Genomic DNA, 115,343 nt, shown 5'->3' with positions numbered 1-115,343 from the left:
GGATGCGGAATTCTCCCGTCACGGACAACTGCGGTCCTTCTCCGTACGACCCGGTCACGGTCGCCGAGACGACCTCCACCTTGCCGTTGATGCGACGGTCTTCGATTACGGCGGGCAATTGGGGATGAAACCATTCGGGTGGAATGCGTTTCAGTAAGTCGCTCAACTGCACCGGCGGCGCCGAAAAGGTAAGCGAGAAGGTCGGCTGCGTCGTCAATAGACCCGACAGGCTCGCGCGACCCTTCGCGGCCAGCGGATCCAGATTGGCCGTCAGATCCGACATGACGACATCGTAGCCCGCCACACCGGGAATGAGGCGCATGCTGCTCCGCACGGTGACGGCACCCTGCACGTTGGGCGGGACCGGGCGCGGCCCGAAAAAATCCGCCAGTCCGCGCAGGCTCAGCCCCACCGCCTCCACCGTACCCTCGAATTGAAACAGAAGCGGAGGCCTCGTCGTTTCGCTCATCTCGATCGACTGTTGATCGGCCCTCCGGACGGCGCCCGCCATCGACAAGGATGACCGTTCCCGATCGCGGATGTGGTCGGCCGAGATGTGCACATCGGCCTGGTTGCGCTCCAGATGAATGACCAGCGCGGCCTCGACGGACTCCAACTTCACCGTGCGGACGCCATCGGGCCTGGCCTCGTCGATCACGATGACCGTGCCGTCGATCACCGTGGCCTCCTTTATGCGGAACATGCGGGTCATCAGCTCGAGCGCTTCGTCGTCGCTCGTCGGAATGGGATTGGCGCGATCGAGCACGTTCCAGTGGCCGGCGGCGTTCCGCCGGAGCGTCAGGGTGGGCTCTTCGATCGTCAGCCGTTTTCCCACGATCTGCTTGCGAAGCAGCGGCACGAGCCGCAGCACGAGATCGAGTTTCTTGGCGGACAGAAAGACCTGATCGGAATTGCGTTCGTGAATGACAACCTGCGAGAGCTCCAGCCGGATTCTCGGAAAGACGGTGAACTTGATGCGGTGCACGTCGATCTTCCGTCCGAGGTTTTGCTCGAGCTGCCGCAGGAAGAAATCCTTGAGGTAATCGGCGCCGGTGAGCTGGGGAGACAGAAGCAGAAAGGTGATGCCGCCCACGACGACCAGAGCAATGACGGCGACCACCACGCGTGTGCGGGACACTCAATTTCTCCAGAAATCCGGCAGGGGTTCGTCGGCTGGATTCGTCTCCGCCCGCGTCGCGGCAGGCTGCGCACGACCCATGCGACGTTGGAATCATCTTACCGGAGGCCGGATAAGAAATCTACCAAGTCCGCGTCGGAATTGAGAATTTTCGTCGTCGTTCCGAGAATTTCGCTGGTGCCGTCATCGGTCGACCGGTATAATCCGATGCCCGCCCGTCCCGGCGGACGGACCGCTCACGTGAACGGATACTCCCCCACATCGACGCCGATCCGCTGGCTTATTCTGGGATTGCTGTTTCTCACCAGCGTGGTGACGTACATCGATCGCGTGAACATCTCCGTCACGGCCCGCCACATGATGCCCGCGTTCGGGCTGACCGATCAGGAGATGGGCTGGGTCTTTTCCGCCTTCGTAGCCGGCTATGCACTCTTTCAGCTTCCGGGCGGATGGCTCGCGGACCGGTGGGGCGCAAGAGTCGTCCTGACCGGCGCCCTTCTGTGGTGGTCGGTCTGCTCGGCCTTCACCGCGGTGGCGGCGACCTCGGCCTTGGCCGAGGTCACCGGGATCCTCGGCGCGCTCATCGCCGTGCGGTTCATGCTGGGCGTCGGCGAGGCCGTGGCCCTGCCCTGCTTTAACCGCGCCGTCGCCAACTGGATGCCGGCCGACGCGCGAGGCGTCGGGATCGGCATCGCCATCGGTGGGATCGGGCTGGGTTCCGCCGTCACCCCGCCCATCGCCGCCTGGGTAATGGTGAATTGGGGCTGGCAGATCGTCTTCTACCTCTCTGCCGCAGTCGGCCTGGCCATGGCCTTGCTTTGGTGGACGCTGGCTCGCAACCGGCCGGAGGAGCATCCTTGGGTTGCGAACGGCGTGCCGAACGGGGCGACGAGACCGACGTCGCCGCGTTCGAAGCCGGAGTCCTGCGATCCAGTGCCCTGGCGTCGGTTGGCCCACACGCCCACGGTCTGGTGGCTGGTGCTCAGCTACACGTGCCTTGGCTATGTCGCCTATCTATATCTGTCCTGGTTCTACCTGTACCTGGTGAACGTGCGGGGATTCGACGTGTTGCGCGGCGGTCTCTACGGCGCTGCGCCGTTTGTCGCCATGCTGGTCGGCTGTCCGGTGGGCGGCTGGATCACCGACCGGCTGGCCTCGCGTTACGGCGTCACAGCCGGACGGGCGATTGCGGGAATCAGCGGCATGACGGCGGCCGGATGCGCAATCATCGCCGGAGGTTTCGCCGGCTCCCCGTTGCTCGCGATCGCCTGTCTGTCCGCCGGAGCCGGCTGCCTCTATTTCAGCGTCGGGGCCTACTGGGCTTCCACGACCGACCTGTCCAAGACCCACGCCGGCGCGCTGTCCGGCCTCATGAACACCGGCGCGAACGTCGGCGGCGCGATCTCGCCGGTCCTCACACCCTGGATCGCCAGCTATTGGGGCTGGCCCCTGTCGCTCGCCGCCGCCGGCGTCGTCGCCTTCACCGGCGCGGCTCTGTGGCTCCGGATCAAACCGGGAGAAGGGCTGCGGGAGAACAGTGCTGAGTCCTGAGTGCTGAGCGGCGATTGCAGAGGTGTGAAAGATGCTCCCTACCCAGTACTGAGCACTCAGCACCCAGGACTCAACACTGCCCCGAGGTCTTGCCTCGCAGAGGACCGGCTTGTTACATTCGGAGCATGGCGATGGAGTTCAAGAAGATCGATCCGCGGGCCACGATCACGACCAAGTTCGGCGAGATCAAGATCCGCTTCTATCCCGACGCCGCGCCGCGGCACGTCGAAAACTTTATGAACCTGGCCAAGATGGGGTTTTACGACGGAACCACGTTTCACCGGATCGTCCCCGGCTTCGTCTTGCAAGGAGGCGATCCGCTGAGCAAGACGGGAGACCGGCGCAGCCACGGCTCCGGCGGACCGGGCTTCTGGCTGAATCCCGAGCTGAGCGACCGGCCGCACAAGCGGGGCGCGATCTCCATGGCCAAGACGCCGCGCGACGGCAGCAGCACTCGGGATTTCAACGACAACGGATCGCAGTTTTTCATTTGCTTGGCCGACAACAGCGGGCTCGACCGCCGCTACAGTATTTTTGGGGAAGTGTTTCGAGGATTGGACGTGGTCGACAGGATCGTCGCGCTGCCGCGCGACGAATTCGACAACCCGCTCGAGTCGGTCACGATGACCGTGACGGTAAAAGACTAGCGCCCGCCGACTCCCGCCGTTCCGCTGCCTCGCCGCTCCAGACATTTCTCCTGCCCGACACGGCCGCGTAGCCCGCCGGAACCAGGAACAGCGTCACGATCGTGGAGACGACGAGCCCGCCGATCAGGACCACCCCGATTTGCCGCCGACTGACCGCTCCGGCACCCGACGCCAAGGCCAACGGGAGCGCGCCCAGGATTGTGGCGCTGGTCGTCATGAGAATGGGCCGGAGCCGTAGCGTGGCCGCCTCGATTACGGCGTCCACGCGGTCCATCCCCCGCTCGCGCAGCTGGTTGGCGAACTCGACGATCAGGATGGCGTTCTTGCTCACCAGGCCGATCAGGATCACCAGCCCGATCTGGCTGAAGATGCTGAGCGTGCCCTTGGTCAGGACCAGCGCGATCAGGCCGCCGGTCACGGCCGGGGGCACGGCCAACAAAATCGTCAGCGGGTCGCGAAAGCTTTCGAACTGGGCGGACAGCACCAGGTAGATGACTGCTAGGGCGAGACCGAAGGTAAAATAGAGATTGCGATTGCTCTCCGCATATTCCTTGGCTTCCCCGGCGTAGGTGCCCCGCATCCCCGAGTTCAACATGGTCTTCGCTTCGCGCTCGACATAGGCCACCGCGTCTCCCATGGTAAAGCCGTCCGTCAGTCCGGCGCTGAGAATTACGGCGCGCATGCGGTCGACGTGATTGAGGGATTCCGGCGCCGCTTCTTCCCTGACGCTGGCCACGTTGCTCAGCTGGACGAGTTCTTGTCCCCTGCCCCGCACGTACAGCTCGGTAATGTCCGACGGCTTCTCCCGATGCCGGTCGTCCACCTTCACGATCACGTTGTACTGGCGGCCGTTGCGCGAGAATGTATTCACGGCCCGCCCGCTGAGCAGGGTTTCCAGCGTGCGGCCGATCAACGCCACGGATACGCCGAGATCCGCCGCTTTGGCACGGTGGGCCTCGACGGCCAAGTGAGGTTTGTCCAGCACCAGATCGATCTCAGGCGCCACGAACCCCGGGTGCTCCGACAGCTTCGCCAGGAACTTCTCGGCGGTCTGTTCCAACTCCTGATAGTCCACGCCCCCGATGACGAACTGGAAGGAGCCCTTCTCCGACCCTTCGCTGATCGCCGGAGGATTCATCAGGAACGCCTTCACGCCGGCCAACTGCGGCATCTGCGCGTTCAACTCGGCCACGATATCCTGCTGCGAGCGCGATCGGTCGCTCCAGTCCTTCAGGGTCACCCACGTACCCGCGCGGTTGACGATGGTGGGACGGTCGCCGCGCGCGACGACGGTGTAGATCGAATCCACCTCGGGGATCTGCTTGATGAGCTTGTCCAGCTCCTGCGCGTAGGTATCCGTGTAGCGGATGGTCGCGCCTTGGGGGGCCGTGAGATGTCCCGCAAACCAGCCCACATCCTCCATGGGCGCAAGTTCGGAGGGCAGACGCAAGAGAATCAGCAGGCTGCCGAGGCTCGCGGCCAAGCCGATCACCAGAATCGCGATGTGCATCCGCATGGCGCGCACGAGCCCCTGCCGATACTGTCCCATGACCCGCCCCCACACCCGCTCGCTGAGCGCCTGATGAGACGGTCCGTCGGTCGCCCGCACCAGCCGGCCGCTCATCATGGGCGTCAAGGTGAGCGCGACGAACCCAGACAGCAGAACGGCCGACGCCACCGCGATGGCCAACTCGGCGAACAGCCGGCCCACAACCCCGGTCAGAAACACAATGGGGATGAACACCGTCACCAGCGAGATCGTGGTCGCGATCACGGCGAATGAAATTTCCTTGGTGCCCTCGACGGCCGCCTGAATCGCCGGCATCCCCTCGGCCATGCGCCGATGAATGTTCTCGAGCACGATGATCGCGTCGTCCACCACGAGGCCGACCGCCAGGACCAGCGCCAGCAGGGTCAGCACGTTCAGCGAACAGCCGGTGAGGGCCATCACCGTAAACGTGCCGATGATGGAAGCCGGAATGGCCACGGCCGGCACCAGCGTGGCTCGCGCGTTGCCCAGGAAGCCGAAGATCACCAGCGTCACCAGCAGCAGCGAAACTCCCAAGGCCAGATACACCTCGTGAAGCGACCGCTCGATGGGCACCGTGCTGTCCCACGCCACCGTCAACGCGATGCCTTCGGGCAGCGTGGCCGTGATCTCCGGCAGGCGCTCTTTCACCGCGCGCGCGACCGTGAGCGCGTTGGCCTTCGACTGCTTCATCACGGCCACCCCTACGCAGGGCACGCCGTTGATCCGGCTCAGTTTGCGCGTGTCTTCGGCCGCCAGTTCCACACGGCCGACGTCGCGGACCCGGACCGGATAGTCGTCCCGGTAGGCCACGATCAAATCGCCGAACTGGCTCTCCGTCTGCAGCGAGCCCTTCAGCGAGACGCCGAACTCCACCCGGTCGCTTTCGATCCGGCCGGACGGAATCGAGGCGTTCTGCGCCCGCAGCGCCTCTTCCACGTCCTGCACCGTCAGCCGCCGCGCCGCGAGCATGCCGGGATCGAGCCAAATGCGCATGGCATAGCGCCGCTCCCCGTCCAACACCACGTTCGAGACACCGGGGATGATCACCAACCTGGGGTTCACGAAGCGGTCCACGATGTCTGAAATCTCCAGCTCGGAGTGCCGGTCGCTTGCAGCCGCCAGCCAGACCACCTCGGTGCTGTCGGAGGCCGCCTTGCTCACCAGCGGCTCCTGAATCCCCAGCGGCAGCAGCGAGCGAACCGAACTGATGCGATCGCGCACGTCGTTGGTGGCCGAGTCCAGATTGCGGTTCAGTTCGAACTCCAGCGTGACCGTCGAGACTTCTTCCCGGCTGTTGGAGGTGATGGCGCGCAGGCCCTGGATTCCGCTCAGCACGTCTTCGAGCGGGGTCGTCACATCCGTCTCGATGACCGAGGCCCCCGCGCCCGGATATACGGTCCGGACGGAGACGACCGGCGGCTTGATGTCCGGATATTCGCGGACGTCGAGGACGAAGTAGCTCAAGAGGCCGAACAGAACCAGCAACAGGGTCATGACGACGGCGAAAACGGGCCGATGGATGGACAGGGTTGAGAGCCGCATGGAGGTTTGAACGACGGCGGGACCGTCTGGAACGTTACAACCTTCGCCGTATCCGGATGGTCATTTGGTCACGACGGCCATGCCGTCATGAAGTTTGTGGGTGCCGGTGCGCACGACCTGATCGCCGGCCGACAAGCCTTCCTTGACCTGCACCAAGCCCCGTTCATGAGCGCCGATCACCAGTTCGACCAGGCGGGCGGAGCCGTCTTGCACGCGGTACGTCATCGATCGATCGCGCTGGATGAAGACGGCTTCTTCCGGAATGAGCACCGCGCGGAGATCTTGACCGAGCCTCACACTGACCGTGGCGAACAATCCGGGACGCAGGCGGCCGTCCTGATTCGGCACGACGGCTCGCACTGCGATCGTCCGATTCACCGAATCGACGCGCGGGTCGATGGCCGTGACCGTGCCCTGGAAGGTCATGCCGGGAAACGCATCGGTGGCCACGCCGACGGCCTGGTTGATGGACAGCCGGCTGAGCCACACTTCCGGCACCTTGAAGTCCACGTGCAGCGTCTGCAGGTCTTCGAGATTGACGAGGTCCTGCCCCGGTTGCACATAGTCTCCGACCGAGACGCGGCGCAGTCCCATCGTGCCGGCAAACGGCGCTTTGATCAGGCTCTTCTTCAAACGGGTGCCGAACAACACGCTGTTGGCGGTCGCGGCTTGCAGAGCCAGCCTCGCTTCATCCACCTGCTGCGCCGGCACGATTGTGGTCTGCTGCGCCGACAGCCGCTTGAGCCGCTCGTACGTCAGTTGCGCCAGCCGCTCCTGGGCCACGGCCTGGTTGGCCTCCGCCTGCAGCTCTTCCTGGTCCAATTGCACGAGCGGCGCCAGGCGGTCGACCAGCTGTCCGTCCGAAAAATGAATCCGGCGGACAATGCCGGAAATTTCCGGCCGGATCATGATCGAGGCGATGGCCTGCAGGGTCCCGACCGCCTGAATCGATTCGTTGACGACTCCGACCGACGCCTGAACCGTCTCGACAAGCATCGACCGGCTGGACGTTTCCCGCGCGACGGCCGATTCTTCGGTGGAGCGCTCCCACACCCGCACGACCAACACGACGGCGAGTGCGGCGACCAGGAGGAGAACCGATAATCCCTTCACATTCATCCCTGCCGATCAGCTCCTGTCAGTTACGGACCCGCAACACGATTCATGGCGCATTGTGCGCGCTTTCTTTCGTCAACCGTAACGAATGATCGGGCCGATCCGCCACTTGGTTGCGTCACGGCGGCCGGTTTCGATCTCATGGCTGAATTCTCGCTGCCCCGGCCGGAATCTCGCTGATGCACTGGTGAACCTGAATGCTCTGGACCGCGTCCATGTGCTCGCCCACGATCGTCCCGGTTTCCCCCGAGCCCTTCGTACATCCTCTCCCATCGATGGGCGTTCCTCCTTGTCTGCTCAGCGTGGCGCCGGTTCACAAGGCGTGAATCGGTGCCCGTGGCTGGGCCAACTCCACGGCATGCAGTACCCGGAAAGTTTCCCGATACAACGTATTGGCGACCTTCAGGACGGCGACCGACGTGTCGGACTCCTCGCGGGACAGGAGCCAGGATCCGATCACACGCGCACGGCGATCTCACTCGCCGGACGTCAGCCCATACGCGTGAGTCTCCCGGTCCGGCATGAACGTATCCGCCGCTCGATCGGAGCAGGCGTCGGCTCTCCGGCGGGCAAAATCGACCAGGGTCTAGACGAGCCGAGACCTCGATGTATTCGTTGGGTAGCGGCTTGTTGTACGCGGCTGCCGTCCTGACTCTAATCCTGGTCTTCAAACCGCACATCGAGCGGCTGACACGTTCCACCATCGCTACCATCCTTCCCATTGACGGAACAGAAACCTGTTCCCTCACACGCGAGGCACTTTTCCCTGCGACCGGATGCAGGAAAGTGATGGCAGGAATTGTGCGGAGACCAATTCACAGCCCCTGATAGATTGGCGGGCATGGCCAGTACGGCTGTTCGAGCGTATTCTCTGCAAGGGTTTCTCCAAATGGATCCACACAGAGGGCGAACAATCTGGGCCGAAAGATAGTGCCGAAGCGTAGACACATTAGAGTCATACCGCCGCGAGAGGCCGTCTTGACCACCTTGGCTGAACGACATCTGGAAGCGTTGCAGAGTTTGAAAATCAGGAGATCGAACGATTACGGCAGGAGATTGCAGCAACGAACGGCTTCAGCCTGTCGGCTGAAAAACCGGAGTTGTACGCAAGTTGTGCTCTCTGCCGGCCCTCAGACAACTGAACCAGTCGTCCGACACGTCGCAGCCATACCGGTCGAATCTTTTCCTCCCGCCATCGACAACCCATGGTATCGCGCGCACTTTCAAGCTGCGAGAAGCTGCATATCGAGTGGCTCCCAGGGGTCGCGAAGAGGCCTGGGGTCTACGCGTGGATCAGTTGAACTCCAGCTTGATCGACCCCAGCACGGTGAGCGGAGCCCCGGTATAGATGATCTCCCGGAAGTTCTGAGCCCCTACGAAATACCGTTGGTCCAGGAGGTTCGTGAAGTTGATCGCCGCCAGCAAATTGGTCCTCGTGAATACTTCGGGCTTGCGATAGTAGAGAGCCCCATCCATGCGCACGAAGCCAGGCAACTGGAACTGTTGCTGACAGTCTGCTGGGTTCTGACATTGGAGAAGCCCATTTCGTTGACCTTGTGCATACATGCCAATGCCTGCTCCAAATCCTTTAATCAACCCCTCTTGGAAGAAATAGGTGGTCCATAGGCTGCCCTGACTCAGCGGGACGTTCGGCAGTCGGCTGCCAGTTTGAAAAAAATTGTCCTGAGTGACTCGTGCGTCGATATAGGCGTAGTTTGCAATGATGTCCCAGCCGGGCATGATTCGACCGGCGATATCGAACTCGACGCCCTTGCTCCGTTGCTCCCCTGTGGCGATCGAAAATCCGGAGCTGGGCCCCTGACTGACGTCCGGCGTGAGCACATTGGTTTTCGTAATATCGAACACGGCGACTGTTGACCGTAATCTCCCCTCGAACGCTTGGAACTTGACGCCTGCTTCGTATTGTGTTCCTCGCTCCGGTTTGAACAACTGTCCGTCGACGCCTCGCGCGATGGAGGATTGGGGGAGAAATGAGCGAGTGTAATCGGCAAACAGCGCGATGGCTTTGGTGGGCTGGTACGTCAAGCCGATCGACGGACTAAACGCGTTGTCGGACTGCGTGTCCGACCCTCCGTCCGGGCTGAACACGCTTGGCCGATTGATTTGCTTCTGTTCAAAAATATCGAATCGACCGCCCGCATGGAGGTGTAGGTTGTCGAGCAGGTCGATTTGATCACCGGCGTAGATACCCATGATGTTGTTCGTCGTCGAGGTATCGGACTGCAGGTCCAACGGATTCGACACGAAGGAGTAGACCGGATCATAGATGTTGATGGTGTTCAACGGTGCGGCACCGGCAGTATCGGAATACTGCTGCTGGCTGGCGTTTTCCCTTCCCAACTCCACGCCCATCATGAGCTTGTGCTTCACTGGTCCGGTCATAACGTTCCCGTGCAACTCGTTCTGCCAATAGTAGCTCTGAACAAGTGTGGGTATCTGAAACTGAGCCAGCTGTAAGATTCCACTCGCATCGTCCATAAACCATGACTCGAGGCTGTTGTATTTCTCAGACGACACAGCGGCACGAAATGCGCTCCGAACCTTCCACTGGTCGCTGAGTTGATGGAACATGATAATCGTTGCTTTTCCCTGGTTGATGTACCCTTGTTTGGTGGGGTCGCCGAGGAACCGGCTAATGGGAATGTTGGCCGGCCCGTCGCCTACCGCCACGAGCCCACGATCGATCGGTGACTTGTCGTACAGATATTCGCCTTCGAATCGAAACGTGGTCCGCGAGCCAAATTCCCACCCGAACGTCGGCGTAAGAAAAAGCCGCTCGGTCTTGACGCCTTGACGATAGCTCTCGGCATTTTCATAGACACCGTTGAACCGGTAGGTCAACGTCTTGTTCTCGTTAATTGGACCACCGATATCGATGTTCGGGCGGTACAAATTGTAGCTGCCGATGATCATTTCCCCGGAGTAATAGTTGTGACGGAGGGGATTTTTCGTGGTCTGGTTGATGATGCCGCCTGGGTCAGCCCGGCCGAACAAATAGGAGGGAGGTCCCTTGACGACCTCGATGCTTTCGATGTTGGCCACATCTCGGGCTGCACGCGCTGCAAACGTGCTGTCTTCCCTGAACCCGTTCTTGAACACGTTGGTGTCGCTTTGGAATCCACGTATCATGAAATCACCAGCTCGACCGCCCTGCGTGCTGGGCATCGAGGTTCCGCTGACATTGCGAAGCGCATCGTTCATGCGAATCAATTTCTGATCGTCCAGGACCTGTCTCGTAACCGTCTCCACAGAACGAGGAAGATCTTGAACGGGGACGGGAAGACGGGTCGCCGTCGTCACCTCATCGGTCGTATAGGAATCGCTCCGTTCCTTCGCCTCCTTGACAATCACCTCCGGCACCTTGACCGGCTTGGACTCCGCCAAATCGAAGGCTTCCGGTTGAGGCTCAGGCTGTACGGGCTGATCCTGACCTTCCAGCGGTACGGCCTCCGGAGAGGCCTGAACCAGAGTGATGGTCGCGGCATTCGTATACTGATAGGTCACTCCCGTGCCGACGAGAAGTGTTCGTAACGCCGCGTCCGGCGTATACGTCCCGCTCACGCCCGCGGTGGTCGCCTCCGCCGCCAACTGTGACGGGTAGCTCACTTGGACCCCGGATGTCTCAGCAAACGAGTTCAATGCTGAGCTTAGTGGTTGTGGAGGTATGTTGAACGACATGGGGACCGCCTGCGCAGAGCCGGATGAGACCGCCTGCGCAAATTGCGGCCACGTTCCCAAGGCCAGGATCAAAATCAGGCAGGAGCGAGCAACCCGCGGATGCCGACACCCTTTCCGCGCGACGTTGCCAGCTGGATTCGTCATATTTCCTCTCCGCAGAAGATAAGTCCGTATCTAGTGAAAAATGCAGCACACTAACCGACCGCCCCCATATGACGGAATACGAAAGGGGTCCCTCACGTCGCCTGCAATTTTTTGTGGTGGGAAGGCCTAGAAAAGAGCGACGACTCGACTCCCGAGATGAGCCATGTGTATCGGAAGGGTCTGGGCCAGGGTAGCGAGAATCTCGTCAGGATCAGTAAGGGTATAGCTTCCGCTTACCCTCATATCTCCAAGAGTTGGACCCCAGATCACGATCACCCCACGGTGGTATCGACGGATCTCATCGATGACCTCTGCGAGCCGGACATTCTCAAACATAAGACGCCCGCGCAGCCAGGCGGTCGCGGCCTGCACATCGACCTGGCGGATGGGTCCCATCACGTGACTGTCGACAGCGGTCTGTTGACCGGCCGTCAATTGAATAGGTTCCCATCCACCCTCGGTCGAAGCCAACTCGACGATCCCCTCTACGACGGTGACGCGAATTTCATCCGACTGCCGACGCACGAGAAACTTGGTACTTACAGCTCGGGAGACGATCTGCTGTCCTTCGACCAAAAACGGCCGGTCCTGATCCGGTTCGACCTGAAAAAAGGCTTCTCCATCGAGTAACCGAACTTTGCGGGCCATCCCGTCGAAGTTGACGGCAATGGCACTCTTGGTATTCAGGGTAGCCGTGGAGCGATCAGGGAGTTCGATCTGAAGCTGTTCGCCTGTGGCAGTCCGGTGGTCAGCCTTCAGCCGGACGACAATATCCAACTGATACGCCACAACGATCGCTACTGCGCAGGCGGTGGCGAGCGCACCCCAATGCCAAATCCGTCTCGTTCGTGCGGAGGTCCGACGCTGTGTCAAGGGCAAGAGCGCTTCCACAGCGGCCGCTGATGCTGCAGCGGCTTTCAGCGACGGATCATCCCAAAGCCGGCAGACTTCATCAAAGGCAAGCGCATGAGCGGGATTTTGCCGACGCCAGGACTCGAATGCCCGGCGATCCTCTTCTGGAAGGGTGTCAGACCGCAGCCGAACAAACCAAGCTATAGCTTGTTCTTCGAGAGTTCTGCCGATGCCGGACGAAGAGTCTATGTCGGAATCGGAGTCCGATGGTGTCATGCCTGCAGCGCGCCACGTTCAGACCCTGCCGGAGCCTGAGGAACCGCCCGAGTATATCGTCAGACGAATACCTGTGCCAGCCCCTCATGTCAGTCTGCATCGTTTTCTCGCAGGAATGTCCGGCAATGCAGGAGAGCCCGCATGATGAGCTTTTCTACTGCGCTCTCCGACACACCAAGATAGGACGCGATGTCTCGATACGGGCGATCGTGGACTCGGTGGAGAAGAAAAGCCTCGCGAGAGCGGTGCGGAAGCGAGTCGATCGCCCGGGAAAACACGCGAAGCCGTTGTTTGTCATACATGGCTCGCTCCGCCGAAGGCGCGCTGGACGGGACATCCGCCGCGTGATCCAATGTTTCACCGCTCTGCCGCTCCGACTTCCCCTTGCGAAGATAATCGATAGCAAGATTCGTAGCGGTTCGGAACAGCAATGCTCGTGGATAGGTGACAGATGTCGTCTGCCCTAGATTGACCAGGCGCAGATAGGTCTCCTGCGCTAAATCAGCGGCGGTTTGCTCACATCGCACCATTCGGCACAGGCGCCTAGTCAGCTCGAATCGGTGTTGGTAGAACAAACGCTCAATCTCGTCGCAGGTCAGATTTATCATCTCAGCCTCAGGTTGCAGCATAAAAAACCCACGCGCATCTCTTGATGCCGTGGGCTCTGTCCCGGAAGACGTTGGCCTCGAAAAGCGGCTAGCTATGATATTGAGAAACACTATCAGAATTTATTATAGCAAGGCACCGTGGGGCTGTCTAGCCCCACCCGCAAGATGGAAACCAGCGCCCAGCGACCAAGGGGACTTTGATACCGTGGGGGTGATAGCGCGCGGGTTGGAGATCAACTCGCTTTGCCGGCCAAAGCCATCAGAAGGACAAAGCCGCCTAGGATCGTCGCCGCTCGGGGCCGGAACGGCCATAGGAAAATCAGCGCCAGTCCTGTCACACCGATCATCCCTACCCATTCTATCGGACCAAAGGACCAGCCGTTTGAACCGACTGCGGAGAAGAATGAAGCGGCCACCGCCAACCAGCCGGCGGTTCTGAAAGCCCACCGAGAGACGTCCGTAGGCATATGGGAGAAAAGTTGTCGATAGTGCTTGGGCGTCGCCAAGCACAGTGCCAGCAAGCCGTTGTAGCACAGTGCGATTTCCACCGCCCTCATTCCTAACCTGCTTCAACGATCGGGGCTGATGTCGCGTGCGACTCGGGCACGGCAGGACGCCCGACACGCCATGCAATCCAGTACAAGAGCCCCCCGACTCCAAGACAGGTCAAATCGATGCCTGCCAATCGCCAATTGCCGACCGGGAGCGAGACCAACAGATGATCGCCAGTCGTCCCCACATTCAACAGCGGCAGGAGCGCAAACAGGGTGGCGGCCGCGCCTACTTGTTCCTTCCATGCCCATAGGCAACCTTTTCTGAGGAATCCGTGCGCGACGCATAAAGCCCATAGGAAAAAGAACGTGTTCATTTCCCACATCGCTCGTTCCGGTACGTTAAGAGGCCATAACCGATTAGCCCAAAAGAACGCGGCGATCGCGACCGGCAATCCTGCGACCACGGCAACATTCAGCGACTCGACAATTTGGTATCCGACAGCATCCCAGGCATGACGGTCCTTCCGTTTGATGACCCATAGGAGCAGCCCCGACGCAATCATGATGCTCCCGGTCAGCCCCATGAAAAAATATAGCCACCGAATCATGGCGTGATCAAACCATAGATAATGAAGTCCCAAGAGCACCGAATAGGTCACGAAGGCGGAGCCCTTCCCCTTCCACACGTTGAGCACTTTTCCGGTGGCTCCGTCGAACGTCACGCGATCGGAGATCAAGTCCACACGATCGTCTGCGCGGCGTACGACCTCCACCTGGGCATGCAGATCTCCTGGATGCCTCACGTGGATCTCCTCGGTGACGCCTCCGCCCCAGTAGGTCTTCGCTTGCTGTTCGAGCGCGGCAAGTGAGATCAACGGAGCCGGAATACCCGCGCGCTGGGGGTGGACACGCTGCTCTACCTCCTGCAGCATCTTGTCGAAGTCACCGCCGTAGAACAGGTCCACTCCTGCCGGCATATAGATCATCCAGAAGATGACGAGTCCCGTGAATGTGATCACAAAGTGGAACGGCAATATCAGGACGCCTGTGGCATTGTGAGCATCAAGCCATGATCGGTGAAAGGATGCCTCGGGTCGGAACGTGAAGAAGTCCTTAAAGATCCGATGATGAATCACAATGCCGGTAACGAGGACCGCCAGCATCACCATCGCGGCACCGCCGACAATCCAAGTCCCGAGTTGGTCCAAATGCAGCTGATAGTGGAACCGATAGAAAAATTCACCCCCTTGCGTCTCACGGACCGTCACGATCTGCCCGGTCGCCGGATCGAGCTTCCGTTGCTCTTGCTCCTCTCCCGGATTCTGCCAGGAGATCGTCAATTCCGGCGTCCTGGCATGGGGAAGTTCGATCCACCATTCATCCGCTCGCGGCGCGAGTCGGGCAAGTTGATCCGTAGCGGCCTGGAGATTGATAGGCGAGGTTCTGATCCCATGTAATTCCGGCTTCATCCAATAGGTGATTTCCTTGTCGAAGACGGTCAGTGTGCCGGTCAAAAAGATGGCGAACAGGATCCACCCGAACAGGAGCCCACCCCACGTATGCAGCCAATCCATCGATTGTTTAAAACTCTCTTTCATGACTGTAGCCGGGCGAATCTATCCGGGCACCAGTGCGGATTACCACTCACGATCCATACGAGCGGTAGAGGGCGCAAACCCCTGCCTACCCACAACCCACATCCAAACCTGTCGCTGTCTGGCTCTCAATTTGCGGCATCAATCTTGGACACTCGAAGCAGCATTGTCCTGAATGAAGGCAGCGATAACGGTGATGGCGTAGCAGGCGACGGAGCCCGTAACCACACATGAGCCTACGGCTGACCAAGATACCTTGTCCTGCCTATTTCCGCTGCGGCCGTTCTCTTGCCGGTTTGGACGGAGCACCCACCCAAAGCGTCAGCTTTGGACTATTTGAAGGCGGTGTACGATACCACTATCATTAGTGTTAGCTAACTAGGCCATATACCTCAAATGTGGATCACACCGAGTGTATGACGACTGGGCAGCCAATCCCCAATCCGCCATGTCTGGCGCCTTGCACAATATGCATGATATGCGTACACGATTTGCGGAATCGAGAGTCAGGTGAGTTAGCTCTTGATCCGCAGCTGACTCACCCATGCGCCAAGGGCGGCTATTCGAGTATATGCAGAATCGTGCTCTTGTTCCTTAAGCTCGATCGGACGCAGCGGATTCGCAGAAGACTCCGCTTTCGCAAGAGCGCCAGCCCCGCACGTGAGGAGTGGAGAGTGCGGCAAGGCTCCGGCTACTCATGAGCGCGCCGCCTCATCCTGCCGAACATGACAGAGCGGTCCGCGCAGTCCGCTTTCTCTCTTGTGTCGCGAATAGGAACATATTGGGCCACGAAATGGATGTCACATTTTTCTAGGGACGACTCATGAAAACTACCGTTCTAATGCCGCCGACAATAGCGTCCAGATGGATAGTGCCACGATGGCACCCACTAGAATTCCGAGCGCCACCGCGAGACTGATGAGCACTGGAAATGTGTCATTCCGAATGATGGAGTCAGCCTTCATCCTTTACTCCTTCATTCAGAGAGTCGAAGCCGTGCCGGCCGAAACGATCGCACTTTTTGACCGTCGACCTTCATCAACGATCAGCGCACTTTGTGTGATTGCGTAGCGGCAGATCGCGCAGGCCCAAAAGGCCCCCGTCTGGAAGAGACAATTCCGTTGACACCGAGGACAATGGCGAATTTTCATCGTTTGACTCCTCATCAGTGACACATGTGGACGCTTGATGAGCCTGCATGCGCAGACACGGAATCTAAAGAGGATTGTTTAAGCATTGAGGCCAGACGCCCGATGGAATCAGCAAATACTTGGAATTCTTCCCTCTCAAAATGCAGCGTGATCGACCCGTAAGTTACATGAAGTCTTCCGCAACCACATACCGCGAGTTTCAATTGCCCGTGGCCCTGCATGATTTCCCTCCTTGATTCATACCTCGATTCATACCTCGTGGTGTGACACCCGATATGATGCCAGCCTCTGACGCCAACCGCCTACTGTCTGCCGAAGCGGCGCTAAACAGGGAGAACCTCTCTGCGAAAGTCGGTAGACCCCTCCCAGGCTTCTGTAGGCTCGCTGAAGGAGAATCGATTGAGCACAACGAGATTGCGGATGGCCTGCAGTTCGCTAGATGAAAAATCATGGCGCCAACGTAATCGTACTATCCCTGCTTCATCCAAAAGCAGGGTTCGGCACTGAGAGCCAGATGAACCGGAGGCGAGGCCGAACATCCGATGCAGACGCCGACAAGGGTCGGCGAGCACCGTCGCACAGCGCCTCCTCTCTCGGTCTTGCCAGAGTTGGTGGTGAAGAGAGGCGTCCGACCCGACAATCAAGAGCTCAGCATCAACTTCCCGAAATCGCTCGGTTTGATCGTCCAGCGTTTCCGCCGCCGCGATGATGCCCTGGTCCGGCAAGCAGCACATCACAATCACGCGTCCACGAAATTGTTTTCCCGACAGATACCTCACCTCGCCTCCTACCAGGGCCGGCACGCGAAAATCCAACATGCTTGCTTCATTGAGCCTCATTGATATTCTCCTTTACTCAAGCCGTTCACTTGTACGCACCTCTCCCAATCGCACGCCTCTCGACTGCTGGCGACCAATGAAGATCACGCCGATTCCACCCGCAGTTCACACATCTCCATTCGGTCATTCGGTAGAAATCCAACACTACTTCGAGCACCAAGAGCCCGCCGCACTTTACACAGCTCGATTTCATCCTTTTCCTTCGGTTCATGACTAAACCGATTGCAATGGTGCAGGAGGATTAGCTCATCGTTCCGTCTAACGGGTGATGCTCTGCAGCTACCTGAGTGCCGCCGAGTTGGTGGTCGGCAGCGGAGCAGCCGCGGCATTCTCGACCTCCTCTTTTAGCCACCGGCTAAAAACCGGGTGGGCTAGCCGCTATTCCTTGAGCACGTCGACCAGACCGGCCGGCACCTTCCTGCAAGGACCGGAACCAGACAGACGAGTCGGGATGCTCAACACACGAGCATCTAGGATCGCCTCCCGCTGTGTTGCAGCGGTCATCCTGAGCAGCCTTCCTGCACTCGCTTCGAAAAACAAGCGCTGCTTGCACCCTTTGGTGCTTCCAGTTGACAGGTCATGAAAGTCTGTATTTGCAAAGGCTCACGTCATTGTTGGTATTGATATGTATTCTCAATATCATTTAACACATGCCCTTGTCAACCCTATTTTCTTCAGTGACTAACCTGATCTTAAGTGCGAATTCCGCCGACCAGCGTGAGAACCATCGCGGTGATGTACATGAGGCTGATGCCCAGAAAAACGCCTGAGGCAACCTGTAGTCGGCGCGTGACCGTATAAGAGATGGCGGTCAGCGAGAGAATGACATAGAAAAGCGAACCAGCGGCCATCGCATAGAATGAAATTGTGAAGTACGACGAGAGCCCCTGCCCGCTTAAGAGCGCTCCCAAGCACGTTGGAGCCCCAGCCAGGAGCCCGAGCACGAATATATCTTTCCCGGTCATCGGTGCTTTGCCCGCGGCACCCACAATTCCGAACCCCTCTGTCCCGTTATGGAGTGCAAACCCTGCCACGAGCAGCGCGCTCAGCACCCATTCACCATTCGCGTAGCTCGCCCCGATCGCCAATCCCTCTCCAAGATTGTGGAAGCCCATGCCCAGCGCAATCATGTAAGGAAGGGAGAGCATGCGATTCCCGGTTTTTCCCCCGAATATTTGGCTGGACTCTAACGAGACCAAGCCGACCAGACTGACTCCGAGGCTCCCCAGAAAAACCATCCATGAGACTGCATCACGGGCGCCTGTCAGTTCAATCGCTTCGTGCATGAGGTCGAAAAAAAGATAGGCCAACACGCCGGTAGCCACCCCGATGAGCAACCCTTCCCACGACCGAGGCAGCACTCGCCCCAAAAACAACGCCACGAAAATTCCTAGATAGACCGGGATGACACCGGCGATTGCACCGAGCCCTATGAGATCCATTCTCATGCTCCTTGATTAGAGACCGAGTCGTCGATATTCCGACCGTGATGCGAATAGAATCATGCAGGCACCAGAACCGCGGCTAGTCCTCACGCGCTACGAGGCGACGGCATACGGTCACAGCCATTATACCGAGAACCGACCCATTCCACCGGCCGGATTACACACCAGCATGCCTTCACCGGAGCGGCGACCATCAGACAGGGCGAACCACTTCCCGTGATGGCATTCCGGCTCGATGTTGTGACCTGGCGCACAAGCAGGCCCTTTTTGCTCGATCGCACTCGACGGCGTCGGAAGAGCGGTTGCTACGAATATCGTGCACGGATGCTCCTTCCCTGCCCTGCGCGGTGACCAAGCAGGGGATCGATCAGCCGACTGCACAACCCATCTTTCATGAAGCCGTAGTTTCGTGCATGTGTAGGCGGCAAGTCACTTCAGCGGACGACGGCTGGGAACAGCGGGAACACAATGACTCCGCAGCCGAATGCGGGAGACAGGAGACCGACCCAGGCACGCCGTGGCGTTGAAGCCGCAAACGCCCAGACAATAGCGCCGGTGTAGAGCACGAAGGAAAACATCGCCGCTGTCAGCACAGCCTCAGTTTTAGAGAGGGGCAGGAGGAGAGTCAAGCACGCCGTGAAGGTATAGGTCAGGGTGTATCCGCCGAAGGCCGCCGCAGCGATACGGGATACGACATTTTTCCAAGGAATCTGCTTCGTTCTGGTGGGGTTTCCCATCGTCAATCACTGCCTGCCAGCCTCGATCGTGGCAATTCCGGCAGCGGACTCCCCTCGTGAGGTTTCGCATCGTCGGGATTGGGATGCCGCGGCCCAGAATCCTCGACATAGGAATGCCCTTTGGATTGCATGCATCCGCTCAGATTGATGCCGATGCCGGGCATGGTGCCCTGGTGGTGTTCTTGCCCAGCCAGCGCTTCCGGCTTACAGATCTCCCAATCCCGTCTTCTGCTCCCCGGACGTAGAGCGTTGACTGAGGACTGAGTCATGGGTGGGACGGAGTCCAACGTTACTTGAACGTCAGCTTCCTGATCTCCGCCGCAGGAAGCTCGACCTCACCGAAATCGGATTGACCTCTGAAACTTCCGGCCATAGCCAGAATGAATTCGCCGATCTTTCCGTCCGCCAATGTGATAGTCACGTGGGGAGGCGTACTATTCCCCGAAGGTTTAAGATCGATGTGCTTGATGTTGTCAAACTTGATCTTGACGGTTGCGGTGCCACGTTTGACCGGCACTTCTCGCATTTCGTGCGGTACGAACGCAGTTTCGCTGATCTTTTCCTCATAATAGAAAATGACGTTCTTGACATCGGTTTCCACACCCTTGGCATCGGTCGCGACGGCGTAGAACACTTTGTCGCTCTTGATCTGCGCAATGGCGGATCCGTCGACCGGGAGCCCGCTCAGTACCCCTGATAGCACTGCAACAGTGCAGACAATCTTCGTGCGGCTCATGAGTCTTCTCCTTTGCAATTCTCTATATGGTGCAACCCCGATCACTGCCGTTCGCAGGAACGACCCAGGCAGCCACCGCTATCCATCCAATCGATAACTGATGGGAATAAGAATCGTGACCTGCGGCTTCCCTAAGGGATGCTTGAGTGTCAGCGGTGATGCCTGTCTCATAACCGAAAGCGCTTCCTGGTCGAGAATGGGCCGGCCTGAACTTTCGGCGATACGCAGTCCGACGACAGTTCCATCCTCACGGATGACCGCCGCAACGACAACCTTCCCTTCCCAGTGATTGCTCCTTGCCAGCGCCGGATAGCGCTTTAATTCCTGAATCCGATTCCAGAGAGTGTCTCGAAGCCACCCGTAATCCGCCTGGACTTTCCGATATTGCACAACACGGTGCTGCACAGTCTTTTCTTCTACCACTGGGGAATCCGATTGTGTAGCAGACTCGCGCGGCATCACGGCAGGCTGATGCGCGACGGCCACTTGTTCCGTCGCTGGTGCGGTCTCCTCCATTAACGCGTTTTCGGTCACCGGCGCAGTTTCCGTCACGACTTCAGACCCCCTCTGACTGGTCTCAACAACCGTCGTGGTCCTTGCCGCCTGCACCACAGCCATCGGACTTTCGACGCTCTGTACCTGGGGGCGGTGGATCGCAGTCTCAACCGGCGTGGCCGTTACCTGTTCAACGGGCATGGCAATATCTTGGACAGTCTGCTGAACTGTCTCCACCGTCTGTGTCTGGGCCGATGGACGCTGGTCACTGGTTCGTTGTACCTGAGGCGTGATACGAGGACGGGCTGGCGGCGTGAGAGGCGGAGGCGTTGGCGATTTAGGAGCCGGCTCTACTTTCGGTGGAGCCGCTACCATGACAACGTCCCACGCAAATGGAATGGGGCGATTAGGCTTTTCGAATTCCGCGACCAGTACAAGCGTGCACCAGACGCCCAGTACATGAAAAATTAGGGATGCCGACCAGCTATGAGCGTGATGCGTTTCGCCGCTACGTGTCAGCCTGGCAAATTCGATGGTCGTCATCATTCACAGTTCCGAGGATCCAGGGGTGGCAATCTTCTATGATCCTCACCGACAACCAGCCCTCATGATGAAATGCTCTTGCAACAGGAATCATCACCAAGGCGGAGCGTCCTACCGGAGGAAGCTTGGGTCAGGCTTGCGGTAACCAATCGCGGTATCACCGTATTCAGACCACCCTCAGAATTTCCGCTGCTCACTGCAGGCGCCGCGAAAGGGCCAAGCGAGCCAGGCAGTGAAGCGAGCCAGCGACCTCACAGAATCTCTCAATAGTCAGGCAAGCGCTCTGTCTGCAAACTCCAGAGGCCAGGACACACAACCACCCTCCTGCGCGACTACTCTAAGTAAAGACGAATCAGCGCGCCGATACCTCACCATTGGTCGAAGCATTGTTTTAGAAACGCCCAAATCCCCGTTTAACCGCTCACATACGATAGTGAATCTCCCATAGGCTGCCTCCTCTCTGGAGGAAGCCTCCGAGAGGGAAGCTCGTGGGATTCCACGACCGACCGATCTCCAGATACCGGCAATCGGACCAGAACCTCTTGCGATGGGGCTCTAGTGGAAGCTCATGCTGGCGTAGGTGACTGTGGAGTTGTATTGATCGGTAATGCCGCGGTCGTAGCGGAGCACCTGCCCCTTGTCGGCTTGGATGAGCCGAAGCAGGCAATAGATGGGCGAGAACCCGGAAATGCGGCGCTGGTCGTTTTCCTTCACGATGTAGGCGGCGAACTCTTCCGGCTTGAGTTCTTCCACCGGCTTCAGCATTTCGAGATCGTGCTGCATCGACCGGTGAAACGAAAAGTCGGTGGGCGGCGCGCTGTCGCCGTAGCGCATGCCGAGATGGGCTAACTCTCCCGCCGCAATCACGCAAGCGGTTTTCCCCGACGACACGATCGCGTCTCGCAACGCCGCCAGAAAACGATCGACTGTTCCTCGCACAGATGGGTTGCCGAGGCTCATCGCGGAAAATGAGGAGAGAATCGGCACGATGGTCACCGGCCTCGTGGTGCCGGTATTGGTTTGAAGAAACGGCAATTGGAACTCGATGGCATGTTCCGAGTCATGCGCGATGTCTTCGGCAAAAAACTCCGGCACGATCGCTTGAAGCCGACCCAATATGGCTTTGTCCGCCCGCACGACGCCGAGCGGCGTTTCAAAGTCTTTGTCCGTGACGGCAAAGATATTCTCAAGTCCCGCGTTGGCGGTGCCGACGATCACGCAAACGTCCGGTTGTTGCGCTTCCTGTAGTTCTTTATAGGCCCAGGCATAGACCGGACCCGCTTGTTTCAAGTCGTAGGTCGGCACAACCAGTCCTCGGATCGGCTTTCCTGAGTTTGGAGAAGGTTTGAAGTCCGGCCCTTCTTTCGAAGTAAAGAATCCATCGATTTGTTTTCGCAGCTTGGCGCCATCGGCCTCATAACTTCTTCCGGCGAACTGCGCATGGCGCAAGGGCCCTTGTCGATATGCCTGAAGCGCCTCCGCTCTGGCTTGATCAGTGCGCGGACCCTCGAGAAACAGTTTTGACTCCAAGTCTGCAACCAGCTGCTCGACTTTATTCGGCAGAAGGAACTCACCGAACCGCTTCAAGTACAAGCCGCCGATTTCCTGGAGGGAATGTTCACCGTCAAAATGCTGGATAATAAAGAAATAACTCAACGGCAGCACCAACTTGTCTTTGCTCAACCCGCTTGGGTCCCACAGTACCACAAACTGATCGTCCCCCTCCTTGATCGGAGAGAACTGGAGGTTTCGGAGCACAGGATACTGTGCGGGATCTTTGGGAGTGCCTGCCGTCATGACGACCTCAATTGTAATGGAGAGGCGGAAGAAGCTGCAACCGCGAAGGTCACCGGTCCGAGGTGGAGGGTTCATTCTCCCGCCGACGCGTCAGCAGGGCCAGAGCAGCAATGGTGAGAACCGTCAACCAGAGGGTCGGACGGCCGTAGGACGCATCCGAAAATTCGATCATGTCCGTCAGGCGACCGATCAGCAACGACATTCGGGCCATGACAGTGTAGCCGAATGCGGCGCCGAAGGCGGTCATCAGAAAGAACACACCGGTCCGGGCCACGACCTTCCCGGGCCCCTGGTGCTCAATGGAGAAGAAAAAATAAAACAACACGGAGCTCACGCCGATCAAAATGATGATGGTATTCAGATTACTCGCCGGATTGAGGAGATTCACCGAAAAAGCGACGCCGTCTTGACCGGCCAACGAGAGCAGCGGGCGCACGGTGTCTTCGATCTGCTTGAGAATGAACGAGGAAATCGTCCGAGGAATCGCAAGCCCCGACCCCACTCCGACAATGAAGGCAAACGCGTAACGGGACATCCAGGCGGCGTTCGGGACGTACCGGGTCAGCATCAGCAACCCGATCGCCACCGGAATCAACAATGAGAACTCACCTTGTTCGAATATGGGCTTTACAATGAGATGCAGGATCACCGAGTCAAAAGTCTTCACGATCGCATAGCCGACGGATACTCCGACGTACAGGTGCTCGGCAAGCTTGAAGAGGGGATTATCTTTGTAGAGAAACGAGAAAATGAACAGGGTTAAGCCTGTCGCCATCCACGCCCCTAGAACTCCGGCATCCATGGTAATCCCGACTCCTTACGATGATCTCTGGCTTTGAAGTTTGGCCTGCCTTCTGAGCGAAAAGTAGAACAGATTGCAGATCACCACCAGCACAATGATCGCGAGATGGGTTGCGGACTGGGCGTCCATCCCGGCGACCGCTCGTCCCTTCTGGCCGATCAGGCTTTCGTATTCTGCCGCGCCTCGCAGTCCTCCGATCAATCCATTGATTTGGCCGCTCCTGAGCAACGGATACAATCCCGGTGCCATGACACCTGTGCAGCCCCCGGCCAGTTCAAACTTGTACTTGTCCTTCCCGAAGACATACCAGGCTTCCACACCCGGCACGCCCGCCCCGAGACTGACGGCATAAGTCACATCCTTTAGACTGTACACGCCATCCAACACCGGCAGCCCCTTCGTGGCACGACCTCCATAGTCGCTGGGAAACGCCGTGTACAGATCTTGTCCCATATTGATGATGACTGCGGATCCGCCGGGACTCCATCCGAGAAACACATAGTCCTTCCCGTTCTCCTTCCCAGCCTCTTGCGCCATCTGGGTGACGAGCTGCTCGGCCATGCCGGTGCCGCTCACCCACAAGGTCATGGCGACCACCCGCAGATCCTTTCGAAATGCATGGCGGAGGAGGGCGACCGCCTGCGGATGCAACTCTGGCTTCGATGCCGGATCAAAATCAATTGAGAGCAGGAACACCGAATGGGGAGGCAGCGACTCCATGTAGTCGTACACGCTCCGCACTTCAGGTGAGATCTTGATGGGCAGACCGACGGGATAGAGCAACGGCAACAGCGTGCAGAGGCCGATCACCACAAAAATGATCCGCCGGTCGATTTTCAGCATGCGTTCAGAGAAGCTCATAAACCGTTCCACGTGAGGCGTGAAGCGTATTTCGTGAAGTACATGAATTTCAGGTTGCGGGTTTTGAGTCTCTGATACGGACGAACCCGAAACCTGAAACTCGAAACACGAGACGGTCGTTCACGTTATTCTTTCCCCCCTCCTAAATACGATCGTTCGACTCCGAATATGATCTTGAAGGACAAGGCGACGGCTCCGAGACTGACTCCTATCAAGATGGCCCGTCGAACGGAGGCATTCAACACGTTCAGAATCCATTGCGACACATCTCCGCTGATTGGAAGCATGTACTCACCCAATGGAACTCGACCCATCATCACGATCACGGCGGCGATCAGCAGCACCGCCGCCTCACGACTGCGCGCCCTGAACGACCTGTATGCGGCGGACGCAATGAAAAAAGCCAAAATGGCAAACATCGTGCCTTGTAAGGGCACCATCATGAAGGAGTACACCCATCCGAATGCGGTCATCGAGCCGTCGACGCTTTCTTTTCCATTGGCGAGCAACCCGGCGACAATCGTACCGACAATGCCTGCGTACAAGACGAGACTGTAGCCCCACCCTGATTCCTTCCGGCGAATCTTGACGGCATGCTGCTGAAACAGACTGGAGACACCCAGTATGAGTGCAAATCCTCCGATGATCTGCAGCCACTTTGTCACGGACGTCAGCATCTGCTCGGATTGCGGATGCGGGATGTAGTACTGCGCCGCAAACGTCAATCCTGCGATCATAGTGATCAGCAACGGCAGCTGTCGTCGCATGAAAATCATTTGAGATCCCTGAGGACGTCGATGATCAGATGGGGCCATTGAGCGCCCGTCACGACCCCGATTGTCGCCACCACGGTTCCGATGGCGATGGCGGACAGAATCACCGCCTTTCCGATATCCTGCCCTCGCAACGTGCCGATCTGGATCGGCTCTTTCGAGAGGTAGGCGCTGGCGGCATAGAGTTCCTCGCCGATCAGCGTGTAGTCGCAGGTGGTGACAAAGAAGGGCAACTGATGATCGGAATCAGTGCCGGCAATCTGGATCGCCCCCGTGCTCGCGCCGGTCTCAGTCAGCAGGAGGGATTCGGCGAAAAAGGATCCCATGAAGAAATTCGCGGCCGGCTTCTTACGCAGCATGATCCCATCGACCGCTGCCGTATAGCTGAATTGGTCGGATGTGATGAAGAAGTTGGAGTCATCCTTGAACAAGTCCGGCTTTCCCGCCTCCAAATACGCCTGCTTGGTAATTTCTTGACAGACCGCCATCGTAATGGGGTCTCGGTGCGGCACCATCAATTCCGTTTCATAGGCAGCGGTCTTCTTGGCGACGCGACCGAGAATGACCGCCGCGGCGATCGTCGAAGGATCGCTCATGTCATGGGCACCGGTCAGATAGAGAATGGGCTTCCCCAACTCCGTCGACCGTCCGATCGCTTCGTCCACGGCATCGAGACCGGCAATACGGCGGAGAAAAATGTCTTTTCGTTTTGCGTGACTGATCGTGTAAAAGACAAGACCCCCGAACCCCAGCGCGACCAGTAGATTGTTCGCCTGATTCCAGTTAAACCAATCAGGAGTCGAACTCGCCTGCAGGATCGACCCTGCCGCTCGCTGATCACCGCGGACCGCGACCACTGTGACGGCATAGACATGCCCGTCCTTGATCTCGAGATTCTTGCCGCTCTTGATCACGAATTGATGCCACGAAGCCTCTGCGCGTCTGGTCCACCAAGGAGCTTTCGTCTCTCGTACAAAATGGCTGTCGGCCGGGAATTCAGCAATGACCTTGAGCATCGAAGCGTCGGACAACCCTCCCTCACCCGCGAGCACCTGATAGCGGGTCTGGGGATCATCCGCCAGCCCGGGAGCCCACAGAACGGTCAGACTCTTCCCGGCATCGTTGGGGGTATCGAACACTTGAAGACCTTGCGGCGGAGGAAGCGGCTCCTGCGCCACCGCGAACACAGGCCACAAGCTCAGCAACCACGCGACTGCGAAGGTTTTCAGAATCAGCGACCAAGCGCATTCAGTCTTCACGCTTGTCTCCCCTACTCCTTGTCTTCACCCCGCTACCCCTTACCCCTCTAACCCTACTCGCCTTAGCCTCCTTCGATCACTTCAATGTTCGAGCGAGGAACCACCGCTCGCGTGCCGTCGGAAAACCTCACTTCGAGTACCCGAACCTCGCTCTCCGTGGGAATCTTCTTCAAATCATGCGGCAACGCCGACACCTCGCTGATCCGGCCGAAGAACGGGTCCCGGATGATACGGACCGAGTCTCCGAGCCTAACGCCCTCCTGCTGTCGGTCCCGACCGGCACCTGTTGACGCCGGTTCCCTGTAGGGCACCACGATTTCCGGTCTAATCACACCGGCCCGAATCTGCGTCGCCCCTGAAATCGACGCTCTCTGTCCCGCATGAGCGGACAACAGGCCGAAGGTCTTGGCGGCCATGGGAATCGCGCCGAATCCCTCCGTGAGAATCAACGTAAATCCGACTTGCTCCGTACCGGTGATGGCAACGCCCAGATCATAACCAAGCAGTTCGCGTAGGTCCTTATCATGAATACCGCCGACAACCAAGCCGGCCACTCCCGTCGCTTTCGCCTTCGCCATTGTGTCCGTGGAGAGAAACGACCCGCCGACGACGACCTTTCCCTTCATGGCAGGACTCACATGTGCCGGGAGTAACGGCTCGTCGCGAGATCCGACCGCCACGACAATGTCGCCCCAGGTCTCGCCCCCGATACCGAAGATGCCTTGCACCAGCGCACAATCGGCCTCGACTACGACGCCCTGATGGAGGATGATCTCCGCGACGATCCCGTCCACATAGGCGAGTAGATCCAGGACACGCGGAGGCTCGCGCAGCAGGACTTGCCCCGTCACGCTCGACACCGATTCGATCGTTCCCCCCACGGGCGACCGGATCTCCGTCTTAAACCATTTGATGATCGGCTTGTTCTCGGCCAGGATCTCGTCCTTTTGAATGGCATCCCCTTCGCGTTTGACGAGATACTCTTTAATCTCGCCTGGAGCCACACTGAGTTGATTTGCGAGATTGACCGGATACACTTTCCCGGGCAGCCGCACGCGGGCCACGGGTTGGTCGGATCGGACCTTATCGCCGATGTTGACCAACACCTCGCCGGCCAAGGGCAACAGTCGACGGCGATGAACCATCGTGCGGTCGGTAACGGTCAGTCCGGGCGTATAGCTGTGCGCCATACTACAAATAGTCCTGCGTGCTGAGTGCTACGCGCTGCGTGCCAAGCCGTGTCCGAATGCCCGTCTCGGCACTCATCCCTCAGCATCCAGCACTGGGTAAAGATTGACCGCGTTGAACCATTTCGTCAACGCCGCCGCGCGCGCAGTCCGCTCGCCCGGAAGCATCACAGGCCGACCTCGCCCATCCAGCATGAGACCGACGACACCGCCCCGCACCTCACGAGTGATCGTGACTCCCGGACCGGCACCGAGATCGGCCTGCTTGGCCGGACGCGCGGTGATTTTCGCCGTGGCGCCGGATTCCAACGGAAACACCTGAAGATCTCCGAATTTCAGATGAGATTCGATGATGCTGCCGTCGGAGAACGCGATGTCACAGTCCATCCAAGACTCCCCGTCCTTTCCTTGGCCGATGGGAGCGATGCACGTGCCGAGGTAGACCATACAATCCCGGACAAAGACGTCCACGGCCGCTTTCTCGTCGATGGTCGACAGCACTCCCAAATGAGGCATCATGAAAATACTGTCCACCGACAGTGCGGTGAAGCCGAGAGGTTCGTAAGCATCCACCATCATCAGCATCGATTGCACGCGACGGGGAGCGTGGGACAGGATGCCGCCACTGCCGACAATCAGATCCAATTGCAACATGTCGATGAGCGTCTTCCCAGATGCTTGTTGCTCGAACATGTCGGAAATCGTCCGTTCCTGCTGCACTCCTTTCAGCCCGCTTGCTAGAGACTTGTGATGGATCAATGCCAGCCTGAGCGCCTCCCGCGCGATCGCCTGTTCGATCTGCAACTCGTCGAGCGTCTGCGGGATGGTCGTCGGCCTAATCATCTTGTTCTTGATGCGATTGCGGATGGTCTGCTCGTCGATCGTGAAGGGCACCCACCGCATAATATTGGACAAGCCCGCTTCGGCCAGCACATTCGAAATACTGTAGGACATCCCAAGATTGGCGCTGACCGTGCGGTTAAATATTCCGCGGAACACCGAGAACACGTCCGTCGTAGCGCCTCCGATGTCGACACCGATCAGATTGAGCCGTTCCCGTTTCGCAATCGTCTCCATGATGACGCCGACCGCCGCGGGAGTCGGCATGATCGGAGCGCCCGTCATCTCCATGAGCTTCTTGTAGCCGGGCGCCTGCTGCATGACATGCTCCAGAAACAAGTCATGGATTTTGTCCCGCGCCGGCGCGAGATTCTCTTTTTCCAAGACCGGTCTGATGTTGTCGGTGATCTCCAAAGCGGCCTTGTCTCCGAGAATGCGCTGCACCTGGGATCGAGCATCCTTGTTACCTGCAAAAATCAAGGGTAGCTTGTAGGTCGCGCCGAATCGAGGACGCGGCTCGGCGGCAGCCACGTATTCAGCCATTTCGACGACGTGGGTGACGGCGCCGCCGTCCGTGCCGCCGGACATCAGGATCATGTCGGGTCTCATGGATCGGATTCGTTCGATTTTTTCATGCGGCAGTCGTCCATCGTTGGAGGCCAAGACATCGATGACAATCGCTCCCGCGCCGAGCGCAGCTCGTTGAGCACTCTCCCCGGTCATACTCTGCACGACGCCTGTGACCATCATCTGCAAGCCGCCGCCCGCGCTGCTGGTGGAAATGTAGATATCGACGCCCGTCTTGGGATCGCCTTGGCTCGCGCGGTTGGGCGTGATGATCTTGTCATCGTCCAGAATCTTTCGCCCGGAAAGCTCCTCGATCTCGGCGATCGCATTCAGGACCCCTCGCGTGACATCCTCGAATGGCGCCTCGACGGTCGTCGGCGCTTCCCCGCGATACGTCTGCCGGTATTCCTCGCCAATCTTTTCAATGAGGATGGCCTTGGTCGTCGTGCTCCCGCAATCCGTCGCGACGATCACGTTCAACGGCACAGCTGTGGAGAGCTTGGGAGGAGCAGACGCGGTCATTGAGCCGCTGCTCCCCGGGAGGATGCTTTGGCCTCGATGGCTGCGATTAGACAAGGCACGGCTTCTCGGCGCTCCATCAACCGAGCCAATCGCTCGAGATCCTTTGCGTCGACCGCCAATTCGAGAAGCGGAGAGCAGGCATGCAGGGCCTGACTGCCGAGAAAACTCATCGGCCCCATCGACTCCAGAAATACTGCGGCCGGAGCCGCCATGCCTCGGTTCACGATCGCACCGGCTATACGCTCCATCAACTCCCTCTCCTCTACAGAGAGAGGATCAGGCTCGGATTGCGTCGCGAAGGCATGCCGCAACCCGATTCGCAATTCGTGGAGTGTTTTCGCGAAGTGTTCCCTCGACAAGGGGCGCATCCGTGGAGGTCAGACCTGGCCAAAACAGAAGCTGAGTCGGCATTATATGGAGGGGGTGAAACAGAGTCAATTCAAGCCGAAGGTCACCCAACCGGAGAGAACCCGGACTTCGCATGTGGGTGAGCCCGCTTTGCCTTCGAGTGGTGGGTGAATTGCAGAATAAGTTCACTCTGTGCTCTTTTTGAAGTCATATCTGTCGAGTCGGCACAGGCCGGCTCGGATAAACTGCTGTGCATGAGCGAAGGATGGGCATCGAGCGCCAAGATCCTATGGATCGTTCAGGATGACGAGAGATCGACTATTCTTTGTGTCCCTGTCTGCATTGATCCTCGCGGTGCTTCTGGCATGGCTCTCCTTTATGGCAAGGAGCATCGGAGGCATGTGTCTCGCTGCTTTCTTCGGCCTGGGGTGACTCCTGCGGGTTGCACCTCTAACCAACGTGCTTGTCTCGATGAGCGCGATCATGCTCTCGTTGGCGTTGGCGGAATTTACGACGGGAATGGTCGGTCAGCCTCGCGTGACTCTCGGGAAAGACCGGACGACGTATTTTTCACCGGACAGCGATATGGTGAAACGGTGGGACGTGTATCACTCGATGTCCGAGCTTGGGTTTCTGCCGCTCCCAGGGAGGTACACGAGCAAGAGGCTGAGCGCGGAAGGCGAGGTTATTTACGATGTCATCTATTCCATCGGGGACGACCGCTTCCGCGTCACCTCTCAATCCAATCATGCCGCACAGCTCCACATGAACTTTTTCGGTTGTTCGTTCATGTTTGGGGAGGGTTTAAACGACAATGAGACGCTCCCGTACTTTCTCCATGCCATCGCGAACCATATCGACGTCAAAAATTACGAGATGTCGGGGTACGGAGTTCATCAAGCGTTGCGAATCCTCGAACGGAGCCAAGATGTCGCAGGAAACATCAATTTTCTGCTCACCGCTCCATGGCATGCCGAAAGGTCCGCATGCGTTCCAGCCTTCGGGCAGGGGTCCCCGAAATATATTCTAGGAGGAGATGACCGATTGGTCCTGGACGGAAGTTGTCCGAAGCCCGAGGATTGGAACAGCCTGGGCAGCCGGATTTTGAGTCATTCCAATCTCTACCGGCAGATAAACCAATTTATCCATGAACAGAGTCAGGACGGAGAAATTGAACTGTATTTGGCGACTATCAAACAGCTCGATCGCCTGTCACGCGCACGCGGCCAACGATTCCTTGTCGGGTTCATCATGGCGGACGAGGACTGGTTCTCCGGCACATTCTCCAACCAGAAAATCATCGACCGGCTGGCGGGAATGGGCATTGACATGATTGATTTGACGCTTGCCCCGGATACCGGAAGGATGGGAAGGGAGTACTACATCCACCGGCTCGATCGACACCCTTCAGCGAAGGCGAACGAGAGTCGCGCCCTCTTGATCAAGCACTACTTGACCAAAGACTCATCTCCATGAGCTAGGCTGTGGCCTTCTTTTCACCGATCTTGCTTTCGGTTCCCCTCCACAGCCTAATGATATTGTCCTTGTGCTTGACCCAGATAAGCGCGCTGACGACGATGGCAAAGATGAGAAACTCTTGTCGCTGCTCGTTGACGATTGCCACCACCGGAAACACGCCGAACGCAGCCAGCGCACCGCCGGAGGAATAGCGCCAGATCGCCACCGCTCCGAGCCAGATCAGCAACAACAAGGTTCCCATTGAGGGTGACAGACCCAGCACCGACCCCAAGGCCGTCGCCACGCCCTTGCCGCCCTTGAAATTGAGAAAGGGCGAGACCAGATGACCGAGAATCGGGGACAGGGCTACGACCATGATGTAGGATTCCACGGTCAGCCACTGCATCGCGCTCCATCCCATCACCCAACCTTTTCCCATATCCCCCAGAAGCGTGAGAATGCCGGCCTTCGCGCCGGAGACACGCAGGACGTTTGTGAATCCCACATTCTTGCTTCCCGCCGTGCGGGGATCAGGCAACGAAAGCGTCTGAGACACCACCACACCGAACGGAATGGCGCCCAGCACGTAGCCGAACGCTGTCATCAACGCACAGAGGAATTCTTCTGCCATATATCGGGGATGATGAAGGAGATGCACATAAACCGGAGTACGGCTAGAGCCCCTTGGCAACGACTTGTTTCCAGAAACTCAGGACATACCGACCGCCCGAAACGTATCCCAGCACAAGCGAGAGATACAACGTCACGATCCCGGCCAGATGGAGGTTCCCCCATTCTGAAACCTCGGTGCCCTCCAAGATCAGCATCGTGATTGCCACGACCTGGAGCGCCATCTTGTATTTTCCGGTGGTCTCCGCACTGATGATCATCCCCTCGCCGGCCGCGATAGCGCGAATGCCCGTCACCGTCACTTCCCGGGCGATGACCAAAATGGCCACGAGCGCGCTGACACGATCCACGTTGACGAGCAGGATGAGGGCGGAGAGCACGAGCAACTTGTCGGCAATGGGGTCGAGCAACTTGCCCAGCCTTGTAACCTGCCCGGTACGGCGTGCCACATAGCCGTCCAGCAAATCGGTCATTGCCGCGACCGCAAAGATCACCGCCGCGCTCAGAGAGCGGTCTTCGGTCGGAGTGATGAACAGCAGGACAAAAACAGGAATCAGCAGGATGCGGAACAGAGTGATGAAGTTCGGCAGGTTGAGGGATTCTTGGCCGACGGCTCTCCACATTTCGAGGACACGATTCATAATTCAGCATCCTGAGGGCAGGCGCCCGCTTCAAGATCAACAAACCAGTCTATACAATGCCGTGCTTCAACAAATCATGCAAATGAATCACGCCGACGATCTTTCTGGCGCCTTCGGTCACGACCAAGGTCGTAATCGAATGTCGCTCCATCATCTCCACCGCCTTAGCCGCCAGATTGTCCGGCCCGATCGATTTCGGATTTCTGGAAGCCAGTTCGCTTGCCGTAGCCTTCAGGAAGTCTCCGCCTCGTTGAATGAATCTCCGCAAATCGCCGTCCGTGATGACTCCGCTCAGCGCACCGGTTCGATCGACCACCGTGGTCATCCCAAGCTTCTTGGCCGTCATTTCCAGCATGGCCGTCGTGCCTGTGACGGACTCCTCCACTGTGGGTACATCCTGGCCAGCGTGCATAAGATCTTTGACGCGAACGAGCAAACGTCGGCCGAGCGCGCCGCCCGGATGGAACTGCGCGTAATCTTTCTCCTGGAACCCCCGCTTTTGCAGCAACGCGAGGGCCAAGGCATCGCCCAGCGCCAAGGTGGCCGTCGTACTGGCGGTCGGCGCCAGGCCCAACGGACAAGCCTCTTCGGATACTGAAACATCCAACACCAAATCGCTGTGTTTGGCCAACGTCGAAGCCGGCCGGCCCGTCATTGCGGCGACGGGAATACCCATACGTTCCATGTAGGGCAGCAATTGGAGAAGTTCTTGCGCCTCTCCGCTGTTCGAGATGGCCACGAGGACATCATGTCGGCCGACCATGCCCAGGTCGCCGTGAAGACCCTCTGCCGGATGAAGAAAGAATGCGGGAGTGCCGGTGCTGGCCATGGTCGCGGCAATCTTCTGGCCCACGAGGCCGGACTTCCCCATACCGGATACGACGACTTTCCCCTTACAGCCATACAGCAAATCGACGGCCCGCACGAATCGATCGTCCAAGCGATCGACCAACGCTTCAACCGCGCGCGCCTCAATTCTGAGCACACGTTTACCTTCGTGGAGACTGCCGCCCGACCGCTTGGCGAACACGGACGGTCGCGAAGGACGGCTCACTTTGCGGGTCTTGTTGCGTCGCATATCCGCATGACACGCTCAAGGAGCGTCTTCAATTGATGGAGCGGAACCATGTTCGGCCCATCGGACAGGGCCTGATCAGGATCCGGATGTACTTCCATGAAGAACCCGTCGACCCCGGCACCGGCAGCGGCGCAGGCAAGCGGCTCCACGAATTCCCGTTGGCCGCTTGACTTGGTTCCGCTCCCCCCGGGAAGCTGCACGCTGTGCGTGGCATCGAAGACGACCGGATACCCGAAGCTGCGCAGAATGGGAAAGGACCGCATATCGACGACCAGATTGTTGTACCCGAACGATGAGCCTCGTTCCGTGAGCACGATTCGGTTATTGCCGCATTCTTCCAATTTCTTCACCGCATTGCCCATTTCCGGAGGAGAGAGGAACTGACCCTTCTTGACGTTGACGACCTTCCCAGTCTTGGCGGCGGCGACCAGCAGGTCCGTCTGCCGGCAGAGGAACGCCGGGATCTGCAGCACATCGACGACCGTACCAGCCTCCGTCGCGTCCGCCTCGGTATGGACGTCGGTCAAGACCGCAACCCCGACCTCTCGCTTGACCTGTGCGAGCACCGCCAGCCCCTTCTTGAGCCCCGGTCCCCGGAAGGAATGGATCGAGGTTCGATTCGCCTTGTCGTACGAGGATTTGAAGACGTACGGCATCCCGAGGGCCCGGGTGATTTCGGCGATGCGCCCCGCCGTGTCCAACGCCAGTTGCTCGTTCTCGATCACGCAGGGTCCGGCGATCAAGAACGGACGTTGTCCCTGCCCAACCTTGAAAGCACCTATATCCACAAGCGTCGGCATTCTTCAACTCAGGTTAAGGCTGAGGCTGAGATTAAGGACAATTAGTGTCCCAACTTGCCACGCACCGCAGCCCCGACAAATCCGCTGAACAGGGGGTGGGGCCGGTGCGGACGAGAGTTGTATTCAGGATGAAACTGCGTGGCAAGAAACCATGGATGGTTCTTCAGTTCGACGATCTCCACTAGACGGCCGTCCGGCGAGACCCCGCTCAACACCAACCCCTTGGCCGTCAATTGTTCACGATACGCGTTGTTGAACTCGTATCGATGGCGATGACGCTCGGTGACTTCGCCGACGCCGTACATCTTCTGCGCGAGCGTCCCTTCGCTCAGCTTACACAGATAGGCGCCCAACCGCATCGTGCCCCCCTTGTCGCTGACCGATTGTTGGTCCGACATCAGATGGATCACCGGATGCGTGGCCCGCTCGTCGAATTCCGCGCTGTTCGCGCCGGCCAGTCCGGCAACATGGCGCGCAAACTCGATCGTGGCGCACTGCATGCCCAAACAGAGCCCCAAAAACGGAATGTGTCGTTCCCGCGCGTAGCGGATCGTGGTGATCTTTCCTTCAATTCCACGGGAGCCGAATCCGCCCGGAATGAGAATGCCGTCCGCTTCACGCAAGATACGTTCGGTTCCTTGCCGCTCAATGTCCTCCGACTCGATCCAGTCGATGTTGACTTTGGTTTCGTGGTCGATCCCTCCGTGCATCAGCGCTTCGGCCAGGCTCTTGTAACACTCTTTCAATCCGGCGTACTTCCCGACGAGCGCAACGGATACTTCATGCTTGGGATGCTTGATCTTCTGCACCATGGCGTCCCATTCGCGAAGATTCGGCGGGCCGGTTTCCAGTTTGAGCTGCTTCACGATCAATTCGTCCAATCCTTCCTTTCGGAAAACGATCGGCACTTCGTAAATCGTCTCGACGTCCTTCGCCGTGATCACCGCATCCTTTTCGACGTTGCAGAACATCGCAATCTTGCCCTTGAGCTCGGGCGGCAAGTAGCGGTCGGTTCGGCAGAGCAGGATGTTGGGCTGGATACCGATCTCCCGCAGCTTGTTGACCGAATGCTGGGTCGGCTTCGTCTTCAGCTCTCCGGCCGCTCCGATGTACGGCACCAGCGTGAGATGCACGTACAGGACGTTTTCTCGGCCGACGTCGTACGGCATCTGGCGAATGGCCTCGAGAAACGGCAGGCTTTCGATGTCTCCGACCGTGCCGCCGATCTCGACGATCGTCACATCCATGCCCTTCGAGATGCGCATGATGCACTGCTTGATCTCATCCGTGACGTGCGGAACGACTTGCACCGTCCCGCCGAGATAGTCGCCCCGCCGTTCCTTGGTGATGACGGAATTGTAGATGCGCCCGGTCGTGTAGTTGTTCTCCTTATTCAACGTCAGCGAGGTGTATCGCTCGTAGTGGCCGAGATCCAGATCGGTTTCGGCGCCGTCGTCGGTCACGAACACTTCGCCGTGCTGATAGGGGTTCATGGTTCCCGGATCGACGTTGATGTAGGGATCGAGCTTCAAAAAGGTGATCTTGAGGCCGCGGCTTTCCAGCAGATTGCCGATCGACGCCGAAGCCAACCCCTTGCCGAGAGAGGAGACGACACCGCCGGTGACGAAGATGAATTTGCTCATGGGCACCCCCGTTCGTCCGACCTTGATGCGCGCGACGCCCTCATCGCGCCGACACCGTCTTCCCGACCGGCAAATCCTGTTTCTGTGACTCGTACTGCTTCAGCTTATCCGCGACCCCTACGGCATCCTCTGGCGTATCCACTCGGAGCGAAAGATGCGACGTCTCCCACACGCGAATCCGCATCCCTTGTTGAAGAGCGCGCAGCTGTTCGAGCTTTTCGGCGTCCTCCAGCTGGCTCGTCGGCCACCCGGCAAATCGCAACAGCGCCTCGCGTCGGTAGATGTATAGACCGAGATGCAGGTAATGCAACCGGCTCACGACTTGCCCGCGGATACCGTCGCGGACAAGCGGGATCGGCGCCCTGGAGAAATACAAGGCATAGCCCTGCGAATCCGTCACCACCTTCACGACCGCCGGATTCTCGATCACATGCTCCGTGTCCATCGCTCGCTTCAACGTGCCCATCTCCGCATCGCACCCGAGAAAGGGCTCGATCAAATCTTCGAGAAGCGCCGGAGTCGCGGGAATTTCGTCTCCCTGCAAATTGACGAAGTATTCACCCGGCACGGTCCGCGCCACGGCCGCCACCCGATCCGTGCCGGTCCGATAGTCGCCAGCGACCATGACCGCCCGGCCGCCGAATCGCTCCACCGCGTCTCGGATCCGTTCATCGTCCGTCGCAACCAGCACCTCCTTGACCGAGCGGCAAGAGGCGGCTTGCTCGTAGACGAGCTGAATCAAGGATTTTCGTCCCAACATGACCAGCGGCTTTCCAGGAAAGCGGGACGAGCCATAGCGCGCGGGAATGACGACCAGGACTTGAGGCTTCACGCCGGTCATGCCTCCAATGCCTCCGTCAATTGCTTCGCGCCGACCGTCGCCGTGCCGACCATGCCGACGACGACACCGGCAGCCTGATTGGCCAACAACGCGGCTTCGCGCATCGAGGCGCCGGTCGACAGCGCAAGCGCCATGGTGCCGACCACCGTATCGCCGGCTCCGGTGACGTCATAGACCTGCCGAGCCCTGGTCGGAATGTGCCACGATACTCCGTCGGCTTCGAACAGGCTCATGCCGCGGTCGCCTCGCGTCACCAGAACGGACCGGCATCCGAGCCGTTGACGGATGATCGATCCGGCCTCCTGGATGACCTGATCATCGTCGCCGTGCAAGCCGGCGGCCTGCGTGGCTTCGAGGTGGTTCGGCGTGATCACCGTGACGCCCTTGTAATAACTGAAGTGCTCGACTTTCGGATCGACGATGATCGGAATCTGCCGGAGGGCCGCGAGCTTGGTCAGTTCGGACATCAACGTCGCGGTCACGACGCCTTTGCAGTAATCGGACACCACCAAGCAGGACAGCTCGCGCAGACGGGATTCGACATACCGGAGAATGCGCTTCTGCAACGCCGGTTTCAATTCGCCCCGCCGCTCCAAATCATAGCGGACGACCTGCTGGTTGTGCGCAATGACACGGGATTTTCTGGTGGTCGGCCGATCGTGATCGATGACGACTCCACCCCGGCTTGAGCGCTTCGCACTCAATTCCTTCAGCAACTTCCGGCCCGTCTCATCCGGACCGATCGCGCCGCACAGGTCCGCCTTGCCCCCGAGCGCCAGAATATTATTGAATACGTTGGCGGCTCCGCCGAGTCTCACGGACTCGGATTCCACATGCACCACCGGCACCGGCGCCTCCGGAGAAATACGGCTGACACGCCCCCAGATGTAATGATCCAGAATCAGATCGCCGATGACCAGGATCGACGCCTGAGGGAATCTCTCGATATAACGACGAAGGACGGCGTTAGATATCCCCTCCGTCCGTCTCGAAGTTTCAGATTTCACCATGGAGGATCGAGGAGACCTGCTCATTGGATAGCCTTGGCGAACCGCTCCCATCGAACCCATTCCGTCCACTGTCCATGACCGCTCCATGACCAATAGATCCGAAATGCCTTGCCGCGGATCTTTTCTTCCCGCACGTAGCCCCAAAACCGGCTGTCGAGACTCTGGTCGCGATTGTCACCCATGACGAAATATGACCCCTCGGGCACCGTCACGGGACCGAAGTTATCCCGCGGGTTGATGGTCCCGTCGATAATGCCGGGGTCGATGCGCTGCGTAAACGTCTTGTCGTCCAGCGACACTCCGTTGACCAACACGACCTTGTTCTTCACCTGCACCTGATCACCCGGGATGCCGACGATCCGCTTGATGAAATCCTTTTCTTCATCCTCGGGGAAGCGAAACACGATGATGTCGCCTCGCTGCGGCTTCCCGAACTCGACGATGGCATGGGACGCATAACAGTTGATCGGCGGAAATCCCCATTGAAACTTGCACTGACTCGGCCATTGAATTCCATAAGACAGCTTGCTGACGAGGATGTGATCGCCGATCAGCAGGGTGGGGATCATCGAACCGGAGGGGATCTTGAACGCCTGTACGACGAACACCCGGATGGCAAAGGCCAAGAGCATCGCCACGACGATCGCCTCGGCATACTCCCGAAAGACGGACTTTCTGGCAGGCTGGACCATGGCGGCCTGTTCCGCCAACGACGCCGAGTTGCCGGCATCCTGCGTCGTCTCCCGGACGGGAGAGACAAGATCCTCCGTGCCCGGTCTGTTTGGTTCCATGCTCATTCGTCACCGACCTTGAGAATCGCCAGAAAGGCCTCTTGCGGCACCTCGACACTGCCGACGGCTTTCATCCGCTTCTTCCCTTCCTTTTGTTTCTCCAGAAGCTTTCGCTTTCGAGTGATGTCGCCGCCGTAACACTTAGCCGTCACGTTCTTCTTCATAGCACCGATCGTCTCGCGCGCAATGATCTTGTTGCCGATCGCGGCCTGAATGGCGATCTCAAACATTTGCCGAGGAATCAATTCCTTCATCTTTTCCGCCAACTGCCGCCCGCGCGGATAGGATCGGTCCCGGTGCGTGATGAAGGACAACGCGTCAACCGCTTCTCCGTTCAAAAGGATGTCGAGCTTCACGAGGTCGGACTCCCGATATCCCAACAATTCATAGTCGAGCGACGCGTAACCTTGCGTGCGCGACTTCAGCTTGTCGTAGAAGTCGAGGATCACCTCGTTCAACGGCAGCTCATAACTGATCATGACTCTGGTGGGGTCCAAGAAGTGAATGCTGCGTTGGATGCCTCGCCGCTCCTGGCACAATTGAAGAATGGCGCCCATGTAACGCTCGGGTGTGATGACCGTGGCGAGAATGAACGGCTCCTCGAAGGACTGAATGCTGTTTGGGGGCGGCAATTCGGCCGGATTGTCGATCTCCAGCATCTCTCCCTTCGTCGTCGTCACGCGGTACACCACGGTCGGCGCCGTCGTGATGAGCGTCAACCCATATTCCCGCTCGAGTCGTTCCTGAATAATCTCCATGTGGAGCAGCCCGAGAAAGCCGCATCGGAACCCGAACCCCAACGCAAGCGAGGTTTCCGGTTCATAGACAAACGAGGAATCGTTCAGTCGAAGCTTCAGGAGCGCGTCCCGGAGGTCTTCATATTTCGAGGTGTCCGTCGAGTAGAGACCACAAAATACCAGTGGCTTCACTTCTTTATAGCCGGGAAAGGGTTCGGACGTCGGCTGAATCGCGTCAGTGAGCGTGTCACCGATCTTGACGTCCGCGACTTCCTTCATGTTGGCACAGAGATAGCCGACCTCGCCGGTCAACAACTCGCTTTTCTTGGTCCGCTTCGGCGTAAAGTGGCCGACTTCCATGACCTCGAAGGTCCTGTCGTTCGACATGACCTTGATCTTCATGCCGGGCCGCACCGTTCCATCGACGATTCTCGTCAGCACGATCACACCTTGATAGTTGTCGAACCAGGAATCGAAAATCAGGGCCTTGAGCGGGGCGGCAGGATCGCCGGACGGCGGAGGGATCCGTTCGATGACGGCTTCCAGGACTTCGGGTACCCCGCGACCTTCCTTGGCGCTGATCGGCAACGCATCGTTCGACTCGAGCATCAGCACTTCGGAAATCGAGTGCTTCGTATTCTCGACATCGGCGCTGGCCAGATCGATCTTGTTGATGACCGGGATAATGGTCAGCCTGTTGGCCATTGCCAGGTTAACATTGGCGATCGTCTGGGCCTGAACTCCCTGGGTCGCATCGACGAGCAAGAGCGCTCCTTCACAGGCGGCAAGGCTTCTAGAAACCTCGTAGGTGAAGTCGACGTGCCCCGGCGTGTCGATCAAGTGCAGCGAGTAGGTCCGGCCGTCCTTGGCGCGATACTTGATCGCCACGGCATGAGCCTTGATCGTAATGCCCCGCTCGCGCTCCAGATCCATGGCATCCAGGATCTGATCCTTGGCTTCCCGGGCAGTAACGGCGCCAGTAGCTTCTAAGAACCTGTCAGCGAGGGTCGATTTGCCGTGATCGATATGGGCGATAATTGAGAAATTGCGTATAAGGCTTTGCAAATCCAGGCTCATTCTGAGGAAAATCGGTTCATTATAGTAACTGACCCGAAGGTTGTCAAAGCGATCAGCCGCTCGTATAATTCGCGACGCACGTTGATGAATCGCCGCAACGGCGCGTGATTCTCCTCGCCGATCACCATCCGACCGCTACCGCAGAATGCCGAAACGCATCACCACGGCGCAGTTGGGTCAGTGGGACCGGACCTACCTCTGGCATCCCTTTACCCAGATGCAGGAATGGGAAGAGGAGGAACCGTTGATCATCGAGCGGGGCAACGGCCCCTACCTGATTGACAGAGCGGGTCGTAAGTACCTCGACGGCACGTCCTCAATCTGGGTGAACCTACACGGCCATCGACATCGAACACTCGATCGCGCGCTTCGGAATCAATTGGGCCGAATCGCGCATTCCACGCTGTTGGGTCTCTCGAATACTCCAGCCATTTTGCTGGCCCGTGAGCTGATCCGTCTGGCACCCACAGGGCTGCGGCGCGTGTTCTACTCCGATGACGGTTCCACCGCCGTGGAGGCAGCCCTTAAGATGGCCGTCCAGTACTGGCAGCAGCGCGATCCCACAGCCGGTCCCAAACACCTCTTTCTGCATCTCAAGCTCGCCTACCATGGGGATACGATCGGCGCCGTCAGCGTCGGCAATATCGAAGCGTTCCATTCTCGCTTCAAACCATTGCTCTTCCCGACCATCGAAGCCGAACCACCGTACTGCTACCGTTGCCCGCTGAACCTTCGATTCCCCTCCTGTCGGATCGCCTGCCTGGATCCGATCGAGCAGATCATGCGGACGCGCGGTCATGAGCTCGCGGGATTGATCATCGAACCGCTTGTGCAGGCCGCTGCGGGAATGATTGTGGCACCATCCGGATACTTGAAACGCATCCGCACGCTCTGCAGTCAACATAACGTGCTCATGATTGCCGACGAAGTCGCGACAGGATTCGGGCGGACCGGGAAGTTGTTCGCCTGCCAACACGAGAACGTGACCCCGGATCTGATGGCGATCAGCAAGGGCATCACGGGCGGGTATATGCCCTTAGCCGCCACGCTCGCCACGGAGGAGGTGTACGCGGCCTTCAGGGGGAAATTCGAGGAATTCAAGACCTTCTTTCATGGGCACAGCTACACCGGCAACCAGTTGGGTTGCGCCGTGGCGCTCGCCAATCTTGCCGTCTTCCGAAAGGAACGGACCTTGCTGCGCCTACGACCCAAGATCATCGCGATGACCCGACTCCTTGAATCCATCTCCTCGCTTCGTCACGTCGGAGACGTCCGCCAGCAAGGATTCATGGTCGGCGTCGAGCTGGTACGAAACAAGCCGACCAGAGAACCTTATCCTGTCGAAATGAGAATAGGTCATCGTGTCGCGCAGGAGGCTCGCCGGCGAGGGCTCCTGCTCCGCCCCCTCGGACATATCATGGTCCTCATGCCGCCGTTGACAACAACTGTTCCCACGCTGAGACGGATGGTGGCCCTGCTGCGGCTGTCCATTGAGCAAGTAACCGAGATCCAATCAGCGTCCTAGACTGACTCAGCATCCCTCCGTCGCCCCTGCGGTTTATACCCTGCTGTTGATAGTGGACTACGCTCAGGAAACAATCGTGTGCGAGCATTGACAACCCTTATAAACCAATAAGTTAGATGGGTAAATTTCGAGTGCTAGACTTCATGTGGTCCGACGTTCTGGAACATACGGATCATGTGGATTTGCCTCCGAATTATCCTCTTAAGTATCATCCTGCTGACTGTTCCCTACCGAACCCAGGCCGATCAACCGGACCATATCTCCGAGCGATGGGCTGCCTTGTTTTCCGACCAGGAGTCGGCCAGTCCTGTCCCTCATACGCCTCCCTCCTTGTATCAGACGAACCTGTCCTCCACCTTCTCACGACCCGTCGTCTCCTCCCGCCTGCGGGACCTGTCACCCGAAACCGACCAGCCGCGAACGCAGGGCTTGCTGGCCGCAACAACCTGGTTGAAGGGGACATTCACGACTGAAGCGGAGGTCGCCAGCAATCAGGGGGGGACAGGCTGGATTCTGGGAAGCGTTCCCGGCAACAGATACGACGACATCTCCGCCCGGATGGTCAGAGTCGGCTTAACCGGCACAGCCGGCGTCATCCGTTACGGCATGATGTACCGCTCAGCCGGGCAGGCCTTTCTCAATGGACCGGATACGGCGGTGCGGGAAGTCTGGGGAGAATGGAAACACGGCTGGACGACGCTCCGCAGCACAATCGGCCAGCAATGGAACAATGTCGCCGGGGACGCTGCCCGAAGCCGGCTCGAACAGACCTACGGACGAGTCGGTGTCGGTTGGAATAAGCCGGCCTGGCCGTCGCTGACCTTGACCTACGCGAAGAATTCGCTCAGCAGCACGCTCAATCCCATCAACCTGGCCCCTCAGCGGACCCATAACCATACGTTGGAAGCGGCACTCGCCTATAACAGTGCTCGTTGGAACGCCACGCTGGCCTCGACCTACATCATCGGCAACGATCTGTTTCGCAATGGAGCCGAGAGCAACATCAAGATGCAGCTTTTAACGGCGTCCTTTCGCCCGTTGAATACATTGACCATCGCACCGACCCTCATTTATCGGGAGGAAAAACAGGAATGGTCCGGCGTGCGGATCGATTCCCCTTCGGCGTCGCTCGCGCTGCAATACAAGCAGAGCCAACGGCTCTTGATCACCGCCGCGGGTAATTACGCCGGCGTTCGCTCACGCGATAGACTGGTTGATCTCGAGAACCTTGGGGGAAAAGGCGTGTTGGCCTGGGACCTGCAGCAGTCGGCACATTGGATGACCTTGATTTCGCTGGAAGCAGGCTACACCCGCCAAACGAATCACGCGACGCCGTCGGCCGACACGGAGGATATCTCCGGAGTCGTGAGGTTCGTACTCGCCTCGCTCTGATACCATCGCAGCCTACCGTCTTATTCGTGACTTCACGACTTAGGAAAGCCGCACCGGCTCGCCGCGCAAAATGGACAACCGAAGAGAGGCGCTCGACTCTTTCAAAAAGATCTCGACGTGGCCTCCGCTATTGATCAAAGCATGCGGAGTCTGAGAATCCCCCTCACTATAACTCCCCACCAAGCCCTCAATGACATGACCGAGGAGACGAATCGTAGGGTTCGGCCTTTTGGCCACCGCCTGCCATTGCTTGACGTGGTCGGTGGCGAGATTGGTGATCAGATTACCGAAGCGATCGATGTGAACGACTTCTCCGACCAGTGCCGCCTGCTCCCCCGCACGCTCCCATCGAGGCGAGTGAGCGTGGAATTTCCTATACGACTGCAGTAGCCGTCCGAATGAGGCAAATGATTCGTGTTTCGTGAGCCAAGCCGCAGCGGGAGCAAACAGGTCTCGTCCGTCGAACGTCCGTCCGATGGGTTCCAAGCGGTATTGCTTGTTCTCGATCTCCCGCACTTCGATGTCCTGCTCGTCCTCAGCCACGTGCGACAGCAAACCATTATCGGGCGCGAGGAAGAAGTACCGCGCGCTCTTGGCGATCAGCGGTCGCCGTTCGCTGCCTACGCCTGGATCGACCACGGCGACATGCACCGTGCCTGGTGGAAACGACCGATAGCACGACCTAAGGAGATATGCGGCATGCTCAACGGCATGAGGAGGAACCTCGTGGGTCAGATCGATGATCGTCGCTTGGGGATTGATCGAGAGGATGACGCCCTTCATGCTCGCCACGAACCAATCGGTACTTCCGAAGTCCGTCAACAGAGTGATCAATCCCAAGGGGTGCGACACCGAGATGGGACCTTTCAGTGTGATGCGGGTCCGAACCAGCGGGAAGCGGGCTGACGCCAAATCCCAGGGAGCGGCGGAGCTTCGAGCGGGACGCTGTCACCCCCGCCATGCTCCGTAACCGGCTCCCGCGGAACCAGCTAGAGATCCTCGAAGCGGATCTCCACCACCTCGTACTCCACCATCTTGGCCGGCGTCTTGACCTCGACAAAATCGCCGACACGCTTACCGATCAATGCCCGCCCGACCGGAGACTGGATGGAAATTCTGTTGAACTTCATATCCGCTTCGTCCTGACCGACCAGCGTATATTGTCGTTTGGACTGCGACTCCTGCTCAATCACCGAAACGGTCGCGCCGAAGACTACGGTATCCGACTTTCGGCCCGCAATCTCGACGACGCGCGCGTCAGCCAGTTTCGTCTCGATTTCGACGATGCGAGACTCGATGAATCCCTGACGTTCTTTCGCGGCATCGTACTCCGCATTTTCGCTCAGATCACCGTGGGACCTAGCCTCCGCGATGGCTTCAATGACCTGCGGACGCTCGACCTTGCGTAAGCGGTCCAGCTCCGCTTTCAACGCGTCGTAGCCTTTCTTGGTGATGGGCGTCGGCATGCCTATGCATCTCCTCTCGACGTACAGTGATGCTCTTGCAGAGTCTTGATGGCCAACTCCTTCTTGACGACCGCTTCGATCCCCATGACAGCCGCACGAGCACCGCGCATCGTCGTGAAATATGCCAACCCCCTGTTCAAGGCTTCGCGCCTGATGGAGAGCGAATCCTGATGACCGGATGCGGTTCGCACCGTATTGATCACCAAGGCCACATCCCCGTTCTTGATATAGTCCACGATATGCGGTCTTCCCTCGGTGACCTTATGAACGGTCCGCACCTCCATCCCGTGGCTATGGAGATAGGCCGCGGTACCGCTTGTGGCCAAAATGGAAAAACCCAGCCGGCGTAGATGCCTGGCGACCTCGAGAGCCGCAGCTCGGTCTCCCTCCTTCACGCTGATGAACGCCGTCCCTCCTCGTGGGAGCATCGCCCCGGCTCCCCCCTGCGATTTGGCATAAGCCCATCCGAAATCCGCGTCGATCCCCATGACCTCACCTGTCGATTTCATCTCAGGCCCAAGGAGGACATCCACCCCTGGAAACCTGTTGAACGGAAAGACGGATTCCTTCACGGACAAGTGAAGCGGCGCAGGGGCCTGCGTGAAGCCCAGCTCCTTGAGGCTCCTGCCGAGCATCGTTTTCATCGCGAGCTTGGCCAAGGGAACTCCGATGGCCTTACTCACAAAAGGGACCGTTCGCGACCCTCTAGGATTGACTTCTAGGACGTAAATCCGATCTTCCTTCACGGCAAACTGGGCGTTCATCAAGCCGACGACCCCAAGTTCCAAGGCTAGCGCCGCCATCTGACGGCGGATCTCCTCTACGAGCGAATCGGTGAGGGAATATGGCGGCAACGAGCAGGCCGAATCACCGGAATGGACCCCGGCTTCTTCAATGTGCTCCATGATCCCGGCGACCACCACGCTCGTGCCGTCGGAGATGGCGTCGGCATCAACCTCGATCGCGTCGGACAGATACTTGTCGATAAGAACCGGATGCTTGGGCGAAGCCTTCACGGCAGAGGCCATGTAGGCCAGCAACCCTGGTTCGTCATAGACGATCTGCATGGATCGGCCGCCCAGGACATATGACGGCCGGACCATGACCGGATAACTGATCTCTGAGGCCACGCGGACCGCTTCGTCTATGGATCGGGCCGTTCCGCTCTCGGCCTGACGGAGACCAAGCTTGTTGAGCAGGTCTCGAAAACGCTCGCGATCCTCGGCTCGATCAATGGCGTCCGGACTCGTTCCCAGGATGCGCACACCAGCCTTCGACAGGGGCAACGCCAGTTTCAACGGAGTCTGCCCGCCGAACTGAAGCACGACTCCGAGCGGCTCCTCGCACTTCACGATGTTGAGCACGTCTTCCTCGGTCAAAGGCTCGAAATACAAGCGGTCCGACGTATCATAGTCCGTGCTGACAGTCTCCGGGTTGCAGTTCACCATGATGGTTTCGACGCCTTCATCCCTGAGCGCCATGGCCGCATGCACGCAGCAATAGTCGAACTCGATCCCCTGACCGATTCGATTCGGTCCACCGCCCAGGATCATGATCTTCTTGCGGCCGGTAGGACGGGCCTCGCATTCCATTCCATAGGTTGAATAAAGATACGGCGTCTGCGCTTCGAACTCGGCCGCGCAGGTGTCGACCCGCTTGTACGTGACTCCGCGCCCCCATCGACTCCGTTGAGCGCGGACTGCGGAAACCGGAACACCGGTCAATTGCCCGATGCGTTCATCAGAAAAGCCCAGCGCTTTGGCTCGGCGGAGGAGGCCGTCTTCGATCTCCTCGGCTGCAGATCCGACCTGAGCGAGAAGCGACGATTCGAATCGGATCAGGTCCCGTAGTTGCTCGAGGAACCAGGGATCGATTTTGGTGAGAGCGAACAACTCCTCGTTCGTCAAACCGAGACGGATGGCATCCGCAACTTGCCACATCCGTTCGGGAACCGGCGTTCGCAGCTGCCGCAGCATGCGCTCGATCGCGCCATCTCGGTCAAACCCTTCGGGAATCCCCCGGTCCAGCCCCAGGCGAGACGCCAGCCCGTTCAGTTCCAATTCCAAAGAACGAATGGCCTTTTGCAAGGACTCCTTGAAGGTTCGACCGATCGCCATGACCTCTCCCACCGACTTCATCTGTGTGGTCAGAGTCGGATCGGCTCCCTTGAACTTCTGGAACGCGAACCGAGGAATCTTCACCACGACGTAGTCGATGGTCGGCTCGAAGGAGGCCTTGGTCACCCCGGTGATGTCGTTGGTGATTTCGTCCAGCGTATACCCCACCGCCAGTTTGGCGGCGATCTTGGCGATCGGAAACCCGGTGGCCTTCGAGGCCAACGCGGAACTCCGCGAGACCCGGGGGTTCATTTCGATCACCACCATGGCGCCGTTGTCCGGATTGATACCGAACTGAATGTTGGAACCACCTGTATCCACGCCGATCTCGCGGATGATCCACACGGCGGCGTCCCTCATGCGCTGGTATTCCTTGTCGGTCAAGGTCATGGTCGGCGCCACGGTAATGCTGTCGCCCGTATGAACACCCATGGGATCAAAATTCTCGATCGGACAGACGATCACCACGTTGTCCTTGAGATCCCGCATGACCTCCAGTTCATACTCCTTCCATCCGATGAGGGACTGCTCAATGAGCACCTGTCCCACCGGGCTCATCGCCAGAGCCCACTCGATAAGCTTTTCAAACTCCTCCCGATTGTAGGCGATGTTCCCCCCCGTTCCCCCCATGGTAAACGACGGACGGATGATGGCGGGAAACCCGACCGAGTCCAAGACGCGGACGGCGTCCTCACGGCTGTGAGCGGTTCCGCTCTCCGGAACCCGCAGGCCTATTCGTTGCATCGCCTGCTTGAAGGCATCCCGGTCTTCGGCCTTGTGAATCGCTTCGGCCGAGGCACCGATGAGTGTGACTCCGAATTTCTCCAGCGTCCCCCGCTTGACCAGGCCCATCGTGATGTTCAATGCCGTCTGTCCGCCCATGGTCGGCAGCAGCGCATCGGGCCGCTCCCGTTCAATGACTTTCTCAACGACGTCCACGGTAATGGGCTCGATGTACGTCCGATCAGCCAGTTCGGGGTCGGTCATGATGGTGGCCGGATTGCTGTTGATGAGGACAACTCGAAATCCCTCCTCCTTCAGCGCCTTGCATGCCTGCGTTCCCGAATAGTCGAATTCACAGGCTTGTCCGATGACGATCGGACCCGATCCGATCAGTAGCACCGTGCGGATATCGGTACGTTTCGGCATATCGACAGTCAGCTGGTTTTCGGCATTGGGCCGATGGAAGGTATATAGGGCGCGGGCGCCGGCGTCGTCTTTCCGGTGGCCCCATGGTAGTACTGCATGGTCTCGGGCAGCCATGCTTCGATTTGGTTCATCCGGGTGACGTCGGACGGGTGCGTCGACAGAAATTCTGGAATCGCGTGCTGGGACCGGAAGCAGAGTTTGTCGATCATCTGCCTGGGACATCCGCTCATTCGTTCCCAGAAAGGTACCGCTTCATGCGGATCGTATCCTGCTTGCGCCATCAGCCTCAGGCCGATGTAGTCGGCCTCCGACTCCTGCTTGCGGTTGAACGGCAACGACACGTTGACGCCATAGGCACCGAGCAACCCTTGAATCGCCGCACCGCTGGATTGACCAGACGCTGCTGCGCCCAATGCGCCTAACTGTGCAATCTGGTCGATGATGCTCCGGCTCATTCGCTCGACGCCGTGCCGTTGCAAGGCGTGGGCGATTTCGTGTCCCATCACGGTCGCCATGCCGGCATCGTTCTTGGTGTGTTTCAAGATGCCGCTAAACACGGCCACCTTGCCCCCGGGAAGGCAAAAGGCGTTCACCATTTTGTCATCATCGATGAGGGCAAACTCCCATTGGTATTCGGGCTTGTTCGTCACTTCGGCGATTTTTTTCCCCACCCGTTGCACCAAGTCGTTCTTGTCTGGATCGTCGCTCAACCGCGCCTGCCGCAAGACTTCGCGATACGCGCTGAGCCCGAACTCCAATTCTTTTTCCTCCGAAAAGAAGATGAGCTGATCGCGCGCGGTGCCCGGTGCTCGATAGCAGCCGCTGAGACTACCCATCAGGCCGCTCAAGGCGCCCATACCCAGTGCGGCGCATAATCCCATCGCTCCGCGCATGCCCAGTGTCAACATGGCTCGGCGGTCGATCGTCGCGACAAGCACGCGCTCAACCGATTTTCCTAGGCATTCCATTCCCTGAGTCTGCAACGTCCCCATCAGATCGTCACGGCATCCACAGATACATGAATTGCGGCGTCCCTCCCCGCACCATGGACAGCAGATCGATGTTGGCCAGACTTGCCAAGCCCGATCCGGTTCCCTGCAATGCATGGGAGTAGATATTGTTCTGATACTCGCCAGGGCGCCGATAGGTGACCACTCGAGCCTCTTTCAATCCGGCTTTCCTCTTGGCCTGCTCGATGGCTTCCTCCAGATAGCCGATGTCGTCGACTAAGCCCACTGCTTTGGCCTGCTCACCGGAATAAATCCGCCCGTCAGCCAATTTCTTGATCTGATCTGCTGAAAGATCCGGCCGGCCTTCCTGCACCACCGTCAGGAACCGCTGATAGAATGAATCGATCACGCCCTGAAAGATGGCCTTTTCCTCCCCGGTCATCACACGGAACGGAGATCCCATGTCCTTCCTGGGACCTGACGTGATGGCATTGGCTTCCACTCCTACCTTCTCCAACAATCCCCGGGCATTGACCGTGAGCATGATCACCCCGATGCTGCCCGTCACCGTCGAGGGATGCACCAGCACGGAATCGCCGGCCATCGCCAAGTAGTACCCTCCCGACGCGGCGACATCCATCATGGAGATCACGACCGGAACTCGCTTCGTCGCTTTGAAGGTCTTGAGTTCATGATACAAGATGTCGGAGGCCGTGACCGTGCCTCCGGGGCTGTTGATCCGGACGACCACCGCTTTGACCTTGTCGTCCTTCGATGCTCTGGATAACTCTTCTTTAAACGTCGCCAGCATGTTCGGCTGAGGGATCAATCCGTCCCTGTCCTGCGATCCGATGACCCCGGATAGATCGAGCAACAGCACCTTCGCATCGCCCTTCCCGCTCAAGACCGTCTCCTGTACCGGACCAGGCGGTTGGATGAGGTTTACAGTAATGCAGCTTGTGAGGAGCAGTGTCGCTCCCGCGATACAGGAGCGGGCAAGGATTTGATAGATCTTATGAGTCATACAATTTCTCCATGACGCCAACAAAATCCGTAAACAAGTAGGCCGAATCGTGCGGCCCGGGGGACGCTTCCGGATGATATTGTACAGAAAAGACCGGCTGGTCCACACAGGCAAGCCCTTCGACCGATTGATCGTTCAAACTCACATGGGTCACGGCCACCCTGCCGAAGGAGGTCTCGACCAGGGGCGGAGTTTCCGGGATCGCAGATACAACACCGGTGGCTTGGACGGCAAAATTGTGGTTTTGAGAGGTGATCTCGACCTTTCGCGTGCGCAGGTCCATCACCGGATGATTCACGCCATGGTGGCCGAATTTCAGTTTGTAGGTCTTGAGTCCCATGGCCAAGCCAAGGACCTGGTGCCCCAGACAGATTCCGAATATCGGCCGACGCCCGAGCAAGGTCCTGATCGCCTCTATGGCATAGGGAACCCCTTCGGGATCGCCGGGGCCATTCGACAAGAAGATTCCGTCGGGTTCGAGCGCCTCGACATCTTTCGCCGTCGTCGAGGCCGGAACCACCGTCACGTCGCATCCGACGTCGACAAGACGCCTCAGAATATTCTGCTTCACGCCGAAATCATAGGCAACGACCTTCCACCGGCGGCGCGACTTGGCCCGGGGGCGGTCGGATGAGGGCGTCCACTCGTCAGACCCATGCGACCATTGATAAGCCTGTGAACAGGTCACGGCCCCAGCCAGATCGACTCCCACAATACTGGGAGCCTGCTTGGCTTTTTCGACCGCGGCCGCTTCACTGACCGCACCGTGAGTAATCACGCCAGGCTGCGAACCGTATTGCCTCAAGTGCCTAGTCAAGGCCCGGGTGTCGAGTCCTTCGATCGCGACAAGCTTCGCGGCCTCTAGGTATTCATGAAGTTGGTGACGGCTGCGCCAATTGCTGGTGAGGGCGCTTCCCTCCTTGATGACGAAACCCTCCGCCCAGACTCGGCGTGACTCCACGTCCTCCGGTGTCAGGCCGTAATTTCCGATATGCGGAGCGGTCATCGTGATGATCTGTCCTTTGTATGAAGGGTCCGTCAATACCTCTTGATAGCCGGTCATCGCCGTGTTGAACACCACCTCGCCGACGGTTTCGCCCTCGTACCCGAGGGACTGTCCTTCAAACACAGCTCCGTCAGCCAAGGCCAACAATGCCCTGCTCATAAATGTGGCTCCCGGCTGGCTACCAGCCGTGTGACTTTCATGGTCAGAAGCGCGATCCCCAGACCCATGTTCACCATGTAGAGAGAACGAACCGGCATATGCAAACGAAAAAACGCCTCGAACGCGGCCTTCCTGGTCTGTTCATCCTTCGCGGCAAAGGCCTCCGCCTGGAGCGTCGCCGCCTGCGGATGGAGCACGAGGACGATTGCGCCCAAGAGAATCCCCATCGCCGCCAGCAGCACGATTTCGGTTCGGCTCACCCGGACCGCCGGATGACCGCTCCATTGCCGAAAGACCGCCACAACCGCCAGAACGATCATGGCCACCACGACCAATCGGTTGTAGCCTTCAAACGCCCGAGTGAGCAGAAATCCCCCAGAATCTTGGCCTCCCAGCGTATTGAACACCGCTGGGATGAGCGCGCCGATCAACACGATCAGTCCGCCGACCCAGGTCGCCAGTGCGAGCAACTCCAACGTCAGTCCGCACAGCAACCCCCAATGCGTCCACCGATTCACTGGGCCGACCGGCTGCTGAACGTCCCGCCGAGGCGCATCCCACCGCCCCTCTTGGCCTGATGCGCGATCCGACTGTATGGAGACCGAGGGCCTTCAATGCCGCACAGCGCTGAAGAGCCTGGATCATTGGTCATTGCACATACCGTCATCCACCAACGCTCGATCGCTCCGCCGCCTCGAACACGACCTTGCCCCCCACGATGGTCGTCCACACGCGCCCCTTCAGCTTCCAGTCGGCGAAAGGTGTATTTCGACTTTTCGAGCGGAACTTGGTCGGATCCACTTCCCACTGTGCATGAGAATCAATAATCGTCACATCGGCATCGGCCCCGACCGCCAGCGACCCTTTCGTGAGGCCAAATGCGGCCGCCGGGGCGGTGCTGAGCTTGGCAACGGCCGCCTCGAGCGTCAGGACCCCCTCATCGACCAGCGCTAAGGTCAAGGACAATGCGGTTTCCAACCCCACGATGCCGAACGGCGCTTCCGTGAACCCCTGCTGTTTCTCCTGCGTGGCGTGCGGGGCATGATCCGTCGCGATCACATCGATCGTGCCGTCGCCTAAGCCCTGTTTGATCGCCTGGACGTCTCTCCACGTTCGCAGGGGAGGATTCATCTTCGCACAGGTATCATACCCGCGGACAGCTTCCTCGGTGATGGTAAAGTGATGCGGACAAGCTTCCGCCGTCACGCGAATCCCGCGCGATTTGGCTTCGCGCACCATGCGGACGGATCCTTCCGTACTGATATGAGCCAGATGCAGCCGCGCGCCGGTCAACTCGGCTAACGCGACATTCCTGGCGACCATGACATCTTCTGCCGCCGAGGGAATGCCGGGCAGTCCTAGCTCGGTGGAAATCAGCCCTTCGTTCATGCACCCGCCCTCGGCCAGATGGAGATCTTCGCAATGATCCACCACCGGAATGTCGAACGCCAAGGCATATTCCATCGCTCGCCGCATGACCAGGCTGTTCATCACGGGTTTCCCGTCGTCTGAAATCGCCACACAGCCTGCGCGCCGCAAATCGCCGATTTCGGCCAGCTCCTTTCCCTCTGAGCCTTTGGTGATCGCCCCAATCGGCAGCACGTTCGCCAAACCGGCCACTCTCGCTCGCTCGAGGATGAACTCGGTAATGGCTTGGTTGTCGTTGACCGGACTGGTGTTGGGCATGCAGCATACAGTGGTGAATCCGCCGGCCACAGCCGAGGCCGCCCCACTCTGGATGGTTTCCTTGTACTCAAAGCCCGGCTCCCGAAAATGCACATGAAGGTCTACGAATCCTGGAACCACCAGCCGTCCTTTCGCGGAAATCCTCGCCGCATGGGAGGGTGTCTCAACCGTCGAGCCCACCGCGGCGATACGTCCCTGGTCGATCAAGACCTCGCCGACGCCGTTGAATCGTCCAGGATCGATGATGTGTCCTCCGGTGATCAAGAGTGCCATGGTTGCCTCATCATTCTCCCACACGACAAGATTCACTCTCGGTGGTCCGCAACAGACTCACCGCGCCTAGGTTGCTTCAGTCCAACCGGCACCGGGATGAATACCTTCCCGCATCCGTTAGTTGGCCCCCGACATCAGATAGAGGATGCCCATCCGAACCGCCACTCCGTTCGCCACTTGATCGAGAATGACCGACGAAAGACTGTCGGCGACCTCCGGCGCAATTTCCACGCCGCGATTGATCGGACCGGGATGCATGACGATCGCGCCCGGATCAGCCAGCTTGACCCGTTCTCCCGTCAGACCGTAGAGCCTCGCGTATTCACGGATTGTGGGGAACAGCGCCCGACCCTGTCGCTCCAGTTGGAGTCTCAACATCATGATCACCTGGACGCCGGTGAGCCCTTCGTCAAAATTGCAATAGACCCGCGCTCCCAGCCGCTCCACACCCCAGGGCATCATGGTCGGCGGGCCAATGAGCCGCACCTCTGCCCCCAATTTCGACAGAGCGTAGATGTTGGAACGAGCGACACGGCTGTGGGCCACATCGCCGACGATCGCGACCTTGAGACCCTCGAACGAGAGTCCCCGTTGGCGGATGGTGTACAGATCGAGCAACGCCTGAGTCGGATGTTCGTGCCATCCATCCCCCGCGTTGATCACCGATGATTTCACCCCACGCGCGAGCGCTTCTGCCGCGCCTGCGGACGGATGGCGCAGGACGATGATGTCCGCCTGCATCGCTTCAATGTTGCGTGCGGTATCCAGCAGGGTTTCGCCTTTGACCACGCTGCTCGACGAGGGAGAAAAATTGATGACGTCCGCGCTGAGCCGTTTCGCCGCCAGTTCAAACGAGGTCCTCGTTCTCGTGCTGGGTTCAAAGAACAGATTGACGACGGTCCGCCCCCGCAACGCGGGGACTTTCTTGATCTCTCGTCCAGTCACTTCTTTGAAGGAATCGGCTGTGTCGAGAACGAGCGCGATCTCCTCAACCGACAAGGGCGCCAAACTGAGCAAGTCCTTGCGCTTCAGGCTCATACATCCCTCCTCCACGGGAATGCGTCACAGCCCCACGATTCCATTTTCACCTGTTCACCTGCGATCGATCCTGTACCGGATTCTCAGGCTCGCGAGATGACCACTCGATCCTCTTCACCCGCCTCCTCCAGCAGCACTTGAATCTCTTCATCCCTGGAGGTCGGAATATTCTTCCCGACGTAGGTCGCCTTGATCGGCAACTGCCGATGCCCCCGATCGATCAGTACGGCGAGCTGGATTTCCGCCGGCCGCCCCAGATCCATCAGTCCGTCCATCGCTGCGCGTATCGTCCGTCCGGTAAACAACACGTCGTCGACCAACACAATGATCTTGTCCGAGATGTCGAACGGAACGGAGGTCTTGCGCAAAACCGGCTGTTCCTTTCTCAAGGCTAAATCATCGCGGTAGAGCGTGATGTCCAACTCTCCGATCGGCACCGTCACGCCTTCAATATCGCGAATCCGTCGCACCAATCGATGACCGAGATAGACCCCGCCGGTCCGGATCCCGACCAAGGCCAACCGGGCGACGCCCTTGTTCCGTTCCAGAATCTCGTGGGCGATGCGTGTGACGGCCCGACCGATATCACCGGCATCCATCACGGGCTTTTCTTGCGTGTAATCAATCTGCACGTGAGCCATGGTCCGCGTCCGGGCATAAAAAAACCTCCCCGCCAGAATGTGGCGAGAAGGTATCAAGATATCGACCGGCGCAGGCCGGGCTCTGGTTCATACCCTGCTCCTTGCCCACCTCGCAGGATGAGCATTAAAGGTTACGGCATCTTAGCGAGCTTCGTGGAACACTGTCAAGCCGATGGATAGTCTTACGGAACCTTCAATACCTTCAGCAATACCTCCAGCGCACATTGCTTCGGCAACAGCCCCGGCACGATGATGCCGATGGGATTCCCGCATCTGATGGTCGTCGGTTTCGTGAGCTGCAACAGAAAATTGGCCATGAATGCTTCGCTACCCCGGAGTGAGCCTCATTCATGCTCAGGGTTCCCTGGAAGTTTCGACGAAGCATTGTCGTCTGTCATGTCTTGCTGACATGATACAGGGTCAAACCCGGCTTGAGTTTCGCCTTGGGAAGAACGTTTCGGTGCATTCGAAACGGCGGCAAGGCCTCCACCGGTTCCTGCCAGGCAAGCCTGAACCCCCATGAACGCCAGGACGCCCCGAGGCCCTCGGGAGCCGTCACAAAGGCATGTCCTCCAGTACGCAGCGCCGCGCCGAGTTCGGCGACGGACACGGCAAGAATGTCTCGATCCCTGCCGAGACCATAAGGAATCCAGACATAGGCCAGGTCATGGGAACCGGGTGCCGGCTGATCGACCCGGTCGCCACCCGCGACCCACAGCTTGATCCCTGCGAGCCAATCCCATCGCGTTAAGCCGGCGCAGATCGTCCACAATTGTTGCGCCTGTTTCTGCGCGAGCGCGGGAACGCTGACCCGCACCGTGTAGTTCCGCGGCCGATCGAACGGCACACAGGTGGCGATGACTGCATCGCCGTTGATGATGAGGATGCGCTGGGCTTCAGCGAGGATCCTTCCGATCTCGCGATCCTGTTCGGCCGAGTCCTGGATGTAGTCCGCGACAAACGGTTGTGCGGCAGCCTCGTCGATCTCCGTGTCGTCTTCGGGGTAGAACAGCACAGCCCCATAGGCGTCGTGCGGAGTGATCGGGGGTACCGCCGGGACAAAGAGCGATCTCCAATCAACCGGACTGATCGCCGTTTCGACCGGTTGCTCTCGGTGACCTTCCGGCAAGGGGACCCGCAACACCGACTTACGATGCCGATCCTGGAGGATCACGCATCCTTCGGCGACATAGGCGAGTCGATCGCACGGGCTCATCCCGCTTGCGCTCGGGTTCACATACGGCAATCCGGCGGGATCGTCGGCAAGCGCCGCCTTCTGCAGCAGGTCCCCTTTGAAGGTCAGGCAACAGTCGTGGGTCGCGTCGAAATATCGCAGTGGCGGCGACGGCGACGGAAACCAGAGCACCTCGTGGGCGTGCGCCTGGTCCATGAACACGGTATGGACATTGCGGTGCCCGGACACCTGTGGAGTGAAATACGAGCTGAACAATCGAAAGGCGGCCTCGGAAGGATAGGTGGGTATCCCCCGATAGCGGAGCGGAGTTGGAGCCGACCGACACTGGTGCTGATCGTCGTAGAGCCCGCGGATCAATTCGAACGCGGCCGAGCCGGTGCCGGGCAGCAGCGACTTGAAGAGCTCAACCACCGGTAGAAAGTCGATATTCGCCCAATTCATGGCGCCCATGCAGGACATGAAACGACCGCCGGAGAAATCCCCCTGTTCGAGCAGGTAGAACGCGTCCTTCCGATGTCGGATCTTGGCAATTCCAGTCCTGTCTATAGACAAATCTTCGTCTCGATAGAACCAGCGGACTTCCTCGACCGGAACCTGCAGGGCCTGCACGGCCATGCCGCGGAGATCATCGGGAGTGAGCCGCTGCCACCCCGACCTAGTGGCGAGGTTCAACCTCATCTCGTTTACCAGCCCAGCGGGCTTGATGCCGACCCACGCCCCCCAGTCCAGCCGGATTCTGGCGCGCAGGAGCGTAGGCCTCCCGTGCGCATCCTGACCCCATTCGCATTCGTGGAGAGGATGCCCCGCCGGGTCCGTCGCGAGAAATCGGCGGCCATCAGGACGGTAGAAGACAAGATGCTCTGAGGGTCCGCGGACAACCGACCCTCCAGCCTGTTCAAAGTCGTCGGTGAAAGCATGATTGGCCTGAAATCGAAGATGACCGGGAGTCTTGAGCGCGACAAGGACGGGATCGGCAGACATCTAGCAGTTGACGGAAAGAATCACTGTGACCGGAGGCAAGAGTGACAGACTGTACAGAATGCTCAAAAAGGCAGTGCAGCAAGGCCGCAGCGAGGCACGCCCTTTCTCATTCACCCACCCCGAGCTGCCAAAACAGCTCAGGCCCGATCGGTACGTTGAGGGTCTGAACGATGCGTGAACGACGCTGGCAGCCTTTTGCAGCATTCCGTCACTCGCGGATCTGACCGCTGCCCAAGACGACAAACTTCGAGCAGGTCAGTTCCTGCAGTCCCATCGGCCCCCGCGCGTGGATCCGGGACGTGCTGATTCCGATCTCCGCCCCAAGACCGAACTGATACCCGTCATTCAATCTGGTCGAGGCATTGACCAGGACGGCGCTGGCATCGACTTCCCGGAGGAATCGCATGGCTTTCTGATAGTTGCCTGTCACGATGGCTTCGGTGTGGCGCGAACCGTAGCGGGCGATATGCTCCAACGCTTCGTCGACGTTCTTCACCACCTTGACGGCCAAGGTCAGATCGAGAAACTCTTTTCCGTAGTCTTCGTCGGTCGCCGGCTTGGCGAGGGAGGAGAGTTGACAGGTCTTTAGGCAACCGCGCACTTCGACTTTCGCCGCCGAGAGCTTCTCGACAAACCCGGCAAGCCAGGTGCGGGCAATGCCCTGATGGACCAGCAGGGTTTCCATCGCGTTGCACGTGGACGGCCGCTGGACTTTGGCGTTGAAGGCGATCCGATCCGCCATCGCGGCATCCGCATCGTCATCCACGTAGACGTGACAGACCCCCGCGTCGTGTTTGAGCACCGGAATGGTGGAATGCTCCGCCACCGTTCGCATCAGGGACTCCCCTCCGCGGGGAATAATCAGATCGATGAACCGATCCTGCTTCAAGAAGACGGGAACCGCCTCGCGTTCAGCTCGTGTGATGAAACCGATCGCACCGGCCGGCACACCGGATTTTTCAGCCGCCTCCGACAGCACGGCTGCGATTGCGGTGTTGGAGTGAATCGCCTCGCTGCCCCCACGTAGAACGCAGGCATTGCCCGACTTCAGACACAGCGCCGCAGAGTCCGCAGTGACATTCGGACGGGATTCGTAAATGATGCCGATGACGCCGATGGGGACCCGAACTCGTCCGACCTGCATTCCGTTGGGTCGGATCCACATCTCGGGGATTTCACCCAGCGGGTCGGCGAGCTTTGCCACCTCCCGTATACCGTCGGCCATTTCGGAGATCCGTGATGGGGACAACCGAAGCCGATCCGCCATCGCCTTTCGCTCGGGCGCTGCGCCAAATGCGTCGAGATCCTGCTCATTTGCGGCCAGAATTGACCCGGATTGCTCTTCTATGGCATCGGCCATGGCCAGCAATGCCCGATTCTTCACCGATGTCGAAAGGGTCGCGAGTTGTCCCGAAGCTTGCCGCGCTCGCTGCACCAGGGCCTGTACATATTCTTGAGTGGATTGTTCAGGAACCTCGGAGGCTTCGATCGACTCCTTGGATCCAACGGCCAGCGCACGTTCTTGGATACTGTCAGCCATCACCATCCTGCTTTCTTCTGAAAATCGCCGTGTGCGAGGAACAGAATACCGTGGGAGTTTCCAAGGGGTCAAGGCACTTGGGTACCCCCCCCGCGTCAGCGTGCTGAGAACCTCGCAGCTCTCATGTCTGTCCGGCTAGGGGGCAGGGGGCGGGATTGTGGCGTCGCCAGGCGGCTGGGGCGATTCCGAAGGCTGGGAATCCGCCTGATTGAGTGCGGTGGGAAGCTGGTCGATCCCCCGCGGGGGCGGTACATTGACCGGAGCGGTAGGGAGGAAGGCGCTGGGCATGGACGGATTGGGAAACTGGAAAATCCAGTCTCGATAGCTCTTTTTGCCTTCGAAGTGGCGGACAGGCAAGGGAAACTCATGTTTCCTGATTGGCTCCGCGACGCTTCTGCTTCGGACTCCCATGATGCCGCCGGAGGGTCCCTTGAGATACTCCCACTCCCCATGATTCATGGGATCGCGATAGGGTTTGCGCAGAAGCGGCTTAGGCAATCTCGTCAATTCGGCCAAGGATTGAGGGTACACTTCTCCCTGCGTGACGCGACCAGCCTTCATCGTGGAAGAATACAGTGCGAGGGCATTCTGGATCTCGATACCCTTGGTGAGCAAATCCGCTTCCTCTTCCCGCTGAATCATGCCTTTCCACTGCTTGGCGGCGGTGGTCGTCGCGATGCCGATCAGGACGATCACAAACATGAGAAACAGATAGGTGATGCCGCGCTCGTTGCCGGAAAGCCTCGCCATGACACGCTCTAGGGTTGAGTGGCCGGTTCTTCTGACAGCGGAACCGCATATTCAAGGTGAGATTTCTCATCTTCCAACGTGACGCTGTCCGGTGTAATCGCTTTCACGACCACGTGGTTTTCAACGGTCTCGCCCTTGCGGACGACGTGCAGCTCATCGTTCTTCGTCAGGACGGCCAGCTCATGTTGTATCGCCCGATCACTTCCCTCTTTCCGCACGAAGCCCAAGTAATGAAATTGTGCCAATTCCGTCAGGATCGCTTGTTGCTGTTGCGCTATGTCCGGAGCAGCGTCCGAGGCAGACCCCGCCGCCTCAGCCGTCTCCGGCAAAGAGAAAATGTTCCTGGGCATGACGAAAGAGAGGCCTCGCTGATCCCGTGAGGATGTCAGGAGATCAAGTTGCACGTGCAGGCCGCCGCCGGGACCTTTTCGTCCTTGCTGAATGGGCCGGTGACCCGACACGTTGGTGAGGGGAACACGAGCCGGTTCTCCCGCCGTCGACCACAGCCACATTCCGGCTCCTCCCCAGATCGCGAGGAGAATCGCCAGTACACCCGCCTTTTGGTACCCGCCGTTCATCGACCCCCTTTACTGGGCAGCTCCAGCCAAGGTCTCACCGGCTTTGAGATAGGTCGCAATCTTGATGTTAAACGTCAGTGACTGATCCTGACGCTCCGGCGCACGTACCAAATCCACATCTTCGATATAGACCAGCTCTTCGGCGGTCTCGAGGTCGAAGAGAAATCGTCTGAGATCCTCATACTTCCCGGTCATCGTCCCTTGGAGAATCCCGCGGGTAATATGAGGGACGGCCGTGGACTCCGTCTTGTAGGATAGAGCCGGCAAGGCTACGTGGTTTTGCCTGGCCTCGTCCGTAATACCCAGCGCCAAGGGAGCGAAATCACGTTCGTCCGGAAGGGCCGCCCATACCTGACCCACGTCCTTCTTCGCCTGCCGTGCCTCCAGGTGAAACTGATGGACTCTGCGAGCCTGCAACCACTCCTGTTCGAGCTTGGCCAGCTGCATGTCCGTCGATCCGACTCCGAAAGATCTGGTCAGCCAGAGAATCCCGAACAGCAGCACTGAGAGTCCCACCCTTGGCACCAACGGCCCATAGGGACTCTTGAGCGCCCCGATCAATCGATTCATGTCCCGGATGTCCTCTCCAGGTTGTACTTCACTGAAAGGTCGAACTCGACCAGTCCGTCCCCTCCAGTATGATGCTGCCCGAGGACGGGATCCCGAAAGACAGGATGGTCCTGGAGTTTCACGGTCAAGGCTGTGATGTCCTCGACCGTGATGGCCGCACCTGTCAGATGAATCATCCCTCCCACCGAATCGAGTCGAAGGCTCTTGATCGAGATGCGCTGAGGAATCGCCTCCTCCAGACCGGACAGGAACCGGGTCCAGGAAAAGCTGTGTTTCGCCAGCAATTCATTGGCCAAACTCACCTCCGACGGCAAGGCTTGCAGGGTTGGGGCCGACAGATCGATCCCTTCCTGTTGAGCACCGGCCATGAGCCGGCGATCCTGCTCCCGGACTTGATCGAGACGGGTCTGCATCTCGTACAGTTCTGCGCCGTGGTTCACCGCGAGCGTGACGGTCCATGCGATCCACACACAGGCCAGGAGACAGAGTGCGGCAAGCCCGGCCCGTACCGGTTTGACATACCATCGGTACCGGCTGGCGAGGTTGAGATGAAAATATCGCGCATCTCCCGGTCCAGACAGTGGAATCCTGCCGAGTGACATAGCCGACGAGAGCTTTTGAATGTTCATCGCTCAGATCATCCCCGCCACCACCGGCAGGGCAGCTAACGACGTGCCGCCGCTGCAGGCCTTCCATCCCAGCACATCGATATGGTTCCAGGTCAGACATTCCACGGACACACCGAGTTCGCGGCTCAGCATCGATTCCCAATGCTGGCTCGAATCCGCTGTCATGAGGATAATTTCCTTCGCCTGCACGTGCGGATATTGCTCCCGGCAGGCTAGAAACGACGCCGAGATCTCCCGCACCACTCTGTCTTCGATATCGCCCCCCTCCTGAGCCGAATGCACCTGCTCTTCGGGAAGGAGTTTTGTCCGGACGAACACTGGTCGCTTCTGGTGAAAGATGAAGCAGGTCAGCGCCCCGTCCATCACCGTGACCCATGCCAGATCATGGTCCAATCCGCGGTAGCCGCCGGCGGCTCTCAACCAGAGGTTGAACGAGCTGAAACTCGTCACACCCACTTCCTGCGGAACAAAACCGACGGCCTCGCACACCGTTTCGTATTGATGCAAGATGCCCTCCTGGATGACGACGGCCAAGACCAAATGGGAATCGTCGCCGGCCACGGATGCCGGAAACACCTGCCAGATCAATTTGGTTCCGGAAAGCGGAAGACGCTGTTCCTGTCCGAGCCTCCATCGGATGAGGGCCTCTAGTTCTTCGTTCTGCAACGGCACGTGATCCAACGAGAGAACGATCGTACGGACCGCCAAGTCGGACAACAACAGGGTGATCGGCCGAGGCAATTCCGGTATTCCGATGCGCTCCGCCAACCGTATCCGCCCGGAGGAGCCCGCGAGGGAACGAAGCCGTTCTTCCACTGCGACCCGGTTGATGACATTGGGCTCGATTGGCGACAGCTTGATCGAGTCCGCCGGAAGCGGCGACGACTGGCACCAGTAGCGATGCCGGCCCCGCCACGTCCGGACATGCTCCCCCCAGACCAAGCCCCGGCTCCCAACCTTGAGACAGAACCGGGGTTTCCCGCCGCCGAATCCGAACATCTCAGCTTTCCTCGTTGAACGTGACGCGATTGATCTCGCGTAACGTCGTGGAACCTTCGATCACCTTTCGCACGGCTGACTGCCGCAAGCTAATCATGCCCGATGTCACCGCCCGATACCGGATCTCGGACAGTGGCCGCTCGGCCAGAATCATTTCCTTGATCTCATCGGTCAAGTCCAAGAATTCGGTGATGCATTTTCTGCCTCGATAACCAGTGCCCAGACATTCTTGGCATCCTTTGCCCTGGTAGAATGGAAGATCTCTATACTCTTCATAATCGAGTCCCGATTCTTGAGCGAGAGCTTGATCGAGCTTGACCGCCACCCGACAGGCCGGACAGACGATACGGATGAGCCGCTGAGCCAACACACAATTGAGCGCCGCCAACAAGTTGTACGAATCGATGCCCATGGATGCAAAGCGGCCGATCACGTCGAAAACGTTATTGGCATGGACGGTGGTCAGGACGAGATGCCCGGTCAGCGCCGACTGAATGGCGATCTGCGCCGTTTCGGCATCGCGAATCTCACCGACCATGATCTTGTCGGGATCGTGTCGCAGGATCGACCGTAATCCGCGGGCGAAGGTCAGCCCCTTTTTCTCATTGACCGGGATCTGCACGACACCGGACAGCTGATATTCGACGGGATCTTCGATGGTGATGAGCTTGTCCTCTTTCACGTTCATTTCGGTGATCGCAGCGTAGAGCGTCGTCGTCTTTCCGCTTCCGGTCGGACCGGTCACAAGCACCATGCCATACGGCCTCGTAATGGCCCGCCGGAAGCGTCTAAGGTCTTCCTCGTTGAACCCCAACCGGTCCAACCGCAGCGCAGACACTCCTGTCGTGATCGCTTCCCGATCCAGAATACGAATGACCACCGATTCTCCGAAGACGCTCGGAAGGATCGAGACACGAAAATCCACGGTCTTCCGCTCCAGTCTCATCCGAAAACTGCCGTCCTGCGGCACGCGTCGTTCCGCGATATCGAGATCTGACATGACCTTGATCCGGGAGACGAGCGGCGCATGTAACCGAATGTCGAGCGGCTCCATGGCCGGCACAAGGATCCCGTCAACCCGAAACTTGACCTTCGTGGCCCGATCGGCAGCTTCGATATGGATGTCGCTCGCGCGACGCTGCATCGCGCTCAACATGATGGAATCGAGCAGCTTGACCGTCGGACTTTGGTCCGCTCCGCCCTCGTCAATCCTGAGAATCTCATCTCCCCGCTCATCTTCTTTTACGAGGACGGAACGGTATTCCGCTTCCAGTTCGCGGAGCGCCTGGCTCGAGCCTTCGCTTCGGTCCAGGGCCACAAGGATGGCACTGCGCGGGCTGACCACGAGTTCCAATTCTCGGCCGAGCAGCAATTCCAGTTCATCGAGCGCTAGGAGGTTGTGCGGGTCGGGAATGGCGACGGTGAGCCGGCCGCCCTGTTCGGCGATCGGAACGAACGGGTGACGCTGCATCAGCTTGACCGACATGGAATCGTAAAACGATTGGTCCACCCGGAAGTCCGTGAGGGGATCGAATGGGATCCCAAACTGAACCGCCAGCGCCCGTGCCAACTGCTCTTCGGACAGGGCCCCTTCACTCACCAGAGTTGGTCCAAGACCGGCCGACGCTCCGCGTAAGCGATCGAGCGTCTGCTCCACAGTCTGTCGAGGCAGCAATCCCTGGTTGACGAGCACGTCGGCCAGTGTCGGTCTCCCGCCGGGCTTGGTCGTCATTCCCTGTCTGCGGCTCATCCGGCTCCCCTCGCTGTGAACGATGCTCCCATTCACACTGTCCCGGCCATCTGGAACACGGGCAGATACATGACGATCACGATTCCGCCGACCAGCACTCCCATCACCAATAAGAGCACCGGTTCGATCCATGTCGTCAGCTGGGTCAATCGAAGATCGAGATCTCCTTCGTAAAACTCGGCGACGTCGTGAAGCATCGTTTCCAGGGCTCCTGTTTCTTCCCCGACTGAGAGCATCTCGATGGCGAGTTTGGGAAACACACCCGGTCGACCCAACGCAGCGGCCAGTGTGGTGCCCTCGCGAATGTCATCCACGGCCCCCGCGACTCCCTCGGCAATGTACCGATTCGAAACCGCTCCCTTGGTGATGTGTAAGGCGTCGACGAGGGGAGTTCCCGCGGCAAGGATGGTCCCCAACGTTGTAGCCAACTGAATCGTATGGTGCTTCACGAAAATCTGCCCAAGCAGCGGAACCCGCAACAGCATGCGATCAGCCGTAAGATGTCCTGTCGGCGTCGCATAATACGCCCGCCCCACCAGCAGAACGGTTGCCAGCGATACGGTCATCGGAATCAGATAGGCCTGCGCCGCGGTGACGAGATCGATCAACGCCTGCGTCGCAGCTGGCAATGTCTTCGCCGATTCGCTGTAGACAGAAATGAATGTGGGCATGACGTAGGCCAACAGAAATCCGATGACGCCCACACCGACCAGAATCAGAAATCCAGGATAGGCCAGGGCTTTTGCGACCTTCTGGCGAAGCTCGATCATCAGTTTCAAGTAGGTGATGAATCGCTGCAACACATCTCCCACATTTCCCGAGTGCTCGCCGGCTTTGAAGGTGGCGATGTAGAGCTCGGAAAAATAGGCGGGATGTTTGGCGAGTGCTTCTGAAACGGAGGCCCCGCCGCGAACGTCTTGACGCACCATCCGGAGAACCTGTTGAAACCCTGCGTGACGGGCCCGTTCGATCAAGAGATCCCACACCCGAAGCACAGGCAGTCCCGCTTTCATCAAGGCCAGCAACTCTTTATTGAAAATCAGAAACTCCCCGAGCGGCAGCCGTCGGAACGCCAGAAGGCTAAGTGTGGAGGCACCGATTGCCTCGCCGTGGCGTTGGAGTTTGAAAACGAGATACCCCTGCCCTTCAAGCCTGGCGCGGACGAGTGACTCCTCCTCGCCCTCGACCTGGCCGTCTAGGGTCGATCCATCTGGGCGAGCGACTCTGTACGAGAAGACGGGCATGACTCGATTCGCAGAGTAGGTTGAGGCTCGAACGCCTTAGGGAATCGACTCCATAGCGCCTGAGATAGCCGCTCGCCTGGTGTAACCTCCCGGGATTCGGAGCACCTGACCGATCTCGATGGTATTGCCCGAAAGCTGGTTGATTGCACGCAGCTGACGCAGCGAGACGTGATGTGTCCTGGCAAGGCCCCACAACGTGTCTCCAGGCTTCACGAAAACTGTCCCTGGTGAGGTCTCTTCTTGATTGGAGAGATTCCCTGCCATGTTGTCAGGATCCGACAGCGTACGCATCAACACGGCAGGTGTGGCGATTATTGCCGCTTTCTGCCCCTTGCGATCGGATCCTTCTCGGAGCGCCGGCGCGATATCCTGAACTCCATCTTTGGAAAGACCTGACTTGGACAGATGTTTTTGCAGCCGCTTCAGTTGGCCGTGCAATTGGAGGCTGCTGCGAGACAGCCGCTCCCGTTCAGCTCGCGCCGCCACCAGTTCCTCGCGCTGCAGTTCGATCACCTGCTTGGCCTCGGCCACACGGCGCTCCGCTTCCCGGACTCGACCCTCGAGTTGAGCACGGGCCACCTGCGCATCCGCCAGCTCCTGTCGGCGGACTTCCAACTCGGTCCGCAACTCCGTAATCATACGTTGTGTATCTCTGATCTGAGTCTTGAGTGTGTCGATGGTAAGTTGGAGATCGACCACTTCCGGTTCGGCCATGGGTTCAAGTTCTCCACAGGCGGCATTCGATAACACCGCGAGAGTCAGGACGAGGCCGACGGAGAACCGCATCATGCCCATATACCCACAGGTCTCATGGCTGACGAGCATCATGGCGCTACCATCGATTGTAGGGGACTCCGTTGGTTCCCACGAACTCAGATCCAGAGAAAACGTCAATGACACCTTCCTCGGTACCCCCGGTAATCTCCTGCCAGGTGGTCTCGGAACCGGTAAATGGGTCCTTGGGAACAGCACGCAGGTACCCAGTGGCTACCAAGACTTGCAGGGAAGTGGGGAACTTGCCCTGATCCGCCCGATGTTGATCGAGGACGTCTCGCAACGTGAAGAGATCTTGGCGCAATGCGGCCTCCCTGGCCTTGACCAAAGAGGCCTGGTATGTCGGTATCGCCATGGTCGACAGGATTCCGACGATCGAAACGACAATCAACAACTCGATCAACGTAAAGCCGTTCGGGATCGACACCACACGGCTACCAGTCGCGATATTTGGTTCCATCAAGCGCGACATCATCGCTTTTTGTCATCAGATCGTAGATGTCTTCTCCACACCAACTTGATGCCTCAGGCGCATCCTTGTAGCATCGGAACTGCCAATCTGCCTTACCCGTCAACGGATCGATAGGAAGAGCCCGCAAGTAACGCCGGACCGTCGTCCCTCGAATGGTCGCTTCCTCTCCCGTGAGAGTCACCCCCAGCAAGACGTTCAGTGATTTTGGGTACCCATAGAGGCTGCTGACGTCCTTGCAGGTCAGTTTGTTCTTCAGACACACAGGGCCGACCAACACGTCACCGTCGCGATTCCATTCCAGCTTGAACGTATCGATAGCCGCCCGCACGACCCGTAGATGCTGCCGCAATTCCACTTCGTGCGCTCGCTTAGTCGAAAGGCGGCTCAATGGAAGCGCCACTGAAGCCAGGATCATCACGATCGTCAACGTCACCATCAATTCCAGAAGCGTGACGCCGGACTGCCTCACCGCACCCTCACGACCGCCCTTCCGTCGAAAGACGGTGGTGAGGAATCGCCGGGTGTGTCCTTGAGCGACACGCTCACAGGAGCCACTCCGGGTGCCTTCGCCACAAACGTCGCAGTCACGGTTCGTCCACCGTCGGAGGCCCGCGGCGCGCTGGGAGAAATCGTAAACTCAACGAGGCCGTCGCCCTCCGAACCAGATGCCGAATCCGATGTTCCCCGCTCGACCGAGACCACTTTGCCGTGGATCAGCGACTTAAGCTGCAAGATCTTCCGATCAAACCGAAGCTCAAACAAGCCTTCCGCAGTGGGTCGAAGCCGTCCATCGTTGAATGCCAGCTTGAATTCCTTTCCCACCGATACGATGGAGGTTTCAGGCCTGATCGATACGATCTGACCGACGGTGGCCATGCGGGCTAGTGAAGCGACCGCGGGCTTGCCAGACCCGCCCGTCTTTGCAATCCCGCCGAACTGCGCACCCGTCACACCGGAGTGCAACAGCCTGGATCCGGAAATCGTTTTGCCCTGGGGGGTGAACAACGGGTTCTTCGCATAGGTGGAGTCGGTCCCGGACCAAAAGGTCTGCTTGCTCGGACCAGGCGGCGTCATCGATTGCACGATATGCGGCGTCAAGGTTAGAATCACTTCCGTGGTCACTCGCTGCGTCTTGAACGAACTGATGAGATTGCCGATAAACGGAAGGTCTCCCAGCCAGGGGACCGTCACCTTCGTACGGCGATCCTCCTCTTGAAGCAAGCCACCCAGGACGATGGTTTCTCCGTCCTTGACACTGAGCATCGTTTCCGCCGACCGATTCCCGAATTTGAATTGGGTGATCGGAGGATTCGCCTGCAGCACCACCTGCTCTCCTAATCTGACCACCTCGATTTTCATCTTCAACGAGAGTTCACTGGCGAGATGAATCGCCGGCTCGACGGTCAACTTCACACCAGTATCTCGGAACTCGATCGAGGTCACCGTCGACGTAGTCGGCACGGCTCCGGTCGAGGCCTGACCGGGCAAAACATTGGTCGTGGAGAGAAGAATCGGCTGCTTGTCGCCGATATTGATTTCGGCCTTCTTGTTATTGACGACGCGAACTTTAGGAGAGGCGAGTGTTTTGGCGTCCGTCACCTGCTTGAAGAAATCCAGCTGAACATTCGTGGGCAGCTTGAAGAGGTAATTTCCTTTCCCGAGACTCGTCAATTGCTGCAGCGTAAACTGCTGAGCCACATCGCCAGCGATGATCCCGGCGAATCCCGGCGGTACCATGGCCGCCGCTGCATTCTTGGGATACGTCAGGCCATACGTCTGGTCTACCGTTCGATCGACCTCCAGCACCTCGACTTCGAATAGCACTTCGGAATCCAGACGATCGTTGGCCATGATGATCTTCTCGGCCATCTCGATCTTTTCCGGCTGATCCCGTATGACGATGGTGTTCAATTGCTCGTTGGCATGCATCCGCTTGGAATCCAGCATGCTCTTCAGCAGGATCACCATATCCTTGGCCTTCGCAGCCGACAGGTAAAACGTGCGCACCATGAGATCCTGATACTGCTCCTGCTTCTGCCTGGTGTTCGGGCTGATGATCATGACTCCCGGCGACACCACCCGCGAGAACAGACTGTTGCTGTTTAGAATCAGGTTCATGGCCTCATCGAACGGAGTGTCTTGGATCGCGATACTCACGGGGTCATTGCGGACGTCCTTGTCGAAGATAAGATTCATCCCACCCGCTTTGCCGATCCCCTCCAATACCTCCTTCAGACCGGCGTTGCGAAAGCGAAGCGTAACGGGCTGCTTGCGGCGGTCATCCCGGGTCATCGCCTGCTGCTCTTCCGTGAGTTTCGCGATGCTTTCGAGTGGATCGGCAAAAGAGGGGTCGAGCTCGGCGGCCTTGGAGTAGCCTTCCATCGCCTCGTCGGTCCGACCGAGCTGGGCGAGACGGTCCGCTTCCTTATATTGCTGCCTGGACTCTTTGAGCCGATTGGCTTCAGCAAACCCCGATTGATGCTCGACATTCGTCGGCTCGATGGTCAACGCCCGCTTGAACTGTTCGACCGCTGAATCGAACTGATGCTCCTTCAGATAGGCGCGTCCCTTGTCCCCATATTGAGCGGCCGCGCGGTTTCGCGCCATTGTGTACTTTTCCAAAAGACTCGGATTAAAGGGATCGTCCTTGAGAGCCTGTCGATAGGCCAGGCTCGCCTCCTCCCACTGTCCCGCAGCAAGCAGCTGGTCGCCACGCTTGAGATCCGACGACGTGAAGTAGGCGCACCCTGCCAATGACACCAGCACAACGGATGTGACAATCCTCTCGAGTGGAAGTGCCCGGGACAAGGTTCTGAATAGGGATCTCTTCATGGCTTTTGAAGGAACCAAAGAGGAGACAAATCTTTGTGAATAATTAGGAATGCCGACGCCAGTCGGAGTCTATCCCAACTCCAATATATTGTGGAGTAAAAGGAGACATTCCGACAGCCTCGACTATGGGTGACAGTGGCTTTTCAGAAGGTGCGGGATGAAACAGCGCTAGGCCGCAGCGGCAACTTATTCACAAACGCCAATACTTGATGGATGCGGGAAGCTTCGCTTGGTCGAGCACGCACTTTACGTCGATCACAACTCCGTCACGCTGGCTTCTGAGCGGCAACAACAGTTTCTGAGACTCCATCTCTGCATAGGCCCGATGGGCAACGGCCAGCACGATACCGTCCACATCCTTGAGCTGTTCCCAGGCGCTCAAGTGAATGCCATATTCTTCGACGGCTTCTTCAGATTCGGCGATCGGGTCATGCACCAAGACCTGCACGCCATACTCTTTGAGTTCATGAATAATATCTGGAACCTTGCTGTTTCTCAGATCCGGGACATTTTCCTTGAAGGTCAGGCCCAGGACCGCGACCTTCAGATCGTTGATGGGACGATTGAGCTGACTTAATCGCTTCATAGTTTGCTCGGCCACAAACTTGCCCATTCCGTTGTTGATGCGCCGCCCCGCAAGGATCACTTGCGGGTGATAGCCGACAGACTCCGCTTTGCTCGTCAGGTAATAGGGATCCACGCCAATGCAATGTCCACCGACCAGTCCGGGTGAAAACTTGAGAAAGTTCCACTTCGTTCCAGCTGCTTCCAATACCGACTTCGTATCGATGCCGAGGCGGTGGAATATGAGCGCCAATTCGTTCATGAGGGCGATGTTCAGATCCCGTTGCGTGTTCTCGATGACCTTGGCCGCTTCCGCCACTTTGATACTCGACGCCCGATGAATCCCGGCCTTCACGACCAGGCCATAGGTACTGGCGACGATCTCCAACGATTCCGCATCTTGGGCCGAAACTACTTTGACGATCCTCTCCAGTGTGTGCTCCTTATCACCGGGGTTGATTCGTTCTGGGGAATAGCCGAGCTTGAAGTCCACACCGCATTTCATGCCGGAAGTCTTTTCCAAGATAGGTTGGCAGACTTCCTCCGTAGCGCCGGGGTAGACAGTGGACTCAAAAACTACGATCGAGCCCGGCGAGAGATTGGCGCCGATCAATTCTGATGACCTGCGTAACGCGGTGAGATCCGGTTGCAAGGCCTCATTAATGGGCGTCGGCACCGCCACAATAATGAAATCGGCGGCCTTCAAATCCGCAGGCTCGGAAGTAAACTGAATGCGAGCACTCTTAAGATCCACCTCGGATACTTCACCGGTCCGATCGAAGCCTCTGCGCAACTCGTGGATTTTTATTTTGTTGATGTCGAAACCAACGACCTCGCCTTGCTTGCCGAACGCCACCGTGATTGGAAGCCCAACGTAGCCGAGTCCTACGACGGCCACTTTCCTCGCTATCTCCGACCGACTACCCATATATTCCTCCTTGCAGAATTTTCACAGAATGGCAGAACCTCCGATTTCCGTCAACGAACTCCTTGGAAGCGACCTAGCGGTTTGACGAGATTGATCCCGTGAGACTTGCACTGTTCAATTTTCACGCTCCTGTTCAGAAGAGCATCCAATGCACTGTGCCGTTTGATGGCATGTCTGCACGGCAGTTAGATCGCCGGCCGCATGCGCAAGAATTCACAAGTGATTGATTCCCGTGACCGAACCTCGTGCGGTCCGTGATGCGCCGCTGCACGCGCCGGAGGGGCATTGCTCTTGCTTTGGTCTCCGTGCTCTGATCAACGACTCAAAGATGTGACACCGCTTTATCGAGAAACGTCGACATGTGCGGCACTGCGGATTGGCCATCGTTCTGGTGAATGCAGGTAACACGGAGGCCTCGACCATGCCCCATCCACTAGGATCTTCCTCGATACGTCCGACTGGGTTCAGGCGAGGTGCTGGGCCATCGGCGCTGCTCATTAGGATCTACCTGTGCGGGATCTCCTTGGCTCTGGCCATACCGGAATGCGCCTTTGCTGAGAACCCTCCTCTGAACGTGGCCAGAATAGCTGAGTCCAAGAATACGACGATAAAGGCGGGGCGATCTCATCGATTGATCAGAAAGCCGGCCTTATCTGTCGCTCCGATTAAGGAACACGACATATCGTTACTTCCCCAGGAAACATCTCAAACTCCGGCTTCCAAACCGGTTCTGCTTTCTCCACAAGCAGACTCGACTCCTACGCCCATAACAAGAACGGAAACGTCGGCTCCCAAGGTTACCTCGGCACAGGCTATTTCTTCCTCTCTCACCGTCTCTGGCACTTTGCCGATCGCCGCAGCAACACCCTCACCGAACAGTGCGACAGTCGTCCAGGCCGGTACTCCCAAACCATTGGCCGCTCCAGTTTCAGGATCGTCAAGGTCGGGGAGCAAGCGCGGCCGCAGCCTCCAACAGATCATTGCAGATGTGCCCAACCTGGCTCAGCTCGTTTCACCACCAGCCGTGACGTCTGCCACTCCTCCCTCATCTTCACCTCCAATACCCCCCCTGGTCCCTCCCATGATACGAATCAATCCAATGAGCGTCTCCTTTACGGCCACACAGGGCGGCTCGGCACCTTCATCGCAAACACTCAGCATCAGCAACACCGGCGGCGGCACCCTCACCTGGTCGGCCAGCGACAGCGCCGCCTGGTTGGCCCTCAGCCCTGCCTCCGGCACCGGTAACGGCGCCCTCACCCTGACCGCCTCCACCGGCAACCTCACCGCCGGCAGCTACAGTGGTAGCGTCACCGTCAGTGCCACCGGCGCCACCCCCGTCACCATCCCCGTCGCCTTTACCGTGACGCCGGCCCCCGTGCCCCCGGCCGTCGGCTTGAGCCCAACCAGTCTGTCGTTTACCGCGCAACAAGGCAGCGGCAACCCCGCCGCCCAAACCGTCACGATCAGCAACACCGGCGGCGGCACCCTCACCTGGTCGGCCAGCGACAGCGCCGCCTGGTTGGCCCTCAGCCCTGCCTCCGGCACCGGTAACGGCGCCCTCACCCTGACCGCCTCCACCGGCAACCTCACCGCCGGCAGCTACAGTGGTAGCGTCACCGTCAGTGCCACCGGCGCCACCCCCGTCACCATCCCCGTCGCCTTTACCGTGACGCCGGCCCCCGTGCCCCCGGCCGTCGGCTTGAGCCCAACCAGTCTGTCGTTTACCGCGCAACAAGGCAGCGGCAACCCCGCCGCCCAAACCGTCACGATCAGCAACACCGGCGGCGGCACCCTCACCTGGTCGGCCAGCGACAGCGCCGCCTGGTTGGCCCTCAGCCCTGCCTCCGGCACCGGTAACGGCGCCCTCACCCTGACCGCCTCCACCGGCAACCTCACCGCCGGCAGCTACAGTGGTAGCGTCACCGTCAGTGCCACCGGCGCCACCCCCGTCACCATCCCCGTCGCCTTTACCGTGACGCCGGCCCCCGTGCCCCCGGCCGTCGGCTTGAGCCCAACCAGTCTGTCGTTTACCGCGCAACAAGGCAGCGGCAACCCCGCCGCCCAAACCGTCACGATCAGCAACACCGGCGGCGGCACCCTCACCTGGTCGGCCAGCGACAGCGCCGCCTGGTTGGCCCTCAGCCCTGCCTCCGGCACCGGTAACGGCGCCCTCACCCTGACCGCCTCCACCGGCAACCTCACCGCCGGCAGCTACAGTGGTAGCGTCACCGTCAGTGCCACCGGCGCCACCCCCGTCACCATCCCCGTCGCCTTTACCGTGACGCCGGCCCCCGTGCCCCCGGCCGTCGGCTTGAGCCCAACCAGTCTGTCGTTTACCGCGCAACAAGGCAGCGGCAACCCCGCCGCCCAAACCGTCACGATCAGCAACACCGGCGGCGGCACCCTCACCTGGTCGGCCAGCGACAGCGCCGCCTGGTTGGCCCTCAGCCCTGCCTCCGGCACCGGTAACGGCGCCCTCACCCTGACCGCCTCCACCGGCAACCTCACCGCCGGCAGCTACAGTGGTAGCGTCACCGTCAGTGCCACCGGCGCCACCCCCGTCACCATCCCCGTCGCCTTTACCGTGACGCCGGCCCCCGTGCCCCCGGCCGTCGGCTTGAGCCCAACCAGTCTGTCGTTTACCGCGCAACAAGGCAGCGGCAACCCCGCCGCCCAAACCGTCACGATCAGCAACACCGGCGGCGGCACCCTCACCTGGTCGGCCAGCGACAGCGCCGCCTGGTTGGCCCTCAGCCCTGCCTCCGGCACCGGTAACGGCGCCCTCACCCTGACCGCCTCCACCGGCAACCTCACCGCCGGCAGCTACAGTGGTAGCGTCACCGTCAGTGCCACCGGCGCCACCCCCGTCACCATCCCCGTCGCCTTTACCGTGACAGCTCCACCTCCGCAGCCTACGATCAGCTTTAGTCCTTCGAGTCTAGGATTCACCGGAACCGCCGGCAGTTTCAATCCGGCATCCAAGACGATCGTAGTGACAAACAGTGGAACAGGTACGCTGACATGGACCGCCACAGACAACGCCAACTGGCTGACGCTGTCACAATCGGGCAGTTCGTTGATAGCCTCAGTGACTACAGCAGGCCTGGCAGCGGGAAATTACAGTGGAGTGATCACAATCACCGCATCCGGCGCGACCAACACACCACGGACCGTGCCGGTTACACTTACGCTTACTGCCCCGCCACCGACGACCACCGGAACCGCCACGTTGACTTGGCAACCGAATACTGAACCGGATCTTGCCGGATACAAGGTCTATCGGGCCACCTCCTCTGGTGGATATGGCGCACCGATCGCGACACTACAGGGAAATACTACGCAGTATGTGTCGAGTGGTCTGCAACAAGGGACGACTTACTTCTTCGTCGTCACTGCTTACGACACAGCGGGTAATGAAAGCGTTTTCTCAGCCGAGGTCAGCAAGAGCATCTATTAAATGTGAATGGTGACCGCGGCGACGGAGCTTGCCACCGAGAAGACTCACCAGACTTCTCAACTATACGAGTCCACTTGAACGGTTTTACTAAGCTGTGGGAAAAGAAACCCCGCATGCACGCTCTTCGAGATCGGTGTCGTAACGTGAGACTCGAACATATGTAGAATATCGTACAAGGATACAGACAATCGCATTCTATTCGGAAGTCGAGAACTCCGACCGGATCCTGCAACTATTTGTTTTGTAGTATCAATCTTCACTGCAAGCTGTCATAATTTGACGGTGAACTCCGGGCATCACTCTTGCTGATAGCCCTGCCCGGCACCGGTCGTTTCATGAATTCAACCGATCAATTGAGGAGCAGGATCATGCGCATTGGGGGCAGGACGTTGCTTGCTGCAGCCGCACTTATCCTGGGCATATTCTCTGGCAGCGAAACACAGGCGGGTGTTTACTTTGAGGAGGGATTTGAGGGGACTTTGACACCTAACTGGTCCACTGATTCATGTAGTTATATGGGTATTAGTTCACCCGCTAATGGGTGCAACCCTTCCATCTCGTCCGATATGCCTCACAGCGGCAGCAAGTCGCTCAAGGGTAACTACACGGGTACCTGCGCCGTCGCCGGTACGCCTGGTGCCGATTGCGGAGTCTGGGCCTTTCGCTCATACGGCCCGACTGATGACCTATGGCTGCGATTCTGGTATCGCACAGCGAATTTTACCTACAACTTCAGCAACACAAAAAACGTTTACCTAAACACCTCCTCCACAGGTGTACCAAACGGTGTCTGGGAACATGTATACGGGTCCCGAGAAATAAGTTTCACGATGCAAAATGTCGTTGAAACATGCCCCAGCGGGTCCACTGTCACCTGTGTGTACCTACCCAACGTCAGTTCCGTTCCCCTTTCCGATAATCAGTGGTACTGCATCGAAACGCACAACAAGATGAACACACCAGGGCAAGCGAATGGGGTCATTGAAGCGTTTGTTAACGGCGTACAAACAGTGGGGTACTACAACCGCACATTTCGCGGCACTTCCTCCAACGGTGCTCCCAGTGGCAATTCCTCCACGGCTCAGTTCAACGGCCTAAAAATCTTCGTTCAAGCTGGTTCCGGTTACATGTACTATGATGATTTTGCCGCGGGCAACACGAGAATCGGATGCGGCGCCGCAACGGCGCAAGACGTCACGGCACCAGCAAGTCCTTCTGGCCTACGCATACAATAACGACTGCTGAGAGCTTGCCTTCCTCAAAACGTTGTCTAACTCAGTGACCGACGTCAAGGTTGTAAATTGATAAGCACCGTATCGCCTGATTTGGCGACCAGCCGACCTCTCCCAAGAAGGAACCGTTCAAACTCTTCTGAAAGCTTATATCCCCACAAGAAATCGTATTTCAAAAAGATGTTTTGCCAGTTTACGTGTTCAATCGGTGTAGTGCGCTCAACTTGCATAAATCCGGTTTCCGTCGATCGAAGGTATATGGGATGAACATTTTTCCAGGCGTATATCGTCGGGACGAAGGAATTCCGATAGATGGTCGCATAATGCGCCGTAAAGAAAAAGTGCATGTCCCATAGCCACTCTCCAGTTGGTGATGGGTCATGGACAATCATGGGATAGAGTCGGGCACCATCCGGCAAGTGGCTCATTATCTGCACCTGTTTCCTCACCTCATGCCCAATGCGATTCCAATGGTACCAAACCTCTCCTGTTCGTAGAACACATACGCTCAACAACCCGATCAAGACATAGCTCGCTGCTGTTTTGGCGACGTCGAAACGAACTGCTAGGAGGAGGAACACCGCTGCCGGCAGGAGAAATCGACGATCTATATAACTCGATTGGATCCCCCCATTCATAGGTGAGACCACGTAAAGAATCAAAAATAACCCTCCCACCATAAGCAGTTCCCAGCTGACAATCGAAACCGTCTTCTTTCGCATGCCAATGAACATCAACAACATGAAGGCGGTCGCCAAGCAAAGGTCGAAGATGAGGTGATAGCTTAGGAATGGGTACAGCAATCCCGTGAGCTTCTTTATGATTAAGGGATGCCACCATTCCATCGGCAGCCTATAGTCAATTCCTATAGTGTAATAGATATAGGCTACAGTAGGACCAATTAACGGCAGGAGACCTACACCGTGCGCAACCTGGAACGATCGCGCCTTGATCACCTGCAATCCTGTCAGACACAAGAGAGAGATCGCCAAAAATACAAAGGCTGAAAGGTGGGATATGAAACAGCCCATCGCAAGAGCGGAAATCAATAACAGGTTGAAAGGTGTCCAGCGGCACTCGAATCGAATCCATGTTGCTACTGTGATAAAGAACAACCCCACGCCAAACATGTAGTTTGCAAATCCGTAGGACATGGTGAAGTTATATGTAAAGAAGGTAGCCGCTAACGCGCTCCAGTTCGCAGGAGCTTGAACGGCACTGCCCAGCAAGTGGACTCCAATGCCAAACGCCAGAATAATGAGTGACAGGAAAACCCTACTTGATGTCTCTATGCTCATGCCGAACATAAGATTTGGCACAATTAAATCCATCGCCAGGTTGGGAAGAATGCGGCCATCACGCTCATATGTAGCTTGGTACGACGTGCTGTCGTTATACGCGTGAAGTATGAAGCTTCGCGCTAAATGATTGGGGTAATCATGCATGGCGGGATATGGAGTAAACCAAATCGGACAAAGCTGAAGGGAAATGAGAACTGCAAACGCGAGGAAATATGTTCGATTTTCTCGAATGCTGATGAAATCAATCATTTGCAACCAAGATCTGCCGACCGGATTTTCCTTTGTCTCTCTTTAGGAAAAACGTCCCCAGCCAACAAGCCACATTCTTTATTCTCTCATCGGTTTTTCAAGGTTCAGCTTGACCTAGTCTACCTCGGAGAGGGCCTGCAGCGTGATCGAGCAAATAGACCAATCCGACTGCACCAAACATCATCACTAGAGGAATTATCGGAAGTGTGTAGCGGAACAGAGGGAAGGTAAGCGAATGTAAAATGACGAAATAACAGATAACAAGGAGAGGTAGGAGCGACCATCTCACACGAAGGGTCCATGCAACCCCAGCTCCGATAATCGCCAAGCAATATAATGGAGCATTTGTGCCAAGAACAATCCTGTGATTGGCCCCTGATTCTGTCGCGAACCAGACTCGGCTCAGTTTCTTAAGCATAAAAATGCTGAAACCGACCGGATCTCCCGCTAGCATATCCTGATGGTTCTGCATTGCGATCCTGAACAAATACTTGTCCTTCTCCTTGAAGCTGCTCCCGCTTGGAGGAGCAGCCAGACCTCTCTCCGCCATTCTTGAATACAGCCTTGGCAACTCATGAACTCTTTCGTCTATCGTCCACAGCTTCTCGGAAGACCCCCAGAGGAAAACACCGCCGGCTCTGGCGACCGGGATAAAGTCATCCAATACCACCATATTTCGAATTCCCCAAGGCAGAATCACAAGTGAGAACCCAGCAATGAGAACTGCACAGTCCAGCAGCCATCGTTTGGCAGCCGGCCGTCCAATAAACCACAACAATGGAAATAACAAAGGCAGAAACTGCGTCGCACCTCTCGTGAGGGTCGCGAGGCCGAGCAGGACACCGGTCCAAGCAAATGCGGCCCATTTCTGACTCTGCATCGCCCGAATCGCTGATAGGATGAATGCGGACAAGAAGAAGGCAAACAAGGTTTCCGTTCCGATATAGAGGGTGGCATAAATTGCGAACGGGTATAGTCCCCACATTGCGCTGGCAAGGATTCCTGCCTTCCAACCGAAGATTTCTTGGGCGATTCGATAAAGGAGGAACACCGTACAGGTGTCGAGAACAATCTGCAGGATAACGACAGGAACTTGATCGATACCCAGGGTGAGCAGAAATCCGGCGATTACGACCGCGTAAATGGGAGGCGTGAAAACAGGATACTCCGGATCCGCAAAACCTTTTCCATTCACAAGTTTGTCAGCCCCCCCTAGGTAGGCCAGGCTGGCATTGGTTGAAAGGTCAGGATGAGGAACGACCATCCACGAGACGATTCTGACGGCAAACGAGACGACCAGAATGATTGCCAGGAGCTTTTGATTCTTTATCCCGTCGAGTGCCTGTCTCACAGCATACTCATAGCATCTGACTTGATTGTTAGACGAGCGGTAAAGTGTGTTGCGCTGAGTAATTCGGCAAGAGGTGACGTTATGTAGGATTCATGTACTCCTGTCGCCAGGCCATAAGCACGAGCAGAGTCCAGATCCTGGTTTCATGGTTGCGCAAGGATCGTTCGTGTTCATCGATCAGCTTGTCGACAGCCCTTGCATTGAACAATCCGCTTGCTCTTATACTCGACGGATCCAAGTGATTCCTGACCAGGTCTCGCAATGGCCCACGCAGCCATTGACTGAGGGGAATTGAAAACCCTTGTTTCCGTCGGTTGAGAATTGAATTCGGGAGAAGACCTGTCAGCGATTTGATCAGAATATGTTTTTTCTCCCAGCCTTTCAATTTGTATTTCGAGGGAATCGCGGCCGCAAACTCAACTACCTTGTGATCGAGAAAAGGAACCCGCACTTCGAGCGAATGCCACATGCTCAGGCGGTCTGTCTTACGCAGTTCGTCATCGGGAAGGTAAGTCTCCATGTCCGCAAGCAACATCCAATCAAGCAGATCTCCACAGGCTGTGATCCGTTCCATCGCAATTGGGGTGGAGTAATTTTCCGAGGCCTTGAGCGACTCTAACACTTCCTGGCTGAACAACTCTGTTTTCTCTCGTTCATCGAAGGCAGCGAGATAGCGCTGATACCGCTGCGGCAATGGAAGATCAGCCCCTTCAACGAACCGCTTGACACGATCAATCCATGGACCGGCGGCTGAGATTTCCGGTAGTCGATGAATCAGCCTATCAAAAACATCCCGACGCAGCGCCTTAGGTATTCTTCGATACTGTTCCGCAGCCAAGGCCCCACGATAACGTTCGTATCCGGCAAAAAGCTCATCGCCGCCAGTCCCGGACAGAGCAACGGTGACGTACTTCCTGGCCGCCATTGAGATCATGTAATTCGGGATCACCGAAGAGTCTGCGAACGGCTCGTCGAAGGACTGAATGATCGCGGGAAGCATTTCCTCGATCTGGGCTTGAGGATCTTCATAGAGGTATTCGGAGTGATCTGTTCCGTACCGGCCCGCCACCGCTCGTGCGAAGGGCCTCTCATCCGTGCCGGCCTGTCCATCCTCGAAACCGATCGTGAAGGTCTTTACTTTTCCCTGCCCTGCTCTCGCCATCAGAGCGACGATGGCGCTGGAGTCGATACCTCCGCTTAAGAATGCCCCAAGCGGAACTTCACTCACGAGGTGCAGTCGTACCGCTTCTTCGAGATGATGAAGGAGACCTTCTGCATAATACTCGATCGACTTCTCGCTTTCAGTGCCTGGCTTTAGCTGCCAGTACCGGCGAAGATTGAATATCCCGCTATTCCAGATACCGACATGGCCGGGGGGAATTTCATGAATATCTTCGTAGATCGTATGCGGGCCAGGTACATACTTAAGGGTGAGGTAATCAGAGAGCGCGCGGAGATTGATCTGTCGTCGAAAGTTCTCGATGGGAAGAAGACACTTCAGTTCACTACCAAAGTAAAGAGCCTCCTTGTGTTTCGAGTAGTATAGCGGCTTGATCCCGAGTCGGTCTCGTCCAAGGAGAAGCTTCTTGTGGCGATCATCCCAAATCGCGAAGGCGAACATACCCCGTAGGTGATCAAGAAAGCCTTCCCCGTATTCCTCGTAGAGATGGACCAGACATTCAGTATCGGAAGACGTGGCAAGGCGATGTCCCTGTTTCTCAAGCTGTTCTCTAAGCTCCCGGTAGTTGTAGATCTCCCCGTTGAAAACCACCCATACCGTCCGATCTTCATTATGGATAGGCTGCTTTCCGGAATGCACATCGATAATTGCCAGCCTTCGCATGCCCAGGCCCACGCGGTCGCCGAAATAGAATCCATCGTCATCAGGACCTCGCCTGGTAATGAGGGCACACATCCGCTTCACCAGCGGTTGGTCGGCAAATCCCGGCTCTGCATGAACGACTCCAACGATGCCACACATTGAGCTGTACCTCAGCGATTCAGATTCTGCGATGACGTTGACACCCGGGACATTCGCCCCCATTGCCGCCGACCATACCCAAGTAATCCCATCAACTCGATGACAAGACGCCACGGCAAGAACAGAGGAACAAGCAGCAATCCGTTCAATGCCCGTATCGGAGCATCCGTAGAAATCACTCCCATAAGAAAGTATCCGGCAATTGCAGTAAACACCCCCATGGTCCAATAGAGTATGAAGTTCCAAGCCGGGCTATCTGAAATGATCCAACTGCCAGCGAGACACAGAATCGCCAGAGACGCTTGGGTAGAATAGTTCGGCGCGACGAGTGTCGCAGCCGAATCAATTAAAGAAAAGGACCTTGTCAGTATCCCCTTTCTGATCATCGCCAACACTTTTTCACCCATCACGGCATAGCGACCGCCGGCCCATCTCAGGCGCTGCTGAGAGGCCTGTTTGAGATTATGCGACTCCTTCGCGAATGTCTTCGCGGACGGATTAAAATAGATGTGCGCTCCGCTCAGCAGAAGCTCTACCGAGAATTCCCAATCTTCACCGACCGAGAAAGCGGTCCATCCCTGACGACCTAATATCCCCGTACCGAGGCACATGCCGGTTCCCGTCAACATCCCCGGAAGGCCAAGCACCGTTTTACCCGCATAGTATCGGCCGTTCCGCAGCACACCAGTCACGGCTATGATTCTCGTAAAGGGGCTCACCCATGGATTGGAAATGTAATTATAACCTTGTTGGACATGGTAACCAGCCTGGAATTGCACATTGAACGCGGAAAGCAGCTCACGATCGACAAGCGTGTCTGCATCGACTATCACGATGGCATCGAATGCCATCTGTGCGCTTCTTGCCTGTTGAATGCCCCAGGCCAGAGCAGCTCCCTTCCCCGGTTGCCCTTCACATCGTTCAAAACAATCCGCCGTCATGTTCCTGGCGACGACGGCTGTTCCGTCATGACACCGGTCCGCGATCACGAGGACCCTGTACCTATCGCGAGGATAGTCGAGGCCCTGCAGACTCTCCAAGGTGCTTGCTATCCCCGCCTCTTCGTCATGTGCCGGGACCATGACAAGAAACCGGGCCTGCTCTGCGCAGACTGGAGCCACGGGAGCACGATAGAAGCACGAGCACAATGCCAGAATCCACTGATACGCGATCAACAACGTGAGCGGGATTAGAATCAGAAGGAGGGGTACTCCAATGAACGTATTCATAACAGCGTGACAGGCGTTAAGAACCGAGCGATTTGTGCGCGGGATTATCGTCGTACTTTGCCAACAAGGTGACCGCTGAAGTGTCATACGGCAGCACCCTGAAGACCTTGGCCACGTTGATCGGGGGCTGGCCCGGACGAAGCATCTTTTGCAGCAGTGTGACACACCAGGAAAGCGGCACCAATAGGACGGTCGGGAGCCAGAGGACTGTGAGATCGGGATTATTCTTTCGCAGATGATCCAGAAGTTCGCGCTTGGTCGGCAGCACCGGATCAAGCAGATTCAAAGGACTCGGTACGCTGTCCCAAGTATCAGTCATCCAGGCTAGGAACCGGCCGGCAAACCTCACGTCGACAATTCCAAGCCTGTCATGTGGTGAGCCGACAGCCACAAAACAATTCCCCAGCCTTTTCCCGAGACGACCGGGAGGATCGAACTCGTCATAGTCCACCAGCGCCCCCGGACGTATGACTTTGACCGACAGACCGAGTTCAGTCCCCAAATCAACCGCGCGCCGTTCCGATTCCAGTTTCCCCCATACATATGGCCCCGATCCCTTGCTATCGGGCTCTAACGGATGGTGGTCACCGATTGGTCTCCCCTTCGCTTGAGCCAGCACGGCGAGGCTGCTCACATGGATGAAATGCGCGATGCCGGAGGCCGCCGTCCCCCTGACCATGTGAATCGTGGCATCGAGTGAGTTACGTTGGTGCTCGTCCCATCCGCCTGCGGTCTCGGCTGCCGCATGGATGACTGTATCGATGCCCTTGAATAGAGATGCATCAGCCCCGGCGGCAATATCCCTCGTGACATATTCCACCCCGGCGATGCGCTCCCATGGGGACGGCTCGCGGCGAGCCACGACGCGCACGCCACGACCGCGTGAGATCAGTGCTCGGACAATTTCTCTCCCCAGCAGACCTGTTCCCCCCGTGACGAGCACGCCCCGATAATCCACCGATCTCGGCGCAGCGGCTGTCAGAGCCTTGGCCTCGGCGGCCTTCAGAACATCGGCAACTTGTTGGCAAATCCCCACGGTATCCAGCAGGCTTTCTGCAGAGAGCGGAGCAGAGCTATTGGTGCGAATAGAACTGTAAAAAGTCGAGAAGAGTTCCACTAGACCGGGGTAATTGCGCTGGCTGTTGAGAACGCGGCGCGCCATCGCCGATGTCGTGCTCGACAGCAGCTGCCACGCCTGCCGGTAAGGTGCCAATAATTTGTCGATGCCGGATGAACCAGGTCCAATGTGCCGCTGAGTCGTGCTTCGAACATAATCGGCGAAAAGCGCTCCGTTCTTCCCGACCACCCGCAGATAACTTTCCACAGGACGACCCTCGAGCGTCACGACCAACGTTCCGGTAACGCCTCCACGACGCAGGAGCGCATGGACTGTTCCTACGTCGTTGAACTCCAGCGATACAAGCTCGGTGCGCCCTTCCGCTGCTTGTTCTAGAACATTCAGCAGGAGGTAGACCGGATGGGGAATGATATCAAGCATTTGATGATCGGCCCGGAGCACCCTTCCCCCGCCAGGCGCATGTCGGGTCGTACGGAAGGAGAAATAACTCTCTACATGAACCACGGAGCCGATCGACGGCAGATATTGCTTCAGCACCCTGGTTGGCGACTCGTAGAGCAACTGGTGACCGGCACAGACCAGCAGATTCCTGGCGTGAGCTTCCTTCAGGACAAGCTCCGCGTCTTCCACTCGTTCGGTAAAGGGCTTTTCAACGTAGACGTGGCATCCAGCTTTCAATGCCGCTAAGGCCAACAAGGCATGGGAAGCCGGGGGCGTACAGATGTGGATGACATCGGGGCGTTCAGCTGAAAGAAGGTCTTCAGGACTGTTGTACTGTTTGGCCCTGGGCGCGACCTGCTTCATGGCTGCCTGAGCCGCATCGGAGGGATCCGCCACAGCAACAAGATCCGCGCCGGAGCATCTGAGAATCGCACGAACATGGTGCTGAGCGTGTCGGCCAGCACCGATGAGGGCGATCCTTAGCGAACGGATGGATGACTGTTCCTCGCCGATGTTCATTCGTCGCTCTCCGCTGCGACAAGTTCTCTATAGAGCAGTGAAACCTGATGAGCCATATCCTCCGCTGAGAACTCACGTTCAACCTGCTTTCTCGCAGCCTCGCCCATCGTCCTGACTAATTCAGGGGATCTAACCAGCTGCACGCATTTTGTCGCGAGAGCATCCACGTCCTTCGGCTCGACCAGGAAACCGTGGACTCCATCCTCAATGACTTCAGGAACTCCTCCGACGCGGCTGGCCACGATGGCGCGAGAGGCCGACATCGCTTCGAGAAGCGCCATAGGAATCCCCTCGCTCAGTGATGGAAGCACAAAGATGTCCAGAGCTGACATCAATTGCTGACAGTCCTCCCGATGTCCGAGAAACACTACGCGCTGAGAAATTCCCAACACCCGGGCTTCCTCCTCAAGTTCCTTGCGAATATTTCCGTCTCCCACGATGAGCACTTTGCAATTCGGGTCCGAGCCCAAGAACAGTTTCGCTGCTCGCAACAGATACTTCAATCCTTTTACAGGCGTGAGCCGACCGACCGCCCCGATCAGCCTAGTTCCATTGTCTATGCCGAGTTCGGCGCGCATAAGCCGCCTCTCCTCCTGCGTTGGCACAGCCCTGAGGTCTATCCCATTTCGAATGCACACGACCCTCCCACCATCTTTCTGCTTCTTGATGTATCCTTCAATTGTTTCTGAGACGGGAATGAGGACATCGACGCAATGGCGGTGGACACGCCGTTCAAGGGATTCATAGAGACACATCTTTAAGGCATTCAGCCCGACAAACGGTTCGGTGAGACCATGCACCGTTCGCATGACAGTGCGAACACCGGCTAACTTCGCGGCAGTGGCTGCCAGAATCGTGTCTTTGTACTTGTGCGTATGCACGAGCTGGGTATTTGATCGTCTGAATTCATGGACCAGTTCGCGAAAGATTCTCGGCGGTCCCCACAGATGCTCGGGGAATACCTTCACAGGGATACCGAGACCGTTGATTTCCTTTTCTAGTCTGCCCTCATTGAAAAGGATCACGGCAAGACTCAGATCTCGTCTGCGCCGCAGCTTGGATAGTAGGACCTTGAGCTGCACCTCTGCTCCGGCCCATAAATCCGCGACCGCCACATGGCAGACTCTGATCATGCCGTTTTCCTTACGAACCATTCTGTTTCTATCGTTCAGAATTGAAAATAGATGAACGCCGGAGATTCCAGAGTGAATCCACAAAACAGAACCAATAACATGGCATAGGCGCTGGCCTGAACCGGAACGGGAAGCCTCAAGAATTGTGATTCTATTTTCTGGACCCTCTTGATCGGAACTATATGAAGCAGAATTGCAAGACCAAAGATCGCATAAAATATCCCATGAAACTGAGTTCCCCACCCATTTCTCAAAACGCTTTCAATATAGCGCAACAACTCGGATAGATCTTGAACTCTGAATAAGAGCCAGCCAAACACAATCAAATGAAAACAAATCAACTGCTTGCGTACAGTAATCCACCAACAGCTGAGACTGGGTCCACCGCCCTTGTCTCTCCATAAGATCAACAAGAATCCGTGATAGGCACCCCACACAATGAAATGAAGGGCCGCACCATGCCAGAGACCGCCCAGCAACATCGTAATCATCAAATTCACGCGCGTGCGCCATGGTGTCCCCCGATTACCTCCAAGACTTATATAGAGGTAGTCCCTTAGCCACGTTGAGAGCGTTATATGCCATCTCGTCCAGAATTCTCTCACACTTTGAGAAAGGTATGGTCTGTCAAAATTTTTCGGGAGGTCAAACCCGAGAATTCTAGCGAGCCCGATTGCAATATCACTGTAACCTGAAAAGTCATTGTAAATCTGAAAGGCATACGCATACAGAGCGATGATAAGATCCCAAGAAGAGAACGCTGACGGATTCGCGAATACCTTATCGACTGCGAGTAGCCCCAAGAGGTCGGCAATAACAATCTTTTTGAACAATCCTCTGAATACCAGCAAGAACCCATCTTGCACACGTTCCGGCGTTACAAGCGGGAGACGGTGAAGCTGAGGGAGAAATTGCTTCGCACGGACGATAGGTCCGGCAACCAACTGCGGGAAAAACGCCACGAACACCGCGAACTTCAGAAAGTCTCTCTCAAGGACCTTCTCTCCTCGATACAAGTCAATGGTGTAGCTCATCGTCTGAAATGTATAGAAAGAGATGCCAACGGGCAGCAACAACTCGTGCTTAAGAAATGAAACATCCGATCCAAGAAAGATGATGGTCGGCGTCGCCAACTCAACGAAGAAGTTGTAATATTTGAATACACACAACATGCCGAGATTCGAACAGAGACTCGCGATTAGGATCGCCCTTCTCACGTTGGTCCGCGGCTCTCCTACAATCAGGCGTCCAACCGTATAGTCGACGACAGTGGACAATGCTAGAAGTCCTGCGTACCGCCAATTCCAGGACATGTAGAACACGTAGCTCGAGACCAGGAGCGCCATCTCCCTCCAGCGCTCGCGATCAAAGGCAATCATGTAGACCATGAAGACCAGCGGGAAAAAGAACAGGAATTCTGAGGAATTAAAGGTCATTGAATAGGTCCATGCTGCGCGATTGAAGGCTTCGGATCGGTATTCTCCCGTTTGATAAGCGCCTCTCCTATTACCTCCGCAACGGCTTCATGGCCTGCCGGCGAGAAGTGCACAAAGTCCTTGAACAATTCAGGACGACCGGCGACAGGACCTTCTAGATCGATCACCATGACCCCCTCTTCAGATGCAACCCTCCTAACAGTCGCATTGAGCCGTTCAACTGATACGACCCATCCTTCCACTGACAAGAAGCTGCTGTACTTGAACATTCCCAGGGCTATATCATTAGGTATTACTGCAAGATCCTTTCTTGTGTGACTCGTCGCAAATGTCGTGAGAACTGGCACGGATCCCATGGATCTAACGGTATTGATAAAAGTCTGCAGCATCGCCACATACTCTTGTTCTCCCTTGATCCCCAGATCATTCACGAGGACACGGCTTGCGCCAATTCGTGCTGAAATCTGTCCCTTGACGTTTGCATAGATCGTCGTGTGCTCAACTAGCCAATTCGCCCATGTTATAGGTCCCGCTGCCTTGGGTTGATTGTTTGGTTGTGCTGCTCCTTGCACCCGACTACCTGAGAGAGTTCGTTTGGCGATAGAAGAAATCGACAACGACATCTGATAGAGAATGACATAATCAGGCTGCCATTGTTTGCCAAACCGCCTCAGCTCATTTACGTTTTCCGGAATATCGAACCCAGCGCGCGAGGCATTTAGTACCACTGCATTGGATCCCTTCTCCTTCAAGAGGCGTTCGAGAACATTTGGGAATGTCTTCGAGGGAGAAAGATAAATATCTTCCGCATGAGACGACGACGCTATCCAATATCGATGATTAGGAGATACCTTTTGCTGTGGAACGATCCTACTCCGAAATGGGAAACTCGGAGTCGGCCCGAATTCCTGATTGCCTTGCTGTCCTGCAGGCACACTCTCACTCGTGACCGGAAATCCGAAAATCAGGGTTTCCCAGCCACGATGTCTTGCCCGAACTTCTAGCCCCAATTCCAGAGCGACCAGGAAGCAAGCGATCCAGAAAACCATTTTAAGAGAATTCAGTTTCAACGAAGTTTTCTGCGAAAGATTGAAAAGCGGAATGCCAGACTATTGTGAGGTCATTAGGGTGCACGCCCGAATGAGGACTTCGGCGAGGATGGCTTCGCTTCGAGCTTTGGTAACGGGACCCCGCGAACCAATGTCGTCCTCGTTTCGTCGCCGACTCCTTCCGAAACATTTCGGAGCGCCACCACGAAAGCGACCATAATCCACAGACTCGGATACCAGAGGATGGAGATGAATACTCCACTAACGATAAAGCCAATCAAACTTCCTTCCATTGCTCTTGCAAGGTACACGCGAACATCTTCACCAACTTTCATGATTTGTCCGTGCTTTCGTACCGACTCAGCAGGTGAGAGATTGACCCTCACAAGTTTAAGATCTTTGTAGCATTGATAGAACATCAGCCCGATAATGATGATGCCGGCAAGTCCTAACTCTGAAATCAGCGTAACCCAGGCCGAGTGCGCCTGCCGGCCGGCTATGGATCTTCCTTTAAACGTCCTCCCTTCCTGGTAAATATCAAAAGTCCAGGGGAAATTACTCTGCCCAATCCCGATGATGGGATTCCAGTAAAACATCTCCATCCCAATGCCCCAGGTATAAAACCGTTCGGCGCCGGTACCATGCTGAAGCGTTTCATCGCTGGTTGAAGAAGCTATTTCGTCCCAGTAGGATTCCGGCGCAAGCACCACCATAAAGACCGCCGCGACAGCCAATACAATCAGAGCATTCATTTTCCTGGGAGAGCGATACCAGCAATAGGCCCCAACGGCCGCCAGTCCCATAAACCCTCCGCGCGACAGACTAGCCATGGCCCCCAGAATAATGGTTCCCAGAACACCGAGATATTTCAACCGCTGCACGACATCGGTTGCGGAGAACATCAAAAAGTAGGCGAACGGCGCGGCCATGTCCATTACCATGCAGAAGTCATTTTCGTCTCCCATCCACGAACCGATACCTTTTCCTCCCTTCATTATTCCCATCACTGCCAGAAAGCCGTGAATGCCGACCCACAACTTCATGAGGGTCATCATCTTTTCTGTAGAATCAACGAAAGTGACAATGCCGAGATACACACAGTAGAGAAGAACCATATCCTTAAATGTCATGAGCGCCCAGAAATTGTTTGTGGCGATCGGCACATGAATTGCCATGATGCCAAGGAGCGGTATCCAGAGCTTCGTTTGAAGTCTGGAAAAGTTGATCTTTCCTGACCTCAACACTTTTAAGAGAATCAATATTGAAAGCCCCATCCCAAAGGGAATGCCTTTGATGCCCGGAAGCTGATCTTGAGGACGCCCAAACTCAAAGATCAGATTTGCCAAGACGAGGTAAAAGCCCGCTTTGCTTTCTGGCTGTCCCTGAGGCCGCATGCCTATCTGAAGATTCGGATTGCGGCCGGGAAGCGGCTGCGACTGGCTGAACTCTCCGGGCCCCTTCGATCCCTGGAATGCTACGGTAGGATGCATCCGGAATTCCTTCTACCCGATGCGAAGGAGGCTGGTATAGAGCTGCTGGTAGTTCTCACCCATCCGTCCGGCACTGAACCGTCGCCGAATTCTCTCGACGGCATTTCGACCGAGGGTCTCCCGCATAGTCCCATTAGCCAACAACCTGCATAGGGCGTCGGTCAAGGCTTTGGGGTCATTCGAGGACACCAGCAAGCCGGTTTCTCCTTCTACGACCAACTCCGCGTTTCCTCCCACCCGAGTTGCCACGGCAGGTCGTCCGGCCGCCATCGCCTCCAAGAGCGCCAGTGAGAGACCTTCCGACAGGGAGGGCAACACAAAAACGTCCAGACTAGCCAAAATCTTCGAGATGTCGTTGCGCATTCCTAAAAAGCGGACATGTCGCTCGATCCCCAACTCCTTAGCCTGCTCCTTGAGCTGATCTTCCAGGATCCCCCGTCCGACCAGCAAGAGTACGAGGTCGGGATATCGAGAGAGAACGGCCGGCATCGCATCCAGCAGATACCGATGCCCCTTCACGGGGTACAGGCTTCCAATCGCTCCGACGACAAGTCCCTTGCTGAACAAACCCAATTCTGTTCGACTCTTAACCATTTCCTCCTGGGTTACCAGTCGGCCTGGTTCCACGCCGTTATAGATCACTTGAACTGCCGAGTCCGCAAGACCTATTTTGTCGATGACGAATCTTTTGAGGTCTTCAGAAACCGCCGCCAGCTTTCCGAATCGAGCGACCATTCGGTAGGCCAGGCGGCGTCGCCGCTTTTCCCAAAAATAATTCTTCCCGTGGATGGTCCCCACGAATGGCAGGCCGGCCAGTCGAGCAATGATCCATCCATAGACAATCGCGCTGAACTCATGGGAATGTATAAGACTTACACGTTCACGGCGAACAAGTTTCCAGCATTCTCGAAACCACCTCCAACCGAACATCCCCCTAATGGGCAACACATGGACGCCCAATCCTTTGCTTTCACATTGCTCCTTGAGCCAGCCTGGACGAAACAGCCCGACGAGGACACGAAAGCCAAGCACCTCCAGGGAGGCGGCGAGGCTACTGATCATTCGTTCTGCTCCGCCTGGTCCGCTACTCGTGGAGAGGAACAGGATAGTCTTGCCGCTTGTTTGCTTCATCCTATTTCTGCGCGACAAAGCAAAATGAGTGACAGAGACGCCCCCTACCCTCACAGACGGTAAGGAGCTTCAGCAGGGTCAAATATACGCGTTGCCGGAAGGATAGTCCTGCGCCATTACCCATCAGAGCTGACAAATGCTTGACAACAGCTTCTCTCTCCAAGGAAACAATGGAGGTGGGATTGCGATAGTCTGGCCAGGGAAAATAGGAACGGACATTCGCAAACTGCGCTTCGCGCAGGAACCGGTGGTATTCTGCCAGCGAATGCGTATAGGTGAAATACGCCCCACCTGTCCGCAGGCGGCAGTACAGATTAGCCACTCCTCGAGGCATCAGGCTCGTATATTTCATGAAGCTATGGTCGTCCTGGTCACCCAACATGTATCGCAAACTGTACCGATTCTCGATCCCGATATACACATAGCCATCAGGCCTGAGGACCCTCCAGGCCTCCCGCAATGCCTGCTGTTGAAGTTCGACGGGATTTCTGGTTGTGTCAATACCGCCCAGCCATTCGAGAACTCCGTTGAACGCCACGATGTCTACACTGTTGTCTGGAAGCGGTAGCTTGATGGCTGAGCCCAGAATCGGAACCACATTGAATTTCTTATCCTGGCGACAGCGAATCTGGACGAACTTGACACGTTCAAAGGTGGCATCCAAGGCAATGACCGTCCCCACCTCCTGAGAAATCGGAGCCGCATTCGTTCCCCATCCGCAACCGACGTCCAAGAACGTCGAATCCGGACCATGCGGAATGATGTTGATCCATAACGAACGACTCTCGTCATCCACGTACTTGTAGATGAATGGATCCTGGATGTGTTGTTCGAACGCCTTCCTGTATCCGAGCCGTTCCGAGTCCTTGAGAATGGTCGTCATCAGGTCCTTCGGTACCTCACCATGGTAGGTCGAGAGTTCAGAGAAACAGGGAATCCCTTCTTGGATCGGGTACCGTCGCTCACAAGACGGGCAACTGTAGGCATCAGAGAGTTTCATCAGCGTTCCCATGCATTCCGGACAGCAAAACTCCGCCCAATCCCTCGTTGTCGGTTTGGCCGCGTATTGGCCTTGATTCATGTTATTCCTTTCTATCGAGATTTGCGGCGGCCTTCCCGGATTGGTCGTCCCTGACTAGGTTTTCCAACAGCTGGTCACACGACTCCTTGATTCGGTCAAAACACAACTGGAAGTCTTGCCTGCCGCCACGATGCGGATCGATAATATCGAGCGAGCCTTTCTTGCAGAATCGACCAAGCACGAACACCTTCTGTCGGTCCTGCGGATACAGTTTCATGATCCGCTCCTTTTGGGTCATTTCCATCACCAACACCAGATCCGCCTGTTGGATCAGTTTCTGATGGATAGGTCTTGCAGCATGGCTTTCCAACGAGATCCCATGTTGGCCGGCGACTTCCCGCGCCAATTTGTGGGCGGGCATTCCCGGGAATGTATCGATACCGGCTGAGACAATTGTTAACAAGCGCCCTTCCTTCCTGACTTTCTCTCGTAAATAGACTTCAGCCAGGGGACTGCGGCATAAATTTCTCGTGCAGACAACAAGAATAGTCCGTACAGACAACGGCAAGCTTTTCGGCACGTTCCTTTCGAACATTTCCCGCAGAAATCTCAGGCGTCGATAGCTGTGCCGCCCTGTCTCCTGCAGACCGCAGAAGTATCTCCGTAGGTGCTCCCTGAACCACGCCGCGGTGATACGACTCATGCATGGCCTTTGATCAGAGCCGTCAGGTATTGTCGCAGTTCATAGCGCGCGGGTGCGGGATCATCCCAACGCTCGATTTCATAATGAAGATCATGTTGGAAAAAACGAAAAAAGTCCAAAATATTCCGGACACGTGATGGATAGCCAGGAGGAAGCTTGAGCCTTTGGCTTGATTTAAGCGTCCTCATCAATAAATGGTCCAAATCTCCCAAGAGCCATCGTGATTTCACACCTGCCCGGTAGCCCCCATGCGGCAGGGCAACAGGCAGCCCCTTGACGAGTAGATAGAGCAGATGGGGGAAATTGATCCCTGCGTCGAGCGCGAGTTGAAGCGAACCCCAAAATCGGCCGTTGATTTCCATTAGCTTCGGAACACCGGTTCCGTGTTCGACCTTAAACTCTACCATCGCCACACCATCCCATCTAACTTTCTTGAGCAATCGTACGGCGTGATCCGTCATTTCCTTTGGGAGGTCTATGCTTTCACGAAGCACGCTGATGCCTCCCGAAGGAGGCTTTTCTCGAATCCGTCGATGCGCAAAGAGCGCGACCGGATCGCCGGAATTGCATAGCGCAAATACTCCCTGCCCTTCACCTTCAATGCGTTTCTGAATCAGAGAAGGCTCACGAAGATAGGGAATGGTGCGATACAACAGATCAAGTTCATCCCGATTGTCCACCTGATGGACGCTGGTTTTGGTCCAATGTCCGTTGACCAACACTAGAGACCTGCCCGGCTTGACGATGAGCGGATAGCCGCCGAGCGCTTTCGTATCGGCCGGTGGAATCCCCCGCTCAACAAAGACTGTGGACGGGATGGGTACTCCCTGTTCGGCAGCCAATCGACAGAGGTGGTACTTATCGGAGACCAGGTTGTAACTCTCCACCGACGGAAGTCCGAGAGTGTTCGACAGTCCTAAGCTCTCTCTGTGCCCGGCAACAGCCTGCATGGTCGCATCGGTGACCGGCATGATCACCGCGATGTTCAATTTTCTGACGGCTTCGGCCAGATTTGAGATGAAACGCCGAGGATCCGAAAGCGGCGAAGGATACTGCCACTGCCTCACACAATATCGTGACACACCGGCCAGCGATGAGTTGGCCTCGGCTCCAACCACGACCGGAATCCCTGCTTGGCCAAGACCTCTCGTCACAGCCAATGCTGACCGTTGCTCTCCATCCGTAACCAGGACACAGCCCTGGGAATGTATTGGGCCACGGATCTCAGTCCGCATAGTCAGGCTACTCGCCTCATCTCAGCCCGGACAAAGTCAGCGCAAACAGCGGATCCGACGCAGCAGCATCCTCATGCACACTGATGCGCTTGAGCGCAAAGGTATCATGCGGGCGCCCGGTTTCCAGCCCAACCTCGCAGCCAACGGCGCCAAGATAACCGGCAGCCTTTGTCAGGCTCTGAATCTCCCGATCGAAATTGCCGTTCGGATAGCAAAAAACAGGGACTGGTGCCAGGTCGTGCCGCACCAACGCCTCCCGGGACTCGATCAATTCATCCTCGACTTCTACAAGCGGAATGTTGGTCAGAATCTGGTGGGAACGAGAATGTGCTCCGAACGTAATATTGTGCTTCGCCATTTCCTTCACTTCATTCCAATCCAATAGTACACGAACGTTCGGCAGCCTGACACCCAGCGCCTGACCTAACTGGCGGACGAATTCCGCAATAGTCTTCGGAGGAAGATTCTTACACTTCTCGATCAATCGATCGGAATTGGCCGACACGTCTGATTCAACCAACAGCCGCAAGGCCGGCGTCGCAGCCCCATCAGGCGTCGACATCTCGGCCACCACATTCATCAGGGCTTTGTCGAAATCTTCCCCCATCATTTGCTCCCGTGCACGTCCCAGCACGTATGCGAGTTCATCCGGCCAGAACCATCGCGATGTGCCGATGTAATCCGTGGCAAGAAAAATCGTGGCAGGGAGACCATACTTCTTGAGGACAGGAAACGCATATCGATAATTGTCATGCCAGCCGTCGTCAAACGTAATCACACAGTAACGTTTGCTGGAATCCAACCCGTCCGTTCGCCACCGTTCGAGCAAGCCTGCGAACGGCAGCACGACAAACTGCTCGCGAAGATATGCCGCATGCGACTCGAAGGACTCGGTTCGAACGTACATTCCCGGCTGAATATGCTCGGCTCGAACCATGTCGTAAGGAACCACACGATGATAGGTGACAATGGCCACCCGCCCGCGATTCCGAACATGCGCCAGTCCAGAATAGTAATAGGCCTTCGCCAGCAGTTTCCACGTCGTTGCCTTGAACTCGGCTAACACGCCAACTCCTCAATGTGGTGCGCCTCAGGACAAAGCGGGAGCTGAGGGTGTGCGAGACGAAACCGTTCGAATAAAGGGACAGGTGTCTGAAATAGAGACACCTGTCCCTTGACAGGTCGCATCTGATTAGAACAATGTATAGATGAAAGGCGCAACGGCCGATCCCTGCGTGAGGACGATGAGACTCCCCAGTAATACGAGAACTAAAATTATCGGAAGAAGCCAGAACTTTTTCCGCTCGCGCATGAACGCCCACAATTCCTGAAGAAACTCTCCCATGTGTCATCCTCCCAACATCAGCTCGCTACCGTCATCAAATTAGAACATGTTCTTCATGTGAGTGGCGGGCCTAGCTTGACGCGTCACGCGATACGTCGGTACGTTCTGATCAAAACCTCTCCTCATGGGGTCCCGGCCGGTGAACTTCATGATCATGCCCATCGGCGTGATGATGCCATAAAACAAAACACTCAGGATGATGCGGGTATTGACCCATCCCAGGATGTGTCCGATGAACATCCATCCGCGGTACGGTCCCCGCAATAGGCCGGGAGCCGTCAATCCTGTGGTGAGCAGAAGCGTGCCCAATCCGACCGCCCACACACGCACCGGATCCTGCCGCCACACAAAGGGGAACAACCCGATCAGGAAAAATATCCCACCCATCAAGAGCCCGAATTGTCGTAATGTTGCTCTGGTAATGTCTTCGCGCTCCATTTGAATGTTCTTATCTTTTATGTCTAGTCCACCCACAGATCCTGATCCCTGCCTCCCGCCAGCCTGGTGTCGCTCGTCTCATGTTCAGGCGCGTCTCGGTCGGTCCTCACCGCTTCGACGGATTCCAAGACACAATGCGTTCGCCTCTAAAATACCGTATCCACGCGTCAAGAATCGAAATATTGACCATGACGAAGAACGACGGAATCCGCAGCACTCCGATATTCGGCATTTGCTGCGTGAGCAAATAGAAAAAGGCCAGCGCGTAGAACATCGCTTGAGCCAGCAACATAACCTGATAGAAGTGTGATGAGGCGGCTAGGACGAGGTTCGAGATCAGCGTGCCGATCATGGCAAATGGAACCAGCCACCGGCACAGTTTATGACTCAATAACTGCCAGGCAAACAGGTGATACCGGACTGGGTTGAGTAAAGACAAGCTTCGCATAAATACCGAAATCCCTCGAACGACGGTTCGCACCTTCCGTTCGTACTCTTTCCTCTGATCCGCAAGGTTCCTATAGTACCCGATGCTGTCCGGATCGGCGACACCCCGAAGCCCGAGCCGAACGCAGTTCAACAGCGTGTTGAAATCGCTTTGTAGGTCCGGCGCCCAGTTTCGACATACCTCACGTCGTGCGGAAAAAAAAGACCCGCTGAGCCCGACCAGAGTATTGACTCTGGATTCCAGACTACGCAACACCATTTCGTAGCGGACATAGACACCTTCCCCACTGACGACCCCGTCGGTATCGATAAACCGGTCCATGCTGCTGACACATCCGACGGTCTCATCTGAAAAGTTGTTGACGATTTCGATGATGGCCTTTGGTTCAAGTATGGTCGCCGTGTCGGAAAACACCAGGACGTCCCCGGTGGTGGATTCGACCGCCAACTTCTGAGCAGCCTCCTTGCCGGCTTTGATATTGGAGCGAATCAGACGTACCCCGACAGACGCAAATGAGCGCACAATATCGTCGGTCGCATCGGTGGAGCAATCGGACGCGACGGCTAGTTCGAGCTTCTCTCGTGGATACTCCAGCTTGAGGGTGTTCTCTAGCTTCTCGCGTAGACGCTTCTCCTCGTTGTAGGCGGTGATGATGACCGAGACAGTCGGACGGCATTCCGACTTCCTCACTGGTCTGCTGCGGAGCAAACCGAGGGAAAAAAGACACAGCGGGTATCCGGCATAGGCATACCCGATGAAACCGACCGATAACCAGAATAGCGCCTCCATACCGTCGTCCATCGTCATCGCGAACTGCATTGATCGACCGGGACAGAACACGCACCGGTATTTCTGGACCGAGACTCTGAAATTTCCAAAGCCCGGCAGATCCTCAGGCGATCCGATTCCGTTACGAATTCGTGCGTCGGCAGCGTCACCAATCGATCGACAATTTCTTGCGCCCCCGGACATTTCCGGTCCATGATCCGCCCTGCCAATTCTGGAATGTCCTGAATTGTCGTGGGATAGCTCGAACTTACTCCAGCACCGTATTCTTGACTGCGTGCACACGCTTCGCGCTTGGCGATCCTGTCCCGCAATAGCACCGGCAACCTGAGATAGATGCTCTCAGGATGCGTGATCGGTTGCATGTCATTGAGATCCTCAGCCAATCCCGCAAGCAACCCTCTAGCACATGCCGCGCGGTCCTTATTTGCCTTGGCCAGCCGACGCTCCCAGCCCTTCAGTTGACGGGCTCGAACCTCGTCCATGCGATACACCGGAAAATCAGTGTGGAACCTGGTTTCTCCGAGGCCAAGAAATGGAAGTCCGGCCGGCAACCAATACCAGGTCGGACGAATAAACATCCGCATGAGCATCAACTCGATCCAATTACGTAGGACTTCGCCAAAAGAAGGAGCCGCCAGCTTCGAGTATTCGGTGCGGATCGCTTCAGTCAAAGTCGGTGACTTTGTGACAATGATTCCACCTGTCCCGCTGGTGAGGTTCTTTCCACGACCGAGACTGAAAAACGCCACGTCCCCTTCCGCACCGACGAGTCCATTTTTGGACCCACCACCCATTGCCTGTGCGGCATCCTCGACGACAGCGATCCCTCGCATGCTACACAGTTGCATCACACGTCGTACGTCAGCCGGAAGGCCGAACAGATGAGTCGGCACGACGCAGAGAATATTCTCGTTCACGAGCCGCTCCAACTCTGTGAAGTCGAAATCCAGCGTACGCGGATTCACATCACATAAAACAACCTCCAAACCTGCCTTGACGATTGCCGACGGCACGGAAAAACAGGTATAGGCCGGAATGATCACCCGCCGTCGGCTTGAGCCAGCCGCCAGGGCCTTGAGAATCACCACTAGCGCGGCTTTCCCTGATGAAACCAGGAACACGCCTCGGACCTGAAACTTGGCTTCCAATTCTTCAATCAAACATTCACGGTATTCCCGCCCTCTGACGAGTCCGGCGAGGGAGCCGACGAGATTGGAGAGAGAAAGCGGGGCCGATGTGGGTGCCAGAGTGCGCTGCGGCTTCATGGCAGGTACTTAACGATATGGGGACCGATCAGATTGGCTGCGAAGAGCGGGAGCCGCCGCCACAGACCGATCGCCGCCTTGAACTTCGGATTGTCGGGATTCAGCCGAGGCATGTCCCGATCTTGGCCCAGCCAGTAGTACCAATACAGCGGTCGCGGTTGAGCTCCCCATTGTTGCTTGAAGCGGTATGTCCCGCTGTCTACGGACGATCGTCCAAAATCAAACTCCGTAAATCCTTCCCGGCAGGCGTATTCCAAAACGGTATGATACAAGAACATATTCGGTGCGAGCCGGCCATATCGCTTGTCCGATGCCGCCCAGGGGATTTCCAGCACTCGACGGAACCCATAGACGAGCCCCGCAGCGAGCGGTTTCCCCTGCAGCGAGACGACACACAGACGTGTCTCCTTGGGAAATTCGTCTGCGATCGCTCGGAAGAAACCCTTTTCATATACAGGGGTGCCGAGATCCCTCATACATCGGGAGAAGACAGCGTAATAGTCATTTAGTAATTCTCCGCCCCCGATGCGAACCTCCATTCCCTCCTTCTGGCCTCGTCGGACCTGACTTCGCAGCTTCGATGGATAGGCCCTGAACAAAGCCTCCGGGTCAGAAGGCAGAGCTAAGCGCATGGAAACCTTGTGACGACTTACCGGCCAATCAGTCTCCAAGGGTGCCGCCTGTCTCAATTCGATGTGACCGGCTCCAAGTTCGCGGGCAAGATTACCGGCCCGTGCCAACAACTTTTCGGTGGCCCTCCGATCCTCCGCTAGGACACCCCCATAGTTGAAAAAAGCCAGAGACGTCAAAAAACTTCCGAACATCGGGCTTCTTGTCAGAACCAGCGGAAGCACACCACGGACAGTATCGTGGTCGTCCTTGGCCATCAAGTAAAAGGTGCGGTGCCCGAACACGCGGGTCACGACCTCTCGCCAGGCCAGGCTATGGTAGCCGGAGGCATCCGGCTGACTCAACACAAACGCATCCCATAGTGCGGCATCAGCAGCAGTGTCCAGAAGGGCAACGTTCATGGATTTCCTGTCTGGGAGCGAACGGTGAGAGAACTGCCGTTCAGTTCACCCGATAAGAATGCCCGTTGCGAGAAGTGATTACTGAGTCGATTGCCGTCTCCAGCGAGCGAGCCATGGCAGCCCATGAATGACGCTCACGCACCCGAGCCAATCCGTTTGCGCCCAAGCGCTGAGCCTCAACCGGATTTTCCAGCAGGTGCACGACCTTATGCGCAAAGGCTTGCGCGTCGCTCGCCAGCGCCACTTCTCGGTTATCGACAAGATCCAATCCTTCAATACTGAGGGGCGTTGCGACAGTGGCCTTTTCCATTGCCATAGCAATCAAAATCTTGTTTTTTACGCCGGTGCCCAGTCGGAGAGGGCAGACCACGACAGCTGATGACCTTACGAACGGCCGTACGTCAGCGACCTCACCGGTGACGTGAATGCCCGGTCGATTCGCCAGGTTGCGAACGTCCTCAGACGGACCGTTTCCGACGATCCAGAACTGCGCGTTGGGACGCTTCACCCTGATTAGAGGGAAGATCTCCTCCGAGAAATAGCGTGCCGCGTCTTGATTGGGTGGATATCCCATCACACCGGTGAATACCAGCTTGTCCGCCTCCGCTTGACTCTGTCCGGGCGAGAAGTAGTCCATGTCGACCCCGTTCGTCACGGTCAGCGTGTTCGAAGAGGCCGACAACTGCTTGATAACCCCTTCGTCAACGGCGGAATTCATTACAACCAGATCGAAAACTTTTCCGACAGAGCGTTCAAGTTGCCTGGCTCGTACCAGATGGACCCACGCGGACAACTTCTTCGACAGCCTTCGTTCCGACCGCAACACGCGGGCCCCCATAAGCGTAATGGAATCCGTGAGATCCACGATCGCAGGAATCGGCCGATCTTCCCCAACGTATTCAGTCATGAAAATTAGATCAGCGTAAATCAGATCGACTTTCTCCTCGACACACAGCGCCTCGATCTTTGCCCGCACCATGCGATAGTAGGTTGGCTGCCTGTACCGCGTCTCGAAAAAAGCCGCCAGATTTGCCCGATGCCATTGCTGTCCCCACCACGTTGGCTGAGGAGGGTCCGGCAAGACCTCGACACGCGAGAAGATCCGAGCAGAGGTAGGATCGTTGAGAAACATTCGGTATCGCTCCCGCGATGAGCAGCGACAGGCCAACAATAGCTCATGGTGCCCGGCAAGTTCCCGACAGAGGCTAAACAACCTTGGAGATCCAGGCATGCTTGAGGTAGCAGGAACATCAGAGGTCATCACCAATATCTTCATGATCTACGTCTTGCGGGGTTACCTTGATCATCGCATGCCATTACGAACCGCGCCGCGCCACAGGTCGTCATTCCACTACGACCTGGCTGAAATACTCAATGGTCTTTCGGAGACCATCCTCAAGCTCCACCTCCGGTTCCCACCCCAGCAACTGTTTTGCAAGACGAATGTCAGGGCGTCGGACCTTCGGATCATCGGCCGGCAGTGCTTTATATTCGATCTCACTCTTCGAGCCTGTCAACTTCAGCACGAGTTCCGCAATTCCCCTGACAGTCAACTCTCGAGGATTGCCGATATTGACGGGGTTATGAATGGTTTCGGGCAAGGGTTGCGGGGATTTGGTAAGGAATTTCGCCCGGTTCGTGCGTTCCGCTACAGGCTTGTCCGAATCAATCAACAGGAGCGACATAATGCCGCGAACCAAGTCGTCGACATAACAGAAACTTCTGGTCTGACTCCCGTCGCCGAATATCGTCAACGGCTTCCCTTCCAGCGCTTGCACCACGAAGTTGGATACGACTCGTCCGTCGTGAGGACGCATCCTCGGACCATACGTATTGAAAATCCTGACGATACGGGTGTCGACCCCATGATATCGGTGATAGGCCATCGTCATGGCTTCCGCAAACCGTTTTGCCTCGTCATAGACGCCACGTGGGCTGATGGGATTGACATTCCCCCAATAGGTTTCCGGTTGGGGATTGACCAACGGATCGCCATAGACCTCCGACGTACTTGCCAACAACAACCGAGCGTGTTTCGCCTTGGCCAAGCCCAGCACTTTGTGCGTGCCCAGCGCACCGACTTTCATTGTTGCAATGGGCATCTCCAGATAGTCCTGGGGACTGGCCGGCGACGCAAAATGCAAGATTGCATCAAGCGCGCCGTCGACATGAATGTAGTCGCACACGTTATACTTCACAAAACTGAACCGAGGATGTCCCATTAAATGTGCGATATTTTCCGCGCGTCCGGTGATCAGATTGTCCATGACGATGACGTCATATCCTTTTCCAATCAGCAGATCACTGAGGTGACTACCCAGGAATCCTGCGCCTCCGGTGATGAGAACCCGCATAGCCGTGTCTCCCTTTCTTTAGTCCAATTCAAACTCTTTTTTCCAATCCGTATCTTCCGCCATCGGCGTTTGATCCTGCTTGTACAGAACGCAATTCTCGAGCACAAGGACGTCCATCTCTGTACGCATGAAGCACCGATAGGCATCCTCCGCCGTGCAGACGATCGGCTCTCCTCGTACATTGAACGAGGTATTGACCAGAACCGCATAGCCTGTTAGCGTCTCAAATGCTTTCAATAGGTCGTAGTATCGTGGATTGGTCTCCTGATGAATCGTTTGAACTCTCGCAGAATAATCGAGATGTGTGACCGCGGGGATGTCTGATCTCGGCACATTCAACAAGTCAATACCCCAGAGATCTTTCTGCGACGCGGTGATCGGCCGGCGTCGCTTTTCCAACACCGGCGCCACTATCAGCATGTACGGACTATCCGAGCGCAGATCGAAATAGTCCGACACGCGCTCACGCAGTACCGAGGGCGCGAACGGTCTGAACGATTCACGATACTTGATTTTCAAGTTCATGACCGACTGCATCTTCGCACTTCTCGCATCTCCGAGAATGCTGCGTCCCCCCAGGGCTCGAGGACCAAACTCCATGCGACCCTGCAGCCATCCCACGACCTTCTCTTGGGCAAGATCCTGTGCAACGTGCTCAAAGAGTTCCGAATCGGGCAGCCTGGTATACGGAGCGCCTTTCTGTTTGAGAAAGGACTCGATCTCTTCGTTGGTATGAGCTGGTCCCAGGTAGGACCCGCGCATACGGTCTTGCGTTCCATTCGAGATTCGAGGCTGATTCTCATACTGGTGCCAGACGCTCAACGCAGCACCCAACGCCCCTCCCGCATCACCGGCCGCCGGTTGGATCCAGAGATCCTTGAACGGCCCCTCTCTCAGAATACGACCGTTCCCAACACAATTGAGCGCCACACCCCCGGCCAGACACAGATAGTCGAGACCTGTCTCTTCGTGAAGCGACCGCGCGATACGAAGCATCACTTCCTCGGTCACCTCTTGAACAGAACGGGCAAGATCCATTTCTCGCTGCGTCAATCTAGACTCCGGTTTTCGCGGAGGCCCACCGAACAGGTCGTCGAACTTGTTTCCCGTCATGGTCAGACCGGTGCAGTAGCTGAAATACTCCATGTTCATCCGGAAGCTACCGTCCGGCTTCACATCGATCAGATGGTCATAAATGACTTTTGCATACTTTGGCTCCCCGTACGGCGCGAGGCCCATCACTTTGTACTCTCCAGAATTCACCTTGAAGCCGGTGTAATACGTAAACGCCGAATACAACAGGCCGAGCGAATGAGGGAATGGGATCTCCCATAGTGGCATCAATCGATTGCTTTCCCCCTTCCAAGCAGACGTTGTGGCCCATTCCCCCACGCCGTCCATGCAGAGCACCACGGCGGAATCGTATGGGGACGCGAAGAATGCCGAGGCTGCGTGCGATTCATGGTGTTCAGAAAAGAGCAATTGCGGAAGATCCCGCTTTTTCAGCCGGTGATCGTGTTTCAGAAATTCTTCACATAACAGCGTCTTCAGGAGCAGCTTCTCTTTCATCCAGACCGGCATTGCGGCCAGGAACGACTGCAGACCGCTCGGGGCAAAGGCCAGATACGTTTCCAGGAGACGCTCAAATTTCAGCAGCGGTTTGTCATAAAACACCAATCGGCTCGCTTCACCCAGCCGGATTCCACCAGTCTGCAAACAATAATCGATGGCCCGATGAGGAAATCCGGGATCGTGCTTCTTTCTGGTAAATCGCTCCTCCTGTGCCGCCGCGACAATTTCACCGTCTCGCACAAGACAAGCGGCGCTATCATGATAGTAGGCCGATATGCCAAGAATAGTGCTCATCAGAATATTCCCTCAGACTTCCAAGACATCGGTCGGTACTAATACCCACGCAACTGCTTCAACCTGCGAATTGCGCCGCCCCCCAACAAGGACATGAACAACCCTTTCCAAGACAGCCAGTAATTTGCCTCTTTCAGGCTCCGCAGATAATATTGCCGTGCCGGTTTCATCTCCTCCGCCATCTGATGACAGTATCCAAGCGCAAAAAACTGCATCGCAAGTTTTTTGCGGACCTTCTTTCGCGTCGAGTACGGAAGGGGACGATTCAATTGTTTCTGCATGACTTGTATGGAGTGGGGAACCAGCTTCGCATCGCCGAGGCCCGTTATTCCGTCCAGTCTGACCCGGTAGCGATGACCGATCATATCAATGAAGCCGATGTCATAAGCATACGCAATCCTCAGCCACAGATCGTAGTCTTCGGGACCTCTCAATCGTACGTCAAAGAGACCGACGTCCGCTAGAACTGCCTTGGGGACAACGACTCCTGACGTACCAATAAAGTTTTCCACAATCAAGGCGTCATAGGCCGCCTCGGCGTTGAGGACATACTGAGAAGCTCCCACGGACCGCTTCGGAGCTCTTTTGAAGTATTCGTAGGTGTCCAGAAATGCGCCGGCATGTTGACCATGTACTTCGTCAAATTTCACGAAATCGGCAAAGACGAGCCCGAGGTTCGGCTGACAATCCAGAAGATCCACCGCACATCGAATCTTACCAGGAAGCATGATGTCATCTGAATCCAGGAATGCGACATACTTGCCTTGCGCATGCTGGATTCCCGTATTTCTGGGACCGGAAGGACCACCACTGTTCGGCTGATACACATACTTCACCCGATCGGACTCGACGTTGCCCACCACCTCCTTCGTGTGATCGGTTGATCCATCGTCTATGACGATCACTTCGAGCTTCGGGTAGTCCTGTCGGATAACGGAATCCAGGGTCTCCAGGATGTAGCTCGCACAGTTGTACGCGGGTATCACGACGGACACCAGGACAGGATCGTTAGCATCACCAGGAGGAATGGCCTCTCTGGGTTTGTCGGATACTGATGTTGCTGCAGTCATCTCTTCCACACTCGGCGGACTCTCGTGCCATCTCGCTCAGGGAATAGATCAAGCCTCTAGTACTGTGCTTGAGTGCCGTTACGAGGCCCAGCCTTACGAGGTCTTCGAATAGTTCGTATCGCCTCCACAACCCGTGTCGGCAAGAAGGAGCAACACCAATAAAGCCATGTCCTAGGGACAAAAGGCTTCGCCCGGATCGCAGCTGAGAAATGTCGCCTGGCTTCGTGAAACTGATTGTGTCCGAAATGGTTCCAACCAGCTTCCCACGCATGTCTGCCTAGAATGTCTCTCAGGAGCTCCATATGCTGAGCAGGCACCAACTCCATTCGTCGGTGCTTTTCACGAACCGCTATATGAGCTTCGAGCCAGCGCAGTGCCCGAACGTCCTCTCCTCCCGACAACCCATCATTATGGACACGATATCTACACAACACCCTGTCGATGAAGATCATTGGACACGATCTTGCGATTCGCAACCAGAGATCGTAATCTTCTCCCACTTTGAAGTTTTCATCGAAGAGGCCCTGCTCCTCCACTGCCTTGCGCCGTACCAGGACGGACGACGTATTCATGCAGTCTTGAGTCAGGAGTTGGGAGTATAGGTTGCCACAGTACCAACCAGGCAGGTCTGAAACATGAGAACGACGCCACTCCTTCAGCATGTCTCGGTTCATGGCCGCCTGAATGACGGTGCTGTCTCGGAACATCATCGTGTCCGTGAAAACGAGGCCGGCCTGAGGAAATTTTCGCAAGGCGGATACCTGCATCGAAAGTTTGTCCGGGAGCCACTCATCATCAGCGTCCAAAAACGCGATGAACTCGCCTCGGGCTTGGCGAATCCCGAGATTTCTGGCCGCGGAGACACCACGGGACTCCTGATAAGTGTAACGAACCCTGGCATCGGATTTCCTGGCGATCGCAGCACACGAATCATCGGTGGAGCTATCGACCAAGAGTATCTCAATTCCGACGCCCTGTTGATTAAGCGCGCTGGTCAATGCCTGCTGAAGATATTCCACGCAGTTATAAATCGGAATGACGACACTCACCGTGGGAACAGTCATTTTCTCCTCACCTTCCACAACCGACGGCACATGACCGCTATGGATGCTGCTTATCGACCTTTGTAGGATGCGGCAGGTTTTAATCTAAAACGATCATCAACTTACAGTACCTTGTGCGGACAAGCGGGAACGACAGCGGCCCTTCTCACTTCATTCTGACGAAGCGTCCAAAGCTCACCCTGGCATCAATGAGTTCGCGAATCCACACCTCCGGCGGCGAGATTAGCCGGTGAAATCTGTACTTGATTTCAGCCGTGATGATCTGTCTCCAAAGCCATCTGGGTTTCCCGAGAATGGTAGGCCCGTCCCACTCCGGCTCTTTCATGGCAAGGTACTGGCCGTAGCCCAAGTAGTAGTCTCTGAGATAGCCTGTGGTCATGCGTTCGGGCGGAACATAGTGACGGACGCCTGCGCCCGGCACCCACCACCCGGCATTCCCTTCTGTAAGAAGTTTGTTCACAAGATCTATCTCTTCCCCCCTGATGCTGCTCCCCGGTCGAAGTCCAAATCGCGCGTCATACAGATTGCGTTGTTGCTCATTGGTTCGTACCACGAAGTTGGCGCCGTACGGCGTACGTTTGCGTCCGTCAAACTGGATCGGCTCTGGACCGAGGTCCCGGATGGCATACGCGTCGGCCACACGCGGCCATACCTGCTCAAGCCAAGTCGGTGGGGTCTCAACGAACCAGGGGGTTATCGGGCCTCCGAACACCACCGCTTCAGGCCATCGTTGAAACGCCTTCGCATAATTAGCGATCCAGTTTTCGTCCACCAGCACATCATCGTCCGTCCAGAGAATATACTGGCCTTTCGCTTCCCGCACAGCGGCATTTCTCGCGTTGGACTGACCTGGTTTCGCTTCAACTAACAGGCGAGTCGGCAGTCTTGAGGCAAACGAGTCGACCACATGATCGGTGTCGTCCGTACAATTGTTATTGACGACCAATAGTTCCCACTCGACCCCCAGAGGGATGTTCAACTTGGTCATCTGCTCCAGGCATTGTCGAAGCAACCTGCTCCGATTCCAGGTACACACAGCAACGGTCAACAGCATGCCGGGGCTCCTACCATTCAGAAGAGTTTACGTTCAAAGCCAGCGACTAAGAAGAATATTCTATAGCAAACGATCGTGCAGTCAACTGATGGAACAGACGCGCCTGGCCGTCACAAGCAAGAACAGCTATCTTAGGGGTCCACGGAAAGTGCCCACGATACGGTCGATGGCTTTCTCCCAGGAATACCACTCGGACGCGAGCGCGAGCGCGCCATGGCGGAGACGGTCTTTCAGGTCCGGGGCATCCATAATCGCCAAAATCGCAGCAGCCATCGGCTCCGGAGACTTGGGGGGACAGAAAAGGACATTCTCTCGATCAATAAACGGATCTTCAACCACCGAACCTTTCGTCGCAATGATGGGAAGCCCGTGGGCCGCAGCAGCAGCAAAGGAGCTATTGTTCAAAAAGATGCCGTGGTCGGAGGCAAACACACAGGTGTCTGCGGCTCGAAGAAAGAGAGATGCTTCGTCGCTGTCGGTCTCATATTCCCCTATCCAGATAATTCTTCGCTGAATGCCCAATTGCTCGGGCAATTCACGCAGTTCTCGAGCGTAGAACGGACGTTCGGGATATTCACGGTCTAGTATTCCGCCGATCACGATCAGCCGGGCGTTGCTTCGTTGGTTGCTGACGAGCTGAAAAGCTTTGAAGAGAGTTTCCACTCCTTTTGATGGATAAATGTAGCCGAAATAGGCCACCAAGAAATCATCCGATGCGAGGCCGAGCTTTTCACGGTAGCGTTGCCTGGAAACCCCGCCATCCTCCCGGGACATTCGGAGCAATGGAGGAGGAGGAACTAGGACGCTTTTTGCCTGCACGTCCGGTCCGTGAAGCATCAATCTGCTGCGGTGATGGTTGCTCAACACAATCACGGCATCGCTATCTCGCAGCAGAGTTCCGAACTCGTAATCGACATCTCTTGGGCCTGCCCATTGTTGAACGGCTTTGCGAAGTCCTCGGGTTAGCGTCGACCACTTGCCCGGAGTCCAGCCATGCGGATACTCGAAAAGGGTCACGAATCGCGCGCGTGGGAGTAAAGCTCGGCAAATGGTCGGCGCGAACGTCATCATGGGATGCTCGTTGTAGATCCATCCGATATAGATCAAAAACACCACGTCAGGGGAACAACGTTTCACGAAGGTGATCAAGCGCGGGAGGTCGGACCACGACCAATCGGTCATCACAGGGTATGCGGTGAACGGCTCATTGACCGGTTCCTCATGGCCCTTTGTCGTCAGTACGTGCACATCTAATCCCTTCTGTCCCAGCTGCCGGGAAAGATTCAGCGCATGGTCTGCTTCGCCGGCTCGCATCGGCGGAAAGGCGGCAGTGATCAGAAGAACTTTCATTGCACCTACTTCGCCATCAGCATGATGAGACCGGCGGCCGCTCCGACGACATAACTCATCTTATCGCGGACCGCGAACACGATGGGATCATGAAACATCTGCCCCCGTGAACAGATGAGCCACATGCGACTGATCCAATACAAAATCACAGGGCACAGGAGCCAGAGCAGCGACGGTCTGGAATAGAGCTTCGCCACATCGGGGCTGCTGACATAAAGAGCTAGCACCAAGCAGGCTATATACCCGCTTGTCGGCCCTGCCGAGAGCACAAACTGGACGTCGCTGAGACTATACCCTCGCCCGTGGGCGGCATGCCCGCCCGATCGCCCCAACATCAACAATTCGGAGCCTCGCTTGATAAAAGCCAAGCTGAGAAAGGTGAAGCCCGAAAACGCCATCAACCATGGAGAGACAGATACTCCGATGGCCACAGAACCGGCGTAGATACGGATGGTATACAGTCCGCCCAAGCTGAGCACATCGACAACGGCCCGTTTCTTGAGATCGACTGAATAGGCCGTCGTCCCCGCAAAGTAGAGAGCCAGGAGCCAGTTAAACATTGCCGGCAAGAATGAAGCGACCGCAAAACCAGCGCCCAAAAACACCGGCGCGATGAGGAGCCCCCACCAGGGCGACAGGTTTCCCGCCGCAAAGGGGCGTTTTTGCTTCGATGGGTGTTGGCGGTCCGATTCCATGTCGAGCAGATCGTTCAGCACGTAGGCGCTCGACGCGCACAAACTGAAGGCCACAAATCCGATGACGGCCATTAGGCTCAACCGCCCTTCAGTAATCCGATGCGAGGTGATCAACGGGACGAAGAGCAGCACATTCTTCACCCATTGGTGCGGCCGAATGACTGCCACGATGTACCGAAGCGGGTTGACCCGCGGCTCAAAAACCTCCGTGACATGGGCTCTACGCCGAGCGCGTTTCAGGACGCGGTCGGGGGCGCCCACCACGATGGCTTGTCTAGCGTGCTCCCAGATAATCAGATCCACTCGTTCATTTCCGGCATAGTCAAACCCTCTTTCGCCGAATCGTGCAATGAGGGCCTGAACCTTCGCTTCACCGGTAAGATTGATCCCTCCTCCCGTCGCCATGACATCGTCAAAGAGCCGGAGGTGGTCTGCCACTCGCCGGGCAATCTCCATATGGGCTCCGGTGATCAAGACCAACTTACGACCGGCATCACGCTGCGCTCGAAGATAGTTCAGGAACCCCGACCGGTACGGAAGGCGGGTTACATCTGGCATGACGCGACGCGCAAGTTCCTGCTTTACGTGGGCTTTACCTTTCAACATCCAAACCACGAGCATGACGAGATAGGACGCGTTCGATTTCAGTAGTACGATAATCGATTCGATAAGACTGTCCGTCCTCAGCAGAGTCCCGTCCATATCGACGCAGAGGGGACAAGCGAGATCGACCGCGGCTTCACCATCGCCCTGTCCACCGGCCTGTTGCCTTACTGAATTACGCGTGATCATGGTCCAGTTCGTACAGAGCTACTCTTGTGTACTTTGTGAAAAGCCTCGAGGCGCCGGATGCGGGACGAACGCCACTGGACAGAAGGTCCTTGTTCCCAAAGCACCGCACATCGAGAATCGCTAGCGCCGCGCCAGTGATCAGCCAGGAAATGAGAACCATCGGATAGGACAGGACTCCAAAAGCGAACAAGGTTTCCGTGATTATTGTGGGCAATGGTCCCTCACACGACGGCGGCTGTCAGGATAGATTTTCTCCAGGAACAACGGGCTACCAGACCGATGAGAAGGATCAGCACAAAGGAGATGCACGAAGAAAGAATCGACATCGTTGCCAAGGTCATCTATTTCCTTCCCGGGACTGCGCACAGGCTTGCCGAGGGAGCGTACCTCTTCCGATGTATCGGAAAGGCCAGAATGGGCACCAGCCTATTCATTTGGGAAAATACGACCGAGTAATTGTACATCGTGAGTCCGGAGATGGAAGCATATTCGAACGATTCGTGTTGTGTCAGACCTGACCCCTTTTTGCATCAATCAGATCGATCAGGTCTCCGACGCTGTTCAAGCTCATGATCTCACGCAGTTTGAACTTGATTCCGAACGCGGTTTCCACCGCGCTGATCAGTTGGATGTGACGTAAGGAATCCCACTTTTCCACATCGTGCGCGGTCATCTCACGAGTAATCTTCAGGTCCATTTCTTCGAGAACTCTCTCGAACACGGACTTCAGGATTCCGACAATGTCTTCATGTTTCATTGATGTCCCACCTTTACATACGGGAAGCACATGCGCCGCGCGTCCCGACAGATTATCACACGCCGGATCCAGCTCTCTCTTGTTGATTGGCCGCTAATTTCTGCAGGTAGGCATTTTTCAGCGCCTTGCGATCGGTTTTACCATTGCTGTTGAGAGGGAAGAGGCCGACCGTGATGATCTCCTTAGGAAGCATGTATGCCGGAAGATGCTTTTTCAAATGATCCTCCAGGCCCTTTTTCAGTTCCTCTTCGCTTTCGATGAACAGGAGTATGTAGCGGCTGCCCGTCTCGCTGGTATTCACCGCAGCAACCACCTGCTTCTCTTCGCAGAACATACGGGTATGGAACTCGATCTCCTCGAGCTCGACGCGGTGGCCGTCGATTTTCACCTGGTTGTCTATTCGCCCTAGATAGAGGAAATCGCCCGTCTTATCGACTTTGCACAGGTCTCCGGTCCGGTAATATTTCTTACCCTCCGTTGTGGTCCCGAATGCCTCCGCAGTTTTTGACGGATTGTTCCAATAGCCAAGGGTGACCTGCTCGCCGCTCAGGCAGAGTTCTCCCTCTTCGTCCGATGTGCTGTCAATCATTTTGAACGCATCCATTCCTTCCATACTTTTGCCGATGGGAACAATTCCCTTCCCTTGCGGGTGCGGCGGTTCTCCCCGCCGCCATTCGTAACGCATGCAAAAGATCGTCGCCTCAGTGGGTCCGTATAGATTTTCGATCTTAGCGTTAGGAACGCACCTGGCCCACCCGGACAGGGTTTCATGGTATAGGGCCTCACCACAGAACAGGCTGTACCTCAGCTTTGGAAGGTCCAGCTCTCCGAAATAGGGCTTCAGGTAGTTGATGACCGAAGGAACCAGCAGAGCGACGGTGATGTTCTTGGCTTCGAGGATGTCGGCCACCTCCAGATACGCGATGCCCTTCCGGGGAATCGGATAGAAACTCGCTCCTACCGAGAGGGGGACGAGGAAGGAGAAAATCGAAAGGTCAAAGGTCAACTCAAACATCTGAAGGAAGCGGTCATTCTTGGTGAAATCATATTTTCCGCTTTCCAGCATCATGTCGAGAAACGCGGTAAGGTTCCGCTGATAAATCGGAACTCCTTTGGGTTTCCCCGTGGTGCCGGACGTGAACAGCAAGTAGCACGGATCTTCCTGCATCTGATCTACCGGATCCAATCTACCTGGGGCGGGATTAACCCGGTTGTTCAGCGGTCGACATTCAGTACCGAATGGACCGCAGAGTTCCCGAGCCGTATCTTCTTTGTCGCCAAACAACAGGAGTTTGATGCCGGCATCTGCAATAATTCCCACGTTTCGATCCACGGGAGCATGAGGATTCAACGGAACGTAACAGGCCCCACAGGACAGGATTCCGAGCAGCGAGGCATAGGTAAATACATTGTCCTCCATCAGCACGCCTATGCGGTCTCCCCTTCTGATGCCATGGGATTTTAGGAGTGTGCTGATGCACAAGGACAGGCCCGTTACTTCACGATAGGTGTATGATCGATCCCCGACACAGAGGGCCGGATCGTTCGGAAAGCGCGCTGAACATCCGGCAAACCTGGAAAGAACCGACCTTTCTTTCCCAGAAGTCCTTTTCCCATCAGTCATTATTCGCTCCTTTCCTACTGCTCAAGGAGTGCAGCGATCTTCTGCGTTGTAGAGGATAAGTCCCGGCCGGATGCTAAAACAAGGTATAGATGAACGGCGTGACGGCGATCACCGCTTCCCTCGTATACATGACCAATCCAACCAACAACGCCAGCACGGAGAGCGCCGGCGCAAACCACCACCACAGTCTCTGCGAGAAGAAATCGAACAGTGCACCGATGATCAAGGTAACATCGGCCGCCGGCACCGGACCGGCACTGGCCATCGGTGTTCGTGGTTCGCTGAGGGCCTCTCTGTATCGCGTTCTCCAGGATCGCAACAAGGAGTGTCCGGCTGCGACGAAAAAATAGCCGATCGCGCTGGCGAACGTGAGCGCGTAAAAGCTGCGCGGCATGGCAAAATGCCCGTAGGCCGCAGGCGTCATTGCTGTCCCCAACATCGTCCACGCCTGGGTCAAGTCATTGGCGCGGAAAATGATAAACCCCACCGCAAGCAGCAGAAAGGTCGTTCCCCAGGAAAGAGCCACTCCCACCTCGCGCGGCGGCCGGAGAGTGAATCGCCGTTTTACCTGCTGGCCCACACGGTGCATGACCAGCACCAGACCGTGATACATACCGTACACAACGTAAGTCCATTTGGCTCCATGCCACAGCCCGAAGAGCGTCATGGAGATAATAAACCCCACATAGGGCCACCAACTGTATTGTCGCCCCGCAACAGCAAGCGGATTGTACACATAGTCGCGAATCCAGAAGGAAAGCGACATGTGCCAGCGTGTCCAGAAAATAGATGGAGTGCGTGAAAGGAAGGGGCGATCGAAGTTTTCCGGAAGGCGGATGCCGAAAAGGCGCGCGGTTCCAATGACCATATGCGAGTAGCCCGCGAAGTCAAAAAATAGAAGAAACCCAAACCCAATACCCAAGAGCCACACATCGACAGCGCCCCACCCGACTTTCATCTGATCGAACCCAGCGGCAACACCTTCACCAGGCTGCCATCCGGTTGCCAGGATGTGGGCGAGCACATACTTCATCATGACGCCTTGGATAATCCGAAGACTCCCCGCGGACAGATCATCCCAGTTCAGGTGAGACAATTGTCGGAATTGCGGCAACATGCCTGGGAGGCGGCAAACAGGACCCGACATCACGGTTGGCCAGAACGCCATAAAAAGACAAAACTCGAGCAGCGAAGGGTCCGGTTCCTCTTCATAGTAGATATCGAACAGGTATGATAGTCCTTGGAATGTCCAAAAGGACATTCCAATCGGCATGAGGATTTGACGCGCAAGATCATATTCCCATGAATCAGCCGACCCAATTTCCAGCAACGCAGGCAAGTATTTGCAAAATGCCAGAGGCAGAAGGTTGAGCGCGACGCCGAGCCACAAACGTGGCGCCGTCGCTTTGCGGCGCAGGGATTGGCCGCAGGCGTAATTCATGAGCGAGCTTGCGATCAAGATACCCAGAAAACCGATCCCGCAACTGGCATAGAAGAGATAACTGGCGGCCAGAAACAGCAGCTGCCGTCCCCTGACCGAGGGCAGGCGCCACCCCACCAGGGTTAGGAGAAGAACGACTGACAAGCAGCCTATAGTCTGGATCATCGAAGTCCCTCTGATCCAGCAATAGCTCTCAACATCCTCTCGGCAATCAATTGGTTCCCGACTGGCGTGACATGGCTCTCGTCAATCCACACAAGTGGATCGTAACCATCAAAGACAGGAACCATTGAATAGAGATTCGGGTAGTTGGGCGACTCCCTTTCGACCGCCTGATAGACAGCTGTAACAAGGCTGTGCAGCGCCGCCTCGCTCTCCATCCTGCGTTTCATTTCTTGTTCTTCAGATGTGAGAGGTTTGTTGCCCATCGAGACTAGTGGCGGCAAGAAAAGGAAATACTTGAAACCGTACTCTCGGGCAAGCGCGTTCACAATCTCATAATTTCCAAAATATTCCCTTACGATCAAGGCACTCAAAGTGCCGACGTCAATCCCCATACTTTCATACGTGCTTATCTTGCGGGGAGCCGGTTCTTCCTGCTTCGAATCGGCGATCATCAGTTTGCCCATGAATAGGTCGATTAGCCTGTATGAATAGGTGCGTCTCATCAGATCCAGAAATGTGTCCGGCTCTCGATGCCCTTCGAAACGTGCAGCTATCTGATCGAAGTTCTCAAGAATGCCGACTCGACCTGATTGGTATGCGGCATATACGTCATCCGCAATGGTGTAAAACACAACCACATCCGGCACATTGCCGGATCGTAGTTGCATCAGAAGCGTGATAATGCCTTGCATCGACACATAGGCCGATTCTGCAAAATTGGTCACGCAAACCGGTCCCCGTCTTACTTTCTCAAGACCCTTCTGCAAATGGGCAGGGATTGTTCCCCAGCTCGGCGATCCCGTCCCCCACATTTCGGATGCGCCAAAGGTAAACACCTTGTACGAACCGGGCCTGCAATCCGCCCCGGGCGTCAATCTGACGCCCTCCTGATTGATTTCGATAGTCTGGCCTTTGAAGGGTGCTCTCCTCCAATCTACAAAGGGATAAAACTGTTGATTGCGGCTCCGCCGAAACTCGTACCAAAACCGTTCAGCCCAGTCTTGAGTGGCATAGTAGGAGACCTTCTCCCTCGAAGTCCCCTCCCCTATCAGTTGCTCAGTCGGTCTCGTGGTCCCCGCCGGCACCTGCACCGTGAAGAATCCGAGAGCCGCCAATTCGAAACAAGCGAACGCAATCATGGCGTTCAGCGCAAGGATGGCGACCCCTCGATATATGCACTTACTCATAAGGCTGACCTGCGCTCCATTTTCGTTCTGGACCGGTAGAGTCTACATCATGCCGGATATCAGCACGGCCCCAAGCAGCTGTGGCCTCATGAAACGAATCTGTAGGTCATGAGGAAGAATCAGGAAGGCTGTGGAGGCGCGCTCGCGAATCATCCAATTGGGCACACTCGAACCTATTTTATAGGGACTGTTTGCATCGACTCAACTATTTCTAGAAGCTCCTCCACTCTTCTGATGATAACCTTAGGTTCCAACATCTACGCTTCATCCAGCAGCAGAGCATACTGCACTGGTCCGTACCGCCGACCCTCATCTGGTAGACAGCGCGGCGGAGACGTAACCCGACCTGTCTGGACCAGGCCGCGCTAGACACCAGGGCATCTCCGAGCACGACGATGTCGGCGCGTTCTACCGATGGTGAGGTATTGATCCAGCCGCGCGAGTCGTGTACAGGGAGATTTAGGTTAGGACGGAAACCCAGCGGTTCGTCCAGAACAAGCCGAAGCCCTGCGGATGGATCGACGACTTGAGCGCGCAACTGCAGCGCATCTTCGAGCGACAAGAGCGCGATCAGGATCCCAAGACATCCTACCTCTACCTTGCCGAGTATTGTCCGAAGGTGTGACGTTGCGTCATGTTCATGAACCTGCGATTGATCCAGAACGACGGTCGGACTCTTGGTCTCACGCTACGATTGACGGGCCATATTTCAATGGGCCATTGCCCTGTCGTTCAAAATTTCGCGGTACCAAGAGAGAAATCCATCAACTTGGCCGTGCAAGCCGAATCGCTTGGCCGCATCTAGAGCCGCATTCTCTCCCAGGCGACGGCGTAACGTTTCGTCGCGCAGCAACCGTTCGATTCCCGCCGCCATCGCCTGGGCATCACCACCCGGAACCAGCACCCCAGTCGCCTCAGTCGTTCCATACTGATTTAGTCCAGAATTCCGCAAGTTGAATTGTGACAGCTCCAACCCCTTTACCTGCTCCGGTATGCCGCCAATCCCAGTTGCCACCACCGCCGTGCCACATGAGAGCGCTTCGATGACGGTTAAGGGACATACCTCGGCACGAGCTGCGTGGACATAGAGATCGGCTGCTTGAAAATAGCGGGCAACGGCGTGACGATCTTTCTGGTAAGGAACGAATCGGACTTCCGCCAAGCCGATCCGTTCGGGCGGCCCCTCTTCACCCAACGCAATAAAGATCAGATCATGACCATGCATGCGCTGAGCCACGGTGGCTACAGCGGCTTTCATGGTCGCATAATCTTTCCAAATGTTCCGCCGAATACCATTCGCGGTAAAAAGCAGTACCTTGGCGTCCTGCGGGATGCCCAGTCCAGAGCGCACACCCTGCCGGTCCGTCGGATGGAAAATGGAGAAGTCGACCCCATTCGGAATCACGCGAGTCTTCACAATGGCTGGCGCGAGGATGGACTCTTCGACTCTTCGCATGAGCCAATGAGAGGGGGCCGTCACATAGAGTCGGCTTCTTGCAAAAATGTCCCGCTTCCGACGCCAGTTGAAGGCCGTGG

97 protein-coding genes (2 of these 97 only partly in view) are annotated in these 115,343 nt (G+C 57.0%); 8 read left to right on the top strand and 89 right to left on the bottom strand.

Annotation, left to right across the window (positions count from 1 at the left end; all coding sequences use genetic code 11):
- On the bottom strand, positions 1-1,138 hold the 5' portion of the coding sequence (locus P0111_06780; GenBank protein ID MDF0643719.1) for an AsmA-like C-terminal domain-containing protein. It extends 2,210 nt beyond the left edge of the window; the window shows 1,138 of its 3,348 coding nt (coding positions 1-1,138); its start codon is at positions 1,136-1,138; its stop codon lies off the left edge, out of view.
- Positions 1,139-1,315: 177 nt separating this feature from the next.
- Between P0111_06780 and P0111_06775 the strand changes: the two genes are divergently transcribed.
- Positions 1,316-2,689 carry an MFS transporter gene (locus P0111_06775; GenBank protein MDF0643718.1) on the top strand — a complete coding sequence of 458 codons (1,374 nt, stop codon included), beginning with the start codon at positions 1,316-1,318 and terminating at the stop codon, positions 2,687-2,689.
- Between the two features lie 131 nt (positions 2,690-2,820).
- On the top strand, positions 2,821-3,336 hold the full coding sequence (locus P0111_06770) for a peptidylprolyl isomerase (protein ID MDF0643717.1): 516 nt from the start codon (positions 2,821-2,823) through the stop codon (positions 3,334-3,336).
- Here the strand turns inward: P0111_06770 and P0111_06765 are convergent.
- The 22 genes from P0111_06765 to P0111_06660 form a co-directional block, all read right to left on the bottom strand.
- Positions 3,308-6,409, bottom strand: a complete 3,102-nt coding sequence (locus P0111_06765) for an efflux RND transporter permease subunit (protein MDF0643716.1) — start codon at positions 6,407-6,409, stop codon at positions 3,308-3,310. The genes P0111_06770 and P0111_06765 overlap by 29 nt on opposite strands.
- Before the next feature lie 60 nt (positions 6,410-6,469).
- Positions 6,470-7,528: an efflux RND transporter periplasmic adaptor subunit gene (locus P0111_06760; GenBank protein MDF0643715.1), complete on the bottom strand. Its 1,059-nt coding sequence runs from the start codon at positions 7,526-7,528 to the stop codon at positions 6,470-6,472.
- A 310-nt stretch (positions 7,529-7,838) separates the two neighbouring features.
- Positions 7,839-7,985, bottom strand: coding sequence for a hypothetical protein (locus P0111_06755; protein MDF0643714.1), 147 nt, complete (start codon positions 7,983-7,985; stop codon positions 7,839-7,841).
- Between the two features lie 833 nt (positions 7,986-8,818).
- On the bottom strand, positions 8,819-11,368 hold the full coding sequence (locus P0111_06750) for a TonB-dependent receptor (protein ID MDF0643713.1): 2,550 nt from the start codon (positions 11,366-11,368) through the stop codon (positions 8,819-8,821).
- 126 nt (positions 11,369-11,494) lie between these two features.
- Positions 11,495-12,247 carry a FecR domain-containing protein gene (locus tag P0111_06745; protein MDF0643712.1) on the bottom strand — a complete coding sequence of 251 codons (753 nt, stop codon included), beginning with the start codon at positions 12,245-12,247 and terminating at the stop codon, positions 11,495-11,497.
- Between the two features lie 338 nt (positions 12,248-12,585).
- Positions 12,586-13,104: an RNA polymerase sigma factor gene (locus P0111_06740; GenBank protein MDF0643711.1), complete on the bottom strand. Its 519-nt coding sequence runs from the start codon at positions 13,102-13,104 to the stop codon at positions 12,586-12,588.
- 233 nt (positions 13,105-13,337) lie between these two features.
- Positions 13,338-13,652, bottom strand: a complete 315-nt coding sequence (locus P0111_06735; protein ID MDF0643710.1) for a DUF3325 domain-containing protein — start codon at positions 13,650-13,652, stop codon at positions 13,338-13,340.
- An 11-nt stretch (positions 13,653-13,663) separates the two neighbouring features.
- Positions 13,664-15,196: a PepSY-associated TM helix domain-containing protein gene (locus P0111_06730; protein ID MDF0643709.1), complete on the bottom strand. Its 1,533-nt coding sequence runs from the start codon at positions 15,194-15,196 to the stop codon at positions 13,664-13,666.
- A gap of 827 nt (positions 15,197-16,023) precedes the next feature.
- A complete protein-coding gene (locus P0111_06725; GenBank protein MDF0643708.1) occupies positions 16,024-16,158 on the bottom strand; it encodes a hypothetical protein in 135 nt (44 codons plus the stop codon).
- Positions 16,159-17,561: 1,403 nt separating this feature from the next.
- The gene (locus P0111_06720) at positions 17,562-17,687 is read right to left on the bottom strand and encodes a hypothetical protein (GenBank protein ID MDF0643707.1); all 126 of its coding nucleotides are present in this window, start codon (positions 17,685-17,687) and stop codon (positions 17,562-17,564) included.
- A 188-nt stretch (positions 17,688-17,875) separates the two neighbouring features.
- Complete coding sequence (locus P0111_06715) at positions 17,876-18,625, bottom strand: zinc transporter ZupT (GenBank protein ID MDF0643706.1); 750 nt, start codon at positions 18,623-18,625, stop codon at positions 17,876-17,878.
- Positions 18,626-19,062: 437 nt separating this feature from the next.
- On the bottom strand, positions 19,063-19,365 hold the full coding sequence (locus P0111_06710; protein MDF0643705.1) for a hypothetical protein: 303 nt from the start codon (positions 19,363-19,365) through the stop codon (positions 19,063-19,065).
- Between the two features lie 289 nt (positions 19,366-19,654).
- Positions 19,655-20,101, bottom strand: coding sequence for a hypothetical protein (locus tag P0111_06705; protein ID MDF0643704.1), 447 nt, complete (start codon positions 20,099-20,101; stop codon positions 19,655-19,657).
- A 78-nt stretch (positions 20,102-20,179) separates the two neighbouring features.
- Positions 20,180-20,797, bottom strand: coding sequence for an energy transducer TonB (locus P0111_06700; protein ID MDF0643703.1), 618 nt, complete (start codon positions 20,795-20,797; stop codon positions 20,180-20,182).
- A gap of 897 nt (positions 20,798-21,694) precedes the next feature.
- Positions 21,695-22,936: an AmmeMemoRadiSam system protein B gene (gene amrB / locus P0111_06695; GenBank protein ID MDF0643702.1), complete on the bottom strand. Its 1,242-nt coding sequence runs from the start codon at positions 22,934-22,936 to the stop codon at positions 21,695-21,697.
- A gap of 49 nt (positions 22,937-22,985) precedes the next feature.
- The gene (locus P0111_06690; protein ID MDF0643701.1) at positions 22,986-23,738 is read right to left on the bottom strand and encodes a hypothetical protein; all 753 of its coding nucleotides are present in this window, start codon (positions 23,736-23,738) and stop codon (positions 22,986-22,988) included.
- Between the two features lie 15 nt (positions 23,739-23,753).
- Positions 23,754-24,599, bottom strand: a complete 846-nt coding sequence (locus P0111_06685) for a hypothetical protein (protein MDF0643700.1) — start codon at positions 24,597-24,599, stop codon at positions 23,754-23,756.
- A gap of 125 nt (positions 24,600-24,724) precedes the next feature.
- Positions 24,725-25,366, bottom strand: coding sequence for a hypothetical protein (locus P0111_06680; protein MDF0643699.1), 642 nt, complete (start codon positions 25,364-25,366; stop codon positions 24,725-24,727).
- A 5-nt stretch (positions 25,367-25,371) separates the two neighbouring features.
- On the bottom strand, positions 25,372-26,631 hold the full coding sequence (locus P0111_06675) for a hypothetical protein (protein ID MDF0643698.1): 1,260 nt from the start codon (positions 26,629-26,631) through the stop codon (positions 25,372-25,374).
- A gap of 62 nt (positions 26,632-26,693) precedes the next feature.
- Positions 26,694-27,821 (bottom strand): hypothetical protein, encoded by a 1,128-nt coding sequence (locus P0111_06670; protein ID MDF0643697.1) that lies wholly within the window; start codon positions 27,819-27,821, stop codon positions 26,694-26,696.
- Between the two features lie 72 nt (positions 27,822-27,893).
- A complete protein-coding gene (locus tag P0111_06665; GenBank protein ID MDF0643696.1) occupies positions 27,894-29,747 on the bottom strand; it encodes a glutamate mutase L in 1,854 nt (617 codons plus the stop codon).
- Positions 29,744-29,995: a hypothetical protein gene (locus tag P0111_06660; GenBank protein ID MDF0643695.1), complete on the bottom strand. Its 252-nt coding sequence runs from the start codon at positions 29,993-29,995 to the stop codon at positions 29,744-29,746. Before P0111_06660 ends, P0111_06665 begins: the two co-directional genes overlap by 4 nt.
- Positions 29,996-30,566: 571 nt before the next feature.
- Between P0111_06660 and P0111_06655 the strand changes: the two genes are divergently transcribed.
- Positions 30,567-31,571 (top strand): hypothetical protein, encoded by a 1,005-nt coding sequence (locus P0111_06655; protein MDF0643694.1) that lies wholly within the window; start codon positions 30,567-30,569, stop codon positions 31,569-31,571.
- Position 31,572: 1 nt separating this feature from the next.
- Here the strand turns inward: P0111_06655 and plsY are convergent, their stop codons facing one another.
- From plsY to lepA, 9 genes are read right to left on the bottom strand one after another with little or no spacing between them, the layout of a single operon-like run.
- Entirely contained in the window at positions 31,573-32,184 is a 612-nt protein-coding gene (plsY, locus tag P0111_06650; GenBank protein MDF0643693.1) for a glycerol-3-phosphate 1-O-acyltransferase PlsY, read from the bottom strand.
- Positions 32,185-32,227: 43 nt separating this feature from the next.
- The gene (gene pgsA, locus P0111_06645) at positions 32,228-32,824 is read right to left on the bottom strand and encodes a CDP-diacylglycerol--glycerol-3-phosphate 3-phosphatidyltransferase (protein ID MDF0643692.1); all 597 of its coding nucleotides are present in this window, start codon (positions 32,822-32,824) and stop codon (positions 32,228-32,230) included.
- A gap of 49 nt (positions 32,825-32,873) precedes the next feature.
- Positions 32,874-33,902, bottom strand: coding sequence for a KpsF/GutQ family sugar-phosphate isomerase (locus tag P0111_06640; GenBank protein ID MDF0643691.1), 1,029 nt, complete (start codon positions 33,900-33,902; stop codon positions 32,874-32,876).
- A complete protein-coding gene (kdsA, locus tag P0111_06635) occupies positions 33,875-34,702 on the bottom strand; it encodes a 3-deoxy-8-phosphooctulonate synthase (protein MDF0643690.1) in 828 nt (275 codons plus the stop codon). Before kdsA ends, P0111_06640 begins: the two co-directional genes overlap by 28 nt.
- 41 nt (positions 34,703-34,743) lie before the next feature.
- Positions 34,744-36,345 carry a CTP synthase gene (locus P0111_06630; GenBank protein MDF0643689.1) on the bottom strand — a complete coding sequence of 534 codons (1,602 nt, stop codon included), beginning with the start codon at positions 36,343-36,345 and terminating at the stop codon, positions 34,744-34,746.
- 40 nt (positions 36,346-36,385) lie between these two features.
- Positions 36,386-37,186: a 3-deoxy-manno-octulosonate cytidylyltransferase gene (kdsB, locus tag P0111_06625; protein ID MDF0643688.1), complete on the bottom strand. Its 801-nt coding sequence runs from the start codon at positions 37,184-37,186 to the stop codon at positions 36,386-36,388.
- Positions 37,183-38,196 (bottom strand): D-glycero-beta-D-manno-heptose-7-phosphate kinase, encoded by a 1,014-nt coding sequence (gene rfaE1, locus P0111_06620; protein MDF0643687.1) that lies wholly within the window; start codon positions 38,194-38,196, stop codon positions 37,183-37,185. The genes kdsB and rfaE1 overlap by 4 nt, the downstream gene beginning before the upstream one ends.
- Before the next feature lie 20 nt (positions 38,197-38,216).
- Positions 38,217-38,987, bottom strand: coding sequence for a signal peptidase I (gene lepB / locus P0111_06615; protein ID MDF0643686.1), 771 nt, complete (start codon positions 38,985-38,987; stop codon positions 38,217-38,219).
- A 2-nt stretch (positions 38,988-38,989) separates the two neighbouring features.
- Positions 38,990-40,789 carry a translation elongation factor 4 gene (lepA, locus tag P0111_06610; GenBank protein MDF0643685.1) on the bottom strand — a complete coding sequence of 600 codons (1,800 nt, stop codon included), beginning with the start codon at positions 40,787-40,789 and terminating at the stop codon, positions 38,990-38,992.
- A 157-nt stretch (positions 40,790-40,946) separates the two neighbouring features.
- Between lepA and bioA the strand changes: the two genes are divergently transcribed.
- On the top strand, positions 40,947-42,326 hold the full coding sequence (gene bioA / locus P0111_06605) for an adenosylmethionine--8-amino-7-oxononanoate transaminase (protein MDF0643684.1): 1,380 nt from the start codon (positions 40,947-40,949) through the stop codon (positions 42,324-42,326).
- Positions 42,327-42,500: 174 nt separating this feature from the next.
- Positions 42,501-43,718, top strand: coding sequence for a hypothetical protein (locus P0111_06600; GenBank protein MDF0643683.1), 1,218 nt, complete (start codon positions 42,501-42,503; stop codon positions 43,716-43,718).
- A 39-nt stretch (positions 43,719-43,757) separates the two neighbouring features.
- On the opposite strand, the gene P0111_06595 is transcribed toward P0111_06600, so the two are convergent.
- The 25 genes from P0111_06595 to P0111_06475 all read right to left on the bottom strand — a co-directional run bounded on the left by P0111_06595 (position 43,758) and on the right by P0111_06475 (position 71,033).
- Positions 43,758-44,570, bottom strand: coding sequence for an SAM-dependent chlorinase/fluorinase (locus P0111_06595; GenBank protein ID MDF0643682.1), 813 nt, complete (start codon positions 44,568-44,570; stop codon positions 43,758-43,760).
- Between the two features lie 137 nt (positions 44,571-44,707).
- Positions 44,708-45,184 (bottom strand): transcription elongation factor GreA, encoded by a 477-nt coding sequence (greA, locus tag P0111_06590; GenBank protein ID MDF0643681.1) that lies wholly within the window; start codon positions 45,182-45,184, stop codon positions 44,708-44,710.
- 2 nt (positions 45,185-45,186) lie between these two features.
- Entirely contained in the window at positions 45,187-48,450 is a 3,264-nt protein-coding gene (gene carB / locus P0111_06585; protein MDF0643680.1) for a carbamoyl-phosphate synthase large subunit, read from the bottom strand.
- Between the two features lie 8 nt (positions 48,451-48,458).
- Entirely contained in the window at positions 48,459-49,442 is a 984-nt protein-coding gene (locus P0111_06580) for a M48 family metallopeptidase (protein ID MDF0643679.1), read from the bottom strand.
- A gap of 7 nt (positions 49,443-49,449) precedes the next feature.
- Entirely contained in the window at positions 49,450-50,424 is a 975-nt protein-coding gene (sppA, locus tag P0111_06575; protein ID MDF0643678.1) for a signal peptide peptidase SppA, read from the bottom strand.
- Positions 50,414-51,589 (bottom strand): glutamine-hydrolyzing carbamoyl-phosphate synthase small subunit, encoded by a 1,176-nt coding sequence (gene carA / locus P0111_06570; GenBank protein ID MDF0643677.1) that lies wholly within the window; start codon positions 51,587-51,589, stop codon positions 50,414-50,416. Before carA ends, sppA begins: the two co-directional genes overlap by 11 nt.
- Positions 51,586-52,107: a DUF4149 domain-containing protein gene (locus P0111_06565; protein ID MDF0643676.1), complete on the bottom strand. Its 522-nt coding sequence runs from the start codon at positions 52,105-52,107 to the stop codon at positions 51,586-51,588. Before P0111_06565 ends, carA begins: the two co-directional genes overlap by 4 nt.
- Before the next feature lie 145 nt (positions 52,108-52,252).
- Positions 52,253-53,548 (bottom strand): dihydroorotase, encoded by a 1,296-nt coding sequence (locus P0111_06560; protein ID MDF0643675.1) that lies wholly within the window; start codon positions 53,546-53,548, stop codon positions 52,253-52,255.
- A 117-nt stretch (positions 53,549-53,665) separates the two neighbouring features.
- Positions 53,666-54,586, bottom strand: coding sequence for an aspartate carbamoyltransferase catalytic subunit (locus tag P0111_06555; protein MDF0643674.1), 921 nt, complete (start codon positions 54,584-54,586; stop codon positions 53,666-53,668).
- Between the two features lie 83 nt (positions 54,587-54,669).
- Complete coding sequence (pyrR, locus tag P0111_06550) at positions 54,670-55,227, bottom strand: bifunctional pyr operon transcriptional regulator/uracil phosphoribosyltransferase PyrR (GenBank protein ID MDF0643673.1); 558 nt, start codon at positions 55,225-55,227, stop codon at positions 54,670-54,672.
- Between the two features lie 182 nt (positions 55,228-55,409).
- Positions 55,410-55,544 carry a hypothetical protein gene (locus P0111_06545; GenBank protein MDF0643672.1) on the bottom strand — a complete coding sequence of 45 codons (135 nt, stop codon included), beginning with the start codon at positions 55,542-55,544 and terminating at the stop codon, positions 55,410-55,412.
- A 77-nt stretch (positions 55,545-55,621) separates the two neighbouring features.
- A complete protein-coding gene (locus P0111_06540) occupies positions 55,622-57,403 on the bottom strand; it encodes a hypothetical protein (GenBank protein ID MDF0643671.1) in 1,782 nt (593 codons plus the stop codon).
- A gap of 208 nt (positions 57,404-57,611) precedes the next feature.
- Positions 57,612-58,943 carry a glutamate-5-semialdehyde dehydrogenase gene (locus tag P0111_06535; protein ID MDF0643670.1) on the bottom strand — a complete coding sequence of 444 codons (1,332 nt, stop codon included), beginning with the start codon at positions 58,941-58,943 and terminating at the stop codon, positions 57,612-57,614.
- A 135-nt stretch (positions 58,944-59,078) separates the two neighbouring features.
- A complete protein-coding gene (locus P0111_06530) occupies positions 59,079-59,693 on the bottom strand; it encodes a type II secretion system protein (GenBank protein MDF0643669.1) in 615 nt (204 codons plus the stop codon).
- A gap of 8 nt (positions 59,694-59,701) precedes the next feature.
- Positions 59,702-60,271, bottom strand: a complete 570-nt coding sequence (locus tag P0111_06525; GenBank protein ID MDF0643668.1) for a hypothetical protein — start codon at positions 60,269-60,271, stop codon at positions 59,702-59,704.
- A 9-nt stretch (positions 60,272-60,280) separates the two neighbouring features.
- Positions 60,281-60,841 (bottom strand): type 4a pilus biogenesis protein PilO, encoded by a 561-nt coding sequence (gene pilO, locus P0111_06520; protein MDF0643667.1) that lies wholly within the window; start codon positions 60,839-60,841, stop codon positions 60,281-60,283.
- Entirely contained in the window at positions 60,838-61,470 is a 633-nt protein-coding gene (locus tag P0111_06515) for a PilN domain-containing protein (protein ID MDF0643666.1), read from the bottom strand. The genes pilO and P0111_06515 overlap by 4 nt, the downstream gene beginning before the upstream one ends.
- A gap of 3 nt (positions 61,471-61,473) precedes the next feature.
- A complete protein-coding gene (locus P0111_06510; GenBank protein ID MDF0643665.1) occupies positions 61,474-62,469 on the bottom strand; it encodes a hypothetical protein in 996 nt (331 codons plus the stop codon).
- A gap of 1 nt (position 62,470) precedes the next feature.
- The gene (locus tag P0111_06505) at positions 62,471-64,219 is read right to left on the bottom strand and encodes an ATPase, T2SS/T4P/T4SS family (GenBank protein ID MDF0643664.1); all 1,749 of its coding nucleotides are present in this window, start codon (positions 64,217-64,219) and stop codon (positions 62,471-62,473) included.
- Between the two features lie 32 nt (positions 64,220-64,251).
- On the bottom strand, positions 64,252-65,463 hold the full coding sequence (locus P0111_06500) for a type II secretion system F family protein (protein MDF0643663.1): 1,212 nt from the start codon (positions 65,461-65,463) through the stop codon (positions 64,252-64,254).
- A gap of 36 nt (positions 65,464-65,499) precedes the next feature.
- Entirely contained in the window at positions 65,500-66,291 is a 792-nt protein-coding gene (locus tag P0111_06495; GenBank protein ID MDF0643662.1) for a LysM peptidoglycan-binding domain-containing protein, read from the bottom strand.
- A gap of 4 nt (positions 66,292-66,295) precedes the next feature.
- On the bottom strand, positions 66,296-66,697 hold the full coding sequence (locus tag P0111_06490; protein MDF0643661.1) for a prepilin-type N-terminal cleavage/methylation domain-containing protein: 402 nt from the start codon (positions 66,695-66,697) through the stop codon (positions 66,296-66,298).
- The gene (locus tag P0111_06485; protein ID MDF0643660.1) at positions 66,672-67,178 is read right to left on the bottom strand and encodes a type II secretion system protein; all 507 of its coding nucleotides are present in this window, start codon (positions 67,176-67,178) and stop codon (positions 66,672-66,674) included. Before P0111_06485 ends, P0111_06490 begins: the two co-directional genes overlap by 26 nt.
- Positions 67,175-69,475, bottom strand: coding sequence for a hypothetical protein (locus P0111_06480; protein ID MDF0643659.1), 2,301 nt, complete (start codon positions 69,473-69,475; stop codon positions 67,175-67,177). The genes P0111_06485 and P0111_06480 overlap by 4 nt, the downstream gene beginning before the upstream one ends.
- 256 nt (positions 69,476-69,731) lie before the next feature.
- Complete coding sequence (locus tag P0111_06475; GenBank protein MDF0643658.1) at positions 69,732-71,033, bottom strand: nucleotide sugar dehydrogenase; 1,302 nt, start codon at positions 71,031-71,033, stop codon at positions 69,732-69,734.
- Positions 71,034-72,057: 1,024 nt separating this feature from the next.
- Here P0111_06475 and P0111_06470 point away from each other — a divergent pair.
- Together P0111_06470 and P0111_06465 are read left to right on the top strand one after the other, a co-directional pair.
- Positions 72,058-74,493: a choice-of-anchor D domain-containing protein gene (locus tag P0111_06470; GenBank protein MDF0643657.1), complete on the top strand. Its 2,436-nt coding sequence runs from the start codon at positions 72,058-72,060 to the stop codon at positions 74,491-74,493.
- Positions 74,494-74,861: 368 nt separating this feature from the next.
- Positions 74,862-75,728, top strand: a complete 867-nt coding sequence (locus tag P0111_06465; protein ID MDF0643656.1) for a hypothetical protein — start codon at positions 74,862-74,864, stop codon at positions 75,726-75,728.
- A gap of 53 nt (positions 75,729-75,781) precedes the next feature.
- On the opposite strand, the gene P0111_06460 is transcribed toward P0111_06465, so the two are convergent.
- The 27 genes from P0111_06460 to P0111_06330 form a co-directional block, all read right to left on the bottom strand.
- Positions 75,782-77,275: a hypothetical protein gene (locus P0111_06460; protein MDF0643655.1), complete on the bottom strand. Its 1,494-nt coding sequence runs from the start codon at positions 77,273-77,275 to the stop codon at positions 75,782-75,784.
- Positions 77,276-77,372: 97 nt separating this feature from the next.
- On the bottom strand, positions 77,373-78,626 hold the full coding sequence (locus P0111_06455; protein MDF0643654.1) for a glycosyltransferase family 39 protein: 1,254 nt from the start codon (positions 78,624-78,626) through the stop codon (positions 77,373-77,375).
- Between the two features lie 79 nt (positions 78,627-78,705).
- Positions 78,706-80,607 carry an asparagine synthase (glutamine-hydrolyzing) gene (asnB, locus tag P0111_06450; GenBank protein MDF0643653.1) on the bottom strand — a complete coding sequence of 634 codons (1,902 nt, stop codon included), beginning with the start codon at positions 80,605-80,607 and terminating at the stop codon, positions 78,706-78,708.
- An 11-nt stretch (positions 80,608-80,618) separates the two neighbouring features.
- Positions 80,619-81,836: a glycosyltransferase family 2 protein gene (locus P0111_06445; protein MDF0643652.1), complete on the bottom strand. Its 1,218-nt coding sequence runs from the start codon at positions 81,834-81,836 to the stop codon at positions 80,619-80,621.
- Positions 81,837-81,852: 16 nt separating this feature from the next.
- Positions 81,853-83,874: a Gfo/Idh/MocA family oxidoreductase gene (locus tag P0111_06440; GenBank protein ID MDF0643651.1), complete on the bottom strand. Its 2,022-nt coding sequence runs from the start codon at positions 83,872-83,874 to the stop codon at positions 81,853-81,855.
- The gene (locus tag P0111_06435; GenBank protein ID MDF0643650.1) at positions 83,871-85,028 is read right to left on the bottom strand and encodes a glycosyltransferase family 4 protein; all 1,158 of its coding nucleotides are present in this window, start codon (positions 85,026-85,028) and stop codon (positions 83,871-83,873) included. Before P0111_06435 ends, P0111_06440 begins: the two co-directional genes overlap by 4 nt.
- Before the next feature lie 14 nt (positions 85,029-85,042).
- The gene (locus P0111_06430) at positions 85,043-86,443 is read right to left on the bottom strand and encodes an MBOAT family protein (GenBank protein MDF0643649.1); all 1,401 of its coding nucleotides are present in this window, start codon (positions 86,441-86,443) and stop codon (positions 85,043-85,045) included.
- Entirely contained in the window at positions 86,440-87,513 is a 1,074-nt protein-coding gene (locus P0111_06425) for a hypothetical protein (GenBank protein ID MDF0643648.1), read from the bottom strand. The genes P0111_06430 and P0111_06425 overlap by 4 nt, the downstream gene beginning before the upstream one ends.
- Positions 87,514-87,566: 53 nt before the next feature.
- Positions 87,567-88,982 (bottom strand): O-antigen ligase family protein, encoded by a 1,416-nt coding sequence (locus P0111_06420; protein ID MDF0643647.1) that lies wholly within the window; start codon positions 88,980-88,982, stop codon positions 87,567-87,569.
- A 12-nt stretch (positions 88,983-88,994) separates the two neighbouring features.
- Entirely contained in the window at positions 88,995-90,113 is a 1,119-nt protein-coding gene (locus tag P0111_06415; protein MDF0643646.1) for a glycosyltransferase, read from the bottom strand.
- A 1-nt stretch (position 90,114) separates the two neighbouring features.
- Positions 90,115-91,194, bottom strand: a complete 1,080-nt coding sequence (locus P0111_06410; protein ID MDF0643645.1) for a methyltransferase domain-containing protein — start codon at positions 91,192-91,194, stop codon at positions 90,115-90,117.
- Between the two features lies 1 nt (position 91,195).
- Entirely contained in the window at positions 91,196-91,729 is a 534-nt protein-coding gene (locus P0111_06405) for a low molecular weight phosphotyrosine protein phosphatase (GenBank protein MDF0643644.1), read from the bottom strand.
- A gap of 104 nt (positions 91,730-91,833) precedes the next feature.
- Positions 91,834-92,955 carry an ATP-grasp domain-containing protein gene (locus P0111_06400; GenBank protein MDF0643643.1) on the bottom strand — a complete coding sequence of 374 codons (1,122 nt, stop codon included), beginning with the start codon at positions 92,953-92,955 and terminating at the stop codon, positions 91,834-91,836.
- A gap of 133 nt (positions 92,956-93,088) precedes the next feature.
- Positions 93,089-94,138, bottom strand: coding sequence for a polysaccharide deacetylase family protein (locus tag P0111_06395; protein MDF0643642.1), 1,050 nt, complete (start codon positions 94,136-94,138; stop codon positions 93,089-93,091).
- A gap of 126 nt (positions 94,139-94,264) precedes the next feature.
- A complete protein-coding gene (locus P0111_06390; protein ID MDF0643641.1) occupies positions 94,265-94,417 on the bottom strand; it encodes a DUF5989 family protein in 153 nt (50 codons plus the stop codon).
- Between the two features lie 39 nt (positions 94,418-94,456).
- Complete coding sequence (locus P0111_06385; GenBank protein ID MDF0643640.1) at positions 94,457-94,855, bottom strand: SxtJ family membrane protein; 399 nt, start codon at positions 94,853-94,855, stop codon at positions 94,457-94,459.
- 106 nt (positions 94,856-94,961) lie between these two features.
- Positions 94,962-96,110, bottom strand: coding sequence for a glycosyltransferase family 2 protein (locus tag P0111_06380; GenBank protein ID MDF0643639.1), 1,149 nt, complete (start codon positions 96,108-96,110; stop codon positions 94,962-94,964).
- A complete protein-coding gene (locus P0111_06375; GenBank protein MDF0643638.1) occupies positions 96,107-97,357 on the bottom strand; it encodes a DegT/DnrJ/EryC1/StrS family aminotransferase in 1,251 nt (416 codons plus the stop codon). The genes P0111_06380 and P0111_06375 overlap by 4 nt, the downstream gene beginning before the upstream one ends.
- Positions 97,354-98,388: a FemAB family PEP-CTERM system-associated protein gene (locus tag P0111_06370; protein ID MDF0643637.1), complete on the bottom strand. Its 1,035-nt coding sequence runs from the start codon at positions 98,386-98,388 to the stop codon at positions 97,354-97,356. The genes P0111_06375 and P0111_06370 overlap by 4 nt, the downstream gene beginning before the upstream one ends.
- A 40-nt stretch (positions 98,389-98,428) precedes the next feature.
- On the bottom strand, positions 98,429-99,520 hold the full coding sequence (locus P0111_06365; protein MDF0643636.1) for a glycosyltransferase: 1,092 nt from the start codon (positions 99,518-99,520) through the stop codon (positions 98,429-98,431).
- Positions 99,521-99,731: 211 nt separating this feature from the next.
- On the bottom strand, positions 99,732-100,742 hold the full coding sequence (locus tag P0111_06360) for an SDR family oxidoreductase (GenBank protein MDF0643635.1): 1,011 nt from the start codon (positions 100,740-100,742) through the stop codon (positions 99,732-99,734).
- An 18-nt stretch (positions 100,743-100,760) separates the two neighbouring features.
- On the bottom strand, positions 100,761-102,608 hold the full coding sequence (locus tag P0111_06355; GenBank protein ID MDF0643634.1) for a carbamoyltransferase: 1,848 nt from the start codon (positions 102,606-102,608) through the stop codon (positions 100,761-100,763).
- Positions 102,609-102,646: 38 nt separating this feature from the next.
- Complete coding sequence (locus P0111_06350; GenBank protein MDF0643633.1) at positions 102,647-103,603, bottom strand: glycosyltransferase family A protein; 957 nt, start codon at positions 103,601-103,603, stop codon at positions 102,647-102,649.
- A 131-nt stretch (positions 103,604-103,734) separates the two neighbouring features.
- The gene (locus P0111_06345) at positions 103,735-104,760 is read right to left on the bottom strand and encodes a glycosyltransferase (protein MDF0643632.1); all 1,026 of its coding nucleotides are present in this window, start codon (positions 104,758-104,760) and stop codon (positions 103,735-103,737) included.
- A gap of 127 nt (positions 104,761-104,887) precedes the next feature.
- On the bottom strand, positions 104,888-105,796 hold the full coding sequence (locus P0111_06340; protein ID MDF0643631.1) for a glycosyltransferase: 909 nt from the start codon (positions 105,794-105,796) through the stop codon (positions 104,888-104,890).
- 126 nt (positions 105,797-105,922) lie between these two features.
- Complete coding sequence (locus P0111_06335; protein ID MDF0643630.1) at positions 105,923-107,146, bottom strand: glycosyltransferase family 4 protein; 1,224 nt, start codon at positions 107,144-107,146, stop codon at positions 105,923-105,925.
- A gap of 5 nt (positions 107,147-107,151) precedes the next feature.
- Complete coding sequence (locus P0111_06330; protein ID MDF0643629.1) at positions 107,152-108,633, bottom strand: UbiA family prenyltransferase; 1,482 nt, start codon at positions 108,631-108,633, stop codon at positions 107,152-107,154.
- Positions 108,634-108,936: 303 nt separating this feature from the next.
- Between P0111_06330 and P0111_06325 the strand changes: the two genes are divergently transcribed.
- Positions 108,937-109,089, top strand: coding sequence for a hypothetical protein (locus tag P0111_06325; GenBank protein ID MDF0643628.1), 153 nt, complete (start codon positions 108,937-108,939; stop codon positions 109,087-109,089).
- A gap of 52 nt (positions 109,090-109,141) precedes the next feature.
- Here the strand turns inward: P0111_06325 and P0111_06320 are convergent, their stop codons facing one another.
- The 5 genes from P0111_06320 to P0111_06300 form a co-directional block, all read right to left on the bottom strand.
- Positions 109,142-109,390, bottom strand: a complete 249-nt coding sequence (locus tag P0111_06320; GenBank protein MDF0643627.1) for an acyl carrier protein — start codon at positions 109,388-109,390, stop codon at positions 109,142-109,144.
- Positions 109,391-109,445: 55 nt separating this feature from the next.
- A complete protein-coding gene (locus P0111_06315) occupies positions 109,446-111,014 on the bottom strand; it encodes an AMP-binding protein (protein ID MDF0643626.1) in 1,569 nt (522 codons plus the stop codon).
- Positions 111,015-111,087: 73 nt separating this feature from the next.
- Positions 111,088-112,620 carry a DUF5989 family protein gene (locus P0111_06310; GenBank protein MDF0643625.1) on the bottom strand — a complete coding sequence of 511 codons (1,533 nt, stop codon included), beginning with the start codon at positions 112,618-112,620 and terminating at the stop codon, positions 111,088-111,090.
- Positions 112,617-113,759, bottom strand: coding sequence for a hypothetical protein (locus P0111_06305; protein ID MDF0643624.1), 1,143 nt, complete (start codon positions 113,757-113,759; stop codon positions 112,617-112,619). The genes P0111_06310 and P0111_06305 overlap by 4 nt, the downstream gene beginning before the upstream one ends.
- A gap of 757 nt (positions 113,760-114,516) precedes the next feature.
- On the bottom strand, positions 114,517-115,343 hold the 3' portion of the coding sequence (locus P0111_06300) for a glycosyltransferase (protein ID MDF0643623.1). The gene runs 643 nt beyond the window's last position; the window shows 827 of its 1,470 coding nt (coding positions 644-1,470); its start codon lies beyond the right edge, outside the window; it ends in the stop codon at positions 114,517-114,519.

Source organism: Nitrospira sp. (genome assembly GCA_029194535.1).
GTDB lineage: Bacteria > Nitrospirota > Nitrospiria > Nitrospirales > Nitrospiraceae > Nitrospira_C.
Note: the sequence above shows the minus strand (reverse complement) of the source record. Positions and strands in the feature narration are given on the sequence as shown.

Coding starts and splice junctions, on each gene's coding strand:
- P0111_06420 (MDF0643647.1), bottom strand. CDS start 88,982: ATGCATCCTACCGTAGCATTCCAGGGATCGAAGGGGCCCGGAGAGTTC.
- P0111_06465 (MDF0643656.1), top strand. CDS start 74,862: ATGCGCATTGGGGGCAGGACGTTGCTTGCTGCAGCCGCACTTATCCTG.
- P0111_06660 (MDF0643695.1), bottom strand. CDS start 29,995: ATGGAGCGTATAGCCGGTGCGATCGTGAACCGAGGCATGGCGGCTCCG.
- P0111_06760 (MDF0643715.1), bottom strand. CDS start 7,528: ATGAATGTGAAGGGATTATCGGTTCTCCTCCTGGTCGCCGCACTCGCC.
- P0111_06540 (MDF0643671.1), bottom strand. CDS start 57,403: ATGTCTGCCGATCCCGTCCTTGTCGCGCTCAAGACTCCCGGTCATCTT.
- P0111_06495 (MDF0643662.1), bottom strand. CDS start 66,291: ATGATGCTCGTCAGCCATGAGACCTGTGGGTATATGGGCATGATGCGG.
- P0111_06435 (MDF0643650.1), bottom strand. CDS start 85,028: ATGGTTCGTAAGGAAAACGGCATGATCAGAGTCTGCCATGTGGCGGTC.
- P0111_06410 (MDF0643645.1), bottom strand. CDS start 91,194: ATGAATCAAGGCCAATACGCGGCCAAACCGACAACGAGGGATTGGGCG.
- P0111_06380 (MDF0643639.1), bottom strand. CDS start 96,110: ATGACGATGGACGACGGTATGGAGGCGCTATTCTGGTTATCGGTCGGT.
- asnB (MDF0643653.1), bottom strand. CDS start 80,607: ATGTGTGGCATCGTTGGAGTCGTTCATGCAGAGCCGGGATTTGCCGAC.
- P0111_06655 (MDF0643694.1), top strand. CDS start 30,567: ATGAGCGCGATCATGCTCTCGTTGGCGTTGGCGGAATTTACGACGGGA.
- P0111_06600 (MDF0643683.1), top strand. CDS start 42,501: ATGTGGATTTGCCTCCGAATTATCCTCTTAAGTATCATCCTGCTGACT.
- P0111_06525 (MDF0643668.1), bottom strand. CDS start 60,271: ATGAACGGCGGGTACCAAAAGGCGGGTGTACTGGCGATTCTCCTCGCG.
- P0111_06700 (MDF0643703.1), bottom strand. CDS start 20,797: ATGCCCGTTGAACAGGTAACGGCCACGCCGGTTGAGACTGCGATCCAC.
- P0111_06320 (MDF0643627.1), bottom strand. CDS start 109,390: ATGAAACATGAAGACATTGTCGGAATCCTGAAGTCCGTGTTCGAGAGA.
- lepB (MDF0643686.1), bottom strand. CDS start 38,987: ATGGAACCAAACAGACCGGGCACGGAGGATCTTGTCTCTCCCGTCCGG.
- P0111_06750 (MDF0643713.1), bottom strand. CDS start 11,368: ATGACGAATCCAGCTGGCAACGTCGCGCGGAAAGGGTGTCGGCATCCG.
- P0111_06725 (MDF0643708.1), bottom strand. CDS start 16,158: ATGAAGGCTGACTCCATCATTCGGAATGACACATTTCCAGTGCTCATC.
- P0111_06385 (MDF0643640.1), bottom strand. CDS start 94,855: ATGGAGCGCGAAGACATTACCAGAGCAACATTACGACAATTCGGGCTC.
- P0111_06500 (MDF0643663.1), bottom strand. CDS start 65,463: ATGCCCGTCTTCTCGTACAGAGTCGCTCGCCCAGATGGATCGACCCTA.
- sppA (MDF0643678.1), bottom strand. CDS start 50,424: ATGACTCATAAGATCTATCAAATCCTTGCCCGCTCCTGTATCGCGGGA.
- plsY (MDF0643693.1), bottom strand. CDS start 32,184: ATGGCAGAAGAATTCCTCTGTGCGTTGATGACAGCGTTCGGCTACGTG.
- P0111_06560 (MDF0643675.1), bottom strand. CDS start 53,548: ATGGCACTCTTGATCACCGGAGGACACATCATCGATCCTGGACGATTC.
- P0111_06765 (MDF0643716.1), bottom strand. CDS start 6,409: ATGCGGCTCTCAACCCTGTCCATCCATCGGCCCGTTTTCGCCGTCGTC.
- kdsA (MDF0643690.1), bottom strand. CDS start 34,702: ATGCCGACGCTTGTGGATATAGGTGCTTTCAAGGTTGGGCAGGGACAA.
- P0111_06430 (MDF0643649.1), bottom strand. CDS start 86,443: ATGACCTTTAATTCCTCAGAATTCCTGTTCTTTTTCCCGCTGGTCTTC.
- P0111_06315 (MDF0643626.1), bottom strand. CDS start 111,014: ATGACTGATGGGAAAAGGACTTCTGGGAAAGAAAGGTCGGTTCTTTCC.
- P0111_06335 (MDF0643630.1), bottom strand. CDS start 107,146: ATGAAAGTTCTTCTGATCACTGCCGCCTTTCCGCCGATGCGAGCCGGC.
- P0111_06555 (MDF0643674.1), bottom strand. CDS start 54,586: ATGAGCCTGAAGCGCAAGGACTTGCTCAGTTTGGCGCCCTTGTCGGTT.
- carB (MDF0643680.1), bottom strand. CDS start 48,450: ATGCCGAAACGTACCGATATCCGCACGGTGCTACTGATCGGATCGGGT.
- P0111_06715 (MDF0643706.1), bottom strand. CDS start 18,625: ATGGATCTCATAGGGCTCGGTGCAATCGCCGGTGTCATCCCGGTCTAT.
- P0111_06530 (MDF0643669.1), bottom strand. CDS start 59,693: ATGGCGAGGCTTTCCGGCAACGAGCGCGGCATCACCTATCTGTTTCTC.
- pgsA (MDF0643692.1), bottom strand. CDS start 32,824: ATGAATCGTGTCCTCGAAATGTGGAGAGCCGTCGGCCAAGAATCCCTC.
- P0111_06440 (MDF0643651.1), bottom strand. CDS start 83,874: ATGAACATCGGCGAGGAACAGTCATCCATCCGTTCGCTAAGGATCGCC.
- P0111_06705 (MDF0643704.1), bottom strand. CDS start 20,101: ATGAGCCGCACGAAGATTGTCTGCACTGTTGCAGTGCTATCAGGGGTA.
- P0111_06390 (MDF0643641.1), bottom strand. CDS start 94,417: ATGGGAGAGTTTCTTCAGGAATTGTGGGCGTTCATGCGCGAGCGGAAA.
- P0111_06505 (MDF0643664.1), bottom strand. CDS start 64,219: ATGAGCCGCAGACAGGGAATGACGACCAAGCCCGGCGGGAGACCGACA.
- P0111_06415 (MDF0643646.1), bottom strand. CDS start 90,113: ATGAAGCAAACAAGCGGCAAGACTATCCTGTTCCTCTCCACGAGTAGC.
- P0111_06360 (MDF0643635.1), bottom strand. CDS start 100,742: ATGCGGGTTCTCATCACCGGAGGCGCAGGATTCCTGGGTAGTCACCTC.
- P0111_06445 (MDF0643652.1), bottom strand. CDS start 81,836: ATGAATACGTTCATTGGAGTACCCCTCCTTCTGATTCTAATCCCGCTC.
- P0111_06535 (MDF0643670.1), bottom strand. CDS start 58,943: ATGGCTGACAGTATCCAAGAACGTGCGCTGGCCGTTGGATCCAAGGAG.
- P0111_06370 (MDF0643637.1), bottom strand. CDS start 98,388: ATGAACGTTGCCCTTCTGGACACTGCTGCTGATGCCGCACTATGGGAT.
- P0111_06310 (MDF0643625.1), bottom strand. CDS start 112,620: ATGATCCAGACTATAGGCTGCTTGTCAGTCGTTCTTCTCCTAACCCTG.
- P0111_06515 (MDF0643666.1), bottom strand. CDS start 61,470: ATGAACATTCAAAAGCTCTCGTCGGCTATGTCACTCGGCAGGATTCCA.
- P0111_06680 (MDF0643699.1), bottom strand. CDS start 25,366: ATGCGACGACAGCTGCCGTTGCTGATCACTATGATCGCAGGATTGACG.
- P0111_06375 (MDF0643638.1), bottom strand. CDS start 97,357: ATGAAGCCGCAGCGCACTCTGGCACCCACATCGGCCCCGCTTTCTCTC.
- P0111_06490 (MDF0643661.1), bottom strand. CDS start 66,697: ATGGAACCAAATATCGCGACTGGTAGCCGTGTGGTGTCGATCCCGAAC.
- P0111_06475 (MDF0643658.1), bottom strand. CDS start 71,033: ATGGGTAGTCGGTCGGAGATAGCGAGGAAAGTGGCCGTCGTAGGACTC.
- P0111_06690 (MDF0643701.1), bottom strand. CDS start 23,738: ATGGATGCCGGAGTTCTAGGGGCGTGGATGGCGACAGGCTTAACCCTG.
- P0111_06365 (MDF0643636.1), bottom strand. CDS start 99,520: ATGTTTCTCAACGATCCTACCTCTGCTCGGATCTTCTCGCGTGTCGAG.
- P0111_06685 (MDF0643700.1), bottom strand. CDS start 24,599: ATGAGCTTCTCTGAACGCATGCTGAAAATCGACCGGCGGATCATTTTT.
- P0111_06710 (MDF0643705.1), bottom strand. CDS start 19,365: ATGGGAAACCCCACCAGAACGAAGCAGATTCCTTGGAAAAATGTCGTA.
- P0111_06630 (MDF0643689.1), bottom strand. CDS start 36,345: ATGAGCAAATTCATCTTCGTCACCGGCGGTGTCGTCTCCTCTCTCGGC.
- carA (MDF0643677.1), bottom strand. CDS start 51,589: ATGAGCAGGGCATTGTTGGCCTTGGCTGACGGAGCTGTGTTTGAAGGA.
- pyrR (MDF0643673.1), bottom strand. CDS start 55,227: ATGGCTCACGTGCAGATTGATTACACGCAAGAAAAGCCCGTGATGGAT.
- kdsB (MDF0643688.1), bottom strand. CDS start 37,186: ATGACCGGCGTGAAGCCTCAAGTCCTGGTCGTCATTCCCGCGCGCTAT.
- amrB (MDF0643702.1), bottom strand. CDS start 22,936: ATGACGGCAGGCACTCCCAAAGATCCCGCACAGTATCCTGTGCTCCGA.
- P0111_06720 (MDF0643707.1), bottom strand. CDS start 17,687: ATGACCGCTGCAACACAGCGGGAGGCGATCCTAGATGCTCGTGTGTTG.
- P0111_06640 (MDF0643691.1), bottom strand. CDS start 33,902: ATGCGACGCAACAAGACCCGCAAAGTGAGCCGTCCTTCGCGACCGTCC.
- P0111_06325 (MDF0643628.1), top strand. CDS start 108,937: ATGCACGAAGAAAGAATCGACATCGTTGCCAAGGTCATCTATTTCCTT.
- P0111_06330 (MDF0643629.1), bottom strand. CDS start 108,633: ATGATCACGCGTAATTCAGTAAGGCAACAGGCCGGTGGACAGGGCGAT.
- pilO (MDF0643667.1), bottom strand. CDS start 60,841: ATGAATCGATTGATCGGGGCGCTCAAGAGTCCCTATGGGCCGTTGGTG.
- P0111_06355 (MDF0643634.1), bottom strand. CDS start 102,608: ATGAGCACTATTCTTGGCATATCGGCCTACTATCATGATAGCGCCGCT.
- greA (MDF0643681.1), bottom strand. CDS start 45,184: ATGCCGACGCCCATCACCAAGAAAGGCTACGACGCGTTGAAAGCGGAG.
- rfaE1 (MDF0643687.1), bottom strand. CDS start 38,196: ATGGTGAAATCTGAAACTTCGAGACGGACGGAGGGGATATCTAACGCC.
- P0111_06460 (MDF0643655.1), bottom strand. CDS start 77,275: ATGATTGATTTCATCAGCATTCGAGAAAATCGAACATATTTCCTCGCG.
- P0111_06405 (MDF0643644.1), bottom strand. CDS start 91,729: ATGTTCGAAAGGAACGTGCCGAAAAGCTTGCCGTTGTCTGTACGGACT.
- P0111_06545 (MDF0643672.1), bottom strand. CDS start 55,544: ATGGCCAATTTTCTGTTGCAGCTCACGAAACCGACGACCATCAGATGC.
- P0111_06510 (MDF0643665.1), bottom strand. CDS start 62,469: ATGTTCGGATTCGGCGGCGGGAAACCCCGGTTCTGTCTCAAGGTTGGG.
- P0111_06340 (MDF0643631.1), bottom strand. CDS start 105,796: ATGCTGTTGACCGTTGCTGTGTGTACCTGGAATCGGAGCAGGTTGCTT.
- P0111_06580 (MDF0643679.1), bottom strand. CDS start 49,442: ATGGGGACGTTGCAGACTCAGGGAATGGAATGCCTAGGAAAATCGGTT.
- P0111_06670 (MDF0643697.1), bottom strand. CDS start 27,821: ATGGCGCACAGCTATACGCCCGGACTGACCGTTACCGACCGCACGATG.
- bioA (MDF0643684.1), top strand. CDS start 40,947: ATGCCGAAACGCATCACCACGGCGCAGTTGGGTCAGTGGGACCGGACC.
- P0111_06740 (MDF0643711.1), bottom strand. CDS start 13,104: ATGATAAATCTGACCTGCGACGAGATTGAGCGTTTGTTCTACCAACAC.
- P0111_06665 (MDF0643696.1), bottom strand. CDS start 29,747: ATGACCGCGTCTGCTCCTCCCAAGCTCTCCACAGCTGTGCCGTTGAAC.
- P0111_06770 (MDF0643717.1), top strand. CDS start 2,821: ATGGAGTTCAAGAAGATCGATCCGCGGGCCACGATCACGACCAAGTTC.
- P0111_06305 (MDF0643624.1), bottom strand. CDS start 113,759: ATGATTGCGTTCGCTTGTTTCGAATTGGCGGCTCTCGGATTCTTCACG.
- P0111_06730 (MDF0643709.1), bottom strand. CDS start 15,196: ATGAAAGAGAGTTTTAAACAATCGATGGATTGGCTGCATACGTGGGGT.